General features: G+C 63.7%; 94 protein-coding genes (1 of these 94 only partly in view). 44 read left to right on the top strand and 50 right to left on the bottom strand.

All coding sequences use genetic code 11. The features are described from left to right. The 5 genes from ACIQYU_RS17810 to glcD form a co-directional block, all read right to left on the bottom strand. Positions 1–1,295 carry the 5' portion of a malate synthase G gene (locus ACIQYU_RS17810; RefSeq protein ID WP_402801145.1) on the bottom strand. 877 nt of this gene lie to the left of the window's left edge, so 1,295 of the gene's 2,172 nt are visible here — the first part of the coding sequence; the start codon lies at positions 1,293–1,295; the stop codon falls past the left edge of the window. Positions 1,296–1,447: 152 nt separating this feature from the next. Next, on the bottom strand, positions 1,448–1,846 hold the full coding sequence (locus tag ACIQYU_RS17805; RefSeq protein ID WP_233687711.1) for a heme-binding protein: 399 nt from the start codon (positions 1,844–1,846) through the stop codon (positions 1,448–1,450). Continuing rightward, positions 1,839–3,074: a glycolate oxidase subunit GlcF gene (glcF, locus tag ACIQYU_RS17800; RefSeq protein WP_207837690.1), complete on the bottom strand. Its 1,236-nt coding sequence runs from the start codon at positions 3,072–3,074 to the stop codon at positions 1,839–1,841. Before glcF ends, ACIQYU_RS17805 begins: the two co-directional genes overlap by 8 nt. Before the next feature lie 9 nt (positions 3,075–3,083). Next, on the bottom strand, positions 3,084–4,136 hold the full coding sequence (gene glcE, locus ACIQYU_RS17795) for a glycolate oxidase subunit GlcE (protein WP_402801142.1): 1,053 nt from the start codon (positions 4,134–4,136) through the stop codon (positions 3,084–3,086). Continuing rightward, positions 4,136–5,635 (bottom strand): glycolate oxidase subunit GlcD, encoded by a 1,500-nt coding sequence (glcD, locus tag ACIQYU_RS17790; RefSeq protein ID WP_207837694.1) that lies wholly within the window; start codon positions 5,633–5,635, stop codon positions 4,136–4,138. Before glcD ends, glcE begins: the two co-directional genes overlap by 1 nt. Before the next feature lie 194 nt (positions 5,636–5,829). Between glcD and glcC the strand changes: the two genes are divergently transcribed. Beyond that, positions 5,830–6,594 (top strand): transcriptional regulator GlcC, encoded by a 765-nt coding sequence (glcC, locus tag ACIQYU_RS17785; protein ID WP_207837696.1) that lies wholly within the window; start codon positions 5,830–5,832, stop codon positions 6,592–6,594. A gap of 128 nt (positions 6,595–6,722) precedes the next feature. Here the strand turns inward: glcC and ACIQYU_RS17780 are convergent, their stop codons facing one another. Further along, positions 6,723–7,040 (bottom strand): DUF2388 domain-containing protein, encoded by a 318-nt coding sequence (locus ACIQYU_RS17780; protein ID WP_207837698.1) that lies wholly within the window; start codon positions 7,038–7,040, stop codon positions 6,723–6,725. Positions 7,041–7,219: 179 nt separating this feature from the next. Between ACIQYU_RS17780 and ACIQYU_RS17775 the strand changes: the two genes are divergently transcribed. Further along, positions 7,220–7,846 carry a glutathione S-transferase family protein gene (locus tag ACIQYU_RS17775; RefSeq protein ID WP_233687710.1) on the top strand — a complete coding sequence of 209 codons (627 nt, stop codon included), beginning with the start codon at positions 7,220–7,222 and terminating at the stop codon, positions 7,844–7,846. 376 nt (positions 7,847–8,222) lie between these two features. Further along, entirely contained in the window at positions 8,223–8,537 is a 315-nt protein-coding gene (locus tag ACIQYU_RS17770) for a hypothetical protein (protein ID WP_233687709.1), read from the top strand. Between the two features lie 197 nt (positions 8,538–8,734). Here ACIQYU_RS17770 and sfnR read toward each other — a convergent pair whose 3' ends face one another. From sfnR to mrdA, 4 genes are all read right to left on the bottom strand, one after another. Continuing rightward, positions 8,735–9,835 (bottom strand): sigma54-dependent transcriptional activator SfnR, encoded by a 1,101-nt coding sequence (gene sfnR / locus ACIQYU_RS17765; protein WP_085593485.1) that lies wholly within the window; start codon positions 9,833–9,835, stop codon positions 8,735–8,737. Between the two features lie 9 nt (positions 9,836–9,844). Further along, positions 9,845–11,032: an acyl-CoA dehydrogenase family protein gene (locus tag ACIQYU_RS17760; RefSeq protein WP_233687708.1), complete on the bottom strand. Its 1,188-nt coding sequence runs from the start codon at positions 11,030–11,032 to the stop codon at positions 9,845–9,847. 9 nt (positions 11,033–11,041) lie between these two features. Then, the gene (gene msuE / locus ACIQYU_RS17755; protein WP_233687707.1) at positions 11,042–11,602 is read right to left on the bottom strand and encodes an FMN reductase; all 561 of its coding nucleotides are present in this window, start codon (positions 11,600–11,602) and stop codon (positions 11,042–11,044) included. 481 nt (positions 11,603–12,083) lie between these two features. Next, complete coding sequence (gene mrdA, locus ACIQYU_RS17750) at positions 12,084–13,979, bottom strand: penicillin-binding protein 2 (RefSeq protein WP_207830628.1); 1,896 nt, start codon at positions 13,977–13,979, stop codon at positions 12,084–12,086. A gap of 559 nt (positions 13,980–14,538) precedes the next feature. Here mrdA and ACIQYU_RS17745 point away from each other — a divergent pair. From ACIQYU_RS17745 to ACIQYU_RS17735, 3 genes are all read left to right on the top strand, one after another. Beyond that, a complete protein-coding gene (locus tag ACIQYU_RS17745; protein WP_207830625.1) occupies positions 14,539–15,879 on the top strand; it encodes an MFS transporter in 1,341 nt (446 codons plus the stop codon). A 103-nt stretch (positions 15,880–15,982) separates the two neighbouring features. Continuing rightward, positions 15,983–17,236: an OprD family porin gene (locus ACIQYU_RS17740; protein ID WP_207830623.1), complete on the top strand. Its 1,254-nt coding sequence runs from the start codon at positions 15,983–15,985 to the stop codon at positions 17,234–17,236. A gap of 205 nt (positions 17,237–17,441) precedes the next feature. Next, positions 17,442–18,155 carry a GntR family transcriptional regulator gene (locus ACIQYU_RS17735; protein ID WP_207830620.1) on the top strand — a complete coding sequence of 238 codons (714 nt, stop codon included), beginning with the start codon at positions 17,442–17,444 and terminating at the stop codon, positions 18,153–18,155. Positions 18,156–18,161: 6 nt separating this feature from the next. On the opposite strand, the gene ACIQYU_RS17730 is transcribed toward ACIQYU_RS17735, so the two are convergent. Beyond that, a complete protein-coding gene (locus tag ACIQYU_RS17730; RefSeq protein WP_233687706.1) occupies positions 18,162–19,112 on the bottom strand; it encodes a PDR/VanB family oxidoreductase in 951 nt (316 codons plus the stop codon). A 12-nt stretch (positions 19,113–19,124) separates the two neighbouring features. After that, positions 19,125–20,192 (bottom strand): aromatic ring-hydroxylating dioxygenase subunit alpha, encoded by a 1,068-nt coding sequence (locus ACIQYU_RS17725; protein WP_233687705.1) that lies wholly within the window; start codon positions 20,190–20,192, stop codon positions 19,125–19,127. 210 nt (positions 20,193–20,402) lie between these two features. Between ACIQYU_RS17725 and ACIQYU_RS17720 the strand changes: the two genes are divergently transcribed. From ACIQYU_RS17720 to ACIQYU_RS17710, 3 genes are read left to right on the top strand one after another with little or no spacing between them, the layout of a single operon-like run. Then, the gene (locus ACIQYU_RS17720) at positions 20,403–21,068 is read left to right on the top strand and encodes an ABC transporter ATP-binding protein (protein ID WP_207830613.1); all 666 of its coding nucleotides are present in this window, start codon (positions 20,403–20,405) and stop codon (positions 21,066–21,068) included. Next, positions 21,068–23,530: an FtsX-like permease family protein gene (locus tag ACIQYU_RS17715; protein ID WP_402801130.1), complete on the top strand. Its 2,463-nt coding sequence runs from the start codon at positions 21,068–21,070 to the stop codon at positions 23,528–23,530. Before ACIQYU_RS17720 ends, ACIQYU_RS17715 begins: the two co-directional genes overlap by 1 nt. Further along, positions 23,520–24,575, top strand: coding sequence for a lipocalin-like domain-containing protein (locus ACIQYU_RS17710; RefSeq protein ID WP_233687703.1), 1,056 nt, complete (start codon positions 23,520–23,522; stop codon positions 24,573–24,575). Before ACIQYU_RS17715 ends, ACIQYU_RS17710 begins: the two co-directional genes overlap by 11 nt. A 165-nt stretch (positions 24,576–24,740) precedes the next feature. Here the strand turns inward: ACIQYU_RS17710 and ACIQYU_RS17705 are convergent, their stop codons facing one another. Then, entirely contained in the window at positions 24,741–25,487 is a 747-nt protein-coding gene (locus ACIQYU_RS17705; protein ID WP_233687702.1) for an enoyl-CoA hydratase, read from the bottom strand. A 102-nt stretch (positions 25,488–25,589) separates the two neighbouring features. Between ACIQYU_RS17705 and ACIQYU_RS17700 the strand changes: the two genes are divergently transcribed. From ACIQYU_RS17700 to ACIQYU_RS17625, 16 genes are all read left to right on the top strand, one after another. Continuing rightward, the gene (locus ACIQYU_RS17700) at positions 25,590–26,234 is read left to right on the top strand and encodes a TetR family transcriptional regulator C-terminal domain-containing protein (protein WP_061551687.1); all 645 of its coding nucleotides are present in this window, start codon (positions 25,590–25,592) and stop codon (positions 26,232–26,234) included. Positions 26,235–26,309: 75 nt separating this feature from the next. Continuing rightward, positions 26,310–27,026, top strand: coding sequence for a response regulator (locus ACIQYU_RS17695; RefSeq protein ID WP_012271826.1), 717 nt, complete (start codon positions 26,310–26,312; stop codon positions 27,024–27,026). After that, positions 27,023–27,799: an ABC transporter substrate-binding protein gene (locus ACIQYU_RS17690; RefSeq protein WP_207830602.1), complete on the top strand. Its 777-nt coding sequence runs from the start codon at positions 27,023–27,025 to the stop codon at positions 27,797–27,799. The genes ACIQYU_RS17695 and ACIQYU_RS17690 overlap by 4 nt, the downstream gene beginning before the upstream one ends. Next, the gene (locus ACIQYU_RS17685; protein WP_207830599.1) at positions 27,796–30,048 is read left to right on the top strand and encodes an ATP-binding protein; all 2,253 of its coding nucleotides are present in this window, start codon (positions 27,796–27,798) and stop codon (positions 30,046–30,048) included. The genes ACIQYU_RS17690 and ACIQYU_RS17685 overlap by 4 nt, the downstream gene beginning before the upstream one ends. A gap of 217 nt (positions 30,049–30,265) precedes the next feature. After that, complete coding sequence (locus ACIQYU_RS17680) at positions 30,266–31,672, top strand: amino acid permease (RefSeq protein ID WP_207830596.1); 1,407 nt, start codon at positions 30,266–30,268, stop codon at positions 31,670–31,672. 462 nt (positions 31,673–32,134) lie between these two features. Continuing rightward, complete coding sequence (locus ACIQYU_RS17675) at positions 32,135–32,926, top strand: enoyl-CoA hydratase/isomerase family protein (protein WP_207830593.1); 792 nt, start codon at positions 32,135–32,137, stop codon at positions 32,924–32,926. Positions 32,927–32,959: 33 nt separating this feature from the next. After that, a complete protein-coding gene (locus tag ACIQYU_RS17670) occupies positions 32,960–34,120 on the top strand; it encodes an acyl-CoA dehydrogenase family protein (RefSeq protein WP_063914949.1) in 1,161 nt (386 codons plus the stop codon). A 17-nt stretch (positions 34,121–34,137) separates the two neighbouring features. Further along, positions 34,138–36,255, top strand: a complete 2,118-nt coding sequence (locus tag ACIQYU_RS17665; RefSeq protein WP_402801116.1) for an acetate--CoA ligase family protein — start codon at positions 34,138–34,140, stop codon at positions 36,253–36,255. Then, the gene (locus ACIQYU_RS17660) at positions 36,248–37,855 is read left to right on the top strand and encodes a 5-guanidino-2-oxopentanoate decarboxylase (RefSeq protein WP_207830585.1); all 1,608 of its coding nucleotides are present in this window, start codon (positions 36,248–36,250) and stop codon (positions 37,853–37,855) included. The genes ACIQYU_RS17665 and ACIQYU_RS17660 overlap by 8 nt, the downstream gene beginning before the upstream one ends. A gap of 34 nt (positions 37,856–37,889) precedes the next feature. Then, positions 37,890–39,119: an alanine racemase gene (gene alr, locus ACIQYU_RS17655; RefSeq protein ID WP_233687701.1), complete on the top strand. Its 1,230-nt coding sequence runs from the start codon at positions 37,890–37,892 to the stop codon at positions 39,117–39,119. 24 nt (positions 39,120–39,143) lie between these two features. After that, positions 39,144–40,334: a pyridoxal phosphate-dependent aminotransferase gene (locus ACIQYU_RS17650; RefSeq protein ID WP_207830579.1), complete on the top strand. Its 1,191-nt coding sequence runs from the start codon at positions 39,144–39,146 to the stop codon at positions 40,332–40,334. Then, complete coding sequence (locus tag ACIQYU_RS17645; protein ID WP_233687700.1) at positions 40,327–41,742, top strand: aldehyde dehydrogenase family protein; 1,416 nt, start codon at positions 40,327–40,329, stop codon at positions 41,740–41,742. Before ACIQYU_RS17650 ends, ACIQYU_RS17645 begins: the two co-directional genes overlap by 8 nt. Before the next feature lie 43 nt (positions 41,743–41,785). Then, positions 41,786–42,487 (top strand): NAD(P)H-dependent oxidoreductase, encoded by a 702-nt coding sequence (locus tag ACIQYU_RS17640; protein WP_207830575.1) that lies wholly within the window; start codon positions 41,786–41,788, stop codon positions 42,485–42,487. Positions 42,488–42,768: 281 nt separating this feature from the next. Continuing rightward, a complete protein-coding gene (locus ACIQYU_RS17635; RefSeq protein ID WP_233687699.1) occupies positions 42,769–43,872 on the top strand; it encodes a polyamine ABC transporter substrate-binding protein in 1,104 nt (367 codons plus the stop codon). 34 nt (positions 43,873–43,906) lie between these two features. After that, positions 43,907–45,319 carry an aminotransferase gene (locus ACIQYU_RS17630; protein ID WP_207830571.1) on the top strand — a complete coding sequence of 471 codons (1,413 nt, stop codon included), beginning with the start codon at positions 43,907–43,909 and terminating at the stop codon, positions 45,317–45,319. A gap of 53 nt (positions 45,320–45,372) precedes the next feature. Beyond that, positions 45,373–46,206, top strand: a complete 834-nt coding sequence (locus ACIQYU_RS17625) for a helix-turn-helix transcriptional regulator (RefSeq protein ID WP_233687698.1) — start codon at positions 45,373–45,375, stop codon at positions 46,204–46,206. A 161-nt stretch (positions 46,207–46,367) separates the two neighbouring features. Here the strand turns inward: ACIQYU_RS17625 and ACIQYU_RS17620 are convergent, their stop codons facing one another. Together ACIQYU_RS17620 and catR are read right to left on the bottom strand one after the other, a co-directional pair. Beyond that, positions 46,368–47,702, bottom strand: a complete 1,335-nt coding sequence (locus ACIQYU_RS17620; protein ID WP_233687697.1) for a D-serine ammonia-lyase — start codon at positions 47,700–47,702, stop codon at positions 46,368–46,370. 200 nt (positions 47,703–47,902) lie between these two features. Next, the gene (gene catR / locus ACIQYU_RS17615) at positions 47,903–48,775 is read right to left on the bottom strand and encodes an HTH-type transcriptional regulator CatR (RefSeq protein WP_207830564.1); all 873 of its coding nucleotides are present in this window, start codon (positions 48,773–48,775) and stop codon (positions 47,903–47,905) included. 135 nt (positions 48,776–48,910) lie between these two features. Between catR and ACIQYU_RS17610 the strand changes: the two genes are divergently transcribed. The 4 genes from ACIQYU_RS17610 (at position 48,911) to ACIQYU_RS17595 (ending at position 52,078) form a co-directional block, all read left to right on the top strand. Continuing rightward, complete coding sequence (locus ACIQYU_RS17610) at positions 48,911–50,032, top strand: muconate cycloisomerase family protein (protein WP_207830561.1); 1,122 nt, start codon at positions 48,911–48,913, stop codon at positions 50,030–50,032. 150 nt (positions 50,033–50,182) lie between these two features. Then, positions 50,183–50,473: a muconolactone Delta-isomerase gene (gene catC, locus ACIQYU_RS17605; protein ID WP_207830558.1), complete on the top strand. Its 291-nt coding sequence runs from the start codon at positions 50,183–50,185 to the stop codon at positions 50,471–50,473. 43 nt (positions 50,474–50,516) lie between these two features. After that, on the top strand, positions 50,517–51,452 hold the full coding sequence (gene catA / locus ACIQYU_RS17600; RefSeq protein WP_402801106.1) for a catechol 1,2-dioxygenase: 936 nt from the start codon (positions 50,517–50,519) through the stop codon (positions 51,450–51,452). Positions 51,453–51,568: 116 nt separating this feature from the next. Then, a complete protein-coding gene (locus ACIQYU_RS17595; RefSeq protein WP_233687695.1) occupies positions 51,569–52,078 on the top strand; it encodes a GNAT family N-acetyltransferase in 510 nt (169 codons plus the stop codon). Between the two features lie 81 nt (positions 52,079–52,159). On the opposite strand, the gene ACIQYU_RS17590 is transcribed toward ACIQYU_RS17595, so the two are convergent. Next, positions 52,160–52,984 carry an aldo/keto reductase gene (locus tag ACIQYU_RS17590; protein ID WP_063914964.1) on the bottom strand — a complete coding sequence of 275 codons (825 nt, stop codon included), beginning with the start codon at positions 52,982–52,984 and terminating at the stop codon, positions 52,160–52,162. 247 nt (positions 52,985–53,231) lie between these two features. Between ACIQYU_RS17590 and ACIQYU_RS17585 the strand changes: the two genes are divergently transcribed. Continuing rightward, complete coding sequence (locus ACIQYU_RS17585; RefSeq protein ID WP_063914965.1) at positions 53,232–54,110, top strand: DMT family transporter; 879 nt, start codon at positions 53,232–53,234, stop codon at positions 54,108–54,110. 106 nt (positions 54,111–54,216) lie between these two features. Here ACIQYU_RS17585 and ACIQYU_RS17580 read toward each other — a convergent pair whose 3' ends face one another. Together ACIQYU_RS17580 and ACIQYU_RS17575 are read right to left on the bottom strand one after the other, a co-directional pair. After that, positions 54,217–54,813: an ATPase gene (locus ACIQYU_RS17580; RefSeq protein WP_402801100.1), complete on the bottom strand. Its 597-nt coding sequence runs from the start codon at positions 54,811–54,813 to the stop codon at positions 54,217–54,219. Between the two features lie 99 nt (positions 54,814–54,912). Then, entirely contained in the window at positions 54,913–55,818 is a 906-nt protein-coding gene (locus ACIQYU_RS17575; protein ID WP_207830548.1) for a LysR family transcriptional regulator, read from the bottom strand. Between the two features lie 447 nt (positions 55,819–56,265). Here ACIQYU_RS17575 and katG point away from each other — a divergent pair, with 447 nt between their 5' ends. Then, positions 56,266–58,512 carry a catalase/peroxidase HPI gene (gene katG / locus ACIQYU_RS17570; protein WP_207830545.1) on the top strand — a complete coding sequence of 749 codons (2,247 nt, stop codon included), beginning with the start codon at positions 56,266–56,268 and terminating at the stop codon, positions 58,510–58,512. Between the two features lie 120 nt (positions 58,513–58,632). Further along, positions 58,633–59,124 carry a GNAT family N-acetyltransferase gene (locus tag ACIQYU_RS17565; RefSeq protein ID WP_207830542.1) on the top strand — a complete coding sequence of 164 codons (492 nt, stop codon included), beginning with the start codon at positions 58,633–58,635 and terminating at the stop codon, positions 59,122–59,124. Positions 59,125–59,230: 106 nt separating this feature from the next. Here ACIQYU_RS17565 and ACIQYU_RS17560 read toward each other — a convergent pair whose 3' ends face one another. From ACIQYU_RS17560 to ACIQYU_RS17550, 3 genes are all read right to left on the bottom strand, one after another. Next, on the bottom strand, positions 59,231–60,604 hold the full coding sequence (locus ACIQYU_RS17560; RefSeq protein ID WP_207830539.1) for an 8-oxoguanine deaminase: 1,374 nt from the start codon (positions 60,602–60,604) through the stop codon (positions 59,231–59,233). Positions 60,605–60,828: 224 nt separating this feature from the next. After that, positions 60,829–62,409 (bottom strand): aldehyde dehydrogenase (NADP(+)), encoded by a 1,581-nt coding sequence (locus ACIQYU_RS17555; protein ID WP_402801095.1) that lies wholly within the window; start codon positions 62,407–62,409, stop codon positions 60,829–60,831. Between the two features lie 261 nt (positions 62,410–62,670). Continuing rightward, positions 62,671–64,074: an APC family permease gene (locus ACIQYU_RS17550; RefSeq protein ID WP_207830533.1), complete on the bottom strand. Its 1,404-nt coding sequence runs from the start codon at positions 64,072–64,074 to the stop codon at positions 62,671–62,673. Positions 64,075–64,356: 282 nt separating this feature from the next. Between ACIQYU_RS17550 and ACIQYU_RS17545 the strand changes: the two genes are divergently transcribed. The 4 genes from ACIQYU_RS17545 to ACIQYU_RS17530 all read left to right on the top strand — a co-directional run bounded on the left by ACIQYU_RS17545 (position 64,357) and on the right by ACIQYU_RS17530 (position 71,481). Continuing rightward, positions 64,357–65,199 (top strand): helix-turn-helix transcriptional regulator, encoded by an 843-nt coding sequence (locus ACIQYU_RS17545; RefSeq protein ID WP_207830531.1) that lies wholly within the window; start codon positions 64,357–64,359, stop codon positions 65,197–65,199. A 41-nt stretch (positions 65,200–65,240) separates the two neighbouring features. Then, a complete protein-coding gene (locus ACIQYU_RS17540) occupies positions 65,241–66,623 on the top strand; it encodes an aspartate aminotransferase family protein (protein WP_063914974.1) in 1,383 nt (460 codons plus the stop codon). A 161-nt stretch (positions 66,624–66,784) separates the two neighbouring features. After that, a complete protein-coding gene (locus ACIQYU_RS17535) occupies positions 66,785–68,278 on the top strand; it encodes an aldehyde dehydrogenase (protein ID WP_402801090.1) in 1,494 nt (497 codons plus the stop codon). Between the two features lie 317 nt (positions 68,279–68,595). Then, positions 68,596–71,481: an HD domain-containing phosphohydrolase gene (locus ACIQYU_RS17530; protein ID WP_402801087.1), complete on the top strand. Its 2,886-nt coding sequence runs from the start codon at positions 68,596–68,598 to the stop codon at positions 71,479–71,481. A gap of 179 nt (positions 71,482–71,660) precedes the next feature. On the opposite strand, the gene ACIQYU_RS17525 is transcribed toward ACIQYU_RS17530, so the two are convergent. Then, positions 71,661–73,373 (bottom strand): FAD-dependent oxidoreductase, encoded by a 1,713-nt coding sequence (locus ACIQYU_RS17525; RefSeq protein WP_233687690.1) that lies wholly within the window; start codon positions 73,371–73,373, stop codon positions 71,661–71,663. Between the two features lie 196 nt (positions 73,374–73,569). On the opposite strand from ACIQYU_RS17525, the gene ACIQYU_RS17520 reads away from it, so the two are divergent. From ACIQYU_RS17520 to ACIQYU_RS17510, 3 genes are all read left to right on the top strand, one after another. Beyond that, complete coding sequence (locus ACIQYU_RS17520; RefSeq protein ID WP_063914978.1) at positions 73,570–74,346, top strand: IclR family transcriptional regulator; 777 nt, start codon at positions 73,570–73,572, stop codon at positions 74,344–74,346. A gap of 140 nt (positions 74,347–74,486) precedes the next feature. Beyond that, complete coding sequence (locus ACIQYU_RS17515) at positions 74,487–75,539, top strand: Gfo/Idh/MocA family protein (RefSeq protein ID WP_207830520.1); 1,053 nt, start codon at positions 74,487–74,489, stop codon at positions 75,537–75,539. A 17-nt stretch (positions 75,540–75,556) separates the two neighbouring features. Beyond that, positions 75,557–76,372, top strand: coding sequence for a sugar phosphate isomerase/epimerase (locus ACIQYU_RS17510; RefSeq protein WP_207830518.1), 816 nt, complete (start codon positions 75,557–75,559; stop codon positions 76,370–76,372). 200 nt (positions 76,373–76,572) lie between these two features. On the opposite strand, the gene ACIQYU_RS17505 is transcribed toward ACIQYU_RS17510, so the two are convergent. The 17 genes from ACIQYU_RS17505 to tssB all read right to left on the bottom strand — a co-directional run bounded on the left by ACIQYU_RS17505 (position 76,573) and on the right by tssB (position 95,671). After that, complete coding sequence (locus ACIQYU_RS17505; protein WP_207830516.1) at positions 76,573–77,898, bottom strand: MFS transporter; 1,326 nt, start codon at positions 77,896–77,898, stop codon at positions 76,573–76,575. A gap of 303 nt (positions 77,899–78,201) precedes the next feature. Beyond that, positions 78,202–78,579, bottom strand: coding sequence for a histone-like nucleoid-structuring protein, MvaT/MvaU family (locus tag ACIQYU_RS17500; protein ID WP_207830514.1), 378 nt, complete (start codon positions 78,577–78,579; stop codon positions 78,202–78,204). A gap of 341 nt (positions 78,580–78,920) precedes the next feature. Continuing rightward, positions 78,921–79,178: a PAAR domain-containing protein gene (locus tag ACIQYU_RS17495; RefSeq protein ID WP_082888413.1), complete on the bottom strand. Its 258-nt coding sequence runs from the start codon at positions 79,176–79,178 to the stop codon at positions 78,921–78,923. Further along, a complete protein-coding gene (locus ACIQYU_RS17490; RefSeq protein WP_207830512.1) occupies positions 79,175–80,068 on the bottom strand; it encodes a DUF6708 domain-containing protein in 894 nt (297 codons plus the stop codon). The genes ACIQYU_RS17495 and ACIQYU_RS17490 overlap by 4 nt, the downstream gene beginning before the upstream one ends. 4 nt (positions 80,069–80,072) lie before the next feature. Next, on the bottom strand, positions 80,073–83,063 hold the full coding sequence (locus ACIQYU_RS17485; RefSeq protein ID WP_402801075.1) for a T6SS effector BTH_I2691 family protein: 2,991 nt from the start codon (positions 83,061–83,063) through the stop codon (positions 80,073–80,075). Beyond that, a complete protein-coding gene (locus tag ACIQYU_RS17480; protein WP_207830507.1) occupies positions 83,056–83,988 on the bottom strand; it encodes a DUF4123 domain-containing protein in 933 nt (310 codons plus the stop codon). Before ACIQYU_RS17480 ends, ACIQYU_RS17485 begins: the two co-directional genes overlap by 8 nt. Further along, entirely contained in the window at positions 83,985–86,153 is a 2,169-nt protein-coding gene (locus ACIQYU_RS17475; protein ID WP_402801071.1) for a type VI secretion system Vgr family protein, read from the bottom strand. The genes ACIQYU_RS17480 and ACIQYU_RS17475 overlap by 4 nt, the downstream gene beginning before the upstream one ends. Positions 86,154–86,244: 91 nt before the next feature. Further along, positions 86,245–86,754 carry an Hcp family type VI secretion system effector gene (locus ACIQYU_RS17470; protein WP_087500852.1) on the bottom strand — a complete coding sequence of 170 codons (510 nt, stop codon included), beginning with the start codon at positions 86,752–86,754 and terminating at the stop codon, positions 86,245–86,247. 130 nt (positions 86,755–86,884) lie between these two features. Next, positions 86,885–87,760 (bottom strand): type IVB secretion system protein IcmH/DotU, encoded by an 876-nt coding sequence (icmH, locus tag ACIQYU_RS17465; RefSeq protein ID WP_207830499.1) that lies wholly within the window; start codon positions 87,758–87,760, stop codon positions 86,885–86,887. 1 nt (position 87,761) lies between these two features. Further along, entirely contained in the window at positions 87,762–89,099 is a 1,338-nt protein-coding gene (gene tssK / locus ACIQYU_RS17460) for a type VI secretion system baseplate subunit TssK (RefSeq protein WP_207830495.1), read from the bottom strand. Positions 89,100–89,151: 52 nt separating this feature from the next. Further along, complete coding sequence (tssJ, locus tag ACIQYU_RS17455; protein WP_207830491.1) at positions 89,152–89,946, bottom strand: type VI secretion system lipoprotein TssJ; 795 nt, start codon at positions 89,944–89,946, stop codon at positions 89,152–89,154. After that, complete coding sequence (locus ACIQYU_RS17450; RefSeq protein ID WP_233688265.1) at positions 89,943–90,506, bottom strand: FHA domain-containing protein; 564 nt, start codon at positions 90,504–90,506, stop codon at positions 89,943–89,945. Before ACIQYU_RS17450 ends, tssJ begins: the two co-directional genes overlap by 4 nt. Further along, positions 90,503–91,519, bottom strand: coding sequence for a type VI secretion system baseplate subunit TssG (gene tssG / locus ACIQYU_RS17445; protein WP_233688264.1), 1,017 nt, complete (start codon positions 91,517–91,519; stop codon positions 90,503–90,505). The genes ACIQYU_RS17450 and tssG overlap by 4 nt, the downstream gene beginning before the upstream one ends. Beyond that, on the bottom strand, positions 91,483–93,249 hold the full coding sequence (tssF, locus tag ACIQYU_RS17440; protein ID WP_233688263.1) for a type VI secretion system baseplate subunit TssF: 1,767 nt from the start codon (positions 93,247–93,249) through the stop codon (positions 91,483–91,485). Before tssF ends, tssG begins: the two co-directional genes overlap by 37 nt. A gap of 3 nt (positions 93,250–93,252) precedes the next feature. Beyond that, positions 93,253–93,663, bottom strand: a complete 411-nt coding sequence (gene tssE / locus ACIQYU_RS17435) for a type VI secretion system baseplate subunit TssE (RefSeq protein ID WP_402801059.1) — start codon at positions 93,661–93,663, stop codon at positions 93,253–93,255. Beyond that, complete coding sequence (gene tssC, locus ACIQYU_RS17430) at positions 93,660–95,150, bottom strand: type VI secretion system contractile sheath large subunit (protein ID WP_233688261.1); 1,491 nt, start codon at positions 95,148–95,150, stop codon at positions 93,660–93,662. The genes tssE and tssC overlap by 4 nt, the downstream gene beginning before the upstream one ends. A 17-nt stretch (positions 95,151–95,167) precedes the next feature. Next, a complete protein-coding gene (gene tssB, locus ACIQYU_RS17425; RefSeq protein ID WP_241106553.1) occupies positions 95,168–95,671 on the bottom strand; it encodes a type VI secretion system contractile sheath small subunit in 504 nt (167 codons plus the stop codon). A gap of 276 nt (positions 95,672–95,947) precedes the next feature. On the opposite strand from tssB, the gene vasI reads away from it, so the two are divergent. From vasI to tssM, 3 genes are read left to right on the top strand one after another with little or no spacing between them, the layout of a single operon-like run. Beyond that, a complete protein-coding gene (gene vasI / locus ACIQYU_RS17420; protein ID WP_325176039.1) occupies positions 95,948–96,631 on the top strand; it encodes a type VI secretion system-associated protein VasI in 684 nt (227 codons plus the stop codon). Then, entirely contained in the window at positions 96,619–98,085 is a 1,467-nt protein-coding gene (tssA, locus tag ACIQYU_RS17415; RefSeq protein WP_207830472.1) for a type VI secretion system protein TssA, read from the top strand. Before vasI ends, tssA begins: the two co-directional genes overlap by 13 nt. Beyond that, on the top strand, positions 98,082–101,708 hold the full coding sequence (gene tssM, locus ACIQYU_RS17410) for a type VI secretion system membrane subunit TssM (RefSeq protein ID WP_402801053.1): 3,627 nt from the start codon (positions 98,082–98,084) through the stop codon (positions 101,706–101,708). Before tssA ends, tssM begins: the two co-directional genes overlap by 4 nt. 3 nt (positions 101,709–101,711) lie before the next feature. On the opposite strand, the gene ACIQYU_RS17405 is transcribed toward tssM, so the two are convergent. Genes ACIQYU_RS17405 through ACIQYU_RS17390 form a run of 4 tightly spaced genes read right to left on the bottom strand, consistent with a single transcriptional unit; the run spans position 101,712 to position 106,277 of the window. Next, complete coding sequence (locus ACIQYU_RS17405) at positions 101,712–103,391, bottom strand: FAD-dependent oxidoreductase (RefSeq protein ID WP_402801050.1); 1,680 nt, start codon at positions 103,389–103,391, stop codon at positions 101,712–101,714. 33 nt (positions 103,392–103,424) lie between these two features. Then, entirely contained in the window at positions 103,425–103,745 is a 321-nt protein-coding gene (locus ACIQYU_RS17400; RefSeq protein WP_233694916.1) for an NIPSNAP family protein, read from the bottom strand. Beyond that, positions 103,730–105,463 carry an FAD-dependent oxidoreductase gene (locus ACIQYU_RS17395; RefSeq protein ID WP_233694915.1) on the bottom strand — a complete coding sequence of 578 codons (1,734 nt, stop codon included), beginning with the start codon at positions 105,461–105,463 and terminating at the stop codon, positions 103,730–103,732. The genes ACIQYU_RS17400 and ACIQYU_RS17395 overlap by 16 nt, the downstream gene beginning before the upstream one ends. A gap of 4 nt (positions 105,464–105,467) precedes the next feature. Next, complete coding sequence (locus ACIQYU_RS17390; protein ID WP_207830465.1) at positions 105,468–106,277, bottom strand: shikimate dehydrogenase; 810 nt, start codon at positions 106,275–106,277, stop codon at positions 105,468–105,470. A gap of 154 nt (positions 106,278–106,431) precedes the next feature. On the opposite strand from ACIQYU_RS17390, the gene ACIQYU_RS17385 reads away from it, so the two are divergent. After that, positions 106,432–107,202, top strand: coding sequence for an IclR family transcriptional regulator (locus ACIQYU_RS17385; protein WP_207830463.1), 771 nt, complete (start codon positions 106,432–106,434; stop codon positions 107,200–107,202). Positions 107,203–107,388: 186 nt separating this feature from the next. Here the strand turns inward: ACIQYU_RS17385 and ACIQYU_RS17380 are convergent, their stop codons facing one another. From ACIQYU_RS17380 to ACIQYU_RS17350, 7 genes are read right to left on the bottom strand one after another with little or no spacing between them, the layout of a single operon-like run. After that, positions 107,389–108,432 carry a polyamine ABC transporter substrate-binding protein gene (locus tag ACIQYU_RS17380; protein ID WP_063913622.1) on the bottom strand — a complete coding sequence of 348 codons (1,044 nt, stop codon included), beginning with the start codon at positions 108,430–108,432 and terminating at the stop codon, positions 107,389–107,391. Then, on the bottom strand, positions 108,429–109,562 hold the full coding sequence (locus ACIQYU_RS17375) for an FAD-binding oxidoreductase (protein WP_233694914.1): 1,134 nt from the start codon (positions 109,560–109,562) through the stop codon (positions 108,429–108,431). Before ACIQYU_RS17375 ends, ACIQYU_RS17380 begins: the two co-directional genes overlap by 4 nt. Continuing rightward, positions 109,559–110,917: an NAD(P)/FAD-dependent oxidoreductase gene (locus ACIQYU_RS17370; RefSeq protein ID WP_233694913.1), complete on the bottom strand. Its 1,359-nt coding sequence runs from the start codon at positions 110,915–110,917 to the stop codon at positions 109,559–109,561. The genes ACIQYU_RS17375 and ACIQYU_RS17370 overlap by 4 nt, the downstream gene beginning before the upstream one ends. Next, entirely contained in the window at positions 110,914–111,204 is a 291-nt protein-coding gene (locus tag ACIQYU_RS17365) for a (2Fe-2S)-binding protein (protein WP_207830453.1), read from the bottom strand. Before ACIQYU_RS17365 ends, ACIQYU_RS17370 begins: the two co-directional genes overlap by 4 nt. Before the next feature lie 14 nt (positions 111,205–111,218). Continuing rightward, positions 111,219–112,013 carry an ABC transporter permease gene (locus tag ACIQYU_RS17360; protein WP_025339622.1) on the bottom strand — a complete coding sequence of 265 codons (795 nt, stop codon included), beginning with the start codon at positions 112,011–112,013 and terminating at the stop codon, positions 111,219–111,221. 4 nt (positions 112,014–112,017) lie between these two features. Then, positions 112,018–112,887, bottom strand: coding sequence for an ABC transporter permease (locus tag ACIQYU_RS17355; RefSeq protein WP_207830450.1), 870 nt, complete (start codon positions 112,885–112,887; stop codon positions 112,018–112,020). After that, the gene (locus tag ACIQYU_RS17350) at positions 112,884–113,903 is read right to left on the bottom strand and encodes an ABC transporter ATP-binding protein (protein ID WP_207830448.1); all 1,020 of its coding nucleotides are present in this window, start codon (positions 113,901–113,903) and stop codon (positions 112,884–112,886) included. Before ACIQYU_RS17350 ends, ACIQYU_RS17355 begins: the two co-directional genes overlap by 4 nt. Before the next feature lie 248 nt (positions 113,904–114,151). Between ACIQYU_RS17350 and ACIQYU_RS17345 the strand changes: the two genes are divergently transcribed. Beyond that, positions 114,152–114,979 carry an IclR family transcriptional regulator gene (locus tag ACIQYU_RS17345; RefSeq protein ID WP_207830446.1) on the top strand — a complete coding sequence of 276 codons (828 nt, stop codon included), beginning with the start codon at positions 114,152–114,154 and terminating at the stop codon, positions 114,977–114,979. The last annotated feature ends 364 nt before the right edge of the window (positions 114,980–115,343 follow it).

Raw genomic sequence — 115,343 nt, 5'->3', positions numbered from 1 at the left:
TTGACGCTGGTACGCCGCTCCTCGTCCATGATGCCCATCTTCAGCGTGTGTGCGGGCAGGCCCAACAGGGCTTCGACGCGGCCGAACAGCTGGTCGGCAAAGGCCACCTCGGCCGGTCCGTGCATCTTTGGCTTGACGATGTACAGGCTGCCTTCGCGGGAGTTGCCGCGGCGCTTGAGGTCATGCAGGCCGATCAGGCTGGTGACCACGGCATCGAGGATGCCCTCCGGGATTTCCCGGCCATCGCGGTCGTGGATGGCCGGGTTGGTCATCAGGTGGCCGACGTTGCGGATAAACAGCAGCGAGCGGCCCGGCAGGGTCAGTGGCTGGCCGTTAGCGCCGCGGTAGTGGCGGTCTTCGGCCAGGGTGCGGTTGAAGGTTTTGCCGCCCTTGCTGACCTGCTCGCTGAGGTCGCCTTTCATCAGGCCCAGCCAGTTGCGGTAGACGTTGACCTTGTCGTCGGCGTCCACGGCAGCTACCGAGTCCTCGCAGTCGATGATGGTGGTGAGCGCGGCTTCCAGGAGGATGTCCTTGACCCCGGCCGGGTCCTGCTGGCCGATCGCGTTGGCCGGGTCGACCTGGATTTCGAAATGCAGTTGGTGGTGCTGCAACAGGATCGCTGTTGGCGTGTTCGGCTCACCTTGGTAGCCACGCAGTTGCGCGGGCTGCCTGAGGCCGACCTGGCGGCCATCGGCCAGGGTTACCTGCAGCATGCCCTGGTTGATCGCGTAGGCCTTGGCGTCGTTGTGCGACGCACCGTCGAGCGGGGCAGAGGTATCGAGGAACTGTCGGCCATAGGCGATCACCTTGGCGCCGCGTTGCGGGTTGTAGCCCTGGCCACGTTCGGCGCCACCGGTTTCGGCGATGGCATCGGTGCCGTACAGGGCATCGTAGAGCGAGCCCCAGCGGGCGTTGGCAGCATTCAGGGCGTAGCGGGCGTTGCTCAGCGGCACCACCAGTTGCGGGCCGGCCTGTACGGCAATCTCGCGGTCTACGTTGCGGGTGCTGACCTGCACGCTTGCGGGTGCCTCCACGAGGTAGCCGATGCCCTGCAGGAAATGCTGGTAGGCGGCCATGTCACGGATCGGGCCGGGGTGCTGGCGGTGCCAGTTGTCCAGTTCGGTCTGCAGGCGCTCGCGTTCGGCGAGCAGGGCGCGGTTTTGCGGGGCGAGGTCATGGACCAGGGTGCTGAAGCCTTGCCAGAAGGCGTGGGCTTCGATGCCGGTGCCGGGGAGCACTTCGTCTTCGATGAAGCGCTGCAGGGTGGGGGCGATCTGGAGTGGATGGTTTGGCATTGTCTGTTCGCTCTATGTTCAGGCTTCTGGAAAGTTGTTGCCTGTGCCGGCCTCTTCGCGGGTGAACCCGCTCCCACAGGTACTGCATAGGTCTCAGGCCATGTGAAAGCCCTGTGGGAGCGGGTTCACCCGCGAAGAGGCCGGCACAGGATTCAGAGGGCAGCCGCCCCGGCCTTGGCCACTTGGGCATCCTGCTCGGCCTTGACCCCGGACACGCCAATTGCCCCTACCACCTGCCCATCCACCCGCAGCGGCACGCCACCTTCCAGGCTGGTCAGCAGCGGTGCCGTGACGAAAGCAGTACGGCCACCATTGACCATCTCCTCGTAATCCCGCGTCTCCTTGCGCCCCAGCGCGGCAGTGCGGGCCTTTTCCATCGCGATATAGGCGCTGGCCGGCGCGCAGCCGTCCAGGCGCTCCAGGGCCAGCGGGTGGCCGCCGTCGTCGACCACGGCAATGGTCACGTTCCATTGTTGCGCCTGGGCTTCCTGGCGGGCGGCGGTCAGCACGCGGGTGACTTCGGCCTGGCCGATCACGGACTTGCTATGCATGGTGGTTCTCCGGGTTCAAGGCTGCTTCGACGATTTCGATCCAGTGTCGCACTGGTGTGCGCCCGGCCCCGTCGAGGTGGGCCTGGCAGCCAATGTTGGCGGTGGCGATGACTTGCGGTTTGCCGCTTTCCAGGGCGTTGAGGCGGTTGTCACGCAGTTGCAGCGACAGCTCAGGCTGGGTCAGCGAATAGGTGCCGGCCGAGCCGCAGCACAGGTGGCCGTCCGGTACCGGGGTCAAGGTGAAGCCCAGGCGTGTCAGCAACGCCTCCACCGCACCGCCCAGCTTCAGCGCGTGCTGCAGGGTGCACGGGCAATGGAAGGCCAGGCGCTGTTCGGCGCACAGGCCCAGTTGCTCGACCGGCTCGTCGCGCAGCACCTCCACCAGATCGCGGGACAGGGCGCTGACCCGTGCGGCCTTGGCGGCGTAGCGTGGGTCCTTTTCCAGCAGGTGGCCGTAGTCGCGCACGAACGCGCCGCAGCCGCTGGCGGTTTGCACGATAGCCTCGGCGCCTGCCTCGATGGCTGGCCACCAGGCATCGATATTGCGCCGCGCCCGCTGCAAGCCTTGTTCCTGGGCATTGAGGTGATAGTCCACCGCGCCACAGCAGCCGGCCTGCTGGATCGGTACCACGCTGATGCCCAGGCGATCCAGCAGGCGTGCGGCAGCAGCATTGGTATTGGGCGACAGCGCCGGTTGCACGCAGCCTTCGAGCATCAGCACCCGACGCGCATGGCGCGGCGCGGGGCGTTGGCCGGGGGCGGTGACTCGCGCCGGCAGCTTGCGCTTGAGCGTGGCCGGCAGCAGCGGGCGCAGGGCCTGGCCGCCGCGGGTCAGGGCCTTGAACAGCGCCGGGCGTGGCACCACTGCACGCAGGCCCTGGCGCAGCAGGCGCTGGCCGAGCGGGCGCGGCACCTGCTGTTCGACCACGGCGCGGCCGATGTCCAGCAGGTCGTGGTACTTCACCCCGGAAGGACAGGTGGTTTCACAGTTGCGGCAGGTCAGGCAGCGATCCAGGTGCAACTGGGTGCTGGCGGTGATCGGCGCGCCTTCGAGCATCTGCTTGATCAGGTAGATGCGCCCGCGTGGGCCGTCCAGTTCATCGCCCAGCAGCTGGTAGGTGGGGCACGTGGCGGTGCAGAAGCCACAGTGCACGCAGGAGCGCAGGATGCTTTCGGCCTCGTCGGCGCGGGCCAGGCGCCGGGCGGTTTCACTCAGGTTGGTTTGCATGGTCTGGCCTCACAGGTCCGGGTACAGGCGGCCAGGGTTGAACACCCCCTGGGGGTCGAGTTGCTGCTTGAGCGCACGGTGGTAGCGCATCAGCGCAGCGGGCAGCGGTGGGCTGCTGGCAGCGCCAGGGGCATGGCAGGTGGCATGGCCACCGACCTTGGCCACCTGCCGGCGGATGTCCTGTGCCGGTGCCGTGGACTTGAGCCAGCGCTGGGCTCCACCCCAGTCGATCAGCTGCTGGCCGGGCAGGTCCAGGTCGCCGGTGGCGTTGGGCACGGACAGGCGCCACAGCGGCGCGGGGTCGGCAAAGAATGCCAGGCGCTGCTCGCGCAGGTCGCTCCAGAAGCGGCTGTCCAGTGCTTCGCCGCCCAGGCGTTGGCGCGCCGACTGCACCGAGCCTTCTCCGCCTTCCAGGCGCAGGTACAGCGCGTCGCCGTCATGGCAGGCCGCGCTGATCGGCAGCGGCTGCTGGCCCCACTCGGCCAGCGCCGCCAGCGCCTGGTGGCGGCCCATCGGCAGGCGCTGGCTGAGGCATTGGCGTGGGCGGGGCAGTACTTTCAGCGACACTTCGGTCAGCAACCCGAGGCAGCCGAAGCTGCCCGCCATCAGCCGCGACACGTCATAGCCGGCGACGTTCTTCATCACTTCGCCACCAAAGCGCAGCAGCTTGCCGTGGCCGGTGATCACCCGCGTGCCCAACACATAGTCGCGCACTGACCCGGCCCACGGCCGCCGTGGGCCTGACAGCCCGGCCGCGACCATGCCACCCAGGGTGGCGTCGGGGCCAAGGTGTGGTGGTTCGCAAGGCAGCATCTGGCCAGCTTCGTGTAGCGCCGCCTCGATCTCGCGCAGTGGCGTGCCGGCGCGGGCGGTGAGCACCAGTTCGGTCGGGTCGTAGCTGACGATGCCCCGGTGGCTGCGGGTGTCCAGCACCTCGCCGTCCACCGGGCAGCCGAGCATGGCCTTGCTGTTGCCGCCCTGGATACGCAGCGGCGTGGCCTGGTTCAGCGCCTGGTTGACCTGCTCCAGCAGGGCCTGGCTGATGTCGCGGTCCATGCTCATCAGAAGCGCTCCAGTTCGGGGAAGGGCAGTTGCCCATGGTGCACATGCATGGCGCCGAACTCGGCGCAGCGGTGCAGGGTGGGGATGTTCTTGCCGGGGTTGAGCAGGCCCTGTGGATCGAAGGCGGCCTTGACCGCATGGAACAGGGTGATTTCGTCGCTGTTGAACTGTGCGCACATCTGGTTGATCTTCTCGCGCCCCACGCCGTGCTCGCCGGTGATGCTGCCGCCCACGGCCACACACAGTTCGAGGATCTTGCCGCCGATGGCTTCGGCACGTTCCAGCTCGCCCGGCAGGTTGGCATCGAACAGGATCAGCGGGTGCATGTTGCCATCGCCAGCGTGGAATACGTTGGCCACGCGCAGACCGTATTCGCTGGACAGTTCGCTGATGCCCTTGAGCACGCGCGGTAGTTCGCGGCGCGGGATGGTGCCGTCCATGCAGTAGTAGTCCGGGGAAATGCGCCCCACCGCCGGGAAGGCGTTCTTGCGCCCTGCCCAGAAGCGCACGCGCTCGGCCTCGTCGCAGGCCAGCCGTACATCACGCGCGCCGGCTTGCGCCAGCACGGCGGCGACCCGTTCGCAGTCGTCGTGCACATCGGCCTCGACGCCATCCAGCTCGCACAGCAGGATGGCCGCAGCATCCACCGGGTAGCCGGCGTGGATGAAGTCTTCGGCAGCGCGAATGGCCAGGTTGTCCATCATCTCAAGGCCGCCGGGGATGATCCCGGCAGCGATGATTTCGGCTACCGCCCGGCCGGCGTCCTCGACGCTGTCGAAACTGGCCAGCAGCACCCGTGCGACCTGGGGCTTGGGCAACAGCTTGACGGTGACTTCGGTGACGATGCCGAGCATGCCTTCGGAACCGGTGAACAGCGCCAGCAGGTCGAAACCCGGGCTGTCCAGGGCATCGCTGCCGAGGGTCAGGTGCTCGCCCTCGACGGTGAGGATGTCCACCTTGAGCAGGTTGTGCACGGTCAGGCCGTACTTCAGGCAATGCACGCCACCGGCGTTTTCGGCGACATTACCGCCGATGGAGCAGGCGATTTGCGAGGACGGGTCCGGCGCATAGTACAGGCCGTGGGGTGCGGCAGCCTGAGAGATGGCCAGGTTGCGCACGCCAGGCTGCACACGGGCGAAGCGGCCCTGCGGGTTGACTTCGAGAATGCGGTTGAAGCGCGCCATCACCAGCAGAATGCCTTTGGCCAGCGGCAGGGCGCCGCCCGACAGGCCGGTACCGGCACCGCGTGCCACCACCGGTACGCCACGCTGGTGGCAGAGCCTGAGCAGCGCCTGCACCTGTTCCAGGCGCTCGGGTAGCACCACCAGCAGCGGCACCGTGCGGTAGGCCGAGAGGCCGTCGCATTCATAGGGCTTGAGGTCTTCCTCGCGGTGCAGGATCTCGAGGTCCGGCAGGGCAGCGCGCAGCGCCTGCAGCAGCGTGCCCCGGTCTATGTCGGGCAGTGCGCCATCGACGCGTTCGTCGTACAGGATATTCATCGGCTCACTCGGCAACGGTTTTTTTGTTGTTGGCAAAGCGTTCTCCCTTGCAGCCTGCGCGTGGCAGCGGCCGGGGTCGAGCACGGGGTGAACTGGTCCTACCAGTTTTTGCTACGGGTACTGGCTATTGACAGCTTTGCCCGGCTAGATTGAGGCAGGTGTTCGAAGTGGTCCTACCAGTAGGAGGGTGCGCAGTGGGTACTGAAGGCAAGGCCAAGGTCGCCGACCAGGTGGCCGAACGGGTCGAGCGGCTGATCGTGGAAGGCGTGCTGAAGGTGGGCCAGGCGCTGCCGTCGGAGCGACGCCTGGTGGACAAGCTGGGTTGCTCGCGCTCGGCGCTGCGAGAAGGTCTGCGCATCCTGCGCGGGCGCGGCATCATCGACACCGAGCAGGGGCGCGGCTCGTTCGTTGCAGACCTGACGGGCCAGGCGGGTGCCACGCCTTTGATGCACTTGTTCAGCTCACAGCCGCGCACGCTGTTCGACCTGCTGGAAGTACGGGCGTTGCTGGAGGCCGAATCGGCGCGCCTGGCGGCGTTGCGGGCCACCGAGGTCGACCGTTTGCTGATTCGTCGGCGTTATGAAGAAATGCTGGCTGCGCACGATGCCCCCGAAGCGATCGATGCCCGTGAACATGCCCGCCGCGACCATGCCTTTCACCGGGCGATCAGCGAGGCGTCGCACAACCCGGTGCTGGTGCATACCTTGCAATCGCTCAGTGACCTGACCTTGAGCACGGTGTTCGCCTCGGTCAACAACCTGTATTGCCGTCCGGCACAGAAGCGCCAGATCGACCGCCAGCATGCGCGGTTGTATCACGCCGTGATGGAGCAACTGCCCGAGCAGGCGCAGCGCGCGGCGCGTGAGCATATCAACGGGATCCGCGACAGCTTGCGTGAGATCGAGCAGGAAGAGCAGCGGTTGGTAAGGGCGACGATGCGCATGGATGGCTGGGGTTGAGGTTTTGCCTGTGCCGGCCCTTTCGCGGGTAAACCCGCTCCTACAGGGGACCACACTGGGTTTGAAGTCGGTGCGGTTCCTGTGGGAGCGGGTTTACCCGCGAAGAGGCCGGTGCAGGATTACCTTAATCAATGATCGGCTATGCGGTCATCCTGCGAGAGGATGGCCCGGGCCAGCTCTTCATCATTGGCCTGCAGGCCAGGGTGGTCCTTGCGGGCTTGTTCCAGCGCCGACTCCACATAGGCGCCACGGATTGCACCACCGCTGGCGACGTAGGCCGAAAGTTCGTCACGCGCCGGGATGATCCGTTTGTCGTCCTTGAAGGTCGAGTAAAGCGAGGCGGAAACACCGGCCGAGGTTGCGACGTCGCCTGCGTCGACGTCAGCCAGGGCAGCACCGGCAGGCAGCAGGAGCAGCAGCGCAGGGGCGAGGAGTAGGTGGCGCATGGTGTGTTCTCCAGTAGCATGAAGCCCAAGTAATTGAACCACTCAGTGTTTAAGAAAGCGCAGGTGGGGTGGTAGTTCCCTTGTTCGTCCCGGGAAACAGGCATTGACCATGTCGAGTCAGGCGTGATTTGCTCGGGCTGATGGCCCAATCATTCAAAGGACACTGAAGGTTCTCGCCCATGCCCGACTACAAGCTGCACTGTTTCGCCGAATCCGGAAACGCCTACAAGGCCGCGCTCATGCTTGAACTCACCGGCCAGGACTGGCAGCCGGTGTTCGTCGACTTCTTCAATGGCCAAACCCGCGAACAAGCCTGGCGCGAAGAGGTGAACGAGCAAGGCGAGGTGCCGGTGCTGGAACACGCCGGCAAGTCCATCACCCAGTCTGCCCTGATCCTTGACTACCTCGCAGAAAAAACCGGGCAGTTCGGCCCCCGCGACGAAGACGAAAAGCGCGAGATCTGGCGCTGGATGCTGTTCGACAACCACAAGTTCACCAGCTACTACGCAGCGCTGCGCTTTCTTTTCTGCCTGAAGAAAACCGGCGAAACGGACGTGACCCGGTTCCTGCGTGAACGTGCCACGGCGGCCTACCGTATTGTCGACGCGCACTTGGCGAAGACGCCGTTCATGGTCGGTGACCGGCTGACTATCGCTGACCTGTCGCTGGCGGGGTATGTGTTCATGCCGGAGGACACTGGCGTTGCGTTGGCGCAGTTCACCCACATCGAGGCGTGGAAGGCGCGGATCCAGGGGTTGCCAGGGTGGAAGCACCCGTATGAGCTGATGCCACGCGCGGCCTCCTGACCAATCCGGCTCGCCGGGCCATGGTGCAGTAGCCTTTGGCGAGCCAACCATTCTGATGATCGGTCGGTGACAAGCGCAGCGGGGTGGCTACGCTCAAAAAAATCAAGAAACATTCTGAAATATTTGGCCAGCAGGCCCTGAAGGATCTCGTTCAACCGCTGCAGATGGAAGGTCGCGCTGGTTTGCAGGTCGCCCCATGGGGGGGCCGGAAATCACAGGGTGCGTCATGCAACCCTGTGCTACTCCAAGCGGAGGCTCATCATGCTCAGGAAATGCTTGCTGGCTTTGGCTATCGGTGCTGTGCTGTCGGCTTCGGCTGTGTTGGTGCCTGACTCCATTGGCGGTACCTCCAGCGCGTATGCGAAGGATGGTAGCGGTGGTGGTGGTGGTGGCCATGGTGGCGGTGGTGGTGGAAGCGGCGGTGGCGGTGGCCATGGCGGCGGAGGAGGTGGTAGCGGTGGTGGCGGTGGTCATGGCGGAGGTGGTGGAAGCGGCGGCGGTGGCTCGGGTGGTGGCCACGGCGGTAGTGGCAGCGGGCACAGCGGCGATGGCGGTGGCCATGGCGGCCCAGGCCATGATGGCCGCGGGCGCAATGGTGCTGATGATGGCGCCAACCACGAAGCTGATCACGAAGCCAACCATGAGGCGAATCACGAAGCGAATCACGACGTGGGCGAGTCCCACGGTGTAGGGCATGGTGCTGATGATGGGGCTGACCATGATGTTGGGGATGATCGCGGAGGCGATCAGAACTAGCAACTTGGGTGTCTGTGCCGGCCCCTTCGCGGGTAAACCCGCTCCCACAGGGACCGCGCCAAGCTTGAGCTCGGCACGGTCCCTGTGGGAGCGGGTTTACCCGCGAAAGGGCCGGCACAGGTTTACAAGCAATCAGATCGACAACCGCACCACCCGGTTATCCAGCACCTGCTGTTCCTGCCCGCGCCGCTTGTTCACCACCAACTCGCCGATCGCAATCAGCCGGGTACGGGTGATGTTGCGCGACAACCCCAGCAACTGTGCGGTATGCACCTGGTTGTAATGGCAGAACCGATACGCCGACCGCAGCAGGGCATTTTCCACCTTCTCGTACAGGTCGCCAGACTGCTCCTCGTACAAGCGGCTGAACGCCCGCTGCAGCAAATCCTCCACACCATTGCCCGCCGGCTCTTCCTCCTGCCGTTCGATACGCAGGTTGGACAGGCGCAGGTCCTGCGCCTGCACCGTACCGTCGCCGCAGGTCAGCAAGCTGTGGTGAATCACGTTCTCCAGCTCGCGGATGTTGCCCGGCCAGCTGTATTCCACCAGCTTGGCCTGGGCCTTGGCGCTCAGCTCCACCGGCCCGTAGCCCAGCCGGTCGCTGTAGCTGCGGATGAAGTGCCGGGCCAGCGGCAGGATGTCACCCGGGCGGTCGCGCAAGGGGTGCAACTGCAAGGTCACCACGTTCAGCCGGTAGTACAGGTCTTCGCGAAAATGCCCGGCGTTAATTGCCTTTTCCAGCTGCACGTTGGTCGCCGCCAGCACCCGCACATTGATCGGGATGCTCTTGCGCGACCCCAGCCGCACCACTTCGCGCTCCTGCAAAACACGCAGCAGCTTGACCTGGATCGGCAACGGCAGGTCGCCGATTTCGTCGAGGAACAACGTGCCGCCGTTGGCCTCCTCGAACCAGCCAGCCTTGGCCGCCAGGGCACCGGTGAAGGCGCCTTTTTCATGGCCGAACAGCTCCGCCTCGACCAGCGACTCGGAGAACGCACCGCAGTTGACCGCGACGAACGGGCCGTTGCGCCGACCACTGAGGTTGTGGATGTGGCGTGCGACCAGCTCCTTGCCCGTGCCGGTTTCGCCGATGATCAGCACGCTGGCTTCGCTGGGGGCGACCTGTTGCAGGTGGGCGAGCAGCGCCTGCGACCTGGGGTCTTCGAAGACCTGTGCGGTCGCCCGGATCGAGGTGGCCAGTGTCGGGGACGGGGGGAGGGTCAGCAGTTGCATGGGCAATCCTCAGGAATAGAAGGATGGGGCAGGGCGCTTGTCGTTGAGGGCCCACTCGCCGAGTTCGTGGATGCGGTAGTCCACCGGGTCGTGCAGGGTTTGTGTGCGCAGGTTGCGCCAGTGGCGGTCGAAGCGCAGTGAGGCATGGGTGGCGCGGGCGCCGGTGACCTCGAACAGCCGGTTGCAGATGTCCAGACCATGGCGGCTGGCGGCGACCTTGGCGGTGCCGATGGCCAGGGCCAGGTCGCCGCGCTCTTGCGCCGTGAGGGCGTGTTCCTTGGCCCAGGCGGCATCGAGCTGGCGCGCGGCCCGTTCGATCAGCAGGCGCACGCTTTCCAGGCCGACCCAGAACTCGCCGTAATGGCGCAGCACGTAGGGGTCTTCGGCGCTGCTGGCGGCGCTGGAGCGGAACCACGGCCGGCTTTCCTTGAGGGTGTACTGGCGGGCCTCCTCGAACGCTCCCTCGGCAATGCCGAGGAACAGGTTGGCGAAGTGCAACTGGGCAATCAGCGGGCGCAGGGCAGCGAACGGCGTGCTCAAGGGGCCTGGGTCAAGCAGCAGTTCGTTGTGCTCCACCCGTACCCGCTCGAAGGTGGCGCTGCCGCTGTCGGTCTGGCGCTGGCCGATGTTGTTCCAGTCGTTGTGCAGGCTGATGCCGGTACGGCCACTGGGGATGGCGGCGATCAGCAGCTTGCCGCCAGCACGTTCGTCCACCGCCGAGGCGATGAGCATTTCCGAGTCGCTGGCGCCGGAGCAGAAGCTTTTCTTGCCGGAGAACTCGCACCAGCCATCGAAGTGCTTGACCACGGTGCGGGTGTCCAGCGGGTTCAGGGCATTGCCCCAGAACCACTGCTTGCGGGCGGTCTGCTCGAACCACGGTTGCCATTGGTCCGGGCGTGAGAACAGGCGCACGGTGGCCAGCATCAGGTGATGGAAGCCGAATACGTGGGCGATGGAGCTGTCGACCCGGGCGAATTCGCGCACCACCGCGAAGGTGTCGTGCCAGCTGGCGCCCTGGCCGCCGAAGGCCTGCGGGATCACCAGCGACAGCAGGCCGCTGTCACGCAGGGCGTCGCGCTCGGCTTTTGGCGTGCCACCGCGGTCATCGCGCTCGACGGCGGTTTGGGCAAACTGCCCGGCCAGTTCGCGGGCGATGGCCAGGGCAGGGCGCGGGGGCGTATTCACAGGTGCATTCATGGCCGCTCCTCAGGCGCTCTTGCGCAGCGCGTGATGGGCGCCGAACAGCGGCACGGCGCGCTCGGCGGCCAGGCGGATACGGGCGGCGAGGGCTGCGCTGGATACCCGGTAGTCGGCCATTTCTGCCTGGCTGGCGAACACGCCGATGGGCAGGGTCAGGGCTTGCAGGAAGCTGAACAGTGGGCGCAGCTGGTGGTCGAGCACCAGCGCGTGGCGTTCGCTGCCGCCGGTGGCGGCGAGCAGCACCGGTGTGTCGACCAGTGCGTCCTGGCCGATCAGGTCGAACAGGTGCTTGAAGTGGCCAGTGAAGCTGCCGCGGTACACCGGCGTGGTCACCACCAGCAGGTCGGCTTTTTCCACCAGGCGCAGTTGCTGTTCGACGGCCTCGGGCAGTTCGCTGCGCCACAGGGCGCTGCCCAGCGGGCGGGCGATCTCGCCCAGCTCGATCAGGTGCGGCTTGATGTGCAGGTGCTCGGCCAGCTCGGCGAGGATTGCCTCGGTCAGGGCCAGGGTACGCGAAGGGCGGGAAGTGCCGCCGGACAGGGCGACGACGTTCAGTGGGGTGCTCATGGGCAGGTCTCCGGTTCGGGTTGAGCGGGGGACTTTGCTTGAGCAATCGTCGTGCCGAAATTTAATGTTGTTTTACATCAAACAGTTAGCGCGTTTCTGATGCCTGCGGCGCTGTTGCCTTGCGGGCGTTTCCTGTTGATCGGGTGTTGCGCTGCAGACAGTTGGCCGGGTGTTGGCGGCTGTGCAGTTGGGGGATTTATAGAGGATTACGGAATGATGAAAAAAGAATAAGATTTTATATTCTTATTCCCTATTTGATTTTAATATGCTGGGGCCGTTTCGCGCCCCATCGCGACACAAGGCCCACGGGTGCTGCACATAGCTGCCCAGTGCATGGCTGGGGGGTTTGAGGTGGTGCATAGAGCATGCCTTGATTCTTTCTGCGCCAGTGAGATCGAGCGCCGCGCTGCCTGTGACGCAACACTGAACTTGTGGGAGCGGCCTTGCGTCGCGAAAGGGCTGCGAAGCGGCCCCAAAATTCTCAAGTATGCGGCACGCTGCGAGGCGCTACCCCGCCCGCATACTCCGGCTTCAGATGCCCCTGCTCATCCAGCAGATAGGCATCCATCACCTCCCGCACCACCGGCCCCGCCACCCGTCCACCGGCCTCGCCGTTCTCGATCATAACCGCCACCACCACACTTGGGTGATCAGCCGGGGCAAAGCCGACGAACAGGGCGTTGTCGCGGTGCCGCTCCAGGGTCTTGTCGCGGTTGTAGCGTTCGCCCTGCTTGATCGCCACCACCTGCGCGGTGCCGCTCTTGCCGGCAATCCGGTACTGCGCACCGGCCGCGGCCGCGCGGGCGATGCCGCGCGGGTCGTGCATGACCATCTGCATGCCCTGGTTGACCTGGTCCCAGGCGTGCCTGTCGTGCAGCACGATATCGGGCATCGGGTGTGGGTCCACCGGCGCATCGCCGCCCACGGTCATGGCCAGGTGCGGGCGGTGCCACACGCCCTTGCTCGCCAGCAGGCTGGTGGCCTGGGCCAGCTGCAGCGGGGTGACCTGCATGTAGCCCTGGCCGATGCCCAGGATCAGCGTCTCGCCCGGGAACCAGGCCTGGCGCCGGGTGGCGCGCTTCCACTCAGCTGACGGCATCAGCCCGGGCGCCTCCTCGAACATGTCCAGCGACACCTTCTGGCCCAGGCCGAACTCGGCCATGTAGTCGTGCAGGCGGTCGATGCCCAGCTTGTGTGCCAGGTCGTAGAAGTAGGTGTCGTTGGAACGCATGATGGCGGTGTACATATCCACCCAGCCATCGCCGCTGCGGTTCCAGTTGCGGTACTTGTGGTCGTAGTTGGGCAGCTCGTAGTAGCCCGGGTCGAACACCCGGCTGCCCGGGGTGATCACGCCGCTGTCGAGGCCGGCGATGGCCACCTCCGGCTTCACCGTCGAACCGGGGGCATACAGGCCGCGCAGCACGCGGTTGAACAGCGGGCGGTCGATGGAGTCGCGCAGGGCGGCGTACTGTTTGAAGCTGATGCCCTTGACGAACAGGTTGGGGTCGAAGCTGGGGTTGCTGACCATCGCCAGCACGTCGCCATTGGCCGGGTCGAGCACCACCACCGAACCGCGGCGGTCGCCCAGGGCCTTTTCCGCGGCCAGTTGCAGGTGGGCGTCCAGGGTCAGGACGATGTCCTGGCCCGGGGTCGGGGCCTTGTGGTTGAGCACACGCATCACCCGGCCCTGGGCGTTGGTCTCGACCTCCTCGTAGCCCACATGGCCGTGCAGCTGGCTTTCGTAGAAGTGCTCGATGCCGGTCTTGCCGATCGACTGGGTGCCCCGGTATTCGGTGCTGTCGAGGGCCTTGGCTTCTTTCTCGTTGATGCGCCCCACATAGCCCACCGAGTGGGCGAAATGCTCGGCCAGCGGGTACTCGCGGATGAACTGTGGTTCCACCTCCAGGCCGGGCAGGCGGAACTGGTTCACCGCCACCAGGGCGATCTGCTCTTCGCTCAGGCCGACCATCAGGGTCACCGGCTCGAACGGCTTGCGGCCACGGCGCAGGTCCTTGTCGAACTGCTTGCGGTCGTCGTCGCTCAGGCTCAGCACCTGCGCCAGGGTATCGAGCACCTTGGCCGTGTCGCCGCCGGCCCGCTCGCGGGTCATGGTCAGGTCGAAGCTGGGCTTGTTGTCGGCCAGCACCACGCCATTGCGGTCGTAGATCAGCCCGCGCTCGGGGGCGATGGGCAGCACGTGCACGCGGTTGTTTTCCGATACGGCGGTCTGCTGGTCGTGTTGCAGCACCTGCAGCACATAGAGCCGGCCCACCAGGACGGCGACCAGGCTGAAGACCAGGGCGGCGCAGGCCAGAAGCCGGCGGTTGACCAGGTGCTTTTCCTTTTCGTGGTCCTTGAGGGGGATGGGTTGCGGCATCAGGGGCTCTTTTCTACGGGGTCGCCTTGGCCGTGCGGGCGCGCGAATGGGCGGGTGATGCTACGCAACCCGCTATGCCGCCTCAAGGCGAGTGCCATCTGGCGATAGCGTGGCATCGGCTGTGAGCCCCGTGATCAGGGCGCTGGCGGGCTATATGAAGATTTGTTCATGGCTGACCCTCCGTGAAGGTTTAATGGAGGTTTTTTTGCCTTTATGGATCCATAAAATTTGTTTGTTCGATAAACGAACAGTAATTCTTGATTTATTTAAGCTAATAACACCTTGAAAAATATAGATTTATTTTGCTTATCTCAAGCATGTAGTGGCGTATTGCTAAACGAAACCCTACGTTCTTGAGTTCACGATGATTGTTTATGGATCCATTATCTGGTTGATTAGCGCCTGACAACGGCCGGGAACCTCCGGCCGTATGCGACAACAATTACAAAAAGGGCCCAGTCATGAATGGCTTTTCAAGGGTGTGGAACCGCGAGGGTTCCTTGCGCTTTGCCTGCACGTGCGCATCTCTTCTCTCACCTGTGAACCGGCAGGTGAGCCCATGAATTCCAACCTCAAGCAACGCCTGGACGCCGACCCGATGGGGCGCTTCCAGTGCCTGGCCATTGGTATCTGCATCATTCTCAACATGATCGACGGCTTCGACGTATTGGTCATGGCCTTCACTGCTGCCTCGGTGTCTGCTGAGTGGAGCCTGAACGGGGCGCAGGTGGGGTTGCTGCTCAGCGCCGGTTTGTTCGGCATGGCGGCGGGGTCGCTGTTCATCGCGCCATGGGCCGATCGCCTTGGTCGTCGCCCGCTGATCCTGTTGTGCCTGGCGCTGTCCGGTATTGGCATGTTGCTCTCGTCGCTGAGCCAAAGCCCGCTGCAACTGGCAACATTGCGTGGACTGACCGGTTTGGGGATCGGCGGCATCCTGGCCAGTAGCAACGTGATTGCCAGCGAGTACGCCAGCAAGCGCTGGCGTGGCCTGGCGGTCAGCCTGCAGTCCACCGGCTATGCGCTGGGCGCGACCTTGGGCGGTTTGCTGGCAGTATGGCTGCTGGGGCACTGGGGCTGGCGCTCGGTGTTCCTGTTCGGCGGCATCGTCACCGTCCTGGTGATTCCGCTGGTGCTGTTGTGGTTGCCGGAGTCATTGGACTTCCTGCTGGCACGCCGGCCAGCCAATGCCCTGGCGCGGGTCAACCGCCTGGCGGCGCGCCTCGGCCAGCCGACACTGGTGCAACTGCCAGCAATGGCGGCAAGGGAGCAGGGCGCAGCCAGCGGTTTCAAGCAGCTGCTGACACCGGTCATGCGCCGCACCACGCTGGTGATCTGGTTGTTGTTCTTCCTGGTCATGTTCGGCTTCTACTTCGTCATGAGTTGGACGCCGAAGCTGCTGGTGGCCGCTGGGCTTTCGGCCGAGCAGGGCATTACTGGCGGGGTACTGCTGAGCGTTGGGGGCATCCTTGGTGCGGCGCTGATCGGCGGCCTGGCCTCGCGCTGGCCACTGACCCGCGTGCTGGCGCTGTTCATGCTCATCACCGCAGCGCTGCTGGTGCTGTTCGTGGCCAATGGCGCCTCGGTCAGCGCGGCGTTGGTATTGGGGTTGTTGATCGGGCTGTTCTCCAACGGCTGCGTGGCCGGGTTGTATGCCTTGTCGCCCGTGGTCTATGGCGCTTCGGTGCGCGCCACTGGTGTGGGCTGGGGCATAGGCATCGGTCGCATGGGCGCGATCCTGTCGCCGACCGTGGCTGGTGTGCTGCTCGATGGCGGCTGGCAACCGTTGCACCTGTACGGGGTATTCGCCAGCGTGTTCGTGCTGGCCGCAGGTTGCCTGCTGTTGCTGCGGAGCGGAACAAGGCCGACGCCAGGTTTGGCTGGCGATGCACTGAGCCACTGAGTACTGCCCGGCCAGGTCGGGCACCTGAATGCAGCTTGTCTCCCTGTGCCCATGCCGGCACGGGGTGGTCGGCTGCGCCTACGAAAAGCGGAGAACAATAATAATGATGCACACGACTTGTACACTGAACCGTTCGGCCCTGGCGGTTTCGCTGGCGCTAGGCCTGGGGTTGCCGGCCTGGGCCGGGGAAGGGGGCTTCTTCGAGGATGCCAAGGCCGGGTTGACACTGCGCAACTACTATTTCAACCGTGATTTTCGCGACCCAGGGGCGGCCAAGAGCAAGGTTGAAGAATGGGCCCAAGGGTTCATCTTCAAGTTCAGTTCAGGCTACACCCCAGGATTGATCGGTTTGGGCCTGGACGGCATCGGCATGTTCGGCGCAAAGCTGGACAGTGGCCGCGGTACAAGCGGCTCCGAACTGCTGCCGGTGCATGATGAGGGGCGCGCGGCTGACGACTATGGGCGCGCCGGGTTGGCGGCGAAGCTGCGCATTTCGGCCACCGAGTTGAAGGTAGGTGAACTGCTGCCGGACATTCCATTGCTGCGCTACGACGATGGCCGTCTGTTGCCGCAGACCTTCCGCGGCGCAATGTTCGACTCACGCGAAATCGAAGGTCTGAGCTTGCAGGCTGGCCAGTACCGTGAGGTTAGCCTGCGCAACTCGTCGGACATGCAGGATCTTTCTGCCTGGGCTGCGCCAGGGGTGACTGCGGACGGTTTCAACTACGCCGGTGCCGAGTACCGTTTCAACCAGCAGCGTACGCTGATCGGCGTCTGGCATTCGCAACTGGAGGACATCTACCAGCAGAGCTACTTCAACCTGCTGCATAGTCAGCGAGTAGGGTATTGGACGCTGGGTGCCAACCTCGGTTACTTCATCGACCGGGACGATGGCCAGGCGCGCATCGGCGGTATCCAGAGCCGTACAGGCTACGCCTTGCTGTCTGCCGCGCGCAGTGGCCACACGTTGTACCTAGGGCTGCAGAAGGTGAGTGGTGATAGCCAGTGGATGTCGGTGTACGGCAGTAGCGGACGGACCTTGGGCAACGACATGTTCAACGGCAACTTCAGCAATGCTGACGAGCGCTCATGGCAAGTGCGTTACGACTACAACTTTGTCGCGTTGGGCGTGCCAGGCCTGCTGGCCATGGTGCGTTACGGGCACGGCGAGAACGCGACCACGGCGGCAGGCAGCAATGGCAAGGAGTGGGAGCGCGATACCGAGGTCAACTACACCTTCCAGAGCGGGACATTGAAGGACCTCAACATCCGGCTTAACAACGCGACCAACCGGCGTAGCTTCAATGGTGACTTTGATCAGACACGGTTGATCATCACCTATCCGCTGACGTTGTAAGCGCGTCGTATCCTTGAGGTTGCGGTGGGGGACAAAACCGGTCGCATGCTCCGCGTCGTCCACTTTGCGGCCAAACCCGCTCCTGTATCTAAAGCGCATGGCTTGAGGCGGGGGCGCTGTCATGCAACCCGTCAGCCCGAACAGGTCAGCAACAACCTCTCGGCTTGCGCTAAGATACCCGCTCATGTCTCTGGAAGTTGCCTGGATGAGCAAACCCGGTCAAATGGTGCTTGTCGCGTTGCGCAAGATGATCGCCTCGGGCGAGCTGGCGGCCGGCGAGCGCTTGATGGAAGTCCCCACCGCAGAATTGTTCGGTGTCTCACGCATGCCGGTGCGCATTGCGTTCCGTACCCTCGAGCAGGAAGGCTTGCTGGTACGCTTTGGTGGCCGAGGGTTCCAGGTGCGTTCTGTCAGCGCCGATGAGATCGCCGGAGCTGTCGAGGTGCGAGGCGTGCTGGAAGGATTGGCTGCGCGCCAGGCCGCCGAACGTGGCTTGTCCGCGCAAGCTTGCGCGGCCTTGCAACAATGCCTGGTTGATGGCGACCAGCTGTTCGACAAGGGCTTCGTGACCGAAGCAGACCTGCAGGCCTACCACGATCTCAACATGCGCTTTCACCAGGTGATCACCGAGGCCAGCCACAACCCGGCCATTGCCGTAGCACTGGCGCGTAACGATCACCTGCCGTTCGCTTCGGTCACCGCGCTGGCTGTGGACCGCCATAACCTGGCCCGCGAATACCGGCGCTTCAACTTCGCCCACATGCAGCACCATGCGGTGTTCGATGCCTTGATCAACCGCCAGGGTGCCCGCGCCGAAGCGATCATGCGCGAGCATGCCAATGCCACCCTTCGTTACGCCGAGACCTTCGGCGGCGCTGCTCCAGACCCAGGCATGAAGGTCATCCTGCCGACTTCGTGAGCCGGCTCAGATATCCAGCACCAGCAACGGCGTTTTCGACCGCGAGCAACAAGGCGTGAACTGATCGTTCAGGGCTTGCTCCTCCTCGGTGAGGAACATGTCGCGATGGTCGGGCGTACCCTGTAGCACACGGGTCAGGCAGGTACCGCAAATACCTTGCTCGCACGACATCGCGATCTCGATGCCGTTCTGTTCAAGCACCTGCACCACGGTCTGGTCGGCCGGCACCTCGAACACTTGCCCGGTACTGTTGACCTGCACCGAGAAACTACCGTCGTTACTGGCATCCACTGGCGCAGCTGCAAAGTACTCGCGGTGCAGGTTGGCTTCCTGCCAGCCCAGCTCCTTGGCATTCTCGAGCACATGCTGCATGAAGCCACCTGGCCCGCACACATACAGGTGCATATCGCCCTGTGGGTTACCCAGCACTCGAGCAATGTCCAAAGCGGTTTCCGGCTGCTCGTCAAAATGCATGACCAGCCTATCGGCAAACGGCGCATTGCGAATACGCTCGACAAACGCCGCACGCTCGCTGGAGCGGGCGCAGTAGTGCAGTTCGAAATCATGGCCACTGTGGGACAACTGCTCGGCCATGCACAGGATCGGGGTAATGCCGATGCCTCCGGCAAACAGCAAACTGCGCCGTGCATCCTCGACCAGCGGGAACAGGTTGCGCGGCGCGCTGATACGCAGCCGGGCACCGGCCTGCACCTGCTCGTGCAGGCTGCGTGACCCGCCCCGCGAGGCCGGGTCATTGAGCACGCCGATCAGGTAGCGGTGGCGCTCTTCGGGGTGATTGCACAGCGAATACTGGCGCACCAGCCCATCGGGCAGGTGCACATCGATGTGCGCGCCAGCGCTGAACGCCGGCAGCAGGCTGCCATCTGCCGCCGCCAGCTCGAAACTGCAGATACCCTGCGCTTCATCGTTACGGGATACCACTACGGCATCGATCATGTTGGCAGTTCCTCAGGCAGGGGTGGCGCTGGTAGCGATCAGTTGCGGCTGGGGTGCACGTTCTTTGGCGATGAGCCGCTCCAGCACCTTGCGCGACTGCACGCCGCCGGCATCAATGTTCAGCTTCAGAAGGTTGCGCTCGGGGTTGGCCAGCAGGTTCTGTTGCTGGCGTTCGAGCATCTCCAGGTCTTCGCTGAAAATCTTGCCCTGGCCCTCGCGAATGTTGTCTGTCAGGGTCTGGTCGTGTGCCGCGAAATTGCGCGCCATGCCCCAGAAGTACCAGATCGAGGTATCGCTTTCCGGGGTGATGAAGTCGACCACGATGCTCGACGCCTTGTGCTGCGCCTCGGCGTGGTAGCCACCTTTGCCAGCATGCGCCACGCCGACTTCGATCAGCACATGGCTGGGCGGGGTGAAACGGCAAATCTGCCAGCGGTCCACTGGCACATCGTCGGCCAGGCCGTTGCCGCGCAGGGCCATGCGCCAGAAGGGCGGGGCCATGATGTTTTCCATGTGTCGGGCGGTGACTACTTCGTCGCCGGTGACGGTGGTGACCGGTGGCGCCTCGTCGATTTCTTTCTGGCCGATGCTGGAGGCGTGCACGTAGGTTTCGTGGGTCAGGTCCATCAGGTTGTCGATCATCAGGCGGTAGTCGCAGCCGATGTGGAAAAGCCCACCTCCATAGGCCCACTCATCACTCACCGCCCACTCCAGGTGCGGGATCAGCGCCGGGTCGGCTTGCGCCTGATCGCCCGGCCAGACCCAGATGAAGCCATAGCGCTCGACTGCAGCAAAGGTCTTGTTGCAGGGGAAGCCCCGTACCCGCTGGCCCGGCATCGACACGGTCTTGCCGTCGCAACCCATGACCAGGCCGTGGTAGCCACATACCAGATTGCCGTCCTCGACATAGCCCAGCGACAACGGCGCGCCGCGGTGCGGACAGAAGTCCTCGACGGCCGCTACGCGGTTCTCGCGGCCACGGTAGAACACGATCTTCTCCCCGCAGATCTGTCGGCCCAGGGGCTTGGTGGCGATTTCGTCGGGGGTGCAGGCAACGTACCAAGTGTTCTTGGGGTACATGGGTAGGCTCTCCGGGGTTTTGTTTTTATTTAATGGATCCATTAGAGCCGTACGAGTACGCATGGTCAATATAAATAGCCCGTTATTTAAGGGTTTTGTGCGGTTATCGGATTATTAGTGGATCCATTTGTGGTGAATATAGGTACTTTCATGCTCCAGCAGCGCTTGACCTGCTATTACTAAACAGACCTCACCCACCAAGGCCTCTCGATGCTGGTCATCGAAAACCTCTACAAATCATTCCCTACGCCCCAAGGCCCAATCCCGGTTTTGCAGGGCGTCGACCTGCGCCTGGCCCGCGGCAGCAGCCTGGCGCTGATGGGGGAGTCGGGCAGCGGCAAGAGCACCTTGCTGCACCTGGTGGCCGGCCTGGACCGTGCCGACAGTGGCCGCATCCTGATCGACGACGCACCGCTCGACAGCCGTTCCGAGGCGTCGCTGGCGCTGTGGCGGCGGGAGGGCATTGGCCTGGTGTTCCAGCAGTACAACCTGATCAGCAGCCTGGACGTGGGGGCAAACCTCGCGTTCCAGGCCCGGTTGGCCGGTCGGCATGATCCCCTTTGGCTGGCCTACCTGGCGCAGCGCCTGGGTTTGGCGGATTTGCTGGCGCGTTACCCGGAGCAACTGTCTGGCGGCCAGCAACAGCGGGTCGCCATCGGCCGCGCCCTGGCCGGGCGCCCGGCCTGGTTGCTGGCCGACGAACCCACCGGCAGCCTCGACGAAGCCAGCAGCGATGAGGTGCTGAGCCTGCTGTTGCAACTGGTCGCCGAGGCGGGCAGTGGGGTGCTGATGGTGACCCACAGCCCGCGGCTGGCGGCGCGCTTGCAGCAGCGTTGTTACCTGCAAGCCGGCCGTGTGCGGCCTGAGCAGGGCTGATGAGACTTCTATCGCTGGCCCTGCTGGCGCTGCTCAGCCACTGGCGGCGCCATCGCGTGCAGTTTGTCAGCATCTTCACCGGCCTGTGGCTGGCCACGGCGCTGTGGACTGGCGTGCAGGCGCTGAACAGCCAGGCACGCAGCGACTATGCCCGGGCCAGCGCGGTGCTGGCCGGGCCGCTGCAGGCGCAACTGGTGCCACGCCGTGGCGAGCGCTTCGACCAGGCGCTGTATGTGCAGTTGCGCAGGCTGGGCTGGGCGGTAACGCCGGTACTGGAAGGGCGCTTGCGCTTGCCCGGGGAGCCGGGGCGCAGCGTGCGGTTGGTCGGCATCGAGCCGTTGAGCCTGCCGCCGGCCAGCAGCATCGCGGGTGTGCAGCCTCGAACGTTCGATCTGCAAGCCTTCATCGGCATGCCCGGGCAAGCCTGGGTTGGGCCAGACACCTTGCGTCAGCTGAATGCCGGCCCCGGGGCGTCAGTCCGTGGCAGTGAAGGGCAACTGCTGCCGCCGTTGGTTCTGCAACCAGCGCTGGCCCCGGGGGTGATCGTGGTCGATATCGGCCATGCCCAGGCGTTGCTGCACGCACCCGGGCAGTTGTCGCGCTTGCTGGTGGCCGCCACGCCGGGACCGTTACCGGCGGATATCGCGCCTTACCTTGAGCTGCAACCCCAGCAGGATGATGGCGGTTTGCAGCGGCTGACCGACAGTTTCCACCTCAACCTGAGCGCCCTCGGCCTGCTGGCGTTCGTCGTCGGCCTGTTCATTGCCCATGCCGCAATCGGTTTGGCACTGGAACAGCGGCGCGGCCTGATCCGCAACCTGCGCGCCTGTGGCATCGGCCTGCAAACTCTGCTGTGCGCCTTGGTGCTGGAACTGGGGCTGTTCGCGGTGCTGGGCGGTCTGGCCGGCGTGGCCAGTGGTTACGGGCTGGCCGCGTGGTTGTTGCCCGATGTGGCCGCCAGCTTGCGTGGCCTGTATGGCGCGCAAGTCGCCGGGACGCTGAGCCTGCCCGCAGGGTGGTGGCTGATGGGCGTGCTGGTGAGCGTACTGGGGGCACTGCTGGCGGGCTTGGGCAGCGTAATGCGTGCGGCTCGGTTACCGTTGCTGGCGCTGGCGCAACCTCAGGCGTGGCGGTTGGCGCAGGGGCCGTGGTTGCGGCGTCAGGCCCTGGTGGCCGGCCTGTTGCTGTTGCTGGCACTGGGCTGTGGTGTGCTGGGCGACAGCTTGCCCAGCGCGTTCGGCCTGCTGGCAGGCTTGCTGTTGGCGGCGGCGCTGTTGCTGCCGGCCTTGCTCGACCGGGTGCTGGCCTGGTTGGCGCGCCGTTGCCAGCGGCCTTTGTCGCAATGGTTCGTCGCCGACAGCCGCCAGCAACTGCCGGCCCTGAGCCTGGCGTTGATGGCACTGTTGCTGGCGCTGGCCGCCAGTGTTGGCGTGGGCAGCATGACCGAGGGCTTTCGCAAGACCTTTGTCGGCTGGCTTGACCTGCGCCTGTCCGCCGACCTGTATGTCAGCCCAAGGGACACCGCCCAGGGCTTGCAGATAGCCGAGTGGGTCGGGCAGCAGCCTCCAGTTGGTGTGGTGTTGCCCGGCTGGCGTGTGGAAACGCAGCTGCAGGGCTGGCCGGTGCAGGTCCAGGGCATCGTCGATCATCCCGTCTATCGCACACGCTGGCCATTGCTGGCGCAGCAAGAGCAGGCCTGGCAGCAACTGGCCAGTGGGCAGGCGGTGATGCTCAGTGAACAGCTGGCCAGGCGACTGAAACTGCAACTGGGCGATCACCTGAGGCTGCCCGCAGACACTTCTCCAGCCCTGAGGGTTGTGGGGATCTACGCCGATTACGGCAACCCCAAAGGGCACATGCTGGTCAATGCCGACTGGCTGCGCGGGCACTGGCCACAGGCAACCCTGACCGGGTTGAGTGTCGATCTGGCGGTCGAGCAGGTGTCGGCGCTCAAGGCCGCCTTGCAACAGCGCTTTGCCCTGGATGATAGCCGCGTGGTCGAGCAGGCACGTCTCAAGCGCTGGTCGACCGACGTGTTCAACCGCACCTTCGCCGCCACCGCCGCGCTCAACAGCCTTACCCTTGGCGTGGCTGGTGTAGCACTGTTCATCAACCTGCTGACCCTGGGCCAGACCCGCCTGGGCCAGTTGGCACCGCTGTGGGCACTGGGCGTGCGGCGCACGCATCTGGTGTGGCTAAGCCTCGGGCAGACACTGCTGCTGAGCAGCCTTACCGTGCTGCTGGCGATCCCGCTGGGTATCCTGCTGGCCTGGTGCCTGGTCGCGGTGGTGAACGTGCAGGCATTCGGTTGGCGTTTGCCGCTCTACGTGTTCCCTGCGCAACTGCTGCACCTGGCCGTGCTGGGCATGCTTACCAGCCTGTTGGCCAGCGCCTGGCCACTGTGTCAGCTGGCGCGTCGCCAGCCGCGTGAACTGTTGAGGCCGTTTGCCGATGAAACGTAACGCCTGGCTGTTGCTTTGTGGGTTGCTGGGCGGCTGTGATCAGCCGGCCGAACAAAGCTATGCCGGGCTCGGGCAGCAGGCGGGTGAATTCAGCCAGGTAAGCCGCGGCCATCGCCTGGAATTTCCGCGTGACCACGGTGCCCATGATGGCTTTCGCATCGAGTGGTGGTATGTCACCGCCAACCTCCAGGACGCCCAAGGGCGGGACTGGGGCGCGCAGTGGACGCTGTTTCGCTCGGCCCTGCGCCCCGGCCCCGAGACTGCCGGCTGGAACAGCCCGAACCTGTGGATGGGGCACGCGGCGCTGACCGGGCCGGGTGCTCATCAGTCTGCCGAAACCCTGGCGCGTGGGGGGATCGGCCAGGCGGGCGTGCAGGCCCGGCCGTTCCGGGCGTGGATCAATGACTGGTCGTTGCAGGGCAGCAGTGGCATCGAGGATCTGCAAATGGTTGCCGGTGGTGAAGGCTTTCGCTATGACCTGCAACTGCACAGTGATCGGCCCTTGGTGCTGCACGGGGATCAGGGTTACAGCGAGAAGTCCGGCAAGGGGCAGGCTTCGTACTATTACAGTCAACCGTTTTATCGGGTGAGCGGGGAAGTGCAGCGTGACGGCCAGTGCATCGCTGTCACCGGCCAGGCCTGGCTGGACCGGGAATGGAGCAGCCAGCCGCTGGCTGCCGGGCAGACGGGGTGGGACTGGTTTTCGCTGCACCTGGGCATTGGTGCCAGGCTGATGCTGTTCCAGGTGCGCGAGGTGCAAGGGGAGGCCTATCGCGCCGGGACCTGGGTTGGCCCGCAGGGTGAGGTGGTGGCGCTGCAGGGGGCGCAGATCCAGTTGCAGGCGCTGGCCTGGGCCCGGCAGAAGAACGGCAAGCAAGTGCCGACGCGATGGCGGGTGCAGGTACCGGGGCATGGGGTGGATGTGCAGGTCGACGCGGTGGAGCCGCAGGCCTGGATGGAGACGCGGTTCCCGTATTGGGAGGGGCCGGTGCGCTTGAGCGGGAGTGCGGGTGGGCGTGGGTATCTGGAGATGACCGGCTATTAACACCTCATAGCCCATCCATGACGCGGTCCCTGTGGGAGCGGCCTTGTGTCGCGAAAGGGCCGCAAAGCGGCCCCGGCAATTTTGCGGTGATGCGAAGATTCTGGGGGCGCTTCGCACCCCTTTCGCGACACAAGGCCGCTCCCACAAGAGACAGCGTCAACCCAGTCAGTCCTTGATCAATCCCCGCAGCACCGCCCGCGCTTCTTCAGTGCGCAGGCACTCGATGAACAACCGGCTTTCCCGCGCCACTGTCGCCTCCAGTTCGGCCCGTTGGCTGTCCTTGAGCAGCCGCTTGCTGATGCGCAGCGCCGCCTGTGGGTAGCCTTGCAGTTGCCGCGCCAGACGACGGGCAGCCGCCAGGCACTGTTCGCCGTCTTCATGCAGTTCATTGGCCAACCCCCACGCCACCATCCGTTCGCCGTCGAGCAACTCGTTTGCCAGCAGCAGGCGAGCCGCTCGGGCATGGCCTAGCAGGCGTGGCAGCAGCAGGCTGGAGCCAAACTCCGGGCACACGCCCAACGGCGCGAAGGGGACGCGCAGCTTGGTCGTACGGCTGACCAGCACCTGGTCGCAATGCAACAGCAAGGTGGCACCAATACCTATCGCCGCGCCACTGACCGCGGCAATCAGCGGCTTCTCCAGGCCCATCACCACCCGCATCAGGCGAAACACCGGGCTGTCCAGGTCGGCGGGCGGGTTGTCGAGGAAGTCGCGCAAGTCATTGCCGGCAGTAAAGCAGTGCGGCCCACCGGTGATGATGATGGCTTCGACATCAGGGTCTTCACCTGCCGCCAGCAGCAGGTCGCCCAGCTGTTGGTACATGGCAGTGTTCAAGGCGTTGAGCTTGTCGGGGCGGTTGAAGGCCAGGGTCAGCAGGCCCTGGTCCAGGTCACGTGTGATCAGGTCGTTCATGGCAGCCGCTTTTGTTGTTGTGGGCATCGGTGCCAAGGGTTTATCACGCAGTCCGGCTTGTTGTACAGTCGTTCAGTCCAGCCCCTAGCCCGAGAGCCGTCGATGAACCAGGAAGCCCGCTACCACCGCATGCTGCCGGAATTGCGCAAAGCCAACCTGGTCGAGGCGACCCTGGTATGCCTCAAGCGCCATGGCTTCCAGGGCGCGTCGATCCGCAAGATTTCGGCCGAGGCCGGGGTTTCGGTCGGGTTGATCAGCCATCACTACGCCGGCAAGGATGAACTGGTGGCCGAAGCCTACATGGCGGTCACCGGCCGGGTGATGGGCCTGCTGCGCGAGGCCATGGCCCAGGCCGCGCCCAATGCCCGCGAGCGGTTGTCGGCGTTTTTCCGCGCCTCGTTCTGCGCCGAGCTGCTCGACCCGCAATTGCTCGACGCCTGGCTGGCGTTCTGGGGCGCGGTGAAGACCGCCGATGCGATCAACCAGGTGCATGACCATTCCTATGGCGAATACCGCAATGAACTGAGCGGGCTGCTGGCCACGCTGGCCGGGGAGGAGGGCTGGCAGGGCTTCGATGCCGACCTCGCGGCCATCAGCCTGAGTGCCTTGCTCGACGGCCTGTGGCTGGAGTCGGGGCTCAACCCCGGTACCTTCACCCCCGAGCAGGGCGTGCTGATCTGCGAGGCCTGGGTCGATGGCCTGCAGGCCGGTGGCCGGCGCCGCTTCAGCCCGCCGGAGGGCTGTTGATCGCCTGTTCAGTAACGAGTACGCTGCTGTCGCGAGTGTGTAGAACAACACCAATAATAAAAGAGACGACACGCAATGACGCCTCGGGTATTGATCGTCGATGACGATCCGCTTATTCGTGACTTGCTGCAGGCCTATCTGTCCCAGGAAGGCTATGACGTGCACTGCGCCGACACCGCGGAAAAGGCCGAAGCCCTGCTCGGCAGCCAGGATGTCGACCTGGTGTTGCTGGACATCCGCCTGCCCGGCAAGGACGGCCTCACCCTGACCCGCGAGCTGCGGGTACGTTCGGAGGTGGGCATCATCCTCATCACGGGGCGCAACGACGACATCGACCGCATCGTCGGCCTGGAATGCGGCGCCGACGACTACGTGATCAAACCGCTCAACCCTCGCGAGCTGGTATCCCGTGCCAAGAACCTGATCCGCCGCGTGCGCCATGCCCGCGAGGTGCACCCGGCGCCGGCCTGCGCGCAATCGCTGAAGCAGTTCGCCGACTGGGCACTGGACACCGACCGCCGGCGCCTGATCGACGCCCGTGGCGGGCAAACCCTGCTGACCCATGGCGAGTTCCAACTGCTCAGCGTGTTCCTGCGCAACAGCGGCCACACCCTGAGCCGCGACCAGCTGATGGACCAGATCCGCAATCGCGAATGGGTGCCCAACGACCGCTCCATCGACGTGCTGGTCGGCCGCCTGCGGCGCAAGCTGCACGACGACCCGGCCGAGCCCCAGCTGATCATCACCATCCACGGCACCGGCTACCTGTTCACCGCCAGCGTGGCGGCATGACCCGCAGCGCCTGGGTGCTGGCCTTGGCATTGTTCGCCGTGCAAGCCAGCGCAGGGCAACCGGTGCGCTATTGCGACTACCCGGTGTACCCGCCGATTTCCTGGAGTGACGGCCACCAGGTGCGCGGCCTGGCCCCCACCGTGGTGCGAGAGCTGTTCGGGCGCATGGGTCATGAGGTGCAGACCGTGGTGCTGGGCAACTGGAAGCGCTGCCTGATGGACGCCGCCGCCGGGCGGGTGGACGTGGTGCTGGCCTACAACAGCGACCAGCGTGACCAGCGCATGCGCTTTTCCACGGTGCCGGTGGTGCGCGAGGAAGTGGCGGTGTTCTACAACCGCCTGCGGCCGGTACAGTTCCAGCGCCTGGAGGACCTGGCGGGCTACCGCGGCGGCCTGCTGTACGGCGAAAGCTACGGCGCCGAGTTCGACCGTTTCGTCGCTCGCCACCAGAACATCGAACGGGTGTCGTCCAGCCAGCAGAACTTCGGCAAGCTGATCCGTGGGCGCATCGACTACGTGATCCAGGAGCGGCGCACCGGTCAGCTGTTCATCGAAAACCTGCCCGGGGCGCAGGACATCCGTGTATTGCCCACGGCCCTGAGCGTGGACTACCTGCGCGTTGCGGTATCACGGCTATCGCCCCTGAGCCAGCATATGGACGAAATCGACGCGCAGCTGCTGCGCATGAACCAGGCCGGCGAGATCGAGCGCTGGCTGGAGCAGAGCGAAGTGACCTACCGCGACATGGTCAACCTGCCGGCGGACACTCGATGATCCGCCTGCGCACCGATGGCCTGCTGCGCCGCCTGCTGCTGTTCATCCTGCTGTTCAGCCTGTGCTTCACCGTGCTGGCCAGCTCGGTGCAGCTGTACTTCGAATACCGTCGCGAAATGCGCGATATCGAGGCGCGCATGGCATTGATCCGCGCCGGCTACCTGGCCAGCCTGGAGCGCAGCCTGTGGGATCTGGACGAGGCACAGCTGGATACGCAACTGCGCGGCCTGGTGGACTTTTCCGATGTCGCCCGGGTGCGCTTGCTCAGCGACGACTTCCAGCTGCTGCGCGGTGCCGCCGAGCCCAAGGGGCCGCTGCGCATCGAACGCTTCCCTCTCGATTACCAGCCGCCCTCGGGGCCGGCCAGGCACCTGGGCGAGCTGGAAGTGAGCATCGACCTGGGCGCGGTGCACCGGCGGCTGTATGCCACGGGCCTTGCCAGCCTGCTGTGGATGGGCGTGTTCCTGTGTGGCCTGGCGGTGGCGTTGTCGGGGCTGTTCTACCGCCTGGTCACCCGTCACCTGCAAGTGATGGCCGAGTTCGCCCGGCGTATTGGCGCCGGCCAGTGGCAGGAACCGTTGCGCCTGGGGCGCCGCCCGTCGACGCGCCCGGACGAGATCGACACCGTGGCCAATGCCCTGGATGACATGCGCCGCGCCATCCTCAGCGATATCGAGCGCCGTGAGCGCGACCGCCTGGCGCTGCAGGACAAGCGCGACGAGCTGCAGGCCATGGTCGAGCGGCGCACCGCCAGCCTGGCCCGGGCCAAGGACGAGGCCGAAGCCGCCAACCTGGCCAAGTCACGCTTCCTGGCGACCATGAGCCATGAGCTGCGCACACCGCTCAACGGCATTCTCGGCATGGCCGAGCTGCTGCGCGGCGGCCGGCTGGAGGCGGCCGACCGCCTGCGCGTCGAGGCCTTGTACAAGGCCGGCGAAGGGCTGTTGGCGATTCTCAATGAAGTGCTGTATTTCGCCCGGCTCGAAGAGGGCGAGAGCCGCGCCGAGCTGGTCGGTTTCTCGCTACGCCAGTTGTGCCAGGAAGTGCTGGCGCTGCTCGAACCCATGGCCAGGGACAACGGCGACGCACTGCAGCTGGACATCGACGAGCAATTGGCCGAGTACCAGCACGGTGCCGAACAGTACCTGCGCCAGGTGCTCAGCAACCTGCTGGCCAATGCCATCAAGTTCACCGAACACGGCCAGGTGCGGCTTGCGGTGCAGGTACTGGCCAGTGACCAGGGCTCGCAGCGAGTGCGGGTGTCGGTCAGTGACAATGGCATCGGCATCGAGCCGGCGGTACAGGCCAGGGTCTTCGACCGCTTCGTCCAGGCCAGCGAGGCGGTGGCCCGGCGCTACGGCGGCACCGGCCTGGGCCTGGCGATCTGCAAGCACCTGGTGGAAAAGCTGGGGGGCTGCATTGGCCTGGACAGCGTGCAAGGGCAGGGCAGTTGCTTCTGGTTCGAGCTCGACATGGCCAGCGGGCAGCCAGTGCTGGCCAGTGCACCAGCCCCTTCGCCCCTGGCCAGCCTGGATATCCTGGTGGTCGAGGATGTGGCGTTGAACCGCGAGGTGGCCGGTGGGCTGCTGCTGCGCGATGGCCACCGGGTGAGCTTTGCCGAAGACGCCGGGCAGGCCCTGCTGGCCTGCGCACAGCGGCGCTTCGACCTGATCCTGCTCGACGTGCACCTGCCCGGCATGAGCGGGGTGGAACTGTGCCGGCAGATTCGTGCCACCCCCGGGCCGAACCGCCACAGCCGGATCCTGGCGCTGACGGCCGGCGTGCAACCGGGGCAAGTGCCGGGTTACCTGGCCGCCGGCATGCAGGGAGTGCTGGCCAAGCCCCTGCGGCTGGACAACCTGCGCCAGGCGCTGGCCGAAGCGGCGCCCACTGAAGTGGCTGGCGCCGACGCGACAATGGACTGGTCATTGCTGGACACTCACCGCTCGCTGTTGGGTGAACAGAAGCTGCAAGGCCTGTTGAAGGTGCTGCGCCAGTCGCTGGAGCAGCACGCCACGGCGTTGGCCGAGGCGCTGCCGGCCCAGGACTTTACCGAAGTGCTGCACCTGGCCCACCGGCTGGCCGGCAGTTGCGATTCCCTGGGCTTTTCTGGCCTGGCTGCGCTGCTCCGACGCCTTGAGGACGCTGCCCGGCAGCATGACGAACAGGCATTGAAAGCGCTCTGCGAGCCGTTGGCCACCGAGCTTGCCCAGGCCCGCGCCACCCTGGAACAGCTGATCCAGAGCTGACGTACAAAAAACTTACGACTTTTTACATCTTCGATCCGTTCGTACAACGGCACCTTACATCCGTTTCCAATAATCCATGGCAACCGTGTTGCACGCGGTCCATGAGGCTTATTGGAGACAAGAATAATGACATGCCGTAGCGCTCAGCCCCTCCTTCCTACCACCCCGCGCGGCACCCCCGCGTGGCCAGGCACCGGCCGCCAAGGCGAGGTGCGCCATGACTGACATCCGCGAAAAGATCCAGCTCACCCGCGCGCTGAAAAGCCGGCACATCTTCATGCTGTCGCTGGGCGGGGTGATCGGCACCGGGCTGTTCATGGGCTCGGGCGTGACCATCAACCAGGGCGGCCCGGTCGGCGCGATCCTGGCCTACCTGGTCGCAGGTTTGCTGATGTACCTGGTGATGGTCTGCCTGGGTGAGCTGTCGGTGCAGATGCCGGTGTCCGGCTCGTTCCAGGCTCACGCCACCCAGTTCATCGGCCCGGCCACCGGCTTCATGATCGGCTGGGTGTACTGGATGAGCTGGGCCACCACTGTGGGCCTGGAGTTCACTGCCGCCGGCATGCTGATGACCCGCTGGTTCCCGGAGGTGCCGATCTGGTACTGGTCGGCGCTGTTCGTGGTCGTGCTGTTCGGCCTCAACGCCCTGGCCACCCGCGCCTTTGGTGAGGCGGAGTACTGGTTTTCGGGGATCAAGGTGGCGACCATCCTCGGCTTCATCATCATCGGCGTGCTGGTGATTTTCGGCGCCATCCCGCTGAGCAGCGGGGCGCCGGCACCGATGCTGGACAACCTGGTGGGCGAGTCGCTTTTCCCCCATGGCCTGTCGGCGGTGTTCGCGGTGATGATGACCGTGGTCTATGCCTTCCAGGGCTGCGAAATCATGGGGGTGGCGGCCGGGGAGACCGAGCACCCGGAAAAGAGCATCCCACGGGCCGTGCGCAACGTGGTGTTCCGTGTGCTGATCTTCTACGTGCTGGCGATTGCCGTGCTTTCGGCCATCGTGCCGTTCGAGCAGGCCGGGTTGATGGAGAGCCCGTTCGTGCAGGTGTTCGACATGGTCGGCATTCCCTTTGCCGCCGACCTGATGAACTTCGTCATCCTCACTGCCATCCTCTCGGTGGGCAACTCCGGGCTGTATGCCTCCACACGCATCCTCTGGGCCATGTCCAAGAGCGGCATGGCGCCGAAAAGCCTGTCGCCGCTGAGCAAGCGTGGCGTGCCGTTGCGGGCGCTGAGCATCACCCTGTGCTTTGCGCTGATCTCGCTGATGACCAGTTTCATTGCTGCCGACACCCTGTTCATGGTGCTGATGGCGGTGAGCGGCATGTCTGGCACCGTGACCTGGATCGTTATCGCCCTGGCGCAATACCGCTTCCGCAAGGCCTACCTGCGTGACGGTGGGCAACTGCAGGACCTGAAGTACAGGGCGCCGCTGTACCCGCTGGTGCCACTGCTGTGCATCACCCTGTGCAGTTCGCTGTTCGTGTTCCTGGCGCTGGATGAAACCCAGCGGCCGTCGTTGTACTGGGGCTTTGGCTTCATTGCCCTGTGCTATGCGGCGTACTTCTTCGTCAACCGCCGTCGGCAGGGGGCTTTCGAGCCTAGCGCGCCGGGGGTTTGATGCCGTGGTTCGTTGGTTGTAAGTGTTCGTCGAAGCATTTCTATTGCCTGTGAGATCGAGCGCCGCCCGCGCGGCGCTTCGCGGGACAAGCCCGCTCCCACATTTGTTGCAACGTGGCCATGCCTGTAGGAGAGGCGTTGCCCGCCTTGGTGCATTGCTTGAGGCGGGTGAGGCGGCGGTAGCGCCAGCCGGGAAATCGCGTCAAGGCAACAAGGCTGACAACCATGGCCTGACAGGTTCGGCACGTTGCAACAAATGTGGGAGCGGGCTTGTCCCGCGAAGCGCCGCGCGGGCGGCGCTCGATCTCACGGGCAACGAAAATGCCATGCCGAAAGCAAACCGCGTAACAGCAAAAACCGAGTTGTGCGAAGTTGTAACAGCCCATCCCGCCTTGTTGAACACTCGTTTAGTATCTCCCTCATCAAGCCCTCCCAAAACCATCACAACAACACCGAGGCCCCCATGACCACCCCGTCGTCACTGCTGAGCAAGGTCGAAGCTGGCGTTGCCTGGATCACCCTCAACCGCCCCGAGCAGCGCAACGCGCTGGACATCCCCACCCTCAAGCAACTGCACGCCCTGCTGGAAGCCTGCAACACCGACCCGGCCGTGCGCGTGGTGGTGCTGACCGGCAGCGGCCGCAGCTTCTGCGCCGGTGCCGACCTGGCCGAATGGGCCGCGGCCGAGGCCCAGGGCACCCTGGAAAGCTACGGCTGGACCGAAACTGCCCACACCCTGATGTTGCGCCTGCACAGCCTCGACAAGCCCACCATCGCTGCCATCAACGGCACCGCCGTGGGCGGTGGCATGGACCTCAGCCTGTGCTGCGACCTGCGCATCGCTGCGGCCTCGGCGCGCTTCAAGGCCGGTTACACCAGCATGGGCTACAGCCCCGATGCCGGCGCCAGCTGGCACCTGCCCCGACTGATCGGCAGCGAGCAGGCCAAGCGCCTGTTGTTCCTCGATGAGCTGTGGGGGGCCGAACGTGCCCTGGCGGCCGGGCTGGTCAGCGAAGTGTGCGCCGACGAGCAACTGCCCGCCGTGGCCGCCGAGCTGGCCGGGCGCCTGGCCAACGGCCCCACCTTCGCCTACGCGCAGACCAAGCGGCTGATCCGCGACGGCGCCCGGCGCACCCTGGCCGAGCAGCTTGAAGCCGAGCGCCAGGCCGGCCTGCTGTGCGGCCGCAGCCACGACGGTGCCGAGGCGCTGCAAGCCTCGGTGGAACGCCGCGCCCCCCGTTTCACCGGCCAGTAACCCGATAACCGACCCTCACCAGGACCTTCGCAGATGAATTTCCAACTGACCCAAGAACAAGAAATGTTGGTGGAAGCGGTACGCAGCTTTGTCGCCAAGGAGCTGCTGCCCCATGAGGAGGCGGTGGATCGCGCCGACGCCGTGTCGCCCGAACTGGCTGCGCAGATCCGCGGCAAGGCTATCGCCGCCGGGTTCTATGCCTTCAACATGCCCGAGGAAGTCGGCGGCGGTGGCCTGGACTACCTGTCACAGGCGCTGATCGAGCGCGAGCTGTCCAAAGTGTCCTGGGCCTTGCACGTGTTCGTTGCGCGGCCGTCGAAAATCCTCATGGCCTGCAAGGACGAGCAGGTCAACGACTACCTGTTGCCGTGCGTGCAGGGCGAAAAAATCGACTGCTTCGCCCTCACCGAGCCGGGCGCCGGCTCCGATGCCAACGCCATCAAGACCCGCGCCGTGCGCCAGGGTGACGACTTCGTCATCAACGGCAGCAAGCACTTCATCAGCCATGCCGGCCACGCCGATTTCGCCATCGTCTTTGCCGTCACCGATACCTACGAGCACAACGGGCGCAAGCGCAATGCGGTAACCGCCTTGCTGGTCGACCGTGGCACCCCGGGCATGACCATTCGCCGCGGCCCCAAGTGTGTGAGCAACCGTGGCTACCACACCTACGAGCTGTTCTTCGACGACTGCCGGGTACCGGCCAGCAAGGTGCTGGGCGAGGTCGGCAAGGGCTGGGAGGTGGCCAACGCCTGGCTCACCGCCGGCCGGGTGATGGTCGCCGCCAACTGCGTGGGCCAGGCCCAGCGTGCCCTCGACCTGTCGCTGCAATGGGCCGCCGATCGCAAGCAGTTCGGCCAGGCCATCGGTAGCTACCAGGGCGTGTCGTTCAAGCTGGCCGACATGGCCACGCAGATTCGCGCTGCGGAAATGCTCACCCTGCACACCGCCTGGAAGATGGACCAGGGCAGCATGACCGATGGCGAGGCCGGCATGGCCAAGCTGTTCGCCAGTGAGGTGCTGGGCAAGGTCGCCGACGAAGCCGTGCAGATCTTCGGCGGCATGGGCCTGATGGACGAAGGGCCGGTCGAGCGTATCTGGCGCAATGCACGCATCGAGCGCATCTGGGAGGGCACCTCGGAAATCCAGCGGCACATCATCGCCCGCGAACTGCTGCGCCCGCTGCTGCGCTGAGCGCCAGGAGAACACCCATGTCGCATACGATTCGTGACAACCTCAAGCGCCTGCTGGCACCCCGGCACCTGGCCTTCGTCGGCGGGCGCAGCATGGCGCGGGCGCTCAAGCGCTGTGCTGAAGGTGGCTTTGGCGGCGAGCTGTGGCTGGTCAACCCGCAGCATGACAGCCTTGAAGGCATCCCCTGTGTGGCGCGGGTGGCCGACTTGCCCTATGCCCCGGACGCGGTGTTCATCGCCACCAACCGTGAGCTGACCTTGCAGTGCGTTGCCGAGCTGGCCGCACGCGGCGCAGGCGGTGTCATCTGCTACGCCTCGGGCTTTGCCGAAAGCGGCGAGGAAGGCCGCCAGCTGCAGCAACGCCTGCTCGCTGCCGCTGGCAACATGGCCTTGCTCGGCCCCAACTGCTACGGCCTGCTCGACTACCTGCACGGTGCTGCCCTGTGGCCGGTGGCCCATGGTGGCCAGCAGGTGGAGAAGGGCGTGGCGATCCTCACCCAGAGCGGCAACTTTGCCTACAACCTGTCCATGAGCGACCGCTCGCTGCCGGTGGCCTACATGGCCTCGGTCGGCAATCAGGCACAACTGGGCGTGGCCGAGCTGATGGACGTGCTGCTCGACGACCCCCGGGTGACCGCCATCGGCCTGCACCTGGAAGGCCTGAAGAACGTGCCCGGCTTCGCCCGGGCCGCCTGCAAGGCGTTGCAGCAGGGCACGCCGATCATTGCCTTGAAGACCGGCGTGTCGCAGATTGGCGCCGAACTGGCGCTCAGCCACACCAGCTCGTTGTCCGGCTTCGATGCCTTGTACGACAGCCTGTTCCAGCGCCTGGGCGTGATCCGCGTCAGTGGCCCGGTGAGCTTCGTTGAAACCCTCAAGGCCGCCGCCTGTGGCCGCCTGCCGGTGAATGGCGAGCTGATCGCCCTGGCCTGTTCCGGTGGCGATGCCGGCTTGATCGCCGACTATGCAGAGCGCAACCAGCTGGTTCTGCCGAAGCTTGAACAAGGGCAGGTGGCGCAGTTGGCCGAGGTACTGCCGGCCTATGCCAACCTGGTCAACCCGCTGGATTTCACCACGGCCATCTGGGGTGATGCAGCGGCCCTGCAACGTATGCTCGACAGCACCCTGAGCGGCGCTGCCGACGCGGCCATGCTGGTGCTGGACTACCCGGCGGCGTTCACCGGCGAACGCAAGGAATGCGACCTGCTGCTGGCGCTGTACTGCGATGCGCTGGAACGCCACGGCAAGATCGGCTTCGTCACTTCGGCGTTCCCGGAACTGTTGCCCGCCTGCGCGCGCGAGCGCTTGCACGCACGTGGCATCGCCGCCCTGCAGGGCGTGGAGGATGGCCTGGCAGCCTGGGGCCGCATCGTCGCCTACCAGCGCAACCGCCAGCGGCTGCTGGAACAGGGTGAGGCCACGCGGGTGCCGCTGTGCCCACAGGCTTACGCGGGCGAGAGTCGCCTGTTGGACGAATGGCAATCCAAGCAAGCCCTGCGTGCCTTTGGCCTGCCGGTACCGGCCGGGGTGCTGAGCACACCCGAACGCGCCGTGGCAGACGCCGCCCGCGTCGGTTATCCGCTGGTACTGAAGGCGGTCAGCGCGCAGTTGCCGCACAAGACCGAAGCCGGTGCGGTGGCGCTGAACCTGCGTGATGCCGCTGCCCTCGAGATCGCGCTGGTGCAGATGCGCCAGCGCATCGCCGCCTACGCCCCCCAGGTAGCGTTCGACCAGGTGCTGCTCGAACCCATGGCCGAGCCGCCGCTGGCCGAGCTGATCGTCGGCATCAAGCGCGAGCACGACTTCGCCCTGGCCCTGGTGATCGGCGCCGGTGGCGTGCTGGTCGAGTTGCTCAAGGACAGCGTCAGCCTGTTGCTACCGACCACTGACAACGCCATCCGCGCCGCGCTGCTCAGCCTGCGCAGCGCCAGCCTGCTGCAAGGCTTTCGTGGCCGCCCGGCCGCCGACCTCGACGCGCTGGTCGCAGCCATCCGTGCGGTGGCCGACTACGCCTGCGAGAACGCCGGGCAACTGCTGGAGCTGGATGTGAACCCATTGATGGTCGGTGCCCATGGCACCACCGCGGTCGACGCGCTGATCCGCCTCGGCCAGGCGCAAGGAGAACGACATGAATAAGCACACCCGGACTGCCGGCCAGGCGTTAGTGCGCCTGCTGGCCAACTACGGCGTGGAAACGGTATTCGGCATCCCTGGCGTGCACACCCTGGAGCTGTATCGTGGGCTGCCGGGCAGCGGCATCCGCCATGTACTGACCCGCCACGAGCAGGGCGCCGGCTTCATGGCCGACGGCTATGCCCGGGTCAGTGGCAAACCGGGGGTGTGCTTCGTCATCACCGGCCCGGGCGTGACCAATGCCGCCACTGCCATCGGCCAGGCCTATGCCGACTCCATCCCGATGCTGGTGATTTCCAGCGTCAACCACACCGCCAGCCTGGGCAAGGGCTGGGGCTGCCTGCACGAAACCCAGGACCAGCGCGCCATGACCGCGCCGATTACCGCCTTCTCTGCCGTGGCCCTGCGCGGCGACGACCTGCCCGAACTGATTGCCCGCGCCTGGGCCGTGTTCGACAGCGAACGGCCGCGCCCGGTGCATATCTCGGTGCCGCTGGACGTGCTGGCCGCACCGGTCAGCCGTGACTGGAGCGATGAGGTGGTGCGCCGCCCCGGGCGTGGCCAGCCGTGCCGCGACATCCTCGACCAGGCTGCCGTGAAGCTGGCAGCCGCCAAGCGCCCGATGATCATTGCCGGCGGTGGGGCATTGCACGCGGCCGAGCAGCTGCAGGAGCTGAGCACCCGGCTGGCAGCCCCACTGTTCACCAGCGTGGCTGGCAAGGGCCTGCTGCCAGCGGATGCGCCACTGAATGCCGGCGCCAGCCTGTGCGTCGAACCCGGCTGGCAGCTGATCAGCCAGGCCGATGTGGTGCTGGCCGTGGGGACCGAAATGGCCGACACCGACTTCTGGCGCGAGCGCCTGCCGATCACTGGCCAGCTGCTGCGCGTGGACATCGACCCGCGCAAGTTCAACGACTTCTACCCCTGTGCCATGGCCCTGCACGGCGATGCCCGGCAAACCCTGGCCGGCCTGCTCGAACACCTGCCAGTGCTGCACCGTGACCCGGCCCAGGCCAGCGAAGCAGTGGCCAACCTGCGCCAGGCCATTCGCAGCGGGCATGCGCCATTGCAGGCCGTGCACCAGGCAATCCTCGACCGCATTGCCGCCGTGCTGCCCGACGATGCCTTCATCAGCAGTGACATGACCCAGTTGGCCTACACCGGCAACTACGCTTTCGCCAGCCGGGCGCCGCGCAGCTGGCTGCACCCCACCGGCTACGGCACCCTCGGCTACGGCCTGCCGGCCGGCATCGGCGGCATGTTCGCCAGCGACCATCGCCCAGGCCTGGTACTGGTGGGCGACGGCGGCTTCCTCTACACCGCCCAGGAGCTGGCCACGGCAGTCGAGGAACTGGAGCGACCGTTGGTCGTGTTGTTGTGGAACAATGACGCCCTTGGCCAGATCCGCGACGACATGCTCGGGCTGGATATCGAGCCGGTCGGCGTTCTGCCGCGCAACCCGGATTTCATCGGTCTGGCCCGTGCCTTCGGTTGCACGGTGCGCCAGCCGCGTGACCTGGACGCGCTGCAGGCCGATCTGGCCAGCGGTTTCGCCACCCCCGGCGTCACCTTTATCGAACTTAAACACACCTGCGTCTGCTAAACCGCAGACACCACGAACAACAAGAGAAGACACCATGCCATTTCGCCGTACCCTCCTGGCTGCATCCCTGGCGCTGCTGATCACTGGCCAGGCCCCGCTGTATGCCGCACCGCCGCTGTCGATGGACAACGGCACCACGGCCCTGACCGTGCAGAACAGCAACGCCTGGGTCGAAATCAGTGCCGGCGCGCTGCAACACAACATCCGTACCTTGCAGGCCGAGCTGGGCGGCAAGTCCAAGCTGTGCGCCGTGCTCAAGGCCGACGCCTATGGCCACGGTGTCGGCCTGGTGATGCCTTCGATCATCGCCCAGGGCGTGCCCTGCGTGGCGGTGGCCAGCAACGAGGAGGCCCGCGTGGTCCGCGCCAGCGGCTTCACCGGGCAACTGGTACGGGTACGCCTGGCCAGCGTCAGCGAAGTGGAAGATGCCCTGCAGTACGACATGGAAGAGCTGGTCGGCAGCGCCGAGTTCGCCCGCCAACTCGATGCCCTCGCCGAACGCCACGGCAAGACCTTGCGCATCCATCTGGCGCTCAATTCCAGCGGCATGAGCCGCAACGGCGTGGAAATGGCCACCTGGTCCGGCCGTGGCGAAGCGCTGCAGATCACCGACCAGAAGCACCTCAAGCTGGTCGCGCTGATGACCCACTTCGCCGTGGAAGACAAGGACGATGTGCGCAAAGGCCTGGCAGCGTTCAACGAGCAGACCGACTGGCTGATCAAGCACGCGAAGCTTGATCGCAGCAAGCTCACCCTGCACGCCGCCAACTCCTTCGCTACGCTGGAAGTGCCGGAAGCGCGCCTGGACATGGTGCGCACCGGCGGCGCGCTGTTCGGCGACACCGTGCCGACGCATACCGAATACCAGCGTGTCATGCAGTTCAAGTCGCGCGTGGCGGCGGTGCACAGCTACCCGGCAGGCAACACTGTCGGCTACGACCGCACCTTCACCCTGGCGCGTGATTCGCGCCTGGCCAACATCACCGTCGGCTACTCCGATGGCTACCGCCGGGCGTTCACCAACAAGGGCCATGTGCTGATCAACGGCCACCGTGTGCCGGTGGTGGGCAAGGTGTCGATGAACACGTTGATGGTCGATGTCACCGACTTCCCCGATGTGAAGGGTGGCAACGAAGTGGTGCTGTTTGGCAAACAGGCCGCGGGTGAGATCACCCAGGCCGAGATGGAAGAAATCAACGGTGCGCTGCTCGCCGACTTGTACACCGTATGGGGCAGTTCCAACCCGAAGATTCTCGTCGACTGAAACCGCCAATGAAGGGAGATTGCCATGCGCTACGCCAAGCTCACTCAACGCATCGCCGGCGACGGGGCTGCAGCCTGGGACATCCACTACCGCGCCCTGGCGCTGCAGGCCGAGGGCAAGGATATCCTGCTGCTGTCGGTGGGTGACCCGGACTTCGACACCCCCGCGCCGATCGTCGAGGCGGCCATCGACAGCCTGCGTGCGGGCCACACCCATTACGCCGATGTGCGCGGCAAGCTGGCGCTGCGCCAGGCCATCGCCAACCGCCACCGCCAGCGCAGCGGCCAGGCCGTCAATGCCGACCAGGTGACGGTGCTGGCGGGGGCCCAGTGTGCGCTGTACTGCGTGGCCCAGTGCGTGCTCGACCCGGGTGACGAGGTGATTGTCGCCGAGCCCATGTACGTGACCTACGAGGCGGTGTTTGGTGCCTGTGGCGCCAAGGTGGTTCCGGTGCCGGTCAAGCCGGAGAACGGCTTTCGCGTGTGCCCGCGTGACGTGGCCGCGCGCATCACCCCGCGCACCCGCGCCCTGGCCCTGAACAGCCCGCACAACCCCTCGGGGGCGAGCCTGCCGCGCGCCACCTGGGAAGCGCTGGCCGAACTGTGCATCGCCCACGATTTGTGGCTGATCTCCGACGAGGTCTACAGCGAACTGCTGTACGACGGCGAGCATGTCAGCCCCGGCAGCCTGCCGGGCATGGCCGAGCGCACCGCCACCCTCAACAGCCTGTCGAAGTCGCATGCCATGACCGGCTGGCGGGTGGGCTGGGTGGTGGGTTCGACCGAGCTGGCCGCCCACCTGGAAAACCTCGCCCTGTGCATGTTGTACGGTTCACCGGACTTCATCCAGGACGCCGCCGTGGTAGCACTGGAGCAGCAATTGCCCGAGCTCGATACCATGCGCGAGGCCTATCGCCAGCGCCGCGACCTGGTGTGCGAGCAGTTGTCCGGTTGCCCGGGCATCAAGGTGCTCAAGCCCGATGGCGGCATGTTCGTGATGGTCGATATCCGCGAGACCGGCCTCAGCGCCCAGGCCTTCGCCGATCGCCTGCTCGACAGCCAGGGTGTGTCGGTGCTCGCCGGCGAAGCCTTCGGCCCCAGCGCTGCCGGGCATATCCGCCTGGGCCTGGTACTGGGTAACGAGGCCTTGGCCGACGCTTGCCAGCGCATCGCCCGCTGCGCCGCCGCACTGATGCAGGGGCAGGCCCATGCGTGAGTATGCGCGGCTGTACATCGACGGCGCCTGGCAGGTACCGAGCGGGCAGGGCATGGCCGAGGTGATCGACCCGGCCACCGAACAGGCCATCGGCCGCGTGCCGTTGGGCGCCGAGGCCGATGTCGAACGGGCGGTGATGGCCGCGCGGCGAGCCTTTGATGGTTGGTCACGCACGCCGTCCAGCGTACGGGCCGGGTACATAACGGCGTTGGCCGCACAGCTGAAAAGCCGCGCGGCGGAAATGGCCTCGGTCATCACCGACGAGCTGGGCATGCCGGTGCAGTGGTGCCAGGCGGTGCAGGTAGAGGGCCCGATCGCCGGGCTGGAGCAGTACGCCGAACTGGCCGGGCTGATGGATGAGGTGCGCGAAGTCGGTAACTCACTGGTGTACCGCGAGGCCGTTGGCGTGTGCGCGTTCATCAACCCATGGAACTACCCGCTGCACCAGATGATCGGCAAGCTGGCGCCGGCCTTGGCCGCCGGCTGCACGGTGGTGGTCAAGCCCAGCCAGGAAACGCCGCTGCATGCGTTCATGCTGGCCGAGATGATCGAGGCCATCGGCCTGCCGGCCGGGGTGTTCAACCTGGTCAGCGGGCCGGGGGCCAAGGTCGGCGAGGCCCTGGCCCGGCACCCGCAGGTGGACATGGTGTCGTTCACCGGCTCCACCGGCGCCGGGGTGCGCGTGGCCCAGGTGGCCGCGCCCACGGTGAAGCGGGTGTGCCTGGAGCTGGGCGGCAAATCGCCGCTGCTGATTACCGCGGACGCCGACCTGCACGCGGCGGTGCGCCATGGCGTGCAGGACGTGATGATCAATTCGGGGCAGACCTGCACGGCCCTGACCCGCATGCTGCTACCGGCCAACCGCTACGCCGAAGCGCTTGAGATTGCCGAGGCCGAGACCCGCGCGTTGGTCATGGGCGACCCGCGTGACCCGGCCAGCTTCCTCGGGCCGATGTGTTCGGCAGGCCAGCGGCGCACCGTGCTCGACTACATTCGCCTGGGGCAGGAGGAGGGGGCGCGCCTGCTGTGCGGCGGCGACACGCCAGCCGGCTTCGAACGCGGCTTCTACGTGGCGCCGACGTTGTTCGCTGACGTCGACAACCGCATGCGTATCGCCCAGGAGGAAATCTTCGGCCCGGTGCTGTGCCTGATCCCCTATGCCGACGAGGCCCAGGCGTTGGCCCTGGCCAATGATTCGCCGTTCGGCCTGTCCAGCGCGGTGTGGGCCGGCAGCCGCGAGCACGGCCTGGCCCTGGCGCGGCAGATACGCGCCGGGCAATGCTTCATCAACGGTGGCGGGTTCAACTACCAGGCACCGTTCGGTGGCTACAAGCAGTCGGGCAACGGGCGCGAGTGGGGCGAGGAAGGCCTGGCGGAGTTCGTCGAGGTGAAAGCGGTACAGTGCTGAGCCACAGCTGGAAGACAACCTGTTTTGTGTGAGGAGAATGTTTGTGAATGTACTGATCGTCCACGCTCACCCCGAGCCGCAATCGTTCACTGCTGCCCTGCGTGACCAGGCCGTAGAAACCTTCCGCGCCCAGGGCCATCAGGTGCAGGTCAGCGACCTGTACGCCATGGGCTGGAACCCGGTGGCCAGTGCCGATGACTTCACCCAGCGCGAGAACCCCGAGTATCTGGTGTATGCCCTGGAGCAGCGCCAGGGGGTCAAGCGCGGCGCCATTGCCGCGGATATCCAGCAAGAGCTGGACAAGCTGCTGTGGGCCGACTTGCTGGTGTTGAACTTCCCGGTTTTCTGGTTCTCGGCGCCGGCCATGCTCAAGGGCTGGATCGACCGGGTGCTGGTGTCGGGGGTGTGCTATGGCGGCAAGCGCTTCTACGACCAGGGCGGGTTGGCGGGCAAGAAGGCGCTGGTGACCGTGACCCTGGGCGGGCGCGAGCACATGTTTGGCGACGGGGCGATCCACGGGCCACTGGAGGACATGCTGCGGCCGATTTTGCGCGGCACGCTGGCCTATGTCGGGTTCGAGGTATTGCCACCGTTCGTGGCCTGGCATGTGCCTTACATCAGTGACGAGGCGCGGCAGGGCTTTCTACAGCAGTACCGGCAGCGCCTGGAACAGCTTTCGGACGACCAGCCACTGGTGTTCCCGCGCCTGGAGCAGTTCGACGAGGCGCTTTACCCGCTGACCTGACCTTTCTCCTGTGCCAGCCACTGGGGCCGCGTTGCGGCCCTTTCGCGACACAAGGCCGCTCCCACAAGGACTGCGCAGCCTTCGAAGCTGGCAGTGAACCTGTGGGAGCGGCCTTGTGTCGCGAAAGGGCTGCAAAGCAGCCCCCCAAAGATTCGGCAGGCTGTTGAGATCCACCTGCCAAAAAACGACCACCCACACATTCGGGGTATGTCCCCCTTCGGCAAATCCCTCGATAGTGCCCCCATCGGCTCGATCCCGAGCATTCACACGATGGAGTTGCCATGCGCAAGGTACTGAAGGTGATTGGCGGTCTGCTGCTGGCGTCTGGCGCCAGTCTGGCCCAGGCGGCAGAGGTGGACAGCGGTAACACGTTGCGGTTGTACAACTGGACCGACTACATCGGCGAAACCACCCTGGCCGACTTCGAGAAGGCCACCGGCATCAAGGTCATCTACGACACCTTCGATGGCTACGAAACAGTCCAGACCAAACTGCTCACCGGCCGCTCCGGCTACGACCTGGTCATGCTCAACGCTTCCCTGGTACCCCCGCTGATCAGCGCCGGTGTGTTCCAGGCGCTGGACAAGCAGCAATTGCCCAGCTGGCACAACCTCGACCAGCAGGTGGTGAACAACCTGCAAGGCTATGACCCCGGCCTGAAATACTCGGCGCCGTACACCTGGGGCAGCTCGGGGGTGACCTACAACGTCGACAAGATCACCGCGCGCATGCCCGATGCCCCCATCGGCTCGCTGGCCATGCTGTTCGACCCTCAGATCGTCTCGCGCTTCGCCGACTGTGGCGTCACCCTGATGGACGCGCCGACCGAAGTCATCCCGCTGGCCCTGCAGTACCTGGGCAAGGACCCACGCAGTGCATCGCCGGCCGACCTCAAGGCGGCTGAACAACTGCTGCTGGGCATTCGCCCGTACATTCGCAAGTTCGACTCGGTCAACTACCTCACCAGCCTGCCCAACGGCGATGTCTGCCTGGCCCTGACCTGGTCCGGTGACTACGCCACCGCCCAGGCCCGCGCGGTGGAAGCGAAGAAGGACATCAAGCTGTCGTTCTTCATCCCCGAGGAAGGCTCGCTGATCTGGTTCGACAACCTGTACATCCCCAAGGATGCGCCGCACGCGGCCAACGCCCACCGCTTCATCGAGTTCCTGCTGCAGCCGCAGACCATGGCCAAGGTCACCGACTACATCCACTACGCCAACAGCAACGCCGCCGCCACTGCGCTGGTGCGCGACGAGATCCGCCAGGACCCGGCCATCTACCCTGACGCGCAAACCCGCGAGCGCCTGTTCGCGCAGAAAACCCAGAGCCCGAAGGACATGCGCGCCATCACCCGGGTCTGGAGCACGGTCAAGACCGGTTTCTGAACACTGCCCAACGATCACTGCCAAGGAGCTGCCCATGGCCACCCCAAGCAAAGCATTCGCCATTGCCCACGACCCGCTGGTGGACGCCGACAAGGCCCACTACATGCACGGCTACCATGTGTTCGACGAGCACCGCGAGCAAGGTGCGCTGAACATCGTTGCCGGCGAGGGCGCCTACATCCGCGATACCCACGGCAACCGCTTCCTCGATGCCGTCGGCGGCATGTGGTGCACCAACATTGGCCTGGGCCGCGAGGAAATGGCCCTGGCCATCGCCGATCAGGTACGCCAGCTGGCCTATTCCAACCCGTTTTCCGACATGGCCAACGATGTGGCCATCGAGCTGTGCCAGAAGCTCGCGCAGCTGGCTCCGGGCGACCTGAACCATGTGTTCCTCACTACCGGCGGCTCGACCGCGGTCGACACCGCCTACCGGCTGATCCAGTACTACCAGAACTGCCGTGGCAAACCGCACAAGAAGCACATCATCGCCCGCTACAACGCCTACCACGGCTCCACCACCCTGACCATGTCGATCGGCAACAAGGCTGCTGACCGGGTGCCGGAGTTCGATTATCACCACGACCTGATCCACCACGTGTCCAACCCCAACCCGTATCGCGCCCCGCACGACATGGACGAGGCCGAGTTCCTCGACTTCCTGGTGGCCGAGTTCGAGGACAAGATCCTCTCGCTGGGGGCCGACAACGTGGCGGCGTTCTTCGCCGAGCCGATCATGGGCTCGGGCGGGGTGATCATTCCGCCCAAGGGCTACTTCCAGCGCATGTGGCAGCTGTGCCAGACCTACGACATCCTGTTCGTCGCCGACGAAGTGGTGACTTCGTTCGGGCGCCTGGGCACCTTCTTTGCCAGTGAGGAACTGTTCGGCGTCACCCCCGACATCATCACCACCGCCAAGGGCCTGACCTCCGCCTACCTGCCGCTGGGGGCGTGCATTTTCTCCGCACGCATCTGGCAGGTGATCGCCGAGCCGGGCAAGGGCCGCTGCTTCACCCACGGCTTCACCTACAGCGGGCACCCGGTGTGCTGCACTGCGGCCTTGAAGAACATCGAGATCATCGAGCGCGAGCAGTTGCTGGAGCACGTCAAGGACGTCGGCGGCTACCTGGAGCAACGCCTGCAAAGCCTGCGCGAGCTGCCGCTGGTGGGGGATGTGCGCTGCATGAAGCTGATGGCCTGCGTCGAGTTCGTTGCCGACAAGGCCAGCAAGGCGCTGTTCGCGGATGAGGTGAACATCGGTGAACGCATTCACAGCAAGGCCCAGGCCAAAGGGTTGCTGGTGCGGCCGATCATGCACCTGAACGTGATGTCGCCGCCGTTGATCATCACCCATGCGCAAGTGGACGAGATCGTCGAAACCTTGCGCCAGTGCATCATCGAAACTGCGCGCGAACTCACGGCGCTTGGCCTGTATCAGGGCCGATGAACCTGGCGCAAAGGGCTGTGCGTGGGCGTGCCTGGCAGGCTAGACTGCCGGGCATGCCCCAGGCCTCTCCCGACACTCCGCTTACCCTTTCACTGGGCGCGCTGCAGCAATGGCATGCGGCGCTGCAGCGCGCGCTGGCCCACAGCGAAACGCCCGAGGCGCTGGCGCATGTGGCGGCTGCCATCGGCCAGCTGGTGCAGGTGGAGTCGATGATGATCAGCCTCGAGTGCCAGGGGCGGGCGCCACAGCTGCTGTACCAGCAAGGCATCCCCGACCTGCACCGCGCCGCCGTGCTGGAGCGCTACTTCAGTGCCGGCTACCTGCTCGACCCGTTCTGCCTCGCCGTGCAGAGCGGCCTGGCCGAGGGCTTCTACCACCTGCAGGAAATCGCCCCGGACAACTTCTTCGACAGCGACTACTACAAGGCCTATTACCTGGGTACCGGTTGCAGTGAAGACAGCTACTACATCGTCGACCTCAGCGCTGGCCGCAAGTTGTCGCTGAGCCTGTTCCAGGGCTGCAGCGGCACACGCCTGAGCGCCGGGCAGATCGACCTGCTGCGGGCGCTGGAGCCGATGGTGCGTGAACTGCTGGGGCGCTATGCCAGGCATCATCTGGAGCCCGACCCGGCACCGGCCGAGCGTGGCAGCCTGCAGGCGGCGTTCGACAGTTTCGGCTGCCAGGTGCTGACCGACCGTGAGCGGGAGGTGGCGCACATGATTTTGCGCGGGCATTCGGTGAAGTCCACCGCGCTGGAGCTGGGCATCTCGCCGGAAACCGTGCGCATGCACCGCAAGAATCTGTACCTGAAGCTGGAGATCAACTCGCAGTCGGAGTTGTTTGCGCGGTTCATCGATTGGCTGCGCGGCGATCACCTGCCGGCCTAGCAGCAAATGAGCAACAGCCTTACTCAAATCTGAAAGCTGGCGCGATCCCTGTGGGAGCGGGTTCACCCGCGAAGCAGACACCGCGGTGGCTGGCACGGGCTTTGCCCGTGTTCGCGGGTGAACCCGCTCCCACAGGTACAGCGCTGCCCCCCCAATAATTCTCAGCCCCTGCCTTTAGCCAGATAGGCCGCAAACTCCGCGTCCGGCACCATGCTGCCACCGGTCCCCCACACCAGATGCGTAGCCAGGTCCATGCGCCCGGCCGACAGGCCCATGCGTGCCAGGTACTCAGGCGATTCAAGCACCTTGACCATGCCCGGCATCCCCGCCAGCGCCGAAGGTTCCAGGCGTGCATTCTCCTGGTCATGGGCCAGCACCAATAGCCGATACAGCGTCTCGTCGCTGACCGTGTAATAGCCATCGAGCAAACGCTGCATCGCCTTGCCGACAAAGCCGGAAGGGCGGCCCACTGCCAGTCCGTCGGCGGCGGTCAGGTTGTCGATGCCAAAATCCTGCACGCTGGTGGCGTCATGCAAACCGCTATACACCCCCAGGAACATGCAGGGCGAGTGGGTGGGCTCGGCGAAGATGCAGTGCACATGGTCGCCCCAGATCAGCTTCAGGCCGAACGCTACGCCACCCGGGCCTCCGCCGACCCCGCAGGGCAGGTAGACGAACAACGGGTGCTCGGCATCCACCCTGATACCCGCGGCCTCGAACTGGCCCGCCAGCCGCTCGGCCGCCACGGCATAGCCGAGGAACAGGTGTGGCGAGTTCTCGTCGTCGACGAAGTAGCAGCTCGGGTCCGCCGCCGCCTGCTGTCGCCCTTGCTCCACTGCTACGCTGTAGTCGCTTTCGTACTCGACCACGCTCACGCCATGGGCGCGCAGCTTGTCCTTCTTCCACTGGCGGGCGTCGGCCGACATGTGCACGGTGGCCTGGAAGCCCAGCCTGGCGCTCATGATGCCGATCGACAGGCCGAGGTTGCCGGTCGAGCCGACCGCAACCTTGTACTGGCTGAAGAATTGCCGCGCCTGGTCGCTGGCCAGTACCCGGTAATCGCTGTCGAGGCTGATCAGGCCGGCCGCCAGGGCCAGGTCCTCGGCATGCTTGAGTACTTCATGAATACCGCCGCGGGCCTTGATCGAACCGGAGATCGGCAGCTCGCTGTCGGCCTTGAGCCAGAGCGAACCGCTGGCCGGCAGGCCCGCCGCCTGCAGCAAGGTGGCGTGCAGGGTGGGCAGCGGGCGCAATGGCGACTCGATGATGCCGCCGGCGGCGGCGGTATCCGGGAACACGCCGGCCAGGTACGGGGCAAAGCGTGTCAGCCGGGCACTGGCGGCACTGACGTCGGCGGCGCTCAGGCCGACATCGGCCAGGGCCTGGGCGGCAGGGGCGATGCTTGGGTTGAACCAGCGGGTTTCGCGCAAGGCCACCAGGTCATCGATCAGGGGGTGGGTGCTGCACCATGCTTGCAGTGTCTTGCCGTGAATCATGCTGGGTATTCCTGTTGGTTGATGATGGCCGGGGTGTGACACAAAAATGCGCCTACAGACAGACGCGGGCCCTGTGGGAGCGGGTTTACCCGCGAAGAATGCAACTCGGTGCATGGCACGGGCTTCGCCCGTGTTCGCGGGTGAACCCGCTCCCACAGGGTCAGGTGTTTAGCCAGACCGTTGATTCCAGGAGCGCGTGCTCATTCGGCCTGCTGCGCAATCAATGCCAGGCAACGCTGCACGATCGGGCTCACGTCGCCCTTGCGCCGGCTGAGGATGATCGGGCTGACGGCGCCACTGTCGAGCAGGCTGACATATTCGATATCGGTGCGGTGTTGCTGCTGCACCGACGCCGGCACCAGGGTCACGCCCACACCAACGGCCACCAGGCCAATGGCGGTCTGCAGTTCATTGGCCCACTGGCTGACGCGGATGCTCATGCCGTGGTGGGCGAACAGCGCCAGCACATGGTCGGCATAGCTGGGCCTTGGGTTGGCCGGGTAGAGGATGAACGCCTCGCCAGCCAGCTGGGCAAGCGTAAGCGGGCTGCTGGCCAGCGGGTGGCCCTTGGGCAGCACGGCCACCAGCGGGTCCTCGCGCAGCACTTGCTGATGTATGGCCGGGTCATCGATGCGAATGCGCCCGAAGGCGATGTCGATGCGCCCGCTTTTCAGCGCCTCCACCTGCTGCAGCGTGGTCATCTCGTTCAGGCCCAGTTCCAGTTCGCTGTCCTGGCGCAGCTCGCGGATCAGCTCCGGCAGCACCGTGTACAGGGTCGAGGGAGCGAAGCCGATCCCCAGCCACTGGCGCTGGCCCTGGCCGATGCGGCGGGTGTTGTCGCTGATGTTCTCCAGCTGCTGCAGCACGGTGCAGCTCTGTTCATAGAAAAAGCGACCCGCCTCGGTCAGCCGCAGCGGGCGCTCGCGCACCACCAGCAACGTGCCGAGCTGGTCTTCGAGTTGGCTGATCTGTCGGCTCAGCGGTGGCTGGGCAATGTGCAGCAGCTCGGCGGCGCGTGTGAAGTTCAGGGTTTCGGCCAGGACCTTGAAGTACCGCAGGTGGCGCAGCTCCATCAGACCTCCAGGGTATGGTGGGAGATTCATTCGATATTGGACGGCTATCAGGGTCTCGCGCAATGCTTGAACAAGCAAGTAAATGCACCACTCGGGCCTGCGGTTGGCAGCCCGATATAACGGGACCTGGCAACAATGACAAGCGCGCTGATTGAACGTATTGAGGCAATTATCGTCGACCTGCCGACGATTCGCCCGCACAAGCTGGCGATGCACACCATGCAGCAGCAGACCCTGGTGGTATTGCGTGTTCGCTGCAGCGATGGTGTGGAAGGCATCGGCGAAGCCACCACCATCGGCGGCCTGGCCTATGGCTACGAAAGCCCCGAGGGCATCAAGGCCAACATCGATGCGCACCTGGCGCCGGCGCTGATCGGCCAGCCGGCAGACAACATCAATGCCGCCATGCTCAAGCTGGACAAGCTGGCCAAGGGCAACACCTTTGCCAAGTCGGGTATCGAGAGTGCCTTGCTCGACGCCCAGGGCAAGCGCCTGGGCCTGCCGGTCAGCGAACTGCTGGGTGGCCGCGTGCGCGACAGCCTGGAAGTGGCCTGGACCCTGGCCAGCGGCGACACCGCCCGCGACATTGCCGAAGCCGTGCACATGTTGGAGATTCGCCGGCATCGGGTGTTCAAGCTGAAGATCGGCGCAAACCCGTTGCATCAGGACCTCAAGCACGTGGTCGCGATCAAGCGCGAGCTGGGCGACAGCGCCAGCGTGCGGGTAGACGTCAACCAGTACTGGGACGAGTCCCAGGCCATCCATGCCTGCCAGGTGCTCGGCGACAACGGTATCGATCTGATCGAGCAACCGATTTCGCGCATCAACCGCAGCGGCCAGGTGCGCCTGAACCAGCGCAGCCCGGCGCCGATCATGGCCGATGAATCGATCGAAAGCGTCGAAGACGCCTTCAGCCTGGCCGCCGACGGCGCGGCCAGCATCTTCGCCCTGAAAATAGCCAAGAACGGCGGCCCCCGCGCCGTATTGCGCACCGCGCAAATTGCCGAGGCTGCCGGCATCGCCCTGTATGGCGGGACCATGCTCGAAGGCTCGATCGGCACCCTGGCCTCGGCTCATGCCTTTCTTACGCTGCGTCAGCTTACCTGGGGCACCGAGCTGTTCGGGCCGCTGCTGCTGACCGAAGAAATCGTCAACGAGCCACCGCAGTACCACGATTTCCAGTTGCATGTTCCACGCACCCCGGGCCTGGGTCTGACCCTGGACGAACAGCGCCTGGCGCGCTTCGCCCGTCGCTGAATCGCGAGGGCTGAAAACACACACAACCCCTGTGGGAGCGGCTTTGGCCGCGAAGCAGGCGACGCGGTGGATGGCACGGGCTTCGCCCGTGTTCGCGGGCTCGCCCGCTCCCACAGTGTTCGCGCCAAATAAGAGAAAGGAGATACCAGCATGCTGTTCCACGTGAAGATGACCGTGAAACTGCCGGTCGACATGGACCCGGCCAAGGCCGCCAAGCTCAAGGCCGACGAAAAGGAACTGGCCCAGCGCCTGCAGCGCGAAGGCATCTGGCGCCACCTGTGGCGCATTGCCGGGCACTACGCCAACTACAGCGTGTTCGATGTACCCAGCGTCGAGGCGCTGCACGACACCCTGATGCAGCTGCCACTGTTCCCGTACATGGACATCGAGGTCAACGGCCTGTGCCGGCACCCCTCGTCGATCCACAGCGACGACCGCTGAGTCGCACCTGTCTACCTGACAAGAACAAGATGAGGTAAGCACGATGACCGTGAAAATTTCCCACACTGCCGATGTTCAGGCGTTCTTCAAGGATGTGGCCGGCCTGGGCCATGCCGAAGGCAACCCACGCTTCAAGCAGATCGTCCTGCGTGTGCTGCAGGACACTGCGCGGTTGATCGAAGACCTGGAAATCACCGAGGACGAGTTCTGGCATGCCGTCGACTACCTCAACCGCCTGGGTGCCCGTAACGAAGCCGGCCTGCTGGCTGCGGGCCTGGGCATCGAGCACTTCCTCGACCTGCTGCAGGACGCCAAGGACGCCGAGGCCGGGCTGAGCGGCGGTACCCCGCGCACCATCGAAGGCCCGCTGTATGTGGCGGGGGCGCCGCTGGCGCAAGGCGAAGTGCGCATGGACGACGGCAGCGACCCGGGCGTGGTGATGTTCCTCCAGGGCCAGGTGTTCGACGCCGACGGCAAGCCGTTGGCCGGCGCCACTGTCGACCTGTGGCACGCCAACACCCAGGGCACCTATTCATACTTCGACTCGACCCAGTCCGAGTACAACCTGCGCCGGCGCATCATCACCGATGCCGAAGGGCGCTACCGCGCGCGTTCCATCGTGCCGTCGGGGTACGGCTGCGACCCGCAGGGGCCAACCCAGGAGTGCCTGGACCTGCTCGGCCGCCACGGCCAGCGCCCGGCGCACGTGCACTTCTTCATCTCGGCGCCGGGGCACCGCCATTTGACCACGCAGATCAACTTTGCCGGTGACCAGTACCTGTGGGATGACTTTGCCTATGCCACCCGTGACGGGCTGATCGGCGAGCTGCGCTTTGTCGAGGATGCTGCGGCGGCGCGTGATCGCGGCGTACAGGGCGAGCGCTTTGCCGAGCTGGCGTTCGACTTTCACCTGCAGGCGGCCAAGGCGCCGGACGCCGAGGCGCGCAGCCACCGCCCGCGTGCGTTGCAAAACAGCTGATCCCTTACCAATCGATGACGGGTTTTTGCCCGGGCCTTTCCGTGCGGGGAGGGCCCGGGCTTTTTGCTGCCAGGGGCTGGTAATCTAGTATCCGCCTTTTGCCCGAGCCCACCACCATGCTGCCCATCGAACTGCTGGCGACCACCGCCGACCAGGCTCCGCTGATTCGCAACCTCTACCAGTTCTACGCCTACGAGTCCTCCGACTGGGAACAGGAAGACGTGGAAGTGGACGGCCGCTTCTATATCCATGACGAACACCTGCAACGTTACTGGCAGGCCGATGGCTGGGGCGCGTACCTGGTGTTGGCAGATGGCTTCATCGCCGGCTTCGTGCTGGTTGAACGCAGCGAGCTGCCGGGTATCGACGCGTTCGAACTGGCCGATCTGTTCATCCTGAAAAAGTACCGCCGCCAGGGCATCGGCCGGGCGGTGGCGTTGCAGCTGCTGGGCGGCGAGGGCGACTGGCTGTTGCGCTGTTACGCACAGGACGCGCCTGCCGTGGCCTTCTGCAAGGCCGTATTGGCCGGGCTATCGCGCCCGGCGCAGGCGATAGCCCTGGATGACGAACCGGCCTTGCTCAATTTCCTGGTGACGGGCGGGCGGCACCGGCGAACGAGCGGTTGAAGCAGGTCATGACGCCGGCATAACGGTTTGCGCGGGCCGCTCCCACAGAGATCGTGCCAGCTTTCAGATATTGAGCAGCGCTCAGCTGTTCCAGTCTGGCGCAAACGCCGGGCTCACCACCCGCTGGTCCTTCGGCAACCCGGCAATCGCCATGCGGTCCTCGTCATCCAGTTGCACGTTCAACGCCGCCAGGTTGGCCAGCTGGTTCTCGCGGCTGCCGGCCTTGGGGATCACCGCCACGCCGTCCTGGTCCAGCAACCACTTCAGCGCCACCTGGCTGGGCAGTACGCCATGTTTGCGGGCAATCGCCTGGATCACCGGCTGCGCCGCCGCCTGCCCACGGGCCAGCGGGGTGTAGGCGGTGAGCAGCAGGTCGTGGCGGCGGGCATAGTCCAGCAGCGGTTGCTGGCCGAGTAGCACGTGGTATTCCACCTGGATCGCCGATAATGGCGCGCCCAGGGTTTCCACCACCTGGCGCAGCAACCCCAGCGGGAAGTTGGCCACGCCGATGCTGCGCGCCTTGCCCTCGTCACGCAGCGCTACCAGGGTTTCGATGCTGCGGGCCAGGTCCCAGTCCTGGCCGGGCCAGTGGATGTAGAACAGGTCGACCTGCTCGGTCCCCAGCGCGCGCAGGCTGTCCTCCAGCGACTGGCGCATGGCCTTGGGCGCCAGGCGATCCCACCACACCTTGGTGGTCAGGTGAATCTGCTCGCGTGGCACGTCGCTGTCGCGCAGGGCCTGGCCGACGGCGGCTTCATTGTCATAGGCAGTGGCGGTGTCGATGTGCCGGTAACCCACTTCAAGCGCCTGGCGCACGGCCTGGGTGCACTCGCTGCCAGTCATTGGCCAGGTGCCCAGGCCGATCGCGGGCAGGTTCAGGCCGTTACGGGTGGTGAGCCTTTGCATGTAAATTCCTTGTAGGGTGTGCAGGGTTCGCACTCGATGGTCGGCGATCAGCACGGCACGGGCCATGCGCGTGGAGCGGAAAGTGGTCGATCAGCGAACAGAAACTGCAGCCGACCTGGACAAGCGGCAATTGAACTTCCTTATGCTTCGGTATCTCTTCTAGAATCCGATCTGATGCATCCGCCAGGCAACGCCTGCGCGGCCTTCCCTGGGCGCCGCATCCAGCCGCGCCGTCATCGAGAGTGCCATGAGTTCCAGCACACCGCTGTCCGGAGTCAACCAACCCCTGCGCGGCATCGCCCTGGTGGTGGTGGCGACGTTCCTGTTCGCCAGTCACGATGCCCTGTCCAAGTTCCTCGGCGGCCTGTACCCGATCATCATGGTGGTGTGGGCGCGGTATGTGGTGCACACGTTGCTGATGGCCAGCATTTTCCTGCCCAAGGCCGGGCTCAACGTGCTGCGCACCCGCCGGCCGTTGTTGCAGACGTTACGTGCCCTGAGCCTGCTGAGTACCAGCCTGCTGTTCACCACCGGTCTGCAGTACCTGCCGCTGGCCGAGGCCACGGCGGTCAACTTCCTCGCCCCGGTGCTGGTCACCGCGCTGTCGGCGCCGCTGCTGAAGGAGCGGGTGACGGTGGGGCAGTGGGTGGCGGTGGTGATGGGCTTCATCGGCGTGCTGGTGGTGGTGCACCCGGGCGGGGCGATGTTTACCCCAGCCATCCTGTATCCGTTCGGTTCGGCGCTGGGCTTCTGCTTCTATCAGTTGCTGACGCGTATCCTGGCTGCGCATGACAGTCCGACCACCAGCAACTTCTATGCGGGGTTGTGCAACACCCTGGCGATGAGTGCGCTGGTGCCGTTCTTCTGGGAGATGCCGCGTTGGGACCATGCGCTGCTGATGCTGGCGCTGGGTGGCTTTGGCATGACTGCGCACCTGCTGCTGACCCAGGCCTTCCGCCATGCGGCACCGGCGTTGCTGGCACCGTTCAGCTATTGCCAGATCGTGTTTGCCGGGTTGCTTGGGTTGGTTGTCTACAGCCAGGTGCCGGATACCCTGAGCCTGGTGGGCATCTCGGTGATCTGCCTGAGTGGGCTGGGGGCGGCGTGGATGCAGCGGGGCAAGTGACAACCTGTAATGGCCTCTTCGCGGGTAAACCCGCTCCCACAGGTCCAGCGCCCTGGCCGAGGGTTGCGATGTGCCTGGGGGAGCGGGTTTACCCGCGAAAGGGCCTTCAAACGCGCCTCTTCAATAGAGCCTGCAACGAATCGTCAAAGTCCCGCAGTGCATCCGCCTGTACCGCACGCTCATCCTCGACCACCCGTGCCACATCGCCCAGGCGCTTGCTAGCCCGCCCTTCAGCCCGGCCGATATAGGTCAGCTGGTCATCGAAAAAACGCGCCACCACCCGGCTTTCGATATCGGCACTGGCCAAACGGCTTTCGGTGTCCAGCAGCACGATCACATCCGGGTGCTCGCCCAGCAGCGTGTCGAGGTCGTCATAGAAAGTCACGTCGGCGAACTGCTGCGCCAGTGACCGCGCCAGCCAGTCATACGCCTGGCTTTCGCTGCTCAAGGTCGCCACCGGGACGCGCTTGCCCTGGGCCTTGGCGGCGGCCTGGGTGCGATGGCTGTCGAGGTATTCGAGGGTCGCTGTGGTGTCACGCCCCAGCAGCACCGCCACCCGTTGGCCGGGGGCCAGGGCGACGCTGGAAATGGCCGTGGCCGAATAGAAGTGCCCATAGGGCTGCGTGTCGGTAGCGGCCGGGCTGGCACAACCGCCAAGGGCGGCCAGCAAGGCGAGCAGGGCAGCGATCATGCCGGTTTTCATGGGAGGCCTCATCAATCAGTGAATGCCGCCATCTTCCGCCCGGGCTGGCAGCAGCGGAACTTGATGGCATTCATGGTGGCTATCGATGAGGTCGATGCATCACCGCGTGGCCATGAACTGCAGGATGCGTTCGCGCAGCCAGCGCTCGGCCGGGTCGTTGTCCTGGGCGCCGCTCCAGACCATCGACAGTTCGGCTTCGGTGATCTCGAACGGTGCCGGGTCGGCGCGCAGGCTGCCGTCGTCGGCCAGGGCGCAGGCGGCGTAGTCCGGCACCGTGGCGATCATCTCGGTGTTGCGCAGCAGGGCGCGCAGGCTGCCGAACTGCGGCACCGCCAGCACCACCTTGCGGCAGCGGCCGATGCGCGCCAGGTCAAGGTCGATATTGCCGCTCATGTCGCCGGAGAACGACACCATCACATGCGGGCGGGCGCAGTATTCGTCGAGGGTCAGCGGGCCCGGGCGGTCATCGGCGCGCAGCACCCGCACGCCGATGTCGCGCAGCTTGCGGCGCTTGGCGGTGGCCGGCAGGTCTGTGGTGTAGCTCACGCCCACCGAGATCTCGCCGCTGGCCAGCAGCCCCGGCATCAGCAGGAAGTTGGCCCGGCGCACCACCACGCTGATGTTCGGGGCCTCTTCGCGCAGGGCCTGTAACAGGGCAGGGAACAGGCCGAATTCGGCATCGTCCGACAGGCCCAGGCGGAACACGTTGCAGCTGTTGGCCGGGTCGAACTCACGGGCGCGGCTGATGGCGGTGGAAATCACGTCCATGGCCGGCCCCAGCTCGGCGAAGATCTGCATGGCCCGTGGCGTGGGCTCCATGGCCCGGCCGTTGCGGATCAGCAGCGGGTCGTCGAACAGTTCGCGCAGGCGGGCGAGGGCGGCGCTGACGGTGGGCTGGGTGATGAACAGCTTTTCGCCGACCCGGGTCAGGTTGCGTTCGATCATCAGGGCTTCGAACAGTACCAGCAGGTTCATGTCGACGCGGCGCAGGTCGTTGCGGTTCATGAGGTGGCGGGTTCCGGAGTAGAGGGGGTGGCGGTGTATTGAAGCATGTGGGCAGCCTGATTGCCTTGTATGGATGTGCCGGCCTCCTCGCGGGTAAACCCGCTCCCACAGGATCACCACAGGTCTTGAGGGCTGTACAGTACCTGTGGGAGCGGGTTTACCCGCGAAGAGGCCGCCACAGGAAAGCTGACAGAGCCAGGCTATCACCCCTCAATAGCCACTCTATTAGAACTCTGCCCAAGCTCGGCTAGTCTTTCCTCTGGCCCCGCGAATTCCGCGAACGGGCGGCATGTCAGCACTTGCGTGCAAGACCCCGCCAACCCCGTCGTGACAGCTTCGCAAGCCCCGTGTAGACCTTATGAGGGGTAGCACGAGCCCACGCGCTCGGCTGAAAGAACACCTGGCACAGACCGGAAATCTGGATAACCGACCCAAAGGTACCCGCAGATGTCGAACGAATCGAAATGCCCGTTCCATCAAACCGCAGGTGGCGGCACCACCAACCGTGACTGGTGGCCTGACCAGCTCAACCTGAGAATTCTTCACCAACATTCCTCCAAGTCCGACCCGATGGACCCGGGTTTCGACTATGCCAAGGCGTTCAAGAGCCTCGACTTCCAGGCCCTGAAGAAAGACCTGACCGCCTTGATGACCGACTCCCAGGACTGGTGGCCCGCCGACTTCGGCCACTACGGCCCGCTGTTCATCCGCATGGCCTGGCACAGCGCCGGGACCTACCGTATCGGCGATGGCCGGGGTGGTGCAGGCTCTGGCCAGCAGCGCTTCGCCCCACTCAACAGCTGGCCGGACAACGTCAGCCTGGACAAGGCCCGGCGCCTGCTGTGGCCGATCAAGCAGAAGTACGGCAACAAGATCTCCTGGGCCGACCTGATCGTGCTCACCGGCAACGTCGCACTTGAATCCATGGGCTTCAAGACCTTCGGCTTTTCCGGCGGGCGTGCCGATGTGTGGGAGCCGGACGAAGATGTGTACTGGGGTTCGGAAAAGGTCTGGCTGGGCGGTGACACCCGCTACGGCAAGGCCCAGCCGCCTGGCCAGGGCGACCTGGTGGCGGAGCCGGCCAAGCGTCCGGAGGAGCAAAGCCGGACCTTGCAGGGCGAGCGCAACCTGGAGAACCCGCTGGCTGCCGTGCAGATGGGCCTGATCTACGTGAACCCGGAAGGCCCGGAAGGTATCCCCGACCCGGTGGCTTCGGGCAAGGATATCCGTGACACCTTCGGCCGCATGGCGATGAACGATGAAGAAACCGTGGCGCTGATCGCTGGCGGCCACGCCTTCGGCAAGACCCACGGTGCCGGCCCTGCCGACAACGTCGGTCCCGAACCGGAAGCCGCTGGCCTGGAACTGCAGGGGCTGGGTTGGGCCAACAAGTTCGGCAGCGGCAAGGGTGGCGATACCATCACCAGTGGCCTGGAAGTGACCTGGACTTCGACCCCCACCCGGTGGAGCAACGAGTACCTCAATAACCTGTTCAACTTCGACTGGGAACTGACCAAGAGCCCGGCCGGTGCCCACCAATGGCGGCCGAAAGAGGGCAAAGGGGCAGGCACCGTGCCGGATGCCCACGACCCGGCCAAGCGCCATGCGCCATCCATGCTCACGTCCGACCTGGCGCTGCGCTTCGACCCGATCTACGAGCCGATCGCCCGTCGCTTCAAGGACAACCCTGATCAGCTGGCCGACGCGTTCGCCCGTGCCTGGTACAAGCTGATCCACCGCGACATGGGCCCGCTGGCGCGCTACCTGGGCCCGGAGATGCCCAACGAAGAGTTGCTGTGGCAAGACCCGATCCCGAAAGTCGACCACCCGTTGGTGGGCGAGCAGGACATTGCCGCGCTCAAGGCCAAGGTGCTGGCGTCGGGCCTGAGCGTTGGCGAGCTGGTGGCCACTGCCTGGGCGGCGGCGTCGACCTTCCGCGGTTCGGACAAGCGTGGCGGGGCCAACGGTGGTCGCCTGCGCCTGGCGCCGCAGAAGGACTGGCCGGCGAACCAGGGCACGGGCAAGGTGCTGGCGGCCCTGGAGAAAATCCAGGCCGAGTTCAATGCCGGTGGCAAGAAAATCTCCCTGGCCGACCTGATCGTTCTCGCCGGCGCCGCCGCAGTGGAAAAGGCTGCCAAGGACGCCGGGCACGACGTCAGCGTGGCGTTCCGCCCGGGGCGTACCGATGCCTCTCAGGCGCAGACCGACGTCGAGTCGTTCGCCGTGCTGGAGCCGCTGGCCGATGGCTTCCGCAACTTCACCAAGGCCCGCTACAGCGTCAAGGCCGAGAAGCTGCTGCTGGACAAGGCCCAGTTGTTGACCCTCACCGCGCCTGAAATGACCGTGCTGATCGGCGGCCTGCGTGTGCTCGGCGCCAACCATGGCGGCAGCCAGCAGGGCGTGTTCACCGACAAGGTCGGTACCCTGAGCAACGACTTCTTCCGCAACCTGCTGGACATGGGCGTGGAATGGAAGCCGACCTCGGCGGATAACGAAACCTTCGAAGGCCGCGACCGCAAGACCGGGCAGGTGAAGTGGACCGGTAGCCGGGTTGACCTGGTGTTCGGTTCCCATGCCCAGTTGCGGGCGTTGAGCGAGGTGTATGGCAGCGCTGATGGCGGTGACAAGTTCGTGCGGGACTTTGTGGCAGCCTGGCAGAAAGTAATGGAGCTGGATCGGTTTGATTTGAAGTAGCGGTGTTTTCGGGGGCGCTCTACCCAGGTACAGCGCAGGTTTTGGGTGCATGCTGTACCTGTGGTGGCAGCGCTCATTTACCATGGCGGCTGTTTTTAGCCATTGCCAAGGAAACCTGCCATGAGCGCCCCTCAGTTCCGCACCCCCACAACCGCCGACGCCGAACGTTGCTACGCCATCGAAATCGGTGCCTATGAAGGCGATGAGGCGGCCACGCTGGAGAAGATCCGTACCCGCATCGCGCAGTATCCGCAAGGCTTCCTGGTGTTGGAGAGCGCGGGCGAGATCGTCGGTTTCATCAACAGCGGCTGTGCCCACGACGTGGTGATGTCCGACGAGGCATTCAAGGAGCTGGTCGGGCATGACCCGGCGGCGCCAAACGTGGTGATCATGTCGGTGGTGGTGGACCCGGCGCACCAGGGCAAAGGCTACGCCAAGCGGTTGATGGATGAATTCATCGCCCGCATGAAGGCGGCGGGCAAGCTGACCATTCACCTGATGTGCAAGGAACAGCATGTGGCGTTGTACCAGAAGCTGGGGTATCAGTACGTGAGACCGTCGCCGTCGGACCACGGCGGTATGGCCTGGCATGAAATGGTCATGGTCCTCTGATTTCGCAAGATTGCCTGGCCCTTTGGGCTGCGCTGTCGCGTAGCGAATTGAATTCTGTGTGAGCCGGCTTGCCGGCGATGGGCCGCAAGGCGGCCCGAATGGCTGCTTATTCGCCGCTGACCAACTGGCGGGCCAGCTGGTTGTGACGCTCCAGCACCCGTGGCAGGTCGACCGTGGCCAGCTGGCCGTCCTTCACTACCACACGGCCATTGATGACGCTGGTGTGTACCTGGGTCGGGGTGCAGAACACCAATGCTGCCAGCGGGTCGTGGTGACCACCGGCATAGGCCACGTGGCCGAGGTCGAAGGCAACGAAGTCGGCCACCATGCCTGGGGCCAGGGCGCCGATGTCATTGCGGTTGAGCACCTTCGCGCCGCCGAGCGTTGCAATTTCCAGCGCCTCGCGTGCGGTCATCGCGTCGGGGCCGAAGCCCACCCGTTGCAGCAACAGGGCCTGGCGCACTTCACCGATCATGCTGGCGCCGTCGTTGGATGCCGAACCGTCGACCCCCAGGCCCACCGGGACTCCATGGTCGCGCATCTTGCGCACCGGGGCGATGCCCGAGGCCAGGCGCATGTTCGAGCAGGGGCAGTGGGCGACACCGGTGCCGGTGCGGGCGAACAGCTCGATGCCATGCTGGTCGAGCTGCACGCAGTGGGCGTGCCACACGTCGTGGCCGACCCAGCCGAGGTCTTCGGCATATTCGGCAGGGGTCATGCCGAATTTTTCGCGGCTGTAGGCGATGTCGTTGACGTTCTCGGCCAGGTGGGTGTGCAACGACACCCCGTACTGGCGCGCCAGCATGGCTGCTTCGCGCATCAGGTCGCGGCTGACCGAGAACGGCGAGCAGGGCGCCACCACGATGCGGCGCATCGAGCCGTGGCTGGCATCGTGGTAGTCCTCGATCAGGCGCTGGGATTCCTTGAGGATGTCGGCTTCCTTCTCCACCACCGAATCAGGCGGCAGACCACCCTGGCTGCGGCCCACGCTCATGCTGCCGCGTGCGGCGTGGAAGCGCATGCCGATCTCGTCGGCGGCATGGATGCTGTCGTCGAGCTTGCAGCCGTTGGGGTAGATGTACAGGTGGTCGCTGGAGGTGGTGCAGCCGGACAGGATCAGTTCGGCCATGGCGGTCTGGGTCGACACCGCGATCATCTCGGGGGTCAGGCGCGCCCAGATCGGGTACAGGTTGGTCAGCCAGTTGAACAGCTCGCCATCCTGGGCCGCCGGCACCACGCGGGTGAGGCTCTGGTACATGTGGTGGTGGGTGTTGACCAGGCCAGGGATGACCACTTTGCCGGCCATGTCCAGCACCACGTCGGCGTGCTGCGGCAGGGTATCGCTGGGGCCGACCTGACGGATCAGGTTGCCTTCGATGAACATTCCGCCGTTCTTGATCTCGCGGCGTTCGCCGTCCATGGTGACCAGCAGTTCGGCGTTTTTGAGCAGTAACGTTTTTGGAGCATTTGTAGATGACATGGCTTAAGCCTGTCGCAATACGCATCGGCGATTACCGATGTCATAGGCGCAGGGCATTGTAAGCAAGGTATTTGCAGATTGTATACAGGGCTGGTGATCCTGTACTGGCCTCTTCGCGGGTAAACCCGCTCCCACAGCTACTGCACAGCTCATGAATTCTGTGTAGTACCTGTGGGAGCGGGCGTGCCCGCGAAGAGGCCGGTGCAGGTTACCTCAACAGCAGATCACGCCGCCCCGCGGCTGGCGACACCATCCACCAACCGCGCAATCCCCAGCGGGTTGGCACTTTTCAACGCATCCGGCAGCAGCGCATCCGGGTAGTTCTGGAAGCACACCGGGCGCAGGAAGCGGTCGATGGCCAAGGTGCCGACCGAAGTGCCACGGGCATCGGAGGTGGCCGGGTATGGCCCACCATGCACCATCGCATCGGCTACCTCGACGCCGGTCGGGTAGCCGTTCAGCAGCAGGCGCCCGGCCTTGCGCTCCAGCAGCGGCACCAGCGTGGCAAAGGCGCGCAGGTCGTCTGGCTCGGCAATCAGGGTGGCGGTCAACTGGCCTTGCAGGTGGCGCAGCGCTTCGACCAGTTGCGGGGCATCGGCCACCTCCACCAGTACGGTGGTTGGGCCGAATACTTCTTCCTGCAGCAGCGGGTCGCTGTTCAGCAGCAGGCTCACGTCCGCCTTGAACAGTTGCGGTTGGGCCTGGTTGCCGGTTTGGGGCTGCCCGGCCAGGTGCTGGATGCCCGGGTGCGCCAGCAGGTGCTGCACACCGTTCTGGTAGCTGCGCAGGGTGCCGGCGTTGAGCATGGTCTGCGGCCCCTGGTCGGCCATGCGCGCCACCAGCGTGTGCACGAAGCGTTCGAACTGTGGCGACTTGATGCCCACCACCAGGCCCGGGTTGGTACAGAACTGCCCGCAACCCAGCACTACCGAGGCGGCCAGCTCGCCGGCTACTTGCTCGCCACGGGCTTGCAGGGCCTGGGGCAGGACGATTACCGGGTTGATGCTGCTCATTTCGGCGAACACCGGGATCGGCTGCGGGCGCGCAGCAGCCATGTCGCACAGGGCGCGGCCACCACGCAGCGAACCGGTGAAGCCGACCGCCTGGATGGCCGGGTGCTTGACCAGTGCCTCGCCCACGCCGGCGCCATAGATCATGTTGAACACGCCTGTTGGCATGCCGCTGCCGGCCACCGCGCGGTCAATCGCCGCGGCCACATGGGCAGCGGTCAGCATGTGCCCGCTGTGGGCCTTGAACACCACCGGACAGCCGGCGGCCAGCGCCGAGGCGGTGTCACCGCCGGCGGTGGAGAACGCCAGCGGGAAGTTGCTGGCGCCGAATACGGCCACCGGGCCGACGCCGATGCGATACTGGCGCAGGTCCGGGCGCGGCAGCGGGGTGCGCTCGGGCAGGGCACGGTCGATGCGCGCGCCGAGGAAGTCGCCACGGCGCACCACATCGGCGAACAGGCGCAGCTGGTTGCTGGTACGGGCGCGCTCACCGCGGATGCGTGCTTCGGGCAGCGCGGTTTCGCGCATCACATGCTGGACGAAGTCATCGCCCAGTGCGTCGAGTTCGTTGGCGATGGCGTCGAGGAAGGCGGCGCGCTGTGCCGGGCTGGTGCTGCGGTAGGCCGGGTAAGCGGCCTCGGCGGCCTGCACGGCGGCTTCGACTTCGTCGCCGGTCGCCTGATGGAAGGCGTATGGCAATGGCTCGCCGGTGTGGGCGTCGACGCTGTTCAGGAGCACGTCACCGTTGCCGCTGAGCTGGCCGGCGATGTGGTTCAGGCGATGTTCGATGGACATTTCGTTTCCCGTTGGCAATGACAGTCGTTGGGCTGGGACTGTAGGGGGCGAAATGCGTGCTGAATAATGATTAATGCGGATCAGGTGATAACGGATTGTTATCGCAACGGCCTTCTCCAAAAAGTTTCCATCGTATGCACGGCCCCCTGTGGGAGCGGGTTAACCCGCGAAGCAGGCGACTCGGTGTATGGCACCGGCTTCGCCGGTATTCGCGGGTAAACCCGCTCCCACAGGGACCGCGCAAATGCTACAGCGCGTGTGTCACTCGGCCATCTGCAACTCCGGCAGCTTCACCCGGAACGCCCGGGTCAGCCCCAGCAGCACCACAAGGCCCATGCCCATCCAGCACAAACCGATGGTGAACGACAGGCTGGTCAGGCTGCTCCACAGCCACAGCGTGCTGAGGAAGCCCAGGCCGGGAATGGCGCCATACAGCAGGTAGTTGCGAGCACCACGCAGCTTGTGGTCGATCAGGTAGTGTTTGACCACGGCCAGGTTCACCGCCGAGAAGGCGAACAGCGCGCCAAAGCTGATCATGTTGGCCACCGTGTCGAGGGTGATCACCAGGGCAATCAGCGACAGCAGGCTGACCAGCAGGATGGCCGTGGCCGGGACGCGCTTTTTCGTCACCAGTTGGCCGAACGCACGGGGCAACGCACCGTCGCGCCCCATGGCAAACAGCACCCGCGACACGCTGGCCTGGGACACCATGGCCGAGGCGAAGCAGCCGGCCACATAGGTGGCGGTGAAGGCGGTCACCAGCAACTCGCCGCCGACCCGGCGCATCACGTCCACCGACGCCGAGTCCGGGTCGGCGAAGCTGCCCCAGTCAGGGAACACCATCTGTGCGCAGTACGACACCACCAGGAACAACATGCCGCCGATCAGCGACACGGCAAGGATCGCCACAGGAATGCGGTAGGTCGGGTTGCTGGTTTCCTCGGCCATGGTCGAGACCGCATCGAAGCCCAGGAACGACAGGCACAGTACGGCGGCGCCGGTCATGATCAACGGCACGCTGAAGCCTTCGTGGTGGAAGGGCGCCAGCAGCGACACCGGCTGCGCCTGGCCGCTGAGGTTGTGGATGGACAGGGCGACGAACACGATGATGAACACCAGTTGCACCACCACCAGGATCCAGTTGACCCGGGTAATCGACTCGATGCCGATCAGGTTGAGGAAGGTGACCAGGGCAATGGAGCCCGCCACCCACACCCAGGCGTGGATGGCCGGGAAGTATTCCGACATGTAGATGCCGATCAGCAGGTAGCTGAGCAGCGGCAGGAATATGTAGTCGAGCAGCAGGGTCCAGCCGGCGATGAAGCCGATGTGGCTGCCGAAGGCCTTGCGTGTGTAGGTGTAGACCGAGCCGGAGTAGGGGTGGGCCTGGACCATGCGCCCGTAGCTGTAGGCGGTCAGCAGCATGGCGGCGAGGGTCAGCAGGTAGGCGGTGGGCAGGTGCCCTTTGGTCATCTGGGTGACCAGCCCGTAGGTGGTGAATACTGCAAGGGGGACCATGTAGGCCAGGCCGAACAGCACCAGGGCGGTCATCCCCATGGACTTGCGGAAACGGCCGTTGCTGGCGGTGGGGTGCGACGGGGCATGCTCGGGGCTATTCGAAGGGCTATGTGCAGGGCTATGGGCTGTACTTGTTGTTGTATGCATTGCTAACTCCTGGAAAGGGATGCAGGACGCCGCGGTATGCGAGCGGGGCTCGATACCGGTGGGTGTTGTGCAAGGAGGTCGAGCGGTTGGCTCGCAGCGCTGGGGCGGGGTGATGCTCCCACACCCCGCAAGTAGCCGGAATCACCCTTTGGGGTGAGCCGGGAGGCGGCTGTACCTGCTCACCCCAAAGGGTGATTTCGGTGTTTGCAGTGCCGTGGGAGTATCTGGCCAACAACGCACCGCACTGGCAGCGGTGCCTTTACTTGATACGGCAGGCCCACAGTGACTAATCAATTGCTTTCGCAACAGTGGTTCGAGCACCTGGCCAAGGTCACCGAGGCGATCGGCCGGCCGGGCTTTGCCGCCACCCTGTTTGCTGCACTTGGCGTGATCCGGCCGATCCAGGCGACCACGGTGTACCTGTACCCGCACGACGGCATGCCGTGCGCGCTGTTCGAGCAGGACGACAAGGCGCCCTGGCAGCCCGAGGGCAATGTCAGCCGCTACCTGTCCGGCTTCTACCTGCTCGACCCGTTCTACGGTGCCTGTGTGGAGCAGGTCGAGTCCGGTTGCTACGGCCTGTTCGAGGTGGCCCCCGACCATTTCGAGGTCAGCGAGTACTACCAGTCGTTCTATCGGCACTCGCACCTGGAGGATGAGCTCAACTACATCCTGCAGGTCGCACCTGGGCAGAGCCTGGCGGTATCGCTGGCGTTCACCGACAAGCTCGATGGTCAAACCCGCGCGCTGTTCGGGCGTATCACACCCTGGGTGCTGGCGGTGCTCAGCAAGCACTTTGCCGGGCTGGACAGCCGCGCCGGGCGCTTCGAGAACATCCTCGAGCAGCGCATCCACGCGGCCCTGAACAACTTCGGCAGCTCGTTGCTGACCGAGCGTGAATGCCGTATCGCCCAGCTGATCCTGCGTGGCCACTCGACCAAGTCGCTGGCCGAGCGCCTGGGGGTGTCGGAGGACACCATCAAGTCTCACCGCAAGAACGTCTACGCCAAGCTCGACATCGGCACCCAGTCCGAGCTGTTCTCCCTGTTCATCGACGCGCTGGCCAATGCCCAAGGCGTGCTGGGCAAGGACCCGCTGGAAAGCTACATGGGCAAGCTGCGCTGAATGCCAGCAGCCCTGCAACCCACCGCAAAGGAAAACCAACAATGAATGCGCCTTTCGCCCCGCAACGCCAGACCCGCGACTATCAGGCCTCCGATGCCGCGCACCACATCCATGCCTTCCTCGACCAGAAGGCGCTGAACGCCGAAGGGCCGCGGGTGATCGTCGGTGGCGAACGCCTGCACCTGTGGGACAGCGAGGGCAAGCGCTACCTGGACGGCATGTCCGGCCTGTGGTGCACCCAGCTCGGCTACGGCCGCCGCGACCTGACCGCTGCCGCTGCTGCGCAGATGGACCAGCTGGCCTACTACAACATGTTCTTCCACACCACCCACCCGGCGGTGATCGAACTGTCCGAGCTGCTGTTCAGCCTGCTGCCGGGGCACTACAGCCACGCGATCTACACCAACTCTGGCTCCGAGGCCAACGAGGTGCTGATCCGTACCGTGCGCCGCTACTGGCAGGTGGTCGGCCAGCCGAGCAAGAAGGTCATGATCGGCCGCTGGAACGGTTACCACGGCTCGACCCTGGCGGCCACGGCGTTGGGTGGCATGAAGTTCATGCACGAAATGGGCGGGCTGATCCCGGATGTGGCGCACATCGACGAACCTTACTGGTACGCCGAAGGCGGTGAGTTGACCCCGGCCGAGTTCGGCCGCCGCTGCGCCCAGCAACTGGAGGAAAAGATCCTCGAACTGGGTGCCGAGAACGTCGCCGGCTTTATCGCCGAGCCGTTCCAGGGCGCGGGTGGCATGATCTTCCCGCCGGAAAGCTACTGGCCCGAGATCCAGCGCATCTGCCGCCAGTACGACGTGCTGCTGTGTGCCGATGAAGTGATCGGCGGCTTTGGCCGCACTGGCGAATGGTTCGCCCACGAATACTTCGGCTTCGAGCCCGACACCCTGTCGATCGCCAAGGGCCTGACCAGCGGCTACGTGCCCATGGGCGGGCTGGTGCTGAGCAAGCGCATTGCCGAGGCGCTGGTGGAGCGGGGCGGGGTGTTCGCCCACGGCCTGACCTATTCCGGCCACCCGGTGGCGGCGGCGGTGGCCATCGCCAACCTGAAGGCGCTGCGTGACGAAGGTATCGTGCGCCAGGTGAAGGACGACACCGGGCCATACCTGCAGCGCATCCTGCGCGAGGTGTTCGCCGACCACCCGTTGATCGGCCAGGTGCAGGGCGCCGGGCTGGTGGCGGCGCTGCAGTTTGCCGAGCACAAGCCGACGCGCAAGCGCTTCGCCAACGAGAACGACCTGGCCTGGCAGTGCCGCACCTTCGGTTTCGAGGAAGGGGTGATCATTCGCTCCACCCTGGGCCGGATGATCATGGCGCCGGCGCTGATCGCCAACCACAGCGAGCTGGATGAGCTGGTGGAGAAGACCCGCATTGCCGTGGACCGCACGGCGCGCCTGGTCGGCAAACTCTGAACCGCCGACAAGGGTAACGCATTTCCCTGTGGGAGCGGGCACGCCCGCGAACACCGGCGAAGCCGGTGCCATCCACCGTGTCGCCTGATTCGCGGGCACGCGCTCCCACAGGAACCGCATAGCCCCTATGAAAATTGCTCCAACAGCCACCAGGAGTACAAATGTACACCCTCGAATTCTGGCAACAACGTGCCTCGGACCTCTACCTCCCGGCCAATGCACTGATCGACGGCAAACCCGTCAACGCCCAGGACGGCGCCACCTTCGCCGCCATCAACCCCGCCACCAACGGCGTATTGGCCCAGGTCACCGCCTGCGGCCAGGCCGAGGTCGACCTGGCCGTCGCCAGCGCCCGCAAGGCCTTCGAGCATGGCCCGTGGCCGCGCATGGCCCCGGGCGAGCGCAAGAAAGTGCTGCTGCGCCTGGCCGAGCTGATCATGGCCCATCGCGAAGAACTGGCCCTGCTGGACTCGCTGAACATGGGCAAGCCGGTCATGGATGCCTACAACATCGACGTGCCAGGCTCGGCGCAGGTGTTCGCCTGGTATGGCGAGGCACTGGACAAGTTGTACGACCAGGTGGCGCCCACCGCGCCCAACGCACTGGCCACCATCACCCGCGAAGCCCTGGGCGTGGTCGCCGCCGTAGTGCCGTGGAACTTCCCGCTCGACATGGCTGCCTGGAAGCTCGCCCCGGCGCTGGCTGCCGGCAACAGCGTGGTGCTCAAGCCCGCCGAGCAATCACCGTTCTCGGCCCTGCGCCTGGCCCAGCTGGCGCTGCAGGCCGGTGTGCCGGAAGGTGTGCTGAACGTGGTGCCGGGCCTGGGCGAGCAGGCCGGGCAGGCGTTGGGCCTGCACCCGGACGTGGATTGCCTGGTGTTCACCGGCTCCACCCAGGTGGGCAAGTACTTCATGCAGTACTCGGCACAGTCGAACCTCAAGCAGGTATGGCTGGAGTGTGGTGGCAAGAGCCCCAACCTGGTGTTCGAAAACTGCCAGGACCTGGACCTGGCTGCGGAAAAGGCGGCATTCGGCATCTTCTTCAACCAGGGCGAGGTGTGCTCGGCCAACTCACGGCTGTACGTGCAACGCTCCATCCATGACGAGTTCATCGAGCGCCTGCTGGCCAAGGCCCGCCAGTGGCTGCCAGGCAACCCGCTGGACCCGGCGAGCCGGGCCGGTGCGATTGTCGATGCCGGGCAGACTGGCCGGATCGAAGCCGCCATCGCCCGTGCCGGGCAGGACGGGGCGCGGTTGGTGTGTGGTGGTCGGCGCCTGACTATCGACGGTTCGGACAATTACATCGAGCCGACCATTTTCGCCGGTGTCGATGGCCGAATGAGCCTGGCGCAGGAGGAGGTGTTCGGGCCGGTGCTGGCGGTCAGCGCCTTCGACAGTGAAGAGCAGGCCGTGCGCCTGGCCAACGACAGTATCTATGGGCTGGCGGCATCGGTGTGGAGCGATGACTTCAACCAGGTGCACCGCGTGGCGCGGGCGTTGAAGGCCGGTACCGTGTCGGTGAACACGGTCGATGCGCTGGACGTCACGGTGCCGTTCGGCGGTGGCAGGCAGTCGGGGTTTGGCCGTGACCTGTCGCTGCATTCGTTCGACAAGTATTCGCAGCTCAAGACCACCTGGTACCAGTTGCGCGCCTGATACATCCGATCTTGCACCGCGTCGCCTGTTTCGCGGGCTCGCCCGCTCCCACAGGTACTGCACTGCCTCAGGTGCTGCGCGGTCCCTGTGGGAGCGGGCAAGCCCGCGAAACAGGCGAGGCGGTAGCCGGATCATTCATGGCGTTCCGTTAATTTTCTTCGCCAACCCGGCAGAGCGCTCGGGCCCGCTCTACACTGCTGCCAAGATGGGGCAGGGCTATGCGCTACCCGGCGTCCCATCTTGCTGCCTGCGAATGGCTTCGGCCTGCATGATCGTCCTGGCTGCCCCCTCAAACCGCCATGCATGGAGTACCTGGAATGGGCTGCGTGTCGAATGGTCGTGCTGCTGGCAACGCCGGACGTGGCATTTCGCTGCAGTGGCTGGTGGCGCTGGCCATCGTGCTGGGCATGCTGCTGCTCGGTGCCGCCTTGGCCTGGCAGGGCTATCGCGGCATTCGCCAGACCCTGGTGGCTGCGGCGGGTGATTCTGCCCAGCAAATTGGCAAGACCATCGACGAGCGCGCCCGGCGCCTGATCGATCCGGTGCACAGCAGCATCCGCCTGCTCGCCCACAACCCGGCCGCGCAAACCCCCGCGCAGCGCCTGGAACGGCTGCCGCAACTGGTCGAGACGCTAGATGCCAACCGCATGCTCAGCGCTGCCTACATGGGTTACCCCAACGGTGAGTTCCTGCTGGTGCGCCGCTTGCGCGAGCCGCAGTTGCTGCAACGCTTCGCCGCGCCGCCGGGCACGGCGTTCCTGGTGCAGAGCGTCAGCCGTGAGGGCGGTGCGGTGCAGGGTGAGTGGCGCTTCTATGACCGCGCGCTGAACCTGCTGCAGGTCCAGGCCAGACCCAAGTACCGCTACGATCCGCGCACACGCCCGTGGTTTATCGAGGCCAGCGCCCAACCCACCACAGTGCTGACCCACCCCTATGTGTTCTTCACTACCCGTGAGATCGGCCTGACCATGGCCCAGCGCAGCGTTGACGGTGGGGCGGTGATCGGCATGGACGTTTCGGTCGACGACCTGGCCAGCGAGACCCAGGACCTGCGCATGACCCCCGGCACCGAGATCGTCGTGGTCGACGACCAGGGCAATGTGGTGGGCTACCCGGACCCGCAGCGGATGATCGTGCACGAAGGGCAGGCCGTGCGCCTGTCGCGCATCGACGAACTGGGCATTCCCAGCCTGGAGCACCTTTACGCTGACTTGCCGCAAGGTACCCGGCCGCAGTCTTATCAGGTGGACGGCCAGACCTGGTATGGCATGCGTGTGCAACTGACCAACCTGGCCGGGCAGGACCTGCAGGTGCTGATTGCCGTGCCAGGCCACGAATTGCTGAGCGGCGCGCGCAATGTACTGTTCGAGCAGTTGCTCTGGACCGCAGCGCTGATGGCCGTGCTGCTGGTGCTCGGTGGTGTGCTCGGCCGGCGTATCGGCCGCCCGCTGCGGCTGCTGGCCGAACAGGTGCAAGGTCTGGCCGGCTTTGATTTCAGCCGAGACGTCGGGGTACGCTCGCGGGTGTCCGAGGTGCGTGAATTGAGCCGCGTATTGCGCCGAATGTCCGGCACCATCCACAGCTTCCAGGCGATTACCCTCACACTCAGCCGCGAGCGCAACCTGGAGCGCATGCTCGACAGTGTGCTGACCCATCTGGTGGAGGCTGCCGGGGTCAATGCCGGCGTGGTGTACCTGTTCGATGCCGAGCACGCCTTGCTGCGCCTGGCCGCTGCCTGCCGCGGCGAGCAGTACCCGGGCGAGCTAGCCGTGGATGAGACGGCCCGGCAGCAGTTGGCTGCGGCGGTGATTCAGACCCTTGGCCTGGACGAGCGCAGCCTGGCCGTGGTGTTGAATGACCGTAGCCAGGCGCTGTTGGGCATCCTGGTTCTGCAACTGGACGATGAATATGCGAACGAGCAGGTGGGCCAGCCGTTCCGGCGCTTTGTCGAGGAACTGTCCGGGGCGGCGGCGGTGGCTATCGAGACGCGTCAGCTGGCCGAAGCCCAGCAACACCTGCTGGATGCCATGATCAAGCTGCTGGCCGACGCCATCGATGCCAAGAGCCCCTATACCGGCGGCCACTGCGAGCGGGTGCCACAACTGGCGCAGATGCTGCTGGACCAGGCGGTGGCGGCCGAAACCGGCCCGTACGCCAGCTTCAGCATGAGTGCGGCTGAACGCTACGAGTTCCGCGTGGCGGCCTGGCTACACGATTGTGGCAAGGTCACCAGCCCCGAGTATGTGGTGGACAAGGCGACCAAGCTGGAAACCTTGTACAACCGTATCCACGAGGTACGCATGCGCTTCGAAGTGCTGTGGCGCGATGCCGAGCTGGCCTATTGGCAAGGCCTGGCCAGCGGTGCTGACCCGCAGGCGCTGCAAGCCACCCTGGCGCGCAGCCAGGCCCGGTTGCAGGACGACTTTGCCTTCGTGGCCCAGGCCAACATCGGCGGCGAGTTCATGCAGGACGCCGACATCGAGCGCCTGCGGCAGATTGGCCAGCAACGCTGGCAGCGCCACTTCGACAACCGCCTGGGCATTTCCCGCGACGAGGCGGAACGTTTTGCCGACCTGCCAGCGCCTGCGCTGCCGGTTGACGAACCACTGCTGGCGGACCGGCCTGAGCATTGCGTGCCCTGGGGCCCCCGCAAGCCACCGGTGGCCAAGGACGACCCACGCAACCGCTGGGGCTTCGACATGCGCCTGCCGGCCTACGCCAGCAATTACGGCGAGCTGTACAACCTGGCGATCCGTCGCGGCACGCTGAATGATGAGGAGCGCTTCAAGATCAACGAACACATCGTGCAGACCATCATCATGCTCAGTTCCTTGCCGTTCCCGCGCCAGCTCAAGCGGGTTCCGGACATCGCCGGCAACCACCACGAGAAAATGGACGGCAGCGGCTACCCGCGCCGGCTGGGCGAGCAGGACCTGGGCATTGCCGAACGGGTGATGGCGATTGCCGACATCTTCGAGGCGCTGACCGCGGCCGACCGGCCTTACAAGGCGCCGAAGACTTTGTCCGAGTCGGTGAAGATCCTGGTGGGCATGGCCCGCGACGGGCACATCGACGGGCAGCTGCTGCAGCTGTTTCTCAGCAGCGGGGTGTATCGCCAGTATGCCGAGCGGTTCCTGCGTGCCGAGCAGATCGACGAGGTGGATGTGGCCTACTGGTTGGAACAGATGCGTTGCCCGGCCTGAACGAAAAATCAGATTTAGCCCCTTCCTTGTAGGCCGTTTCCGGCCTCTTCGCGGGTGAACCCGCTCCTACAGGTTCATCACAAGCTTCAAGACTTGCACAGTACCTGTGGGAGCGGGCTTGCCGCGCGGGCGGCGCGCGGTCCTACAGGCGCTGCATTCCTTTCGGCATACAGGACCAATCACTCATACTCCCGCACCCCGGCAATATGCCGCCCGGCCACATAGCCAAAGGTCAGCGCCGGGCCCAGGTTGATGCCACCCGCCGGGTACCAGCCGCCAAACACGCTGGCCATGTCGGTACCCGCCGCATACAGGCCAGCAATCGGCTGCCCGGCCTCATCCAGCACCCGGGCACTGCCGTCGGTGCGCAACCCGGCAAAGGTGCCAAAGCAACCGGGCTGTACCTTCACCGCATAGAACGGCCCATGCTCGATGGGCGCCACACAAGGGTTGGGCCCTTTGTGCTGCGGGTCGCCCTGCTTGCGGTTGAACGGTGTGGAGCCACGGCCAAACGCCGGGTCCTGGCCGTTGCGGGCATGGCTGTTGAAGTCGCTGATCGTGGCGCGCAACCCTACTGGGTCGATGCCGCAGGCCAAGGCCAGCTGTTCCAGGGTGGCGCCTTGCTTGAGATAGCCGCTGCGCACGTGCGGCCACACCGGCAGCGGCGCCGGGCGGGCATGGCCCAGGCCATAGCGACGCAGGAAACGATGGTCGCAGATCAGCCACGAGCACACCTCTTCATTCTGTGGCACCGCTGCGATCATGGCTGACACATAGTCGTAGTAGCCGTGTGCTTCGTTGACGAAACGCTTGCCGTTGGCCAATACACCGATGATGCCCGGTTTGCCGCGTTCGATGATGTGCGGAAAGTGGCCAACACTGCCGTCGCGGTGCGGCACTTGCGAAACCGGCGCCCAGGCCACCGGTGACTTCAGGTCGGTGGCGACCACGCCGCCGGCCGATTCGCCCAGGCGCAGGCCGTCGCCCGAACAGCCCTTGGGGGGCAGGGCCAGGTTGTCATGGCCGCTGGCATCACGCGGGAACAGTTGCCGGCGCCGGGCGTTGTCGTTGGGGAAGCCACCCGCCGCGAGCACCACGGCCTTGGCACGGATCAGTTGCTCGCCCTGCGGCGTTGCTACCAGTGCCCCACGTACCTGGCCATTGTCGAGCAGCAGGCGTTTGGCCGGCGCCGATTCCTGCAGGCGCACGCCCAGGTCCTGGGCCGATTTGGCCAGGCGGGCCACCAGCGCCACACCGTTGACCAGGTGCATCGCCCGGCCATACCGGGCCAGGTGGTACAAGTGGCGGCCAAAGCGTTTGCACACATGCAGCAGGGCCGCGGGCGAGCGGGTCATGTTGAGGAAGGCGGCAAGGTCGGCACCGGCCATGATCGGCATACCCATGAACGAAGTTTCGCGCAGGGTCTTGCGCAGGCGTGGCAACAGTGCGCCGACCTCACGGGCATCATAGGGGGCGGCGATCACCTGATGCCCGCCCTCGGCAGCGCCCGGTGTGTCGCCATGCATGTCGGGAATGCCGTTGCCGTCGGCAAACTGCAGCGCCGTGTGCTTTTCGAAAAACGCCACCATGTGCGGGCACGCTTCGAGAAAGGCGTCGACGCGTTCGGCGTTGTAATAGGCCCCCAGTTCATTGCGCAGGTAGCTGCGCGGCTGGTCGATGTCTTCCTCGATGCCGGCCCGGCGTGCCAGCGGATTGCGCGGCACCCAGGCCCAACCGCCGGACCAGGCGGTGGCACCGCCGAACACTGGCTCCTTCTCCACCACGATCACCTTCTGCCCATGCCAGGCAGCCGTCACCGCAGCAGCCAGCCCGGCGGCACCAGAGCCTATGACCAGTACATCGCATTCGGTTTCGAAGGGAGCGGAAGGCATTGCGGGATTCCTGTATTGTTATTGGAACAAGGTTCCATATTCTTATTGGCAGCGAATCGTCCCGCAAGGGTGTGGCGACCACGCCGGGCAAGTAATGGGCGATAACCGGACAGTTCGCGAAGCTGAGGCTGCGGCGTCTATCGGCGATGTGGAATCATCTTCTAGAATTCGCAAAAAAATTTCAGGGACCTGTGTCATGGCTGGTAGTCAGATCGAACGCGCCTTCAGTCTTGTAGAAAGCCTTACCGGCGAGCCACAGGGGCTGCCGTTGCAAACCCTGGCCGAGCGCCTGGACATCCCCAAAAGCGCCGCCCATCGCATGCTCACCGAGCTGGTGCGGCTGGGCTATGTGCGGCAGAACCGTGACAACAACCGCTACCAGCTGTCGGCCAAGCTGGTGGCGCTGGGCTTTCGTTACCTGGCCAGCAGCGGTGCCGACATCATCCAGCCGATACTCGACCGCCTGGCCCAGGACAGCGGCGAACTGGTGCGCCTTGGCGTAATCGACGGTACCCGCCAGACCTGGATCGCCAAGTCCCAGGGCGCTCGCTCCGGTTTGCGCTACGACCCGGACATGGGCCGCGACGCACCGCTGTTCTATACCGCGTCCGGGCATGCCTGGCTGGCCAGCCTGGACGATGAGCAGGCGCTGCAGATGGTGTTGCGCCAGGGCATTGCCGACCCGGCGCAGTTCGGCCCGAATGCGCCACGCTCCACCGACGAGCTGCTCACTTACCTGCACCGCGCCCGCGAGCGCGGCTATGCCTGGGTCGAGGAAACCTCGGCCATTGGCACCTCGGCCTTGGCTGCGGTGGTGCGCCGCCCGCAAAGTGACGAGGTGATCGGTGTACTGAGCATCGCCGGGCCCAGTGCCCGCCTGGCGCAAACCCGTCTGGCAGAGCTGGCGCCGCTGTTGCTGGCGGCGGCAGAAGAGCTGTCGGCGGCCAGTCGGGCCAGCGAGCTGTTCGCCTGACGGTGCATTTCCGGTCGATTACCGCACAGTCTGTTCTGCCGGTTCTTCTGAAAAGCTGAACATGGTTCTAAATTGTCGAGTGTGGATTGTGGAACCTCGTTTCAGAATTCATATGACAACAATGACAAGAGGACAGGCTGTTGAACGCACCCCTTCGTATTGCCTTGATCGGCGCCGGCAACATGGGCCGCCAGCATTACCAGCATCTGCTCAATGTGCCGCAGGCCCAGTTGTGCGCCGTGGCCGACCCGGGCCCGCAGGCCGAGGCCTTCGCGGCCGAATGCGGCGTGCCCTGTTTTGCCGACCACCGCCAGATGCTGGAGCACGTGCGCCCCGAGGCAGTGATCGTCGCCAACCCGAACAACCTGCATGTCGCCACCGCCCTGGATTGCGTCGAGGCTGGCGTACCGGTGCTGGTCGAAAAACCGGTGGGCGTGCATCTGGATGAAGTCCGCGCGCTGGTGGAGGCCTCGCGACGCCGGGGGGTACCTGTGCTGGTTGGCCACCACCGTCGGCACAACCCGCTTATCGCCAAGGCCCACCAGGTGATTGCCGACGGCAAGCTGGGCCGGCTGATCAACGTCACCGCGCTCTGGCAGTTGCAAAAGCCCGACAGCTATTTCGAAACCCCCTGGCGCCGCGAGCCGGGCGCTGGCTTCTTGCTGACCAACCTGATCCATGACCTCGACCTGCTGCGCCACCTGTGCGGCGAAGTGGTGCAGGTGCAGGCGTTCACCCGCAACGATGTGCGCGGTTTTGCCAACGAAGACAGCGCAGCGGTGCTACTGCAATTCGCCAATGGTGCATTGGGCAGCCTGACCGGCTCCGACGCGGTGGCCGCACCGTGGAGCTGGGAGCTGGATTCCGGCGAAAGCCCGGTGTACCCACGCCAGGATGGCCAGCCGTGCTACCTGCTGGCCGGCACCCAAGGGGCGCTGAGCATTCCGCAACTCAAGCGCTGGCACTATGCCGAGGCCGGATCGGGCTGGCACACGCCGTTGTTGCAGAGCGAGGAAAGCATCCCTGTCGGCGAAGCATTGACCTTGCAGCTGCAACACTTCGTGCGGGTTGCCCGGGGTGAACAGGCGCCGCTGATCGATGCCGCCGACGGTGGTCGTACCCTGGCGCTGATCGAGGCGATCCGCAAGGCAGCGGAAACTGGCCGGGCCTGTGCGCCCGAGCACATTGCTTAACGTGTTTGGTGACGATAATGACTGATCGAATTTTCTCCCTGGCAGCCCTGACGGTGCTCGAGCTGTCCCCGCCGGACATGGTCGAGGCAGCAGCCCGCGCCGGTTACAGCCATGTAGGCCTGCGCCTGGTGCCCGCCACCGAGCAGGAACAGCATTTCCCGCTGGTGGCCGATGCCGGCCTGCGCCGACAAACCCAGGCGCGCCTGCGCGACACCGGTATCAAGGTGCTCGACCTGGAAATCCTGCGGCTGAAGCCGGAAACCTGCGTGGCCGATTTCGAGCCGATTCTGGCGGTGGGTGCCGAGTTGGGCGGTACGGAGCTGCTGGTGGCTGGCAACGACCCGGATGAAGCGCGGCTGACCGAGCGCTTTGCCGCGTTGTGTGACCTGGCGATAGGGTTTGGCATTTATCCGCATCTGGAGTTCATGCCCTGGACCGAGGTGCGTGACCTGCGCCAGGCCATGCGGGTGGTGGCCAACGCCGACCGCGCCAATGGCTGTGTGCTGGTGGATGCCTTCCACTTCAACCGCTCCGGCGCCTCACTGGACGACCTGGCGCAACTGGCGCCGCAGCGCATGCGTTATGCCCAGTTGTGCGACGTTGCTGGCCCGGTACCGGCCGACATGGACGAGATCCTGCGCCAGGCGCGCAATGAACGGCGCTTCCCGGGCGAGGGCGATGCCGACCTGGTCGGCTTGCTGCGCGGCTTGCCGCCAAGTGTGCCGTTGAGTCTGGAGATCCCCACGCGGCAGTTGCTGGAGCAGGGCATAAGTGGCGAACAGCGTGCGCGCATGGCGTTGGAGAAGGCCATGGCAGTGCTGGCCAGAGTCTGATTGATAGAACGCGGCGCATGGCACGGGCTATCGCCCGTGTTTGCGGGCGCGCCCGCTCCCACAGGGTGGACTGCGCAAGCCGCTGCCCCTGTGGGAGCTGGCTTGCCGGCGATGTGGCCGAGGCAGGCAAGAATTGCTGTTTGCCGACTGGCCAAAAAAAGGGCCCGCAAGGGCCCCGTAGAGGAAAGTGGCTAGCGCGCTCAGGCGCGCTCGACCTTGCGCGGCGCCATGAAGTACATCCAAACCAGCGCCAGGAAGTACATCGCCGGTATCATGGTGAACAACACGGCATAGTTGTTATTGGTAGCGGTCAGTACGCTACCGACGATCTGCGTCATGAACATCCCGCCAATCGCCGCGCACATGCTGCCGAAACCGAACACGGTACTCACCAGGTGCTTGGGCGTGTAGTCCATCACCAGGCTCCAGATATTCGCCGTCCACGCCTGATGTGCACCCACTGCCAGCGAGATGGCCGCCACCGCGACCCACAGGCCACTGGCGTTGGCGGCAAGCGTGACGCTGACCATGGTGCAGGCGAAGATCAACATCGACACCAGCCGCGCCGTGGTGGCGCGCACGCCGCGGCCGATCAGCCAGGAAGACAGGATGCCGCCGCCGATGCTACCGAAGTCCGCCGTCAGCCAGATGATGATCAGCGGGATGCCCATCTGGGTCACGTTGATGCCCAGGCTGTACTGCTGGTTGAGGAACGGTGGCAGCCAGTACAGGTAGAACCAGAACACCGGCGCGGTTATCGCGTAAGCCACCGCGAACGCCCAGGTGCCACGCAGGCGCAGGATGCGGCTGAACGGGACGCGGGTCGGCTCGGGCTCGTCGTCCTGCTGGATGTATGCCACCTCGCTCTGGCGTACGCGTGGGTGATCTTCAGGGTTGTAGTACTTCAGCAGCCACAGCACCACCCACACCAGGCCAAGGCTGCCCATGGCGATGAACGCGGCCTGCCAGCCCCATACGGCCAGAATCAGCGGCAGCAGGGCCGGCGTGACCATGGCGCCGACGTTGGTGCCGGCATTGAACAGGCCGGTGGCGATGGCCCGCTCGCCAGCCGGGAACCACAGGCGCACGGTCTTCACGCAGGCCGGGTAGTTGGCGGCCTCGGTCAGGCCGAGGATGAAGCGGCAGACCATGAAGCCGGCGGCCGAAGTGGCCAGGCCATGGGCGCCGGTGGCCAGGCTCCACAGCAGCACGGCGAAGAAGAACGCGCGTTTTACCCCGACCTTGTCGATCAGCCGGCCCTGCAGCAGGAAGCCGACCGCATAGCCGACCTGGAACCAGAAGTTGATGTTGGCGTAGTCCATCGCCGTCCAGCTCATTTCCTTGGCCAGAACGGGCTGCATGATGCCGAGCGCGGCACGGTCGATGTAGTTCAGGGTGGTGGCGAAGAACACCAGGGCAAGCATGCCCCAACGGGTCTTGCCGACGCCGAAGGCGCCGCGAAGCTTGTCGCCGATCGAGCCCTGGGGCATCCGGGGGGCGGCGGGGGTGATCCTGGAGTGGTTCATAAACTGCTCGTTTCTTGAAATTGTATTCAGCTGCGGTGCTACGGGTGCGTGACCGGTTCCCAGGCAGGGGGACACGCAAGGCCGGTGCATGGTGAGCAGTGAAGGCGGCAGCGTCAATTCAAGGGAGGGGCTAGTGTTCGGTTATCGAACGGTTGCGTTGGCCTGCGGATGAGGCAACGGGTCAACGTATATTGAGGGTAGACGGCGTGGCCACTCGTTGCTCAATACCGCAGGCTGGTGAGGTGCTGGTGGGAGGGAAGGGCGGTCGTGTTCCAGGCTGGGCATGAACTGTTTCTGGAGCAATCAGAACCATACCGTTGCCCAGCGTTCGACCTCCGCGCGGCCATACTGCTGAATCCACATTTGAAGGGTTTTGTGCAAGGTGCTTTTCGCTTCTACCTTCTCGCCGGTGTACGGGTTTACGTAGTACTTGCTTTGCCGCGACCTGAAGTGTGGGAGTGGTGGAAGTGGTAACCACGGGTGTTGAGTCTTGTAGCTTTCACATTCACTAATGGCCAGGACATGAGATAAGTCGAATTGGTATTCATCAAGCAGCGCGTGGAGTTTGCTTTCGAATTCAAACTCGCGTTTTAGGTGGGGGTTGATTTTTATGAAGGAGAGCTCGGACTTTTTGGCAGCAAGAAGGCGCTCGAGCGCACGAAATTCAGCAAGTCTGGACATGTCGTTTCTCCATCGGTTGATGGATGTAGTGTTAGTGGGTATTAAGTGGGAATGCAAGCAATGAAATAATTTGTGAAATGTTTTTAGGTGCCTATGGTGGTGCTGCCGTTGTTGGGTCTGTTTGGTTTTTAGTTGCCAGTGTAAGTATATTCCTACCCGGCGATATTTTTTGAAATAGAGCAAGTTGGTATGGGCATGCTGGTGGGAGTTGGCTCGCCGGTGATGGGCCGCAGGGCGGCCCAGAAAGCTCGACTGTCAGGCTTCAGCCTATGGGCCTGTTTCTATCCGGGAATTGATTGCGGCTGTTCAACCGCTATCGTCGAAGTGGCTGGCTTATGCTTTCAATCAATGAGCCAGCCTGGATCTCCCTCAATCAGAGTCCCTCCGTGGCTGGTTGTGTCTCCTTCCCTGGCCGCTGGTTGTCCCTCGATGATCGTGCAGGCAGCGCCAGTTTCGATGACGGCACCGCAACTGATGCGATCACCCACACGTGCGACGGCCCTGCCATCGACGAATGTTGCGCTAGCACCGGTTTTCACGGTACCTACACCATGGATTGGGCAGCTATGACGATGACCTACGAGTACGATGGGTTTCATTTGCGCTTCCTTTTGCTTGGTCGGACAAGGGCCTCTTCGAAGGCTTCTGGGGGCGGTGGGGCTGCTCGGACGTTGAACAGCCGACAGACGCCGTACCAGCAGATGGCAACGGAGAGGTTGTAAGGGAACAGCACGGCCCAGAACGGCAGTTGCCAGTTCTTCTTGCCTTGCATTTCGCCGGGTTCGCCGGTTCGCCAGGGGGCGTAGTGGCGCCAGGCTTCTGCCGGGGTCAGGCAGATCGCGTGCAGTGGCTTGTGCCACCAGTTGGGTTCGCCGGGTGGGGGGAGTTTGTCCGGGCCGTGGTCCATGAAGTGGCGGAGGTATTCCCAGACTTCAGCGACGTGCTTGACGCCGGGTTCGGTGGGTTCGTTGCTGTCGACCCAGAGGCAATCCTTTTGGTGGAGGCTGCCGTCCTCTCGGCGAGGGGCGAAAGCGAGGGCATAGCTAGTGCTGAAAGAAGAGCCACCGAATTCGGTGCGTTTGAATACACCACCTCCGGTGTTATTCCAATCAAAGACTATGAGTTTATTTATTCGTTTGTAATAGATTTTCTTGGTGGATCTATTGAAGCATATGTCAGAAAGATTTTTTATGAAAAAGATTCGGTAGGCTAAGAATGGTGTAAAAATAAATGGCCCAAGTAGTTGTATTGCAATAAGTGCAGGTGCGCCTTCCAGTTCGTAATTGATCGGGTACTTCATGAATCCTACGTAGGATACAAGCGCTATGGTTAAAATTGTAGCGGTATACATCTTGGCCATAAAAACTGAATCGGAAATCCATGGGTTTCTCAATTGTGCTAGTGTGTCGGTTAAATTAGAAATCTGTCCGTGGATTTTTGGACTTATATCAGTTTTTTTGCGTGGGCTAAATAGCCATGTTGTTGTCATGGTGTTATATCTCGATATATAGGCTTGAGGTTGAATGAGCGTTGGGGGATAAGCCTTGATTTGGGTGGTACTTTATTGATAGTGTGGCGCTTTTTGTTTTGGTTCTATCGATCTTGTAATGTAAAATAAGTCCTGCGGTAGTTAAGTGGCAGGTCGGCTCCGCTTGTAATGGGATTGAAGTGTGTCCGAAGTCAAAGGCTTTCAAGGTGCCGCGCCATTGGCTTTGCCCTATAAGGAAGTCTTTCAGAAGTACGGTGAACTCTATAGTGGTCATGCCTTCGTTTACATGACTATGGATGATTGTTGCCCAATCAGGTGTTGGCCAGTGATTGTCTGAACTCAATTCTGTGGTAAGCCCTTCAAGATTCAGGAGTGCTGTTTGTTCAGCCGTCAGTGCAATGGGGGTGTAAACTTGAGCATGCCAGGATTCAAGCTCTTCATTGATAGTGGCGAAGCCTGGGAGAAAACCTTGGTAGTCTAACTTCATATCGGAGCGGACCTCTCCATCGTTTTCTTTTGTGCCAAAAATACTTCTGCTGGCCCATAGTTCTATCGGACTATGGAGGCGCTCATGCGCTTTGGAGTGTAGGTAACCCCCCCCGGCAAGCACGGTGGCACCGACAAGCACCAGGCTTGCTGCAGCCCAACCCGCAAAGGGAATTAAAAACGTTGGGCCAGCGATGGCGAGGCTAGCTTCTAACATAAGAGCGGCCCCTGCGGCAGATGTGAATCCACCAGCAGCAGTATAAGCACCTGATATGGCGCTGCCGTTTTGTGACTGTCGATATCCTTTTAATATGTCTGAAGTTAATCCTAGTATAATTGCGGGGTAGCCAGAGGTGCGTGCGAATATATTGCTTCCTAAGTGCCTTATAATTCCATTGCCAAACGCGAAGCCAGGAGCCGTAAAACTTAACTTCATTGTTGCGGCTTTTTGCGTTGCCCGCACGCTGACCAATGTCGCCGCCGCCGCACCGATCACCCCGAAAATCGATGAAGCGAACCCCATGGTGTATTCCGGTGCACCGCTCTGCTGCAGGCTATGGTAGGCGGTCTTGAGCGAGATCACGTTGAACCACAGCATTCCCGCATTCAATCCACCGCCGCCGCCCGATGTGAGTAACCCGAGAAAGTTGGGTTTTACTCGCGCGGTGGTGGTCAGTTCGATTGACACCGTCCGGCTTCCCGAGATGCGTAGCTCTTTCATCTCTTCAACTTGCGCCATGCCGTTCTTCAGGTACTTCTCCACCTCCTGACTGAAAGGATTGTCCCGAATAGCCTGCTCTGTGATCTGGTAACGCGCTGCCAGCAGTCCCAGCGCTTTCTCGGCATTGGCCTCGCTCGCCGCCAACAACACTTGCCGACGCAGGCCATGACTGGCATCCCAGCGGGTCTGCCCACGCAGGCGCTTGAGCACCACGGTGGTGACCGACTGGGCGGTAAGGTCGGTGATGTCGGCCATGGCCGGAAAGCGACCGGCCAACCCTTCGATCACGTTATCGCTGGTGCCGAACAGGCTGCCGATCGAATCCGCCTTGTCCTTGAACGGGTTGAATGGCGCCAGGGCGGTGTACAGCGGGCTGTCGTGCTGGTCCAGCCACTGTTCGAGACGTTTGAGCCGCGGGTCCAGTTCTTCAGTGCCGGGCGCTGGCTGGCCCATCGACTGAATCAGCAACGCCAAGGATATTTCCAGGCCGCGGGCGGAAGTGATTTCGTCGCGGTCGTAGCAGGCCAGGGCCGCAGCCAGGCTGTAGGGGTTATCGACATGGTCGGGTTCGGCGGTCCCGAGCCAGGCGTCATGGTCGTGGCTGGCCTGCAAGGCCTGGTTGCGCAACGCGATGATCCGTCGTTCCAGTTCATCGCGCTCGGTGAGGAAGCGCCGGTACTTGGCGAGGTCGAGACGCTGTGCCAGGCGGGCGCCGTTGGGTGAGTAGTCTTCATGGGTGAGGGCCTGAAAACGTGACTCGGACGGCGACAGGGCGGGGCCGCGGCGCTCGGTGCCAAGCCGGAATTCGGCCAGTTCCGGTGAAGGGGCATCCGCCGGGTACAGGCTTTCCAGCGTCTTGTTCAGCAGCATGGCCACCAGGTTGCGGTGGTGGAAATCGTGGCTTTGCACGCTCAGCTGTTCGACATCCAGTTTGTAGCACGCCGGTACGCGTTCCTGCTCGGGCCCTTGTGCCGGTTTCATGTGCTCCAGCTGTTCGGCGGGCATCAGGTCGCGCAGTTGATGCTGGTAGGCCGACACCGTCAGGCTCAGGTCCAGGGCCATGCCTTCGGCATCGGTGAGCGCCACCACTACCGGTACTTTCGGCTGGGTGTAGGGGTAGTGCCGGCCGATGGCAACGAGGTTGCCGATCGGCAGGGTTTCGGTGATCGGGTCGCTGCTCCAGGTCAGGGGCATGCGCCGCTCGGTGGGCTTGAAGTCTTCGACCCAGGTTTGCAGGGCACTGACCGGCAAGACATGGCGTTGGGTTGAGGGTACCTGGTTGCCGGCTACCAGTTCGGCCATGTCCAGCTGGCGCATGTGCCGTTGGCGCAAGGCGGCTGAACTGGTGATGCGGGCGGTCATGGCGTTGGTCCACAGGTGCGGACTGTAGCCGATCCACACTTCCCTGGCGGTATCGGGGCAGGTATCGGCCCACACCCAGCCCAGGGTGCGGCTGGACAGGTAGCGATCACGCCGGTGGTAGTCGTCCAGCCCACGGTAGCGCAGTTCCTTGTAAAGGCCCGCGCCGACGTACTCGTGAATGACCAGTTTCTGGCCCAGGGTGCCTTGCATGAACACGTAGACATAGCCCGGGCGCAGCGCGCGCAGGGTGTAGGCGGAGTGTTGCAGTGGCCCGAAGCCTTGTTCGAGGTTGAAGCCTGCATCGGCATAGCGGCAGGCGGGCATATCGCCGGTGCGTGGCACGATGGCATAGCGCACCGGCAGGATGGGAATGCGTGCGCTACAGGCAGGGCCGGAGGTGGCGCTGCTGACACTGGCGTCATTCATGGACGGGCTCCTTGCTCTCGATCAATGCGTGCAGTTCGCGAAGGCGGCTCTGGGGTGACTCCTCGAGGTTGGTGTAGATCTTCCCTGCCTCATCGTTGCTCATGAGCCACATGTGCCTGGCAATCAGCCTGATGAACTGCCCGGCGACTTCCTCGTCACGAAAGTTGAGGGCTTTCAGTTGCGGCAGCAGGCTTTCAATCCAGTGCCTGATGTCGGCCAGTGTGTGGAGGTCGTGTTGTGGCAGGGCTAACACCTCGTGTGCCAACGTGAGCACGAAGTGTTCATGCATGCCTGCTTGCAGCCGCTCAAGTTCAAGCTTGCGCAGGGAGAGTGGGGCTTGCGCAAAAGAACGGGCAGTGGTCGGGCTGCGTTCAAGTGTTTTCCACTCGTGAGCCGGCCCCCAGTTGATTCGCCAGGCCAGCGAACACACAGGCCCAAGCCAGGTAGTCCGATGGTCGTCATCCAGCGCATCCAGCCAGGCTGCAAGGTGGTCTGGCCTGAACTGGAAAGTGGCCAGCCCCTGACCCGGAAGCGAGATCTGTACAAGGCTGGAGAAATGGTCTACCAGCTCGGTAAAGCCAATATCGGCATTCAGCGCGATGGCACCGCCAATGGGCATCCAGGTAGATATGGCATGGGCAAGCAGTTCGGGCGCGTCTGACACGTTTACCAGCAACGGCCCAAAGTCATGGCGGTCATCCACAGCACTACCCCGCCACAGCCACGCATGCTGGGTGTTGCGGCTGACTTCATTGATAAGTTCAAGTACCGAAGGGGCATAGGCCGGGACCAGCTCGCCATTCGGGAGTATCTGGGATATTGGCCGGTAGGCCGAGTGCTCGAGCACAATGGTCATGAGCAACAGAAAGCGCGCATTGCTCCCGAAATGCACGCTTGGCAGCGTGTTTGAGGGCGCTGTTTTCATCGACCTGGCCCTCTGGTGCAGCGGCAGTCGGGCAACGGGCAGGAACCATCGGGGCGGCGCCCGCACTGACGATCCAGCGGGTTGCCATTGACCGGCGCACCGCTGATGGAAAACAGGTTGGTTGCCCCATCTGCCGATTTCAGCATCTGGCCGTTGATGCGTATTGTCGGGCTGTCCAGGGTGATGCCTGTCTCATCGATCTGAATGGAGCCCCCAGGGCCCTGGATGATCACGGCTTCTGCTGTGCGAAGCTCATAGCGGCGGGTACGCCTGCGGATTTCGCCCCGGGCTTCAAGTTCGGCATGCCCCTCGACCCGCTGCTCGAGGTTGCCGCCGATACTGGTGTGGTGATTGGCTGCGATCTGGTCGTGGCGGTGATTGCCGATGGCTTCAATACGATCCTTGGCTATCTTGATTGTCTGGTTTCGACCGATGTCGAGAGCAGCGTCATGCCCAATGGTGACGCGCTCATCATTGCCAACCGTTTCAGTGCGGTCACGGCCAATCAGAATCGATTCGTCGTTATTGACCTGTTCCTTTCGGTCGTTGCCGACCTGTGTCGTCTCATCGTGCTTGACCACAATGTTCTGGTCTTTCTGTGCGTGGATGAAGACCTCTTCCTGGCCCAGTTCATCTTCAAAACGAAGTTCGTTGAAGCCATCGCCCTTATGCGTCTGGCTTTTGATCGTCATGCGTGTTTTGTGTCGGGGCAGGTCGTAGGGCGGCAACTGATTACCGCAGTAGGTGCGCCCGGTGATCATTGGCTGGTCGGGGTCGCCATTGACGTACTGGATGATCACGTCCTGACCAATACGTGGAATGGCCATCGAGCCCCAACTGCCACCGGCCCAGCCTTGGGATACCCGCACCCAGCAGGAGCTGAATTCGTTGTCCTGGCTTTCACGGTCCCAAGGGAAGCTGACCTTGACTCTGCCCCATTCATCGCAATAGATCTCTTCACCGCGCGGGCCCACGACGGTCGCCATGTGCGGCCCATCGACGCGAGGTTTATCCAGCGGAGCAGGGCGCCACTCCGTTCTGCCGGGGACGAGCTGTGCGATTTGCTCGTAGCGTGTGCTTTGGTCGACGCCGGCGGCTTCTTCTTGCAGGCTGGTGAACTGGCTACCTTCATGAGTGACCGCAGTTACTCGCCAATGCACGTTGAAGTCAGCGCGGGGGTGGCCCGCAAGTGTAAAACCGAGGCCGGGCTGCAGGCGTACATCATCACCCCCGACTTCGGCAACACGTACATCGTGTCGCAGTGCGGTAATGCGGTTTTCAGTGAACGGTTTGCCTACGGCATCGCGCTTGTAGCGGCCAGGGTAATCGAAGCATTCGTACTCGCTGGATTGATGTTCCAGGAAGGGGCCGGTGGCTCTGTGTTCCTGGCGATAGGCCGGGTTGGTGAAGGTGTAGTCGCGCTGAACCTGACGTGCCGTGCGCACCTGTTCGCTGTAGCGCAAGCGCCGCAGGCAGGGTTTCGCCTGGGCACCACCGCTATTGGCTTGATAGAGGACTGTATTGGGATCGAGCAGTCCATCCACTTCGAGAAAGCTCTCGTCTTCATCCTTGGCCTTTTTGACCCCATGGCTGATCAGGCCAAGCGATTGCAGCCGGTCAGTGATGATCAGGTTGTGAAGTTTTTCACTGTGCTCGAAGCGGTAGACGAAGCCTTCTTCAGCAGCCAGGCGAGCGATGAACTCAAGGTCTGTCTCGCCGGCCTGAACGCAGAATTCGCGAATCTGGTGGTCCATGCTTGCCCGCAGTTCGTACTGTGCGATGCCTTGGCGCTTGAGCATCAATTCAAGAATTTGCGGAACGGTCTTGTTTTGGAAAATACGCCAGTTCGAGCGCAGGTTGGCGCGCGCCAGTTGCGGTTCGACTACCGCGCTATAGCGTGTGCGATGAGGGCCACTATCGCCTTGGTTGAACCTGCTGATCAGACCATGGACATGTCGCAAAGGGCAGTTTGCACGGGAGATGGTGAACAGTGCAGGTTTGTCGAGCAATTGACCGAAGTCTAAATCGTTTTCATGGCTGATCAATTCAAGCTCTAATTGGAAATTAGTGCTAATACCTTCCTTGAGGGTAAAGGAAACCACCTCGAACTCTAATCGGCTAGCGAGAGGTCGAAAGCTGTAATGCAGTCCAGATTGGCTAGGCATAAGAATTCCTTATCTGCCGTCTGATAGTTTGAGGGTGTCCAGGCAGCAAATCTGCCCGGAACACTCAATGCCTCAGTGGAGTGTTGGTGTTTCAAGTCTTTTGCCAGTCATCGGATCCTTCGGTACCGCAGACCTCATGGCATTCAGTGATTTTCCGGTAGGAGAACCAGACTTCAACCTCTTGGTGTCGGGGCGTCGGTGTGTCTTCTTGTGCGTGGGGCTGCTCGGTTCTCAGTTTGATGATGGTCGCGTCCGTAAGTGTGGTTCTGTAATACAGCTCATTTGGATCTTCGCTGGTTGCTCTGTATTGCGTGATTACAACTTCTGGGAGCAACTCGGCCTTGCAGATCGATTCCAGCAGCAAGGGCTTTGATTTGTTGGTTGTGAAGGTGACTTTGTAAGGGCCATGGACGCGCTTTCCCGAGGGCTGGCCGTTCTGTGGGTCGATTGGGGTGTTTATCTCGTGCTCGATTTTTTGCACCATGATCTCATCGGCGAACTCCGATTGATAAATATTACCAATCGACTCGGAAGTGCTGGCGCCCTCACTGATGTTGCCTTGTACCTTGCCGTTGATTTTTAAATAAGCTGGTGATGCCATGATGTGCTCCCAATTTCAGTAGGTGTACACGCCAATATTTATAAAGGCGTGGCCATCGGAAACGATGGACTTGTTAACGAGGCGGAGCCTCGCCATATCGTTGAAGTCAGGGGTTTCGAATTTCAGCTATTTACTGCTGTAAAATTCCGTTGAGTGATTCCAGCACCTCGGTAGTAATCAGGTGCAGGCGATAGCTATAGATTCCATAGGCCACGGCCATGGCAAGGACGGAAATCACCAAAGGGCTCCACCACGGAAATTGCCGGTTCATACGAAAGTTGCGCGGAGCCACATGGGTGTAGGGGTCACATACTTCTTCCGGGGTAGGCCCACGCAATTCACGTAGCATCCCGTGAAGTTGGTGGATGAGTGCGTTCAGCGTTTCTTCGCCCTTTGGCGCAATGGCGTACTTGCCCCTCAGGCCAAGGCACAACGCGAAGTACATGAACTCCAGTACGTCCTGGTAGCGAGCGGGCTCCTGCATCAGGCGGGACAGCACCGTAAAAAATTTCTCCCCGCCCCAGGTTTCGTCGTGGAAGATGCTGAGCAGTGGTTCCTGGCTCCAGCAGCTGTTCTTGCCCCAGGGCCGTTCCATCACCGCTTCATCGATGTACAGACACAGAGCGTACGAATACGCCAGCGTTTGGGCGGGCTCGTAGCCGTGTTGGCGCATTTCTTCCTGGATGTTCTCGATCTGCTTGCGCACTTTCTGGTGTACATCTTTGATGTTTGGCAATTCATCCAGTGTGCGCAGGCGTATGACCAGGCCGAACAGCGGTGCAGCTGCATCCAGCATCAGATTGTCGTAGCCGCCACGTAGCTGGAAGTCTGGATCAGCCGGGTAGCCTTCATGAACGGGCTCTGGCTCTGACTTTGGCTTCTGCTCGTCGGCTTCAGACGTTGTCGAGGTGGGTGGGTTACTGGGCAATGGCGTCTTGAGCCTCGAGTACAGCCGTGTGCCTTCGACATTTGTGGTTTCGATGGGGGCATTGCTTTTCTCTTCCATCTCATTCACTCCTGATTGCCCAAAATTGCAGTTCAAGGCCGGGGAAGTCCCCCGCAATGTGGATACCGAAGCCGCTCGCGGTCTTCATGCGTGCCCACGCCGGGTCACGCCGATCCAGTTCGAAATAGTTGAAGCCTGCATGGAAAGGCAGGTCGCGAGGCGCCACCGGTAATGGGGTCAACGGGATACCTGGTAGTTGCAATGGCACCAGCTCGTTCAGTGATTCGAGTGAAGTGACTTTGACTTTCTGCACGAACATCTGGCGCAACACCTGAGGGGGCAGGTGGGCGCGCACCGCAAGGATGAAGTCAGCCTCATCGATCAGCCGGCGATCCTCCAGCGTGGTCGTCATCACGCCATAGTCCAGTGTCTTCAGTGCTAACGACACGGCGCGCGGTTGCAGGACAGTACCTAGTGCTCGGCGTAACGTGTCTTCCAGCGGCTTGAACGAGGTGCGCAGTGCTGTGTGGTGATAGGCGGGGTATTCCTGTGGCAGCCGATTTTCATCGGTAAAGGTCACGAATTCGCCACAGGCCTGGCTCATGCTCAGGTAGAGCTGTTCGGGGTGTGTCTGGGCTTGCCTGGCCAGGTGCTGGAAGCAGGGCCACCAGCGGTTCATGGCTTGCAGCAGATTGAAGTCGCGAATATCGGCGATGCCAGACTGGCCTGCTCCGCCAATGCGTGCTGCGAGGTTGCGCCCCCGTTCGCGCATGGTGTTGGTAATTTCTTCAAGAAAACGTTGCAGCGCCGGTATTGCCCGCACTGCCACGCAGGTGGGGTAGAACGCTTCATCCAGCTGCAGGCTGCCATCGGGACGGCGCTCCAGAATGCGTGCCAAGGCCAGGCGGGTGTAGGCGTTGCTGTCTTCGGCCTTGCGTTTGAGCTGCAGGTTGGGGACGGCCAGGTCGACCTGCACCAGGTCGCCGTCAGCGCTATGGGTATCCTTGATTTCCTGTGCCTGGGCGATGTAACGGGAGTCGACGGTATTGTCTGGCCAGCTCACTTCACGGCCACCATCGGTGCGCAGGGGCAGGCATAGATACACTTCGCTGTCCTTCGAAGCGTCATCTTCGATTTCCAGCGGCGGTGGTGGTGGAAGATCCGCGGGGATATCGAACACCGTGCCGTCTGGCATGATACCCCGGGCCCGGGTAATGGCGATTTTGCCCAGGGTGAGGTACTCGTCATTAAGCTGAAGTTCGCTGAAACCGTAAAAGGCTGCATTTAGGCTACCAAGGCGTTGGTGCAAGGCTGCTTCGCTAGCCCGGGCCGCCTGCTGGAAATGCTGTGGTTTGACGAACAGGCCCTCAGGCCAAAGGACGGGATTACGTGAACTCATGTGCGCTCCATGTCAGCGTGAGTAAGCGAAAAGGACAGGACAGGTAGCGCCATCAGTCTTCTTCCTTGAGCAGGATCTGCGTGTCGTTGACCAACACCGACAGAATGATCTGGTGTCCGCGTGGAGGAATGCGCAGCACTTGGCGCCAGGTTGCGTTTTCCTGGCTTCGGTAGTCGCCAATTACCGCTACGAAGCGGGTCTCGGGCTCGATGGGCGCAAAGGGGATGAACTTGAACTGGCCAGGGCGCAGCAGGTAATCATCATCACGAATGTAGGTGCTGCGCAGAACCTTGGCCGGGTCCTTGTCCAGCAGTTGATACACGCTGTTGCGTAGCAGAGAGTCGTCGCTTAACTGCAGGATCTTGATGGCAATGGGCGTAGCGACCGGCTCTGTGGGCAGGGTTGTAGTGCGCGGCAAGGTAAGCACCACTGTCGGGTCGTCGTAACTACCGGGTGTGCTTTCCTCCAGTGGCGAATAAGCCAGGTCATTGCTTTCGTCCTCGTCCATGACGACCGGCGATACAGCGGGAAATTGCTCCTGGAGATATTCGAACAACGTTCCTACTTTTTCGGTCAGTGCGTAGGGGTCTCCTGCACTCAGGCTCACGGCGTAGGGGCTAGGCTCCAGGACGCTTACATGTTCAGTTGCGATATCCAGGCTGTTCGGGTTGACATTGAGGGTAGGGCTGGCATTGATGCTGAACGCGACCTCGGTTGGGTGATCCTTGGGCGGTCCAATGGGCAGCGAAGGGTCCATGACCACTTGGCTCACTCTGCTCAGGGAAGTGCAGCCTGACAGCCCGATCAACATGGTCAACAGGGTGACTGCGAGCGGATGTCGCGTCATGAGTGTCCTCCTGCAATCAGGCGTTGCAGTGGGGTTTCGTGCGATAACCCCTTTACTGTCACTGCATCCAATGCCGCCAAGGGATCATTCCCCACGTCCAGCTCGAAGACCGAGCAGATCTCAGTGGTAGCCCGGGCAGTTGGAGGCTTTGGTTGCCAAGTCTCGGTCGGCATTTCGGCGATCAGCTGGTCGAGTACCCTATGGCCAGGGTTGAACAGATCCTCAAGCGAGCGCGCATCGGTTTGTGAGTACTGAACCAACAGCCGATAGGCGCCGACATGAAGCTGATCACCCTCAAGAAGCCGTCTCGCAGTTATCTCTCCCAGGCTGACGATGCTGTCGTTCAGATAGGTGCGATTGCAGTGATCGATCACACAGAAGCTGCCCTCGATCCAGCGGATTTCGCAGTGAATTGGTGCAACGGTCTGGTCACGGTCATTGATCAGCCAGGTGGCTGCCTTGCTGCCGATGGTGCCGCCCGTGCAATCGAACCGATACCGCGCGGTGACGGTGTGCTGCAATTGATCGAGATTGGTAATGTTCAAGGTCAATGTATTCATGAGCGCCCCCGGAACCGGACGACGGGGCTGATCTGGCCGTGGCGGTCATCGACAAAGCTGGTCCAGCCCAGATAGGCGCCTCGGCTGCGGTGCAGACAGAAAGATGACAGCGCGTTTTGCTTCAGGCGCAGTTCCAGGTCGTAGGCCAAGCCATCACGCAGTAAAAAGTCGATTAGCGCGCGCAAGCGGCCGAAGTTGATGCCGCTGGGGAGCAAGTCGCGCAATTGCGTTTGTTCCAGTTCGCTGATCACGATGGTGAACTTGCTGCTCCGGGTGCGCGTGCGGCTGCCGACCATGAACGTGCTGCCCAGCTCGCCATTGCTGCGCCCGAGGCTAACAAGCTGTTTGGCAGTAGTGGGGACCGAGCGGGTTTCGAACTCGCGGATCTGCACATGCTTGAGGTCGAAACAGTGGGCAATGATGCCGGCCACGGTTCCCGGTGCACGGCTGCGGCTGGCAATGACACCGGCAAAACTGAGCAGCCGACTCCAGGGCAGTGCCGTGTCCCCTCGCAGCTGTTTGTCGTTCAAACCAAGCAGCGCAAAGACGTACTGTGAGAACCCATCGGTGGCTCCCGGCTGAAAGCGGATGTAGTAGCGATATTTACGCCAGATTCGATGCAGCAGGCTGAGCAGGTAGTGGTTGAAGAAATCGAAGAAAGCCGGCCGCACACCAATACCCTGTGCATGCTCGTATGCCACCTGTTCCAGGTAATAGGTGGGCAAAGGCGAGTCAGTACCGTGCAAACCCATGAAAGTGGCGCACACGCGATAGCGCTGTTCCTCGCCGGGCATCCGTTCGGCTTTGTATACGTCCGAAACGGGGAAGGTCAGCCGCGGGTCGCTGGCAAGGCGCACACGTAACCGGGTGGCCTCGCTCGGCCAGCGTGGTTCAAGGTCATCACCATGCAGGCCGTGCAAGCGCTCCAGCAACTGGAAGAAGTTGTACTGGTGCGCCTCGGCGAGCAGCTTGTCGGCTAGATCAGCGGTTGTTTGCCGGTCTGGATTGGCCATGTGTAGTGCTCGTTATTGGTGGTGTTGATTACTTCCAGTTGATGGAAGGAATTGATGCTGGCGTACAGCGCGAAGAAGTGCGCGAGCACGCAACTGAACAGGTACAAGTCGCCTTCGCAGAGGAAGGCGGCCTGGTCCAGCTTCAGCCGGGTGTGCAGGCCACGAATGGGTTGCCCCTTGATAAGCCAATCCAAGGGTGTTGTGTGAACATCGCGGATGCCATCGAGGCGCTTGCGGGTGGTGCGTGTTTGCTGGATGTCGTGCAACGCGGCGAAGTCATAGGCGCGAATGACCGCTTTCAGTGGGTCGACCGAGAGCAGCGACAGGTAGTTGAGCGACATGTTGGAGATCAAGGCCCACTGCAACTGGCCATCCAGCACCGGCCTGTACGGGCGGGTGGGGGCGCAGATGTTGGTGTAGGTAGCCAGGGGTGGCGTGATTTCGGTGAGCACGTTGATGTCATCGATGCCCAACGCCAGTGGCAGGTCGCGATTGGTGCAGGTCAGGTCGATGGACGCCGTTTCCAGCTCGCCAATGTAGGTGTTGGCATCGGCGCGTACGAAAGCGATGCGATGCGTGACGCCATCGCCGCGCAGGGATTCTTCGAGCTGGTAGCGGTAATACAACGCCGTGCGCCCTTGTACATGCTCGATTTCATGGGCGAACGATTCGAATGGGCGGAAGGTTCTCAGGTGTTCGCCGGTACTGCCGTCAGTCGTGGTGCGGGTACTGATCACCTCATCGATGCTGAAGATCTCGTAAGCGTAGCGCTCTGCGCCTTTAGGCTTCAGCTCGACCTGAGCAACGTCGCTGGACAGGTCGATAGGTTCGGCGCTGTGCTTGAACAGGTTGACTGCAGTTGTGCAGAACAGCCTGAAGTCTGCCTTGCCGACACGCAGCGAGTCGGGAAGCTGGCGGGTGAAGTGCAGCTTGATACGTACCTTGGCGCTTTGTTCTGCGGGCCACAGGCGTTCCAGTCCGGTGACAGCGAAGAAGTGAAAGCGCTGTGGGAAGATGAAGTACTCCTGCAGGATCCGGTAGCCATCGAAGACGTTCTGCGGATAGGGCAGCAGGGCTTCATCAGGGTTGAAACCCGGAAAGGCGATGCTGCTGGCCGGCAATCGGCGAACCTCGCCATTGATGGTTACGCTGACATGTTCGAGGTATTGAGAGATCCATAAATAGAGCGTGCGGGCGGTGCGGTGATCACCGCTGAGGTGGAAATCGAGGCTGGCACAGCCCAAGGTATTCAACGGCCGCTTCACCAGGGTTTGAAGATCGATGTGAACCACGGAGTTGTCGAGGGTTTGGGTTGCGCCTACCGCGTCGATTTCGAACGGATGAATGTTTACAGCTGTGCAGGTGCGAAATTCACAGGCGACACCGTCCACGGGTTTTGAGAACAACCTTGAACCCTTGGGGATCTGTTGTGACTGGCTGAGCGATTGCTTGCGTGGCGTGAACTGGATGATCGTTACGCTGGGCAGCGGTCGAAGGTAGTTGGGCCACAGCAACTGCAGCATAGGGTGCGTCAGTTCTGGCAAGTCGTCTTCCAGCTTCAGTCGTAGCTTGGCCGTCAGGAACGCAAAGGCTTCCATCAGGCGTTCGACATCGGGGTCGCTACCGCCGTTGCCAAGCAGCCGAGCCAGCTGTGGGTTGTCCTTGGCGAAGTCGCTTCCCAACTCATGCAGGTAGCGCAGTTCTTCGTTGAATCGGTCCTTCAGTGACATGGGTCACCTCACTCGGGTATAGCGGTTGTGCCCGTTGACCAGCAGCTCCAGTTGCAACTGCTCCGTGTGTTCATTGACCTGTACCTGGCAGTCCAGCCTGAAATGCAACTCCAGCGGGGAGTAACAATCGGGCACTGCTTTGAGCGCATGCACCTGTATGCGTGGTTCAAAGCGCTGGATGGTGCGGCGAATATCAATGCTCACTTGCTCAAGCAGATCGCCGCTGCTCGTGTCGTGCCCGTTGAAGTCGCGCAGGCCCAGCTCAGGGCTGCTCTGTGAGCAACCTTGGCGGGCGTTGAGCAGTGTTTCGAGATGGCGCTTGATGGCGGAGAACTTGTGGGAGGCGTTCTCCTGCCGAGATGGCTCCCGATTGGCAGACTGATCCGCTATCAAGCGATCAAAAAAGCCTCTCATTGCCTGTCGAGCCGCCCGACCAGGGAGATTTCGAAGTTCGCACCCATGTATTTGAAGTGCGGGCGTACGGCGAGCGAGACCTGGTACCAGCCTGGATCACCGGCAACGTCTGAAACTTCAACGCTGGCAGCGCGTAGCGGCCGGCGGCTGCGTACATCGGCAGAAGGGTTCTCCTGATCGGCGACATACTGCTTGATCCATTTGTTGAGCTCGCACTCAAGGTCGCGCCGTTCTTTCCAGCTGCCGATCTGCTCGCGCTGCAGCACCTTGATGTAGTGGGCCAGCCGGTTGACGATGAACAGGTAGGGCAACTGAGTGCCGAGCTTGTAGTTGGTCTGGGCCTGCAGGCCTTCGGGTGTCTTGGGGAAGTTCTTCGGTTTCTGCACCGAATTGGCCGAGAAGAAAGCGGCGTTGTCGCTGTCCTTGCGCATGGTCAGGGCGATGAAGCCCTCTTCGGCCAGTTCGAACTCTTTTCGGTCGGAAATCAGCACCTCAGTAGGGATTTTGGCCTGCATCTGACCCAGGGATTCGTACAGATGCACCGGCAGATCTTCGACAGCGCCGCCTGACTGCGGGCCGATTATGTTCGGGCACCAGCGGTAGCGGGCAAAGCTGTCGTTGATGCAGCTGGCCAGCAGGAAGGCGGAGTTGCCCCACAAGTAGTTGTCATGCCGGCCGGCGATGTCCTCGTCGTAGTTGAAGCTCTCGATCGATTTCTCCTGGTGGTGGTAGGCGGAGCGGAGCATGAAGCGCGGCCCGGTCAGTGCAGTGTGACGGGCATCTTCACTTTCCCGGAAAGCACGCCATTTGGCATGCCGTGGGCCGGCGAAGATGTCCTTGATCTCCTTGAGGTTCGGCAACTCCTCAAAGCTGCTGAGGTTGAAGAACTCCGGAGAAGGTGCCGCCAGGAACGGCGCATGCGACATGGCACCGACAGAGGCCATGTAGCTCAGTAGCTTGATGTCCGGGGAGGAAGGGCCGAAGTTGTAGTTGCCGACCATAGCTGCAACTGGTTCACCACCAAATTGGCCGTAACCTGCGGTGTAGACGTGTTTGTAAATGCCACTGCAGGTGATGTCGGCCGCGTTCTCGAAGTCATCGAGCAGGTCTTCCTTGCAAACATGCAACACCTCAAGCTTTATGTTCTCGCGGAAGTCCGTGCGGTCCACCAGAAGTTTGAGGCTACGCCACGACGATTCAAGCTGTTGGAACTCGGGCTGATGAAGAATGGCATCCATCTGTTTGCTGAGTACCCGATCCAGCTCTGCAATCATCTGGTCGACGCGATGCTTGTTGATTAGTTGATCTGGGTCATTGCTCATGAGAATTTTGGCAATGAACGCAGATACACCCTGGCGAGCAACCTGATAGCCCTCTTGAGCGGGCACCAACTTGGTTCCTGCCATGATCTGGTCGAGCAAGGTGGTATTGCTCATTGTCTCGGTAGTTGCTTCAGCGGCGACGCTAGTGTTGCTTGGCTTTGGCATTGGGACGCTCCGTTGTCTCAGTCTTCTTTTGGCGCCTCGAGCACCAGGTCGAGTTCTTTCGCGAGTTGTTTGCGGGCTTGCTCGTTGTTCAACAGATGTTGCAGTTGCTTGCGGAAAGTTGGCACGTTGCCCAGCGGGCCTTTCAGGGCGACTAACGCCTCTCGCAGTTGAATCAGTTTGTTCAGCTCCGGCACCTGGCGAGCGATGCAATCGGGCCCGAAGTCGTTGATCGACTTGAACTGCAGATTGACCGCCAGTTCCGTATCCTGCGCTGCGCCGAGCATGGATGGCACCGACATATCCAGGCGCACCTCGGCATCGCTCAGCACATTGTTGAAGGTGTGTTTGTCAATACGCATGACCGTACGGTCTTCCAGGGCGCGGTTGTCATCCAGGCCGAAGTCGCCCAAAACAAGCATCTTGTGAGGTAGCTCTACTTCGGCTTGTTCCCCACTGGTGGCCGGTACGTATTTGATGTTGATGCGCTCTTGGGGCGCAACGGAGCCGGAGGACTTGCTCATTGACTGATATCCTTGAATGTTTCAGCTTATATGTAGGAAGTGTCCTACAAATTCGTGTGTAATAATAAACATGTGCCCTTGCTTAAGTCTGTTGGTGCATAAAAACCATGCGCTTTGAGTGTGGCGGGAGTCGAGTGAAAAGATGTAAGAAAATATTTGTTTGTGTTATCTCTTGGTGATGTACTAGGCTCCGGTCGATATCGTTCGGTTTGGTGTTTTGCACTTTGTTCGGTGTGGTTGGCTGATTTTGTAGGAAAGTGCGACTTATCATGTGGGATGTGTTTACTATTTCAAAAAGAGAGTGGACTCAAGATGATTGCCCGCTATTCCTGTGGCATTGTTCTCTCGTTGATGTTTGGTCTGCCGCCGGTGTTGGCGAGCCCAGTGCGGGACTGCCCTAGAATTGTGTCTAACGTGGAGCGTCTGGCTTGCTTTGATGAAGCAGCGAATACGCCTGCATATGTAACAAAGCGGCAGTGGTCAGCACCCGAGCAAGAGGCACCCAGTGTGCTACGAGTAATGGCAAACGAAACCGCGCGAGGGCCAGATGACCTGACCTTCCTCGCAAGTACGGATGAGGGGGATTGGCGGTTGCACGGGCTGGTGATATCAGCACCGGCAATTGCATCGGCTGACCTACGCCCGTACCTGGCTATCAGCTGCGTGGAGGGCATCTCCAGGCTGCAGTTGATCAGCGCCCAGCCCCTGGACGCGAGATGGGTGAAGGTGCAGTTGCAGGGGATGCGTGGATCCACGGTTGCAAGGCCCTGGCAGGTGATGGAGAACGGCCAGGTGCTAGATGCGGGGCGGGGCCTGCCAGCCATCGAGCAGATCAAGAAGTTGATCGGGGCTGAACGCATACGGCTGCTCAGTGATAACCCCGAGGTTGATGGCCTTGTGTTCGATGCCCAGGGGCTGGACCCATTGATCAGCAAGGCGCGTAGCACATGTCGCTGGTAACTGGGTGGGGGGAAGAGCAACTTACCCGGTTGCTTATGCCGATCGATCCGGCAGTACCGGCTGGCCTGTTCGACATGGAGGACGAAACCTACCAGGCCATTGACCAGGAGATGGTCAAGCTGGGCGGGCTACAGGAGGCTTCAATCGACTGGAGCTACATCGAAGAGGCGTCCTGTCAGTATCTGGGCCAGCAGTGCAAGCACTTGCGGATCGTCGCACACCTGAGTGTCGTGTGGCTGCGCAGCGGTTGTTGGGAGCGCTGGAGCGTCACCTTGGCGTTACTTGCCGGGATGGTGGAGCGCTATTGGGAAGCCGCTCATCCAAAACCGGGGCCCAAAGGCTTCCTGGGCAAACGCAAGCTGGTTGGCCTTGTGCTTAATCGCTTGATCGAAGCGCTGCCGCGCCTTGACCGTTTCACGTACAGCCCTGCTCATGGAATGGCCGCACAGGATGCGTTGACGCGTTTGATGCAGCAACAAGACGGCGCACAACTGGATGCGGCTGTTCTGAGCAGGCTGGAGCGGCTGTTACTTGAACACACGGACCTTGCCAATGGTGTTGGCGAGGCTGCTGCGCCCATCTCCCCGATTGCAAGCAGCCAGCCAGCGTCGCTGGCCGATGTCATTGCAAGGCCAGTGCCCCGGGCTTCAATTGGCAACGAGCGCGAAATGCGGCGTGCCGTGTTGAATATGGCCGAGCTCATCAATCAACAGGATCCCTACGACCCGGTTGGCTACCAACTGCGTCGCTTCGGCTTATGGGCCCATATCCAGACCGCGCCTGCAGTCAAACAGCGGCACTGCACGGGACTGATAGCGGTACCGCCGGAAGTTGTCGCTGGTTACGAAAATGCTGCAGCTGGCACTTCGATTGATGTTGCGTTACTGCATCGGATCGAGAAAAGCATCACGGCGGCCCCTTACTGGATCCGCGGGAGCTTCCTGGCTGCGACTGTAGCGTCACAGTTGGCGATGACCGAGGTCAGCGAGGCCATTCGTAGCACGACCGCGCGGTTTGTACAGCGCCTTCCTTCGTTACAGCAACTGTGCTTCAGCGATGGCACGGTGTTCGTCGATGGCCAATGTCTGGCTTGGCTCAAAGGCAGAGAAAGAGTGGCTGACCAAGGCGCTGCCTTTCAAGAGTTCCGCAGTCTGCGGGAGGAACTCATCTCTCAGCTGGAGGGTATCGGTGTAGAGCAGGTTCTCTTGAGGCTGCAAGGGATGCAAGCAGATCTCCATTCCCCTCGTGAACGCTCCCACACCACGCTCATCGCCGCCGATTTGCTGACGACGCGAGGCGTTTCCTGGTTGGCCCGGGAATTGTGCGTCGGAGTAGCCCGGACGATGCAGCAAACCACTGCTGCTGCCTGGGAACCCGAGGTTTTCCAAGGGCTCCAGCACTATGCGACATCTTCAGCATTGGCAGATCAGAACAAGGATCCGGAGCCCTCATGAATACACTATGGAAACAACTCAAACGCTGGGGCTTGCCCCTGGTTACCCGCATTGGCCTGGCGATGCCGTTGCTGCTCGGGCTTGGCGCCGTGCTGATGCTGATCGCCATCTGGTGGCTCGGGCCGCAATGGACGTGGGGTGAGCAACAGCCGCTAGCCGATGTGGCTCATCGCATCGTGGCGAGCCTGGTGCTTGTGGTGGTACCGCTACTTTGCGGGCTTATTGTATTAAGCATGCGCTTTCGTCAGCTGCAAGCGGAACGCAAGGAGGCGGTGGCCGTCGAACTGGATCGCGCGTTACCGCTTGTCCACGCCCAAGAGAAGGCATTGAACCAGGGGCTTGCGCGATATCTCGACAGTGCCGGCGGGCGCAGAGCCTTGTACCGGTTGCCGTGGTACCTGGTGTTGGGTGATGAACACTCCGGCAAGAGCAGCTTCGTTGAGCGTACCGACCAGAATTTTTCCCTGTCCCGCATCGACCGCGCCCAGGCGCGCGGCCACCAAGTTGAAGTGCTTGCCTACCCGGTAGGCTGGTGGGTCAGCAATGACGCGGTGATTATCGACCCACCTGGTGTTTTCATCCGCCAGGAAGCATCGGCAGGCTCGTTATCCGAGCACTCGAAAGCCCCTGAATCTTCCCTGCCGCCCGGAACTCCAGCCAAACTGTGGAACCACCTGCTGGAATGGCTATTGCAAAATCGAAGTCAGAGAGCCCTCAATGGATTAGTGCTGGTCATCGACCTGCCGGCACTGGTTCATGGCACGTCCGAGCAACGTATCGCTTTGGCCCATGTCCTGCGCGCACGTCTGTACGAGGTGAGTAGTCAGCTTGGTTCGCGCCTGCCATTGTATGTGGTGCTATCCAAATTCGATCTGCTGGATGGCTTCGACCAGCTCTATAGCAAGCTCTCGGTCTCCCGGCGGGAGAAACTGCTGGGGTTCACGTTCAAACTGGATGCGGTCGATTCGTTCGACGCCTGGTTGGACGAATACGATGAATGCTACGGTCGCTTGGTCAGGGGGCTGTTCGAGCAGGTATTTGACCAACTTGACGGTCTGGGCAGTGCACCGCTCCGGGCGCGGCTGTTCTCCTTGCATGCGCAACTGGTTGGCCTGCGCCTGATATTGCTGGGCTTCCTGCGTGAAACGTTGGCGAGCGATCGGTTCACCACACCTGCATTGGTACGTGGCGTCTATTTTTCGTCGGTCGTGCAGCAAGGCGACATGCTCAATGCATTCGTTCGTGAGGCGGCACAACCCTACGAGACAAAGCTCCCCCTACGTGAAGGCAAGGCGCAAGGCAAGTCATTGGTCTACTTCATTCAGCAGTCCTTCCGAAGAGTCATCTACCAGGAGGCCGGCCTCGCTGGCGACAATGTCAGGGTGGCACGTAACAAGCGCCAGTTGTTATGGATGGGTTCCGGTGTAGGGGTCCTGGCGTTCTGTGTCGTCATTGCCACCTGGCAGCGCTATTTCGATATCAACGGCACCAAGGCAGCCAGCGTGCTTGCCAAGAGTCGGGAGTACAGCCGTCACCAGGTGGACCAGCGCCTGGACCCGACCGGGCGCAACTTGCTGGAGCCACTGGACCAGATCCGTGATGCAGTAGTGGTATTTGGCGATTATCGAGCGGCCTGGCCGGGTGTTGCTGAATTTGGCCTGTACCAGGGGCGCACCATTGGCCCCTCGATCGATGAGGCCTACCTGAGCATGCTCTCCAAGCGCTTCTTGCCGGCCTTGGCCAGTGGCGTGATCGACGCCATGAACGCGGCTTCCCCAGGCAGTGAGCAGCAGATGGCCACGCTCAGGGTGTACCGGATGCTCGAAGATCGCCAGAACCGCCGGCCAGGATGGGTTGAGGACTGGATGGCCCGCCAGTGGCAACAGGCTTTCCCGGGCCAGGGGCAACTGCAGCGCAACCTCATGCAACATCTGAAATACGCCTTGGCCTATGCCGATACCGATCTGCCACAGTACCGCCAGCGGGTCGCCGACGTGCAGCAGACCTTGCGCAAGGTGCCGCTGGCGGAGCGGGTCTATGCAAGCCTCAAACAACAGGCCCAGGAGCAGCTGCATACAGGCTTGGACCTGCGTCATCAGGTGGGGCCAGCATTCGATGTGGTCTATCAGCAGGCTTCTGGCTCCAGGCTGGGTGATGATGGTGTCTTGCTTGCGCCCATGCTCACTGCCAGAGGCTTCAAGGAATACTTTGAACCGCGTAGCCAGCGGTTCGCCGAGATGGCGATGATCGACCAGTGGGCGTTGGGCGAGCGAGGTCAGCTCGATTACTCGGACACCGACCGTGATGTGCTGACAGAACGCCTGCGCAGCCTGTACAGCACCGATTACATTGACAGCTGGCGGCGTGCCTTGAATGCCTTTTCGGTGGCTGATTTCCGTGATCTGGACCATGGTGTCGCCATCCTGGAGCAGTTGACCGGGCCCGCTGCTCCGCTGCATCGGCTACTGGATACGGTGAGGGACAACACTGCGCTTTCATTGCCAGTGGGCCTTGATATACCGAGCGAGGCAAAAGCGCTTCGACCAGCAAGCAGCAAGCCCGAGATGCAGCAAGCGTTGGCCATCCACCGGGCATTTTCGGGCCTGAGTGCCATGTTGCAGGCAGCAGGTGAAAAACCGAGCTACTACGATGAGACCCTAGCCGCCATCGTGGCCGTACATGACTACGCCAAGGCAGTGCAGGACAGCCCGGACCGAGGCAAGGCCGCTCTGCAAGCCGTGCATCAGCGCTTCTCGATGACAGGGCACGACCCGATCAGTACCTTGCAACGAGTGGCGACGGGCTTGCCGGAACCCGTCAACCACCAAGTCCGAAAGGTGGCGGATCAGACTGCGCAAGTGCTGAACGTTGAAGCGCTGCGCGAGTTGGAGCGCCGCTGGGATGCTGAGGTTTACAGTTTCTTCCAGCAGCGCCTGGCAGGCCGCTACCCCTTTGTGGTGAGGGCGCCCGATGCCTCCCTGGATGACTTTGAGGCATTCTTCGGGCCAAAGGGGCGTCTGCAACAGTTCAATGATCAGTACCTGAAGATCTTCCTGAAGGAAAACCTCGAAGCCCTGCAGTCCGGTCAGCACGGTCAGTCGCTGATTCGCGATGATGTGATCGAGCAGTTGGAGCTGGCTGAACGCATCCGCGAAACCTTCTTCGACCAGCGCGGCAACCTGAGCGTGCAGTTCAGTATTGAGCCGTTGGGGCTGAGTGCGAATCAACGCACCAGCTTGCTGGATCTGGATGGCCAGTTGATTTCCTACACTCATGGCCCAAGCCAGATCGCCGGTATCGTCTGGCCCAATACCCAAGGGCAGCAAGTGCGCAGCAACCTTACCTTGCTCAGGCAGAACGGCAATAGCAGCAGCCTGGAGTACCGCGGCCCTTGGTCGATGTTCCGCCTGCTCAGCCGTGGCTCGCTCAATGGGAGGACGGCAACCAGTGTGGATTTGAGCTTCAGAGCGGGTGACGGGGTGATGCGCTACCGGTTGAATGCCGAGAAAGCCTTTAACCCGATTACCCAGGAGCCTTTCAAGGGCTTCCGATTGCCACGAGGTTTGTTGCAACAGCCACCCAAGGTGGCGCAGGGGAGGCAGTCGGATGAGGCGCTGTTATGAAGATCAGGGCCGGTACAAACTCAACGCTCTACCAGCCAGGTAACCGAACGTCATCCCCGGCCCCAAGGTAATACCGCCACTCGGGTAATACCCGCCCATCACGCTGTGCATGTCGTTGCCCACCGCATACAGCCCAGGAATCGGCTGCATTGCATGGTCCAGCACGCGGGCGGTACTGTCTGTTGCCAGGCCGGCAAAGGTACCCAGGCTGCCCGGCAACAGTTTCACGGCGTGATACGGCCCGTCCAGCAATGGTCGCAGCGATGGATTGGGTACCTGCAACGGCTCGCCCTGGGCCCGGTTGTAAGCCGATACGCCACGCTGGAAAAGCGGATCTTCACCCCAGGCTGCATGGCGGTTGAAGCCATCCACCGTGCGCTGCAACTGCTCGGCATCGATCCCGCAGCGCTGCGCCAGTTGCGCCAGTGTGCGACCGCTGTGCAGGTAACCGCAGCGCTGATAGTGGCGGGTGGAGAAAGGGAAGGGCTTGGCCCAGCCGATACCATAGCGACGTTGCGCGGCGTGGTCGCAGATCAGCCAGGCTTCCGGCGCTTCCCCCTGCGGCGTGGCGGCGAACAGCGCGTTCATGAAGTCGTGGTAGCAATCGGCCTCGTTGACGAAGCGCCGGCCATCGCGGCGCACGGCGATGAAGCCGGGCTTGGCGCGGTCGATCAAGTGCGGGAAATGGCCGAAACTGCCATCGCTGCGCGGTACCCGTGACACAGGCGCCCAGGCACCCGCATGGGCCGTAGTCGACTGGACCAGGCCACCAACCTGTTCGCCCAGGCGCAAGCCGTCACCGCTGTTTTCCCTGGGTGCTGCGGAGTAATGCTGGGTACCGTCCGGCGCATGGGGCATCACTTGCGCGATGCGCTGGCGATCATGCGCAAAGCCACCGCAGGCCAGCACCACACCGCGGCGGGCATGGATCACCTGGCCGTCGGCAAACTGCGCGCCCCTGACCCGGCCTTCGCCCAGCAGGCGGCTGGCCGGCTTGTCGGTCAGTAGCGTCACGCCAAGGTCCAGGGCGCTGCGCAGCAGGCGTGCCACCAGCGCGTTGCCATTGACCAGTTGCAGCCCGCGCCGGTGCAGCAGCAGGTCGCGGGCATGGCGCAGCAGGCGCTTGCCCACATGCAGCGCCGCCTTGGGCGAGCGCGTGGCGTTGAAGAAGGCGGCCATGTCGGCGCCGCCGGCAATGCCCATGCCGGCCAGGCTGACGATGTCCAGCGGTGGGCGCAGCTTGTGCAGCCAGGGCCCGAGCAGGCGCCCGTCGTATGGCAGTGCGCACAGCGAACGGCCACCGCGTGCGCTGCCGTCGCCTTCGCGCATGTCGGGCATGCGGCTGCCGGACTGGAACTGGACGGCAGTGTGCTGCTGAAAGAACGCTACCATCTCCGGGCCGTGACGCAGGAAGGCGAGCTGGCGCGGGTCCAGGTCGCTGACGTGGGTTTGCGCGCGCAGGTAGCGCTCCGGGGCATCGTCGCGCTCGACGATGCCTTCGGCGATGGCCAACGGGTTGCGCGGTATCCACAGCCATCCCCCCGACCAGGCGCTGGTGCCGCCCAGCTGGCTGGCTTTTTCCGCGACGATCACCTGCAGGCCGTGATGTGCGGCAGTAACGGCGGCAGCCAGGCCAGAGGCGCCGGCGCCGATGACGAGTACGTCACATTCGAGGGGTTGCATGGTGGGGTTCCGCTCAGGTGTTGGAGGAAGGTTTTACTGCAGCGGTGAAAAACCGGTGGGCCGCAGCAGTCGCGACTGCAAGCGCAGCACCGCGCCCAGCTCGCGGTTACGCCGTGAGAACTCTGCCCAACGCGGGTCCGCTGCCATGGCTGTACGGCGTGCCATGCGCTCGTCGAGGCTGGCATAGCCCCAGATATGCACCACTTGGTTGACCTCGCCGAACTCGCTGGTGAAAAAGCCGACCAGGTTACCCAGGTGCTCGCTTTGCACCTCCAGCGCGTGGTTTTGATACAGGCTCAGCCAGTCGGCCATTTTCAGTGGGTCGAGGGTGTAGGTTCTCAGTTCGTAGTACATGCTGGGGTCTCCATGTGGGTGGTCGGCGCCTGCAGGCGCGCGGCGATGTGGTTGGCAGCGAGCCAGCCGAAGGTGAGGGCAGGGCCCAGGGTGATACCGGGGCCGGGGTAGGTGCCTTTCATCAGTGAGTTCATGTCGTTGCCGACTGCATACAGCCCGGTAATGGGGTGACCGTTGCGGTTCAGCACGTTGGCATCGGCGTTGGTCACCAGGCCGCGGGCCGAGCCGAGGTCGCCGGTGTGGAGGCGGATGGCGTAGAACGGTTCGCGGGTCAGCGGCGCCAGGCAGGGGTTGGGCATGTGTTGTGGGTCGCCCATGTAGCGGTTGTAGCTGTTGCCGCCTTTGCCGAACGCGCGGTCGATGCCGTTACGGGCGTCGGTGTTGAACTGTTCCAGGGTCTGCATGAACACCTGTGGGTTCACGCCGATGGCCTGGGCCAGGGCCTGCGCGGTTGCGGCGCGGTGCAGGTAGCCAGCGTCGATCAATGCCTGGTTGTCCACCGGCTTTGGCCGCGCCAGGCCCAGGCCGTAGCGGTTCATTGCCTCGGCATCGCAGACCAGCCAGCAGCTGGCAATGCCGTTGGCGAACATGGTCTGCACGAAGTGGTGATAGGAGTCGGACTCGTTGACGAAGCGTCGCCCGTCCGGGTTCACCGCGATCACGCCCGGTTTGGCACGGTCGGTGACCAGGTGCGGGAAGCGCTCACGCTCGCCACTGGCATGGCGCAGTTCGGAAACCGGCGCCCAGAAGAAGTTGGCTGCCAGGCCCTCACCCTGGGCTGCGGCCACGGCTTGGCCAAGGCGCAGGGCAGCACCGTCATTGGTGGGCGGTGACATGCTCAGGTGCGGCGTTGGCTGGGCGGGCCGGTAGCTGTCGGCGAGTGCGCCTGCAGCGAACCCGCCCATGGCGCACACCACACCGCCACGGGCCAGCACCCGTTCACGGCGCCCTTCGCGTTGCACCACCACGCCGGTGACCACGCCGCGTTCGACGATCAGCTCCACGGCTTCGCTGCGCAACCACAGCTGCGTGCCATGGGCGAAGGCGCTGCTGGCCAGGCGGGCGATCAAGGCGTTGCCGGTGGTAAGCCGCGTGCCGCGTGGGTGGTGCAAGCGGTCCCGTGCGTAACGCGCCATCAGCTTGAGGCAATGCCACAGCGACCTGGGCGAGCGGCGAATACTGAGAAAATGCTGGATATCCACGCGGTTGACCATCATGCCGCCGAACAGCAACATGCCGGGCGGCGGCATCTTCAGGTTCTTGAAGTGCGGGCCGAGCTGCTTGCCGTCGTACTCGACCATCTCCAGCGCCCGGCCAAACTGAGTGGCGCCAGGTGCGTCCGGGTAGTAGTCCGGCGAGTGCGGGCGCAGGGCGTAGCGCAGTTCGGTGTTCTGCTCCAGCCAGCGCAGCGCCTGGTGGCCATGCTCGATGAAGGCGTCGACCAGGGCGGGGTCGTAGCCGTCGCCAATGACCTGCTTGAGGTAGGTGCGGATGGCCTCGGGGGAGTCCACCGCACCTGCAGCGCGGGCTTGATCGGTACCATAGAGCCACACCGCCCCGCCGGAAATCGCCGAGGTGCCGCCAAAGTGCTCGGCCTTTTCCACCACCAGCACTTTCAACCCACGGCGGGCGGCCGTGGCGGCAGCGGCAAAGCCTCCGGCGCCGCTACCCAGCACGACCAGGTCAAAACTGTGTTGCGCGTGTTCAAGCGTCGGCATGGCTTCAGATCTCCAGCGGCGTGACGCCCATGAAGGCGCCCAGGTGGCCGAGTTGGGCGAAGGCCATTTCCGGGCCGGTCTGCACCGCGCAGCCAACCTGGCGTGCCCGGTTCAGCAGCGGGGTGATCTCGGGCGAGGTGACCACGTCGGCGACCAGGGTTTCGGCTTGCAAGGTGGCGAGCAGTGCGGCAGGCAGCGGCAGCTCCGCGCTGCCGCCCATGCCGACCGGGGAGGCGTTGACCAGCAGATCGAAGCCTTCCAGCCCGTCGACCCGGGTGGCGATTTCGACCGTGGGGAAGGCATTGCCGAGCAGTTCGCACACAGCGCCCATGCGCGCTGTGCTGGGGTCGCTGAGGGTGATGCTGGCGATGCCGGCCTCGCCCAGCGCATAGGCGATGGCACTGCCGACCCCGCCGCAACCGATCACCAATGCATGCTTGCCTGCCGGCTCGAAGCCATGTTTGCGCGCAGCACCGAGGAAGCCGGCGCCGTCCACGTTGTCGCCCATCAGGCGGCCGTCATGCTCACGGCGAATGACATTGACCGAGCCGAGGGCGGCTGCGCGCTCGCTCAGGCCGTCCAGGCGGCTGGCCAGCGCCTGCTTGTACGGCACGGTGACCACGCAACCGCGCAGGTTCTGCCAGCCGCGCAGGGTGCCGGCAAAGGTCTCCAGCGCGGCCTCCTGCAGGTCGATGGGCAGCATGGCGAGGTTGCAGTTGTTGTTGGCGAACCAGGTGTTGAAGTTTTCGGGGGACTTCACCTGGGCAATGGGCGAACCGACGATGGCGACCAGTTCAGTAGAACCACGAATCATGCTGACCTCCTTTTTGGCGTTGTTATGGAGGGCAAGGGTGAGGCAAGGGGGCATGGGCAACAATGCGCTGATCGGGTATTTAGTGCGATAATCGCATTGTCGATCCGGTTATCGCGTTAATCGGCTGAAATACCCCTGCTTGCGAGTCGAATAGATGAACACCCCCACTATCCACCCCCGTGACCTGATCGCCGGCTTGCAGAAAGGCCTGGCGCTGATGCAGCTGTTCAGCGCCGAGCAGCCGCGCCTGAGCGTGCCGCAGGCGGCCAGGTTGTCCGGCCTTACCCCCAGTGCCGCGCGGCGGTTTCTATTGACCTTGGTGCATGAGGGCTTTGCCGAAACCGATAGCCGTGAGTACTGGCTGACGCCCAAGGCGCTGCGCCTCGGCCAGGCGTATGTAGACTCGGCGCAGCTGCCGCGCATGCTGCGGCCGATCGTCGAGCAGGTGGCGCGGCAGACCCAGGAGCATGTGTCGGTGGGTACCCGTGATGGTGACGAGATCATCCACCTGGTGCGCAGCCGCTACAGCCATGTGGCCTCGTTGTCGATCAGGCCGGGATCGCGGGTGCCGATGTATTGCACCGCCGGCGGGCGTGTCTGGCTGGCCTGGCTGGATGAGGGGGAGCGGGATGGGTACTTTGCGCGTAACCCGCTGCGGGGGCTGACGCCTTATACGCAGACGGACCGGGTGCAGCTGGAGGCGGAGTTGCTGCGGGTGAAGGGGCAGGGGTTCTGTATCGTGGACCAGGAGTATGAAATCGGCATGCGCGTGCTGGGTGTGCCACTGCTGGACCGGGCTGGCCGGCTGAAAGCGACGTTGACCATCACCACCCATGCTTCGCGGTTGAGTGTGGATGAAATACGCTTGCGGTATCTGCCGACCCTGTACGAGGCGCAGGCGCTGTTGCGGCCGGTGCTGGATTGAGGCGTCAGGGTTTGGGTGCGTGTTGCCTTCTTCGCGGCTAAAGCCGCTCCCACAGGGTACGCGGACCGCTTGTGAATTCAGTTCTCTACCTGAAAGCGCAGCCCAAAGGGCTGGGTATCTCCCACAGGGAGCGCGCTTTGGTGCGGATATGCGCGGTACCTGTGGGAGCGGGCCAGGGGCCTCGGCTTATCTCTCGATCTGGCGATTCCAGCGGGCGTTCCATTCCGGGCGCTGGGTGTTGACCTGATCCCAGTCAATGGTCACGGCAGTCTGCAGGTAGGTCTGCATGGCCTCGACCTGGCCACGGGTCTTGTCGCTGGTTGGGGTGTTGGGGTTGGACGGGATCTGGTCACCCAGCTCCAGGGCCGGCGACTGCGCCTCGGGGCTGAGCAGGAACTCGGCGAGCTTCTGCGCAAGCTCCGGCTGGTCGTTGTTGGCCGTGACGCATTCTGCCTGGTTGAGCACCACGGCACCTTCCTTGGGCGCGGCGTACTCCACCGGGATGCCTTTGAGTTTCAGCGCCGTCACCTGGGTGGGGGTAAGCGGGAACAGCGCGGCTTCGTCGGTTTGCACCATTTCCGAGAGCTTGGCCGAGTTGGGGATGTACTCCAGCACGTTCGGGCCCACGTTCTTCTGCCAGGCCGTGAAGCCCGGGTTGACGTCGGTATCGCTGCCGCCGTGCAGGCGGTTGTACATCAGGAAACCATGCAGGCCGAAGGTGGACGATGCCATCGACTGGAACACCACCTTGTCCTTGAAGCGCGGGTCGGCCAGGTCGTTCCACGAGGTGGGCGCTGCCCAGCCTTTGGCCTTGAACAGGCGGCTGTTGTAGGCAAGCCCGGTCACGCCCAGGCTTACGGCCGCGGCCTTGTCCTTGATCAGGGCCTTTTCCGGCAACTGGGCCAAGGTCGGGTTGGGTTTGAGCGTGCTGCACAGGCCCATGCCGATGGCGCGGTACATGATGCCGTCATCCAGCACCATCACATGGATCGACGGCTTGTTCGGGGTGGCCTGGACCTTGGCCAGAATGTCGGCCGAGGTGCCGGGGACGATCACCACCTTTACCCCGTTGGCCTGCTCGAACCTTGGCAGGATGTCGTCGCTGAACAGCCGCTCCATGGTGCCGCCGTTCATGCCCAGGTACAGCGTGGGTTGGGCCATGGCGGGCAGGCAGGCGAACAGGCCGGGCACGGTGCAGAACAGGGCGAGCAAACGTTGCTTGTGCGTCATGACAGGTTTTCCTTGTGGTGGTGGGGCTGGAAACGCTTGATGGAAAAGGCCGCCAGGCTGAGTGCCGGCGCGCCGTGCAGGATGCATTGCGCCAATGCTTCACCAGCGGCCGGGCCAATCTGGAAGCCGGCACCGGCAAAGCCGAAGCCATGCAGCAGCCCGGGTTGGGACAGGCTGGGGCCGAGCACCGGTTCGTCATCGGGCAGGTAGCCCTCGGTGCCGCTCCAGGTGCGAATGGCCTGGGCGCCGGCCAATGCCGGGTACAGCTCGGTGGCATTGCGCAGGATGTCGAGTACTGCGGCCTGGCCTGGGCGTGCGGTGGTCGGGGTCAGGGCAAAACCGCGCCCGCCGCCCAGCACGCAGTTGCCACGCGTCACCTGGCGGGCGTAGATGCCGCCGCCTTCGACCCCGGTGCTGGCGGTCATGAACAGCGGCAGCGGCTCGGTGACCAGCATGGCCGGGTGGGCGGCGGTCAGCGGCACTGGCTCGCCGAACTGCTCGGCCAGTTGCGCCGACCAGGCACCGGCGCAATTCAGCAGCCAGGGTGCCTTGAAACACTCGCCGCTGCTGGTGTGTACGCTGAAGCGGTGGCCGTCGTGGCCCACCTGCAGTACCTTGCACTGCTCATGCACCTGGGCGCCGTTGCGCCTGGCCGCCTGGGCGAAGGCCGGTGACACCAGCCGTGGGTTGGCATGGCCATCTTCGGGGCAGTACGAGGCGCCGACGGCGATATCGCCTACCCAGGGGAAGCGCTGGCGCAGTTCGTGTCGTTCAAGCAGTTGCAAGCGCAGGTCAAAAGCCTGGGTACGCCGCGCATAGGCCTTCAAGGCATCGAAGTCGGTTTCGCTGCGTGCCAGCTTCAGGTGGCCACTGCGGGCGTATTCGCCGTCGATGCCGATCCACGCGCGCAACTGCCCCCAGATGGCATGGGCACGCATCGACAACGGCAGCTGGGCCAACGAGCGGCCCTGGCGGCGCACGCCGCCGTAGTTCACCCCGCTGGAATGCGAGCCGCAGAAGTCGCGCTCCAGCAATGCCACTTGCTGGTCAGCGCGGGCCAGGGTCAAGGCCGCGCTGCTGCCGATGATGCCGCCGCCGATGATGATGGCGTCCACTTCGATCAGCTTCATGGTTTTATCTCCAGGCCGAAGGGCAGGGGTTTGACCGGTGCCTGGCCGCGCAGGCGCCCGACCTGGTCAATGGCCCGACCGCTTTCGCAAGCGATCAGCTCAGCGGCAGCGGCACCGCACACCCGCCCCTGGCAGCGGCCCATGCCGACCCGGCACATGGCCTTGACGCGGTTGATTTCCCAGTGCCCGGCACGCACGGTGGCGCGGATTTCCCCGGCGCTGATCTGCTCGCAGCGGCACACGGTGAGCTGGTCCGGGGCCTGCCGGGCCCATTGCTCGGGAAATGGAAAGGCCTGCTCCAGCCCCTGGCGGAAGCGCAGCAGGGTGGCCAGGCGCTTTTCCAGTTGCTGCTGGCGTTGCGGATTGCCGGGCTTGCCGAGGTCGGCCAGCAGTGTCAGGGCGGCCAGTTCACCGGTCATCTCGGCACCGTCGGCACCGAGGATGCCAGCACCGTCGCCCGCCAGGTACACCCCGGGGCTGCTGGCCCGGCCCTGGGCATCACGTACTGGCAGCCAGGCGCGGTTGAGCGCGCTCCAGGCGAACTGGCAACCCAGCAGGTCGGCCAGTTGGGTTTCACTGCGCAGGGCGTGGGCGAATGCCACGGCGTCGCACGCCAGTTCATGTTGCTGGCCATTGTGCGACCAGCGTATACCGCTGGCCCGTTGTTCGCCGTCGATACCCAGCAGGGCCACGCCCTGGTGCACCGGTACACCCTGGCGGGCCAGCCAGGCGCGGTAGTAAAGGCCCTTGGCAAAGGTGCCCGGTTGCAGAAGCAGGCGTGGCAGGGCACGTACCTGGGCGCTGAACGGCGAGGTGTCGAGCACCGCGCTGACCGTAGCGCCGGCCTTGGCGTACTGGTACGCCACCAGGTACAGCAGCGGGCCGCTGCCGGCCAGCACCACCCGTTCACCGATCGCGCAGCCCTGGAACTTCAGGGCGATTTGCGCAGCGCCCAAGGTATAGACCCCGGGCAGGGTCCAGCCGGGTATCGGCAACACCCGGTCGGTAGCACCAGTGGCGACGATCACCCGGTCGAACGCCAGGCGGTCGGCCAACTGCCCCTGCTGCAGGGTATCCAGCACCTGCTCCTCGGCGTTCCACACCAGGGTTTCGGGGCGGTAGTCGATCTGCTCGCGTAACTGTTCGAGGGTGCTGTGCAGGGCCTGGGCCTTGTCAGCCTCGAAGCCATACAAGGCTTTGGCCGGACGGCGAAAGTTGGCTGGCTGCTGGCGGTAGATCTGCCCGCCGCCACGGCTGGCCTCGTCCAGCAGTATCGGGCGTATGCCTTGGGCCACCAGGGTTTGCGCGGCGCGGATGCCGGCCGGGCCGGCGCCGATGATCACGATCGCACTCATGGCTGGCGCCCCGGGTCGCGGGTCACGCAATGGCCCGGTTCCAGGAAGGTCGAGCAGGCACGTACCCGACGGCCATCCTGCAGGCGTACCCAGCAGTCCTGGCAGGCGCCCATCAGGCAGAAGCCGGCGCGTGGTTCGGCGCTGAAGTCGCTGCCGCGCAGGTGCCCGGCATTGGTCAGGATCGCCGTCAGCAGGGTATCGCCGTTCATGCCGTTGGCCGGTTGGCCGTCGAGCAGGAAGGGCAGTGGCTCGCGGTCGTGTTCGGCCACGCGCTTGAACAGGGGCATAGGGGCATTCCTTGTCATTGCTTGCCCACCAGCACGCGGTCCAGGCCATATACCCGGTCCAGGGCGACCATGGTCAGGGCGGTGACGGCGATCACCAGCGCAGAGACGGCGGCCATCATCGGGTCGATGGATTCGGTGGCATATACGTACATGCGCACTGGCAGTGTCTGGGTGGCGGGCGAGGTGACGAAGATCGACAGGGTCACTTCGTCGAAGCTGTTGATGAACGCCAGCAGCCAGCCGCCGGCCACGCCGGGCAGGATCATCGGCAGGGTGACCTTGCAGAACAGCGTCACCCGGCCAGCCCCCAGGCTTTGCGCGGCCTGTTCGGCGCTGCGGTCGATGCCGATGGCTGCGGCCAGTACCAGGCGCAGTACGTAAGGGGTGATCACCACCACATGGGCGAACACCAGCCAGGCGAAGCTGCCATTGACCCCCAGCAGGGCGAACAGCCGCAGCAGGGCCACACCCAGCACCAGGTGCGGGATGATGATCGGCGACAGCAGCAGGCCGTTGAGGAAACCTTGGCCGGGGAAGCTGTAGCGGGTGATCGCCAGGCCCGCCGGTACGGCGATCAGGGTGGCCAGCGAGGCAGCCAGGGCCGCGAGCTTCAGGCTGTTGTAGAACGCATCGAGGAAATCGGCACGCTCGAACACGGCGCTGAACCAGCGCAGCGAGAAGCCGGCGGTGGGCAGGCTCAGGGTGTTTTCCGGGGTGAATGCCACCAGGCACACCACCACCAGCGGGGCGAGCATGAACAGCATCACCAGGGCGTGAAAAGACAGGGCCAGCGGGCCGTTACGGGTCATGGGTTCAGACTCCAAGTGCGCGTTTGTAGCGGCGTTCGACCAGCCGGTTCCAGCTGAGCATCACCAGCAGGTTGATCAGCAGCAGGGCCACGGCGATGGTGGCACCCATCGGCCAGTTCAGTTCGGCCAGGTACTGGTCGTAGATCAGGGTGGCGACCATTTTCAGCCGGCGCCCGCCCAGCAGGCCGGGGATGGCGAACGAGCTGGCGGCCAGGCCGAACACGATCAGCGTGCCTGACAGCACGCCGGGCATGATCTGTGGCAGCACGATGCGGCGGAACACCGTCCACTGGCTGGCGCCCAGCGACAGCGCGGCCTGCTCGGCGGCCGGGTCGAGCTTCTGCAGCGAGGTCCACACCGGGATGATCATGAACGGGAGCATCACGTGGACCAGGCCGATGATCACCGCAAAGGGCGTATACAGCAGCTTCACTGGCTGCCCGCCGAGGGCGGTGATGCCCTGGTTGACCAGACCATCGGCGCCCAGCAGCAGGCTCCAGCCAAAGGCTCGCACCACCACCGAAATCAGCAGCGGCGTCAGCACCAGGATCAGGAAGATCGAGCGCCACGGCGCGCCCATGCGGCTGAGCACCAACGCTTCGGGAATGCCGATCAGCACGCACAGCAGGGTGACCAGGGCGCTGACCCAGAAGGTGCGCAGAAAGATCTCGTAGTAGTAGGTATCGGTCACCAGGCTCAGGTAATGGCCGAGGGTGTACTGGCCAGCCTGGATGCCGCTGCTGTAGTCGAACACGTTGAACGAAAGCAGCAGGGTCAGCCCCAGTGGCACCACCAGCAAGGCCAGGAACAACAGCAGGGCCGGGCTGCTCAGGCCGTAGCCCCAGGCGCTGCTGTGCAGCTTTGCCGCGCTCATGCCGCCACCTCGCCAGCGTTCAGCACCCGCAGCAGGGCATCGTTCCAGTCCAGGCCGACCTGTGTGCCTTCATCCAGCGGTGTGCTGCCGTCGTTGGCACGAACCACGGCCAGGTTGCCCAGGGCGGTGTCGACCCTGTACAGCCATTGGCTGCCGAGGAAGTAGCGGCAGCTGATGCGGCCTGCGAGCTTGCCGCTGCCGGCCGGGCCGAGGCTGATCTTCTCCGGGCGCAGGCTGAGGGTCAGTGGGCCCTGGGCATTCGCCTGTGGTTGCCCGCCGGGTCCGGTTACGCCGCGCAGGCGGTTGGCCTTGCCGACAAAGTCGGAAATGAAGGGTGTGCCTGGGTGTTCGTAGAGGCGGTAGGGGTCATCGACCTGGGTGATGCGCCCGGCCTCCATCACCACCACCCGGTCGCTGATCGACAAGGCCTCGGCCTGGTCGTGGGTGACCATCAAGGTCGTAATGCCGACTTCGTTCTGGATGCGGCAGATCTCGAACTGCATTTCTTCACGCAGGTGCGCGTCCAGGTTGGACAGCGGCTCGTCCAGTAGCAGCACCGGTGGTTCGATCACCAGTGCGCGGGCCAGGGCCACACGCTGGCGCTGGCCGCCGGAGAGCTCGCGTGGGTAGCGCTCGGCATGCTTGTCCAGGCGCACCAGCGCCAGGGCCTGGTCGACCCGGCGGGCGATGTCGGCGCTGGCCACCTTGCGCATGCGCAGGCCGAAGGCGACGTTGTCGCGCACGGTCATGTGCGGGAACAGTGCGTAGCTCTGGAACACCACGCCCAGGCCTCGGCTGGCCGGCTTGGCGTGGGTAATGTCGCGGCCGTCGAGGACGATGCGGCCGCTGGTGACCTCGACGAAGCCGGCAATCATTTGCAGGGTGGTGGTCTTGCCGCAGCCGGAAGGGCCTAGCAGGGAGACGAACTCGCCTTTTTCGATGGCGAGTGACGAGCTGGCCACTGCCTCCGTGGCGCCATAGCGCTTGCAAAGCTTGTCGATCAACAGAAAGGTCATGGCTGTGCTCCATCGCAAACGGAACCGGGGTCAACCGGCAGTTTCAGGGTGGGCAGAGCGCCAGCGGCGAAAAGCAAAGCTTTACGGACGTTGGCGCTCGCTGCTGTGGCGGCGGCCGATGTTGTGATATCGCCCTATGGACCGGAGAGTAGGGCAATGATTAGGATGTCGACAAAGGGTAATTTCACTCAGTGACAGCTATTTTGAAATTATTCCACTGACTGAAATTTGCAGGGGTTTAACGAAAAATGGATTCCGATAAACGAAACGAACAGGCCAGGGAAGTGGGTGTCAGTGCGGTGTCCCGTTTGTTCGCCGTGTTGCGAGCGCTGGGCGATTGCGGCGGCGAGGGTGAGAAGGTCAGCCAGCTGGCACAGCGGGTGGGCCTGGCGCAACCCACCACCCACCGTCTGTTGCGCAGCCTGATTGAAGAAGGCATGGTCGACCAGTGCGCGACCAGCAAGCGCTACCGCCTGAGCCTGGACTTCTTTGCCCTGGCGGCCAAGGCCGGGCAAGCGGGCAACCTGCGCGATGTGGTGCGCCCGAGCCTGCTGCGGCTGTCGGCCTCGCTGGGTGATTCGCTGTTCCTGCTGGCGCGTTCGGGGTTTGATGCGGTGTGCCTGGACCGTAGCGAAGGGCCATATCCGATCCGTACCTTCACTGGCGATATTGGCGGCCGTGTGGCCTTGGGCGTGGGGCAGGGCAGCCTGGCTATCCTGGCTTTCCTGCCAGAGGAGGAGCGTGACGAGGTGATCCGTTACAACCTGCCGCGGCTGAAGGATTTCCACCATTACGACGAAGTCATGTTGCGCGCCGAAATCGACAATGTGCGCAGCCTCGGCTATGCGGGGCGCAACACCGGTGTGCTCGATGGCATGGCCGGCCTGGCGGTGCCGATCCTCGATCGCAACGGCCATGCGGTGGCGGCCCTGAGCGTGGCGACCATCAGCGACCGCCTGGGGCCCAACCGCATGCCGACCGTGGTGGCGCTGCTCAAGCGTGAGGCGGCGGCGATTGGCGAGCGGATCAACCCGTTCGACCCGGTGCTGCGCCGGCCTTCGCATGTGTTTGGTTGAGGGCCATTTTGGTCAGGGCAGTTGTTTCTGCCGGTACGGGGCAAGCCCAGGGCCGGATGCTGCCCCTGTGGGAGCGGGTTCACCCGCGAAGCAGGCAACGCGGTGGATGGCACCGGCTTCGCCGGTGTTCGCGGGTGAACCCGCTCCCACACTGAACCGAGCAAACGTTCGAGGTGCTGGTCAGGGCAGTTGTTTCTGCCGGTACGGAGCAGGCCTGGGCCGGATGCTGTCCCTGTGGGAGCGGGTTTACCCGCGAAGCAGGCAACGTGGTGGATGGCACCGGCTTCGCCGGTGTTCGCGGGTGAACCCGCTCCCACACTGAACCGAGCAAACGTTCGAGGTGCTGGTCAGGGCAGTTGTTTCT

Origin of the sequence: Pseudomonas sp. NPDC096925 (assembly GCF_044762545.1) — a bacterium.
Lineage (GTDB): Bacteria > Pseudomonadota > Gammaproteobacteria > Pseudomonadales > Pseudomonadaceae > Aquipseudomonas.
Note: the sequence above shows the minus strand (reverse complement) of the source record. Positions and strands in the feature narration are given on the sequence as shown.

Coding starts and splice junctions, on each gene's coding strand:
- ACIQYU_RS17390 (WP_207830465.1), bottom strand. CDS start 106,277: ATGATTCGTGGTTCTACTGAACTGGTCGCCATCGTCGGTTCGCCCATT.
- ACIQYU_RS17505 (WP_207830516.1), bottom strand. CDS start 77,898: ATGAACCACTCCAGGATCACCCCCGCCGCCCCCCGGATGCCCCAGGGC.
- ACIQYU_RS17630 (WP_207830571.1), top strand. CDS start 43,907: ATGGCCACCCCAAGCAAAGCATTCGCCATTGCCCACGACCCGCTGGTG.
- ACIQYU_RS17705 (WP_233687702.1), bottom strand. CDS start 25,487: ATGAACGACCTGATCACACGTGACCTGGACCAGGGCCTGCTGACCCTG.
- ACIQYU_RS17490 (WP_207830512.1), bottom strand. CDS start 80,068: ATGACAACAACATGGCTATTTAGCCCACGCAAAAAAACTGATATAAGT.
- ACIQYU_RS17450 (WP_233688265.1), bottom strand. CDS start 90,506: ATGAATACATTGACCTTGAACATTACCAATCTCGATCAATTGCAGCAC.
- ACIQYU_RS17690 (WP_207830602.1), top strand. CDS start 27,023: ATGACCCGCAGCGCCTGGGTGCTGGCCTTGGCATTGTTCGCCGTGCAA.
- ACIQYU_RS17345 (WP_207830446.1), top strand. CDS start 114,152: ATGGATTCCGATAAACGAAACGAACAGGCCAGGGAAGTGGGTGTCAGT.
- ACIQYU_RS17525 (WP_233687690.1), bottom strand. CDS start 73,373: ATGCCTTCCGCTCCCTTCGAAACCGAATGCGATGTACTGGTCATAGGC.
- ACIQYU_RS17555 (WP_402801095.1), bottom strand. CDS start 62,409: ATGTCCATCGAACATCGCCTGAACCACATCGCCGGCCAGCTCAGCGGC.
- ACIQYU_RS17760 (WP_233687708.1), bottom strand. CDS start 11,032: ATGAATGCACCTGTGAATACGCCCCCGCGCCCTGCCCTGGCCATCGCC.
- ACIQYU_RS17405 (WP_402801050.1), bottom strand. CDS start 103,391: ATGCAACCCCTCGAATGTGACGTACTCGTCATCGGCGCCGGCGCCTCT.
- ACIQYU_RS17710 (WP_233687703.1), top strand. CDS start 23,520: ATGAAACGTAACGCCTGGCTGTTGCTTTGTGGGTTGCTGGGCGGCTGT.
- tssC (WP_233688261.1), bottom strand. CDS start 95,150: ATGCCAAAGCCAAGCAACACTAGCGTCGCCGCTGAAGCAACTACCGAG.
- ACIQYU_RS17680 (WP_207830596.1), top strand. CDS start 30,266: ATGACTGACATCCGCGAAAAGATCCAGCTCACCCGCGCGCTGAAAAGC.
- alr (WP_233687701.1), top strand. CDS start 37,890: ATGCCATTTCGCCGTACCCTCCTGGCTGCATCCCTGGCGCTGCTGATC.
- ACIQYU_RS17575 (WP_207830548.1), bottom strand. CDS start 55,818: ATGAACCGCAACGACCTGCGCCGCGTCGACATGAACCTGCTGGTACTG.
- ACIQYU_RS17725 (WP_233687705.1), bottom strand. CDS start 20,192: ATGTACCCCAAGAACACTTGGTACGTTGCCTGCACCCCCGACGAAATC.
- ACIQYU_RS17350 (WP_207830448.1), bottom strand. CDS start 113,903: ATGACCTTTCTGTTGATCGACAAGCTTTGCAAGCGCTATGGCGCCACG.
- ACIQYU_RS17805 (WP_233687711.1), bottom strand. CDS start 1,846: ATGCATAGCAAGTCCGTGATCGGCCAGGCCGAAGTCACCCGCGTGCTG.
- ACIQYU_RS17500 (WP_207830514.1), bottom strand. CDS start 78,579: ATGTCCAGACTTGCTGAATTTCGTGCGCTCGAGCGCCTTCTTGCTGCC.
- ACIQYU_RS17740 (WP_207830623.1), top strand. CDS start 15,983: ATGATGCACACGACTTGTACACTGAACCGTTCGGCCCTGGCGGTTTCG.
- tssM (WP_402801053.1), top strand. CDS start 98,082: ATGAATACACTATGGAAACAACTCAAACGCTGGGGCTTGCCCCTGGTT.
- ACIQYU_RS17360 (WP_025339622.1), bottom strand. CDS start 112,013: ATGACCCGTAACGGCCCGCTGGCCCTGTCTTTTCACGCCCTGGTGATG.
- ACIQYU_RS17730 (WP_233687706.1), bottom strand. CDS start 19,112: ATGATCGATGCCGTAGTGGTATCCCGTAACGATGAAGCGCAGGGTATC.
- mrdA (WP_207830628.1), bottom strand. CDS start 13,979: ATGCCGCAACCCATCCCCCTCAAGGACCACGAAAAGGAAAAGCACCTG.
- ACIQYU_RS17675 (WP_207830593.1), top strand. CDS start 32,135: ATGACCACCCCGTCGTCACTGCTGAGCAAGGTCGAAGCTGGCGTTGCC.
- ACIQYU_RS17560 (WP_207830539.1), bottom strand. CDS start 60,604: ATGTCATCTACAAATGCTCCAAAAACGTTACTGCTCAAAAACGCCGAA.
- ACIQYU_RS17625 (WP_233687698.1), top strand. CDS start 45,373: ATGCCCCAGGCCTCTCCCGACACTCCGCTTACCCTTTCACTGGGCGCG.
- ACIQYU_RS17585 (WP_063914965.1), top strand. CDS start 53,232: ATGAGTTCCAGCACACCGCTGTCCGGAGTCAACCAACCCCTGCGCGGC.
- ACIQYU_RS17745 (WP_207830625.1), top strand. CDS start 14,539: ATGAATTCCAACCTCAAGCAACGCCTGGACGCCGACCCGATGGGGCGC.
- ACIQYU_RS17695 (WP_012271826.1), top strand. CDS start 26,310: ATGACGCCTCGGGTATTGATCGTCGATGACGATCCGCTTATTCGTGAC.
- ACIQYU_RS17395 (WP_233694915.1), bottom strand. CDS start 105,463: ATGCCGACGCTTGAACACGCGCAACACAGTTTTGACCTGGTCGTGCTG.
- ACIQYU_RS17670 (WP_063914949.1), top strand. CDS start 32,960: ATGAATTTCCAACTGACCCAAGAACAAGAAATGTTGGTGGAAGCGGTA.
- ACIQYU_RS17660 (WP_207830585.1), top strand. CDS start 36,248: ATGAATAAGCACACCCGGACTGCCGGCCAGGCGTTAGTGCGCCTGCTG.
- vasI (WP_325176039.1), top strand. CDS start 95,948: ATGTGTTTACTATTTCAAAAAGAGAGTGGACTCAAGATGATTGCCCGC.
- tssB (WP_241106553.1), bottom strand. CDS start 95,671: ATGAGCAAGTCCTCCGGCTCCGTTGCGCCCCAAGAGCGCATCAACATC.
- ACIQYU_RS17510 (WP_207830518.1), top strand. CDS start 75,557: ATGACTGATCGAATTTTCTCCCTGGCAGCCCTGACGGTGCTCGAGCTG.
- tssK (WP_207830495.1), bottom strand. CDS start 89,099: ATGAGTTCACGTAATCCCGTCCTTTGGCCTGAGGGCCTGTTCGTCAAA.
- ACIQYU_RS17735 (WP_207830620.1), top strand. CDS start 17,442: ATGAGCAAACCCGGTCAAATGGTGCTTGTCGCGTTGCGCAAGATGATC.
- ACIQYU_RS17780 (WP_207837698.1), bottom strand. CDS start 7,040: ATGCGCCACCTACTCCTCGCCCCTGCGCTGCTGCTCCTGCTGCCTGCC.
- ACIQYU_RS17495 (WP_082888413.1), bottom strand. CDS start 79,178: ATGAAACCCATCGTACTCGTAGGTCATCGTCATAGCTGCCCAATCCAT.
- ACIQYU_RS17580 (WP_402801100.1), bottom strand. CDS start 54,813: ATGAAAACCGGCATGATCGCTGCCCTGCTCGCCTTGCTGGCCGCCCTT.
- ACIQYU_RS17650 (WP_207830579.1), top strand. CDS start 39,144: ATGCGCTACGCCAAGCTCACTCAACGCATCGCCGGCGACGGGGCTGCA.
- ACIQYU_RS17550 (WP_207830533.1), bottom strand. CDS start 64,074: ATGCATACAACAACAAGTACAGCCCATAGCCCTGCACATAGCCCTTCG.
- ACIQYU_RS17370 (WP_233694913.1), bottom strand. CDS start 110,917: ATGAGTGCGATCGTGATCATCGGCGCCGGCCCGGCCGGCATCCGCGCC.
- katG (WP_207830545.1), top strand. CDS start 56,266: ATGTCGAACGAATCGAAATGCCCGTTCCATCAAACCGCAGGTGGCGGC.
- ACIQYU_RS17590 (WP_063914964.1), bottom strand. CDS start 52,984: ATGCAAAGGCTCACCACCCGTAACGGCCTGAACCTGCCCGCGATCGGC.
- ACIQYU_RS17535 (WP_402801090.1), top strand. CDS start 66,785: ATGTACACCCTCGAATTCTGGCAACAACGTGCCTCGGACCTCTACCTC.
- catA (WP_402801106.1), top strand. CDS start 50,517: ATGACCGTGAAAATTTCCCACACTGCCGATGTTCAGGCGTTCTTCAAG.
- ACIQYU_RS17385 (WP_207830463.1), top strand. CDS start 106,432: ATGAACACCCCCACTATCCACCCCCGTGACCTGATCGCCGGCTTGCAG.
- ACIQYU_RS17665 (WP_402801116.1), top strand. CDS start 34,138: ATGTCGCATACGATTCGTGACAACCTCAAGCGCCTGCTGGCACCCCGG.
- ACIQYU_RS17375 (WP_233694914.1), bottom strand. CDS start 109,562: ATGAAGCTGATCGAAGTGGACGCCATCATCATCGGCGGCGGCATCATC.
- ACIQYU_RS17565 (WP_207830542.1), top strand. CDS start 58,633: ATGAGCGCCCCTCAGTTCCGCACCCCCACAACCGCCGACGCCGAACGT.
- ACIQYU_RS17355 (WP_207830450.1), bottom strand. CDS start 112,887: ATGAGCGCGGCAAAGCTGCACAGCAGCGCCTGGGGCTACGGCCTGAGC.
- ACIQYU_RS17470 (WP_087500852.1), bottom strand. CDS start 86,754: ATGGCATCACCAGCTTATTTAAAAATCAACGGCAAGGTACAAGGCAAC.
- glcE (WP_402801142.1), bottom strand. CDS start 4,136: ATGAGCATGGACCGCGACATCAGCCAGGCCCTGCTGGAGCAGGTCAAC.
- ACIQYU_RS17715 (WP_402801130.1), top strand. CDS start 21,068: ATGAGACTTCTATCGCTGGCCCTGCTGGCGCTGCTCAGCCACTGGCGG.
- ACIQYU_RS17610 (WP_207830561.1), top strand. CDS start 48,911: ATGACAAGCGCGCTGATTGAACGTATTGAGGCAATTATCGTCGACCTG.
- ACIQYU_RS17540 (WP_063914974.1), top strand. CDS start 65,241: ATGAATGCGCCTTTCGCCCCGCAACGCCAGACCCGCGACTATCAGGCC.
- ACIQYU_RS17365 (WP_207830453.1), bottom strand. CDS start 111,204: ATGCCCCTGTTCAAGCGCGTGGCCGAACACGACCGCGAGCCACTGCCC.
- tssJ (WP_207830491.1), bottom strand. CDS start 89,946: ATGACGCGACATCCGCTCGCAGTCACCCTGTTGACCATGTTGATCGGG.
- glcF (WP_207837690.1), bottom strand. CDS start 3,074: ATGCAAACCAACCTGAGTGAAACCGCCCGGCGCCTGGCCCGCGCCGAC.
- tssF (WP_233688263.1), bottom strand. CDS start 93,249: ATGTCACTGAAGGACCGATTCAACGAAGAACTGCGCTACCTGCATGAG.
- glcD (WP_207837694.1), bottom strand. CDS start 5,635: ATGAATATCCTGTACGACGAACGCGTCGATGGCGCACTGCCCGACATA.
- ACIQYU_RS17530 (WP_402801087.1), top strand. CDS start 68,596: ATGGGCTGCGTGTCGAATGGTCGTGCTGCTGGCAACGCCGGACGTGGC.
- catC (WP_207830558.1), top strand. CDS start 50,183: ATGCTGTTCCACGTGAAGATGACCGTGAAACTGCCGGTCGACATGGAC.
- ACIQYU_RS17635 (WP_233687699.1), top strand. CDS start 42,769: ATGCGCAAGGTACTGAAGGTGATTGGCGGTCTGCTGCTGGCGTCTGGC.
- tssA (WP_207830472.1), top strand. CDS start 96,619: ATGTCGCTGGTAACTGGGTGGGGGGAAGAGCAACTTACCCGGTTGCTT.
- ACIQYU_RS17620 (WP_233687697.1), bottom strand. CDS start 47,702: ATGATTCACGGCAAGACACTGCAAGCATGGTGCAGCACCCACCCCCTG.
- ACIQYU_RS17480 (WP_207830507.1), bottom strand. CDS start 83,988: ATGAAAACAGCGCCCTCAAACACGCTGCCAAGCGTGCATTTCGGGAGC.
- ACIQYU_RS17520 (WP_063914978.1), top strand. CDS start 73,570: ATGGCTGGTAGTCAGATCGAACGCGCCTTCAGTCTTGTAGAAAGCCTT.
- ACIQYU_RS17775 (WP_233687710.1), top strand. CDS start 7,220: ATGCCCGACTACAAGCTGCACTGTTTCGCCGAATCCGGAAACGCCTAC.
- ACIQYU_RS17595 (WP_233687695.1), top strand. CDS start 51,569: ATGCTGCCCATCGAACTGCTGGCGACCACCGCCGACCAGGCTCCGCTG.
- ACIQYU_RS17475 (WP_402801071.1), bottom strand. CDS start 86,153: ATGCCTAGCCAATCTGGACTGCATTACAGCTTTCGACCTCTCGCTAGC.
- sfnR (WP_085593485.1), bottom strand. CDS start 9,835: ATGCAACTGCTGACCCTCCCCCCGTCCCCGACACTGGCCACCTCGATC.
- tssG (WP_233688264.1), bottom strand. CDS start 91,519: ATGGCCAATCCAGACCGGCAAACAACCGCTGATCTAGCCGACAAGCTG.
- ACIQYU_RS17400 (WP_233694916.1), bottom strand. CDS start 103,745: ATGTACTACGAACTGAGAACCTACACCCTCGACCCACTGAAAATGGCC.
- catR (WP_207830564.1), bottom strand. CDS start 48,775: ATGGAGCTGCGCCACCTGCGGTACTTCAAGGTCCTGGCCGAAACCCTG.
- ACIQYU_RS17645 (WP_233687700.1), top strand. CDS start 40,327: ATGCGTGAGTATGCGCGGCTGTACATCGACGGCGCCTGGCAGGTACCG.
- ACIQYU_RS17700 (WP_061551687.1), top strand. CDS start 25,590: ATGAACCAGGAAGCCCGCTACCACCGCATGCTGCCGGAATTGCGCAAA.
- msuE (WP_233687707.1), bottom strand. CDS start 11,602: ATGAGCACCCCACTGAACGTCGTCGCCCTGTCCGGCGGCACTTCCCGC.
- ACIQYU_RS17380 (WP_063913622.1), bottom strand. CDS start 108,432: ATGACGCACAAGCAACGTTTGCTCGCCCTGTTCTGCACCGTGCCCGGC.
- ACIQYU_RS17685 (WP_207830599.1), top strand. CDS start 27,796: ATGATCCGCCTGCGCACCGATGGCCTGCTGCGCCGCCTGCTGCTGTTC.
- tssE (WP_402801059.1), bottom strand. CDS start 93,663: ATGAGAGGCTTTTTTGATCGCTTGATAGCGGATCAGTCTGCCAATCGG.
- ACIQYU_RS17720 (WP_207830613.1), top strand. CDS start 20,403: ATGCTGGTCATCGAAAACCTCTACAAATCATTCCCTACGCCCCAAGGC.
- ACIQYU_RS17485 (WP_402801075.1), bottom strand. CDS start 83,063: ATGAATGACGCCAGTGTCAGCAGCGCCACCTCCGGCCCTGCCTGTAGC.
- icmH (WP_207830499.1), bottom strand. CDS start 87,760: ATGGAAGAGAAAAGCAATGCCCCCATCGAAACCACAAATGTCGAAGGC.